The sequence below is a fragment of the Rathayibacter sp. CAU 1779 genome, from assembly GCF_054551755.1.
The window spans coordinates 1-114205 of the sequence record NZ_JBTOLK010000005.1; the positions used below are offsets into that span (position 1 = coordinate 1).

Here is a 114205-nt window from a genome sequence, read left to right on the forward strand (position 1 = left end):
ACCAACTCAGCCACATCGTCTACGACACAAGCCCCACCGCAGAAGAAGGCCTCTGGACCCGATCAGGACACGTCCACTAAACGAACACGCCCGAACCCATCCACTCTTTTTGGCCGATAAGCCTCATCGCTGTCTCCCTTTGTTGTCCGGTGATGCGGGTGTCAATGAAGCGGGATGCCAATGAAGCGGGAAGCCGGTGGAGCAGTGGCGGTGCGACCTCTGGCGGTGCGGATGCGCCGACGATGTCGCCCGAAGGACTGAGCGGACTGAACGGTGTCAGGCTATCCCGGTTCGGACGGATCGCGGCGGAAGATCCGCACTCACACGCTTGAGTGTTCTGCTGACGCTGCGGTGCGGATGGCCGCGCCAACTGCCACGTCGCCTCGCAGCTTCGTTGCCGCCTTGTCCGAGGCGGACTTCCCCCGCACCTCGAGCAGCACGGATTCCTCCGCGGGCAGGCCGAGGGAGAGTTGGTGTCCGCGTTGCAGCTCGGATCCCAGTTCGGCGCCGATGACAAGAGCCAGGTTGGCCAGCCAGACCCACAGCAAGGCGACGAGCAGCCCGCCGACGGTGCCGTAGATGCGGTTGTAGCTCGCGAAGGTCGATGCGTAGAAGCCGAATGCCAGCGAGCCGAGCACCATGACGACGACGGCGACGGCTGCGCCCGCGGCAACGTACCGCAGTCTGAGGTGACGCAGGTTCGGGGCGCCGAAGAAGAGCACGACCACCGCCAGGATCACCGAGACGCCGATCAGCGGCCACTTGATCACCTCCCAGGTCGTGAACACGGCGTCGCCGACGCCGAGTGCCGTGCCGATCGTGCGCGCAAGAGGCCCGCTCAGCACGAGGGAGAGCAGCACGAGCACCACCAGGACGAGGGCGACGATCGTGATCAGCACCTGCTGCGAGCGCAGCACAACCGTGCTGCGTCCCTCAGCGACGCCGTAGATGCGGTTGACGGCACGGGTGAAGGCTCCGACGTAGCCGGAAGCCGACCAGATGGCGCCGACGATGCCGACGACGAGGCCGATCCCCGCTGCGGTGGACGAGGTGAGTTGCGTGAGAAGGTCTGCGAGCACGGGCTGCACCTGTTGGGGTGCGACGGCGTCGACCACGTCCAGGAGGGTCTTGGATCCCTCGTGCCTGGCACCGAGGAGACCCAGCACGGAGACGAGCGCCAGGAGTGCCGGCAGAGCCGAGAGGATGGAGAAGTACGTGAGTCCGGCTGCGAGGTCGGAGCATCCGTCTCGTCCGTATTCGCGCAGGGTGCGGGAGAACACGTAGCGCCATGGCATGCGACCGTAGCGGGCGGATGCCGCTGCCTTCGCCTCGCGTCTGCGTTGCGCGGTCTCGACGCGCGTCGGCTCGGCGACGGGCGGATCCTGCTCGCGGTGCCGCTTCCGCCATTTCACGAGCTTGTCGGTGCGTTTCGTCGCACGGTCGGAGTGTTTCTTGGCCAGCCCGAGGGCATCCATGCTCGTCACGCTACGCCGGCGGTGGTGTGCTCCCCCACCCCTTGCGCATCGCGTCGCGATGATGCAGCACACGGCAGGGAACGCAGCCACGATGTGCGGAGACGCGGGCGCTGAGTCAGGGCACGGAACAATGACGGCGGGAATGATGAGAGCGCGTGCAGCGTTGCTGATCTATGCATTCGCATACATCTGAGGTTTTTGCACCGAGAAGGAGTCGCTGTGACCGTGCAGTTCGGGCTGGATACATTCGGGGATGTCCCCCTCGGTGAGGACGGCAGGCAGGGGCCGGGAGCGCAGACGATCCGCAACGTCATCGACGAGGCTGTGCTCGCTGACGAGCTCGGGGTCGACGCCTTCGGCATCGGCGAGCACCACCGTGCGGACTTCGCGGTAAGCGCGCCGGACATCGTGTTGTCGGCGATCGCGGCACGCACGAAGAACATCACCGTCGGCACCGCCGTCACGGTGCTCAGTTCTGACGATCCGGTGCGTGTGTACGAGCGGTTCGCGACACTCGACGCGCTCTCGAACGGACGGGCGGAGGTCACGCTCGGACGCGGATCGTTCACCGAGTCGTTCCCTCTGTTCGGTTACGACTTGTCGCAGTACGAGAAGCTCTTCGAGGAGAAGCTGGAGCTCTTCAGCCTGCTGCGCGAGGAGGAGCCGGTCACGTGGGCCGGCACGGTGCGGGCGCCGCTGACGGACCAGCAGGTGTATCCCAAGACCGAGTCCGGGCGCCTCAAGGCCTGGGTCGGGGTGGGTGGCAGCCCGGAGAGCGTGATCCGCTCTGTGCGGTACGGGATTCCGATGGCGCTGGCCATCATCGGCGGAAACGCCGGCCGTTTCGCACCCTATGTCGATCTGTACAAGCGGGCGCAGGAACAGATGGGGCGAGACCCGATGCCGCTGGCGATGCACTCCCCCGGATTCGTCGCCGACACCGACGAACTGGCGATGGAGCAGCTGTATCCGTACCAGAAGGCCACGACGGACCGGATCGGCGCCGAGCGCGGATGGGCTCCGCAGAGCAGGGAGCAGTACATCAGCGAGGTACGGCACGGTTCGCTGTACGTCGGCTCTCCGGAGACAGTCGCGAAGCGGATCGCGGAGGCGATCCGTGTGCTGGGCGTCGACCGCTTCGACCTCAAGTACGCGAACGGGCCGATGCCGCACGAGCTGCTCGTGCACTCGATCGAACTGTACGCGACGAAGGTGATCCCGCGGGTGCGCGAGCTGCTCGCTGACTGACCTCACGTTTTCGTCGTGGGCGGCGTCTACCGTGTGATGATGCCCCTGCCGTTCGAGAACGTCGTGCACACGCACGGCGACGTGGTGCTGCGCGTCTGCAGGTCGATCCTGACGGTGCACGACGCCGACGACGCGTGGTCGGAGACCTTCCTGGCGGCTTTGGATGCGTATCCGCGCCTTCCCGGAGACGCGAACGTCGAGGCGTGGCTGGTGACGATCGCACGACGCAAATGCATCGACCTGCTTCGCGCCCAGGGTCGCCGCCCGATCACCGTCGAGCGGATGCCAGAGGAGCCCAGCGAGCTCGGAATCCCCGAGCTCGCTGCGGAATCCCAGGAGGAGTCGACCCAGGTCGCGCTGGCCGTCTCGACGCTGCCGGAACGACAGCGTCAGGCGGTGACCTACCACTACCTCGGCGGGCTGAGGTACCAGGAGGTCGCGGACATCATCGGTGGATCGACCGAGGCGGCGAGACGGGCGGCGGCAGACGGCATCCGCTCGCTTCGGCGTGTGATGGGAGCTGTGCGATGACCACGAACGACACGCGGGAACACCTCACCGCGCTGCACGACAGGCTGGAGCGCGAGGCCGCCGAGCGCGGCCTCCTCGATGTTGCCTACCGGTACACGGACTCGCCGATCGGACGACTGCTCGTGGCCGCGACACCGCACGGCATCGTGCGCATCGCGTTCGAACGCGAGGGCTTCGACGCCGTGCTGCAGACGCTTGCCGACAGGGTGAGCGCGCGGGTGCTCGAGGCGCCGACCAAACTCGAGAAGGCGGTCACCGAGCTCGGGGAGTACTTCGAACGTCGACGCACGGAGTTCGACCTGCCGCTCGACCACAGCCTCAGCCGTGGATTCCGCGGCGAGGTGCAGCGACTGCTGCCCACCATCGCGTATGGGCACACGGCGAGCTACGGTCAGCTCGCGGATGCCGCCGGTCGTCCTCGCGCCTTCCGCGCGGTCGGCACGGCGTGCGCCACGAATCCGCTGCCGGTCGTCGTGCCCTGTCACCGCGTGCTGCGTGGCGACGGATCCCTCGGCGGATACGCCGGCGGGCTGGACGCCAAGCGCGCACTCCTCGAGCTCGAGGCGGCGGCGTGAGGACGGGAACGCGCGGGCGCACAGACGCGGCCACCGAGAAGTCCGCAAACCGGTCGACGGGACGGGAACGGTCGGAACCGGACCTGTCGAAACAGGGCATGCAGACCGAGAGGGGCGTGCTCCTCGGGCGGCTGGACCGCGAGGTGGTGCTGCGATCGCTCGTGAACCACAGCGTGCCGGGAGTCGAGCACGTCGATCCCGACGCCGGCACCGTGACACGGCTGGTGCGCGCGAACGCCGGAGACTCGCCAGTCGGCGCCGCGCCTGCTGCGGCCGTCCCGGTCACGGTCGCCGTGCACGAGGACTGCGTCGAGATCCAGGGCATGGCGGATGCGGCGACGATCCAGGTCGTCAGGGAGTGGTTCGACCTGGACACGGACCTCGACAGCGTCGTCGACGCGTTCGCGTCGGATCCGCTGCTGGGACCGCTCGTGCGCGAACGTCCCGCGGTGCGCGTGATCGGGCATCCGGACGGTTTCGAGGCGGCAGTGCAGACCGTGCTCGGCCAGCAGGTGTCGCTCGCCGCGTGCCGCACGTTCACCGGACGCCTGGCATCCGCATACGGATCGCCGGGAGCCGACGGGCTGATCGAGTTCCCCGATCCTGCTGTGGTGGCGACTGCGGAACTCGAAGAGCTGCGTGCTGCGATCGGAATCCCGCTCGCCCGTGCCCGTACCGTGATCGCCCTCGCGGAGGCCTTCGCCGCCGGACTCCGGATCGGACGCTCCAGCGACCAGGCCGCGGTACGCGCCGAGCTGCTCGCGCTGCCGGGCATCGGACCCTGGACGGTCGACTATCTGGCGCTGCGGGTTCTCCGTGATCCGGACGCGTATCCGGTCGGCGACCTCGTACTGCGCAGGGCGCTCGGCGGCGTCTCGCCCGCCGAGGCGCTGGAAATCGGCGAGCGCTGGCACCCCTGGCGCGCCTACGCCACGATGCACCTGTGGACGGCGGATGCTGCCAGTGCCGCTGTGCCGATCGCCCGCTTCGGGGGATGATCGGCACATGGCCGAAACTCTTCCCGCACCCATGCTCGCCAAGGCGATCGACGCGGTTCCCGAACAGGACTCGGTGCCGGGCGGGCTGTCGTACGAACCGAAGTGGGACGGCTTCCGCGGCATCGTCGCCGTGAGCGAGCCTGCTGCCGGCGGCGGCCGCGACGTCGAGATCGGCAGCCGCGGATCCAAGCCGCTCACCCGGTACTTCCCCGAGCTGGTCGCTGCATTCGCCGACCGGCTGCCGCACTGCGTGCTGGACGGGGAGATCGTGCTGCAACGTGGCGAACCGGGCTCGGAACGTCTGGACTGGGAGGCACTGTCGCAACGCATCCATCCGGCGGCGAGCCGCGTCACGATGCTGTCCGAGACCACCCCGGCGATGTTCGTCGCCTTCGACCTGCTCTCGCTCGAGGGCGAGGACCTCATGGGGCGTCCGTTCGCCGAACGTCGTGCCGCGCTCGAGAAGCTCGCTGCGGACTGGGCGCATCCGCTGCACGTGGTTCAGACGACAACGGATGTGGACCTCGCCCGCCGCTGGCTCGTCGAGTTCGAAGGCGCAGGTCTGGACGGCGTCGTCGCGAAGCCGCTCGACGCGCCGTACGCGCCCGGCAAACGGACCATGCTCAAGGTGAAGCACCACCGCACGGCCGATGTGGTGCTGCTCGGATACCGCGTGCACGCCAGCGGCGAAGGCGTCGGGTCGCTGCTGCTCGGGCTCTACGACGCGGACGGTGTGCTGCGCAGCGTGGGCGGAGCATCCGCGTTCAGCAACAGGCGACGCCTCGAGCTCGTCGACGAGCTGGCCCCGCTGGTGGAGCGCGACGCGAACGGAAATGCCGTCACCGGCGAAGGCGAACGCAGTCGGTTCTCGTCGAGCAAGGACGTCTCGTTCGTGAAGCTGCGACCGGAACGCGTGCTCGAGGTGCGGTACGACCAGCTCGAGGGGATGCGCTTCAGGCACACCGTGCAGTTCGAGAGGTGGCGAGACGACCGCGAGCCCGAATCATGCTCGTTCGACCAGCTCGATGTGCCGGCCGCGTACGATCTGTCGAAGGTTCTGAAGTAGTGGTTGTCGTTGATCGAGCGGTAGGTGGTCAGCGGGTCTCTTACTCTTCGCCGACGCGATTGCCTTCGGCGTCCCAGTTGTCCGCCACCTTCTTGCTGGGCTGAACCCGCGGCGGTTCTCCCGGCATCTTCGGGAAATCGGGCGGGAACGGCATTTCGCCGAGACCGTTCTCCACGTCGCGATTCCACCACGACAAGAGCGCGTCGATGCCGCCGGGACGCTCGCCGAAGTCCGCCCACGGATCGCCGAGATCCTTCACGCGCTGCGGCACCGTGAGCACCGTGAAGGCATGCGGATCCACCGACTCCAACTCGTCCCAGGTGACGGGGCACGACACAGGAGCGTGGGCGAGCGCACGCGGGCTGTAGGCACCGGCCATCGTGCGATCGCGGTTCGCCTGGTTGAAGTCGACGAAGATCTTCTCGCCGCGCTCCTCCTTCCACCAGGCGGTGGTGACGGCATCCGGCATGCGTCGCTCCAGCTCGCGGGCCGCCGCGATGACCGCATGCCGAACGTCGAGGAACTCGTGCTCTGCGCGGATCGGGGCGAACACGTGCAGCCCGCGGTTGCCTGACGTCTTCACGTACGCCTCGAGGCCGGCATCCGCAAGCACGGAGCGCAGCTCCATCGCGGCAGGAACAGCGTCGTTGAAGTCGGTGCCGGGCTGCGGGTCGAGGTCGATGCGCAGCTGGTCGGGGTTGTCCGGATCCCCTGCGCGCGAGGCCCACGGGTGGAAGACGACGGTGCCCATCTGCACCGCCCACACGATCGCGGCCGGCTCATCCAGCACGAGCTGCGGATGCGACCGCTTGCTCGGATACACGACCGTCACGTCACGCACGTACGACGGGGTGCCGCGCGGCGGGTTCTTCGAGAAGAACTGCTCGCCGTCGATCGTGTCGCGGAAGCGCTGCAACGACACCGGCCGGTCCCCGTTCGCGGTCAGGAACGGATCCGCCACAGCGACGACGTACCGTGCCAGGTCGAGTTTCGTGATCCCGGCCTCCGGGTACACGACACGTGAGGGATGACTGATGCGCACCGAGCGCGGGCCGTCCGGCCCGTCGACCTCGAGTGTGGTGTCGTCTGCCATGCGCTCCAGTATCAGGCCTGACCGGAGATGTTGGCCATCCAGGCCACGCCGAACCGATCGACCAGCATGCCGAACCAGTCGCCCCACGGCGCCTGGGCGAGCGGCTCCGTGATGGTCGCGCCCTGCGACAGACCGTCCCAGTAGCGGCGAAGTGTCGGCTCGTCGTCGCCGCTCAGCGACACGGTGATCGCACCGCCAGGCGTGTACTCCATGCGATCGGGGGTGTCGGCGCCCATCAGGGTGATGCCGCCTGGCGCGGTGAGCTGGGCGTGCATCACCTTGTCGAGTTCGCTCTCGTTCTCCGACATGTGGAAGTCGCGGAACGTGTTCACGGTGAGGTCGCCGCCGAAGACGGTCTGGTAGAACTCCATCGCCTGCCGCGCGTTGTCACGGAAGCTCAGGTAAGGGTTGAGGATGACGGACATGACTGGCTCTCCTTCGTCGGTCTGAGCCTGGGTATCCGGTGCCGACATCCGCGGCCCGACCGCATCGTGTTGTGGTGTGGCGCACTGTCCTGCGCGCGGGCGCCCTCTGACCGGATCACCACGGATGCTGCGCACGCGCGCTCTTGCGGCTCACGCTACGCGCGGCATCCGCTGGAGTCAGCCCTTGTCCGGAAACTCGGCGGCGTCATCCAGGAGCGCGGGAATGTCGGCCACCCCCTGGAGCAGATGGGTGTGCGGATGCCGTCCCAGCCGGATCGCGTCGGCCGCTCCGGTGAGCACCCCCACCACGTACCGTGCGCCGGCGTTCCTTCCAGCACCGAGGTCGTTGGCCGTATCCCCTGCGACCAGAACGTGGTCGACGCTGCGCACCCCCGTCGCCTCCATCGTGCGGAACACGAGATACGGGGCGGGACGGGATGCCGTCACCTCGTCCGCGGTCACCAGGGCGTCGATGTCCTCGCCGATGCGCCAGCCGGCGGATGCCAGGAGCGGCTCCGCGACCGCACGCGTGTATCCGGTCTGCAGCGCGACCTTCACCCCACGCTTGCGCAGGCTTCTGACCGCCTTGCGCACGCCGGGGAAGAGTCGCGCCGGGGTTGCGGCATAGGCGTCGTCGAGACGCCGCGAGAACACGGCGAACACCTCGTCGGATCGTGCCGGATCGTCGCCGAGGTCGGTGAGCAGTCCGACGATGGCCTCGCGCTTGTCCGTTCCCGTCCACGCGGCGAGGACCTCGGGCGGAACGGGCCGACCGACGGCATCCGCGACGGTGGACTCGAGCACGTCGTACACGGCACCGCCCTCGTCGATCGTGGTGCCCGCCATGTCGAGCGAGACGAGTCTGATGGTCACGAGGTGCTCCCTTGGTCGGGACGGGCGGTGGCGGTGAGCTGGCGGGCGACGAACGCACGCTGCGGCTGATGGGTCCGGGCGTTGCGCACGACGAGGTCCGCGCGGTCGGTGCGGTAGCGGTCATCCGAGAACTCGAGCACGGCGCCGTCTCCGGACGTGGTCACCCTGCGCACCCGCAGCAGCGGCGTGCCCGGCACGACGTTCAGGTGGGCTGCGTCGACGGCGTCCGCCGCGACCGCATCGATCGTGTGCTCGCCGTGGTCGAGCGGAACCCCGCGGCCGATGAGGTATTCGAAGAGCGAGCCCGAGTCCGTGTCGAAGTCGAACAGCAGTCGGCCGACCTCGGCCACGAACGCGGTGCGCTCCACCATGGCCGGCTGGTCGTCGATCGACCGGATGCGCAGCAGCTGCACCGCGAGGTCGTCGGTTCCGATACCGAGCCGGCCGGCGAGAACGGGATCGGGACGACGGAGCGCGAGCTCGATCGTGTGCTGACCCGGGCGGTGCCCGATGGCGCTCACCCAGGCCGAGAACGAGAAGAAATCGTCGATGGACTGCGCGAGAGGTGCCCTCGTCACCGTCGGCACCTTGCCCTGACGGGTCTCGATGAGGCCTTCGACACTCAATGCCGACATCGCCTGCCTGACAGGGCCGCGAGAGGCTCCGAACTGGCCGCACAGCTCCGCCTCGCTGGGCAGCGGATCGCCCGCTGCAAGCTCGCCGCTCAGGATCCGGTCCCGGATCGACGTGCGGACCAGTTCATGGAGTGGCACTCTCATAGCTTGACTATAGAGGTCGCCGACATGCCAGCCGTCGAGGAGGTCCGACACCGAACGTTCACCTCCTGTTGGCCCGCGAATGCTGAGATCAGAGCCGTCGGTGAACATCTCATGACAGGTTGATGGAATCGTTCGGTTCCGACCGGGATGCGCGTGCAGACTCTGTGACGTGACCCACCACCACCCTGCGTCCGACGAACGAGGTCCTCGGGACCGCACGGATGTGCGCCCCGCCGACGCGACCCGCGCACATCCCGAGCATGCCGACCTCCTCGTCGTCGGTGCCGGCATCATCGGACTCGCCCACGCGTGGCACGCCGTGCGGCGCGGGATGTCCGTTCTCGTGATCGAACGCGACGAGCGCGCGGTGGGGGCCAGCATCCGCAATTTCGGGCACATCTGCACGACGGCCCAGGCCGGACTCGCGCTGGAATACGCCCTGGATGCGCGTGAGGAGTGGCTGCGCGTTGGCGCCGAGGCGGGCATCCCGGTGCGCACCGACGGCACACTGGTCCTCGCCCGCACCGCGGCCGAGGTCGCCGTGCTGGAAGAGTTCGCGGCCGACCGTGCCGACGACGTTCGACTGCTCGGCGCGGCCGAGGCCGCATCGCTCGCCGGATTCCACGCTCCTGGGCTGATCGCCGGTGCCCACCTGCTGGACGACCTACGGGTCGACTCCCCCGACGCCGTTCCTGCGCTCGCCCGCCACCTGGCGGAGATCGGCGTGCAGTTCAGGTACGGGGAGAACGCCCTGGAGGTCGCCGGCGGGTTCGTGCGCACCAGCCGTGCCGAGTACACGGCCGGATACGTCGTTCTCGCCGTCGGCCACGACATTGACCGGCACTACCCGGACCTGGCCGAACGAGTCGGCGTTCAGCGCTGTCGTCTGCGGATGCTGGAGATCGACGCGCCAGACGGCATCCGCACCGCACCGGGAGTGTTCACCGGGACGTCCCTGCTGCGGTACGACGGCTTCGCCTCGACCGAGGCCGCCACCCGCCTGCGCGCCGAACTGAGCGAATCGGATCCCGAGCTCCTCGAGAACACCGTCAACCTCATGTTCACCCAACGCCCCGACGGGCGCGTGGTGATCGGCGACACCCACCACTACGCCACCACGCTGACGCCGTTCGAGGACGAAGACCTCGACGGTCTGCTGCTGGATCGATTCCGCCGGCTGTTCGGGACCGAGCAGCTGCGGGTGCGACGCCGTTGGCGAGGCGTCTACGCCGCAGCGCAGAGCGGTCCGTTCCTCATGGCCAACCCCGAGCCGGGCATCGCTGTCGCCACGGTGACCAGCGGGATCGGGATGACCACGGGTTTCGGTCTCGCCCGCGCCGTGCTGGACGAGTTCGTGTTCGACCGGACCCCGCGATGACGCGGCGTCGCGTTCCAGCACGCTCCCGTCCCCGGCGACCCCAGCGCCTCGATGCGGCTACGACTTCCCCTGTCACCTCGCGAAACCCGAACACGCACACCCGGAAGGAACATCCATGAACACACACGCACCGCACTCGGCTCGACGCCGGGTCAGGGGCATCGTCACGGTCGCAGCGATGGCTGCCGCCGTCGCCGTTTCTCTCACCGGCTGCGCCGGCTCCGGCCAGGCCGCGGCCAAGGCCGACGCCGACTGCACGACGCTGACGAAGGCTCAGGCGGAGAAGGCAACGAGCGCCGCCGACTTCGGAGGCTTCGACTGCCTCGTGCAGGCGGCCAACGCGGAGGGTCACCTGAACGTGATCACGCTGCCCCCGTCATGGGCGAACTACGGCGCGATCATCGCGGGATTCCAGAAGAAGTATCCGCAGATCAAGATCAACTCCGAGAACCCCAACGGCTCCTCCCAGGACGAGGTCGATGCCGCGCACAACGACAAGGGCAACACGAACGCCCCCGACGTGTTCGACCTCGGCACCGCGGTGCTGAGCGCGAACATGGACGTCGTCACGCCCTACAAGGTGCGGAACTGGGAGACGATCCCGGCCGACTTCAAGGATGCCGACGGCAAGTGGGCCTACGACTACACCGGCCTGATGTCCATCGGCTACGACTCGTCCAAGTTCAAGACCGCACCGAAGAATCTGGACGACCTTCTCAGCTCGGACTACTCGAAGTCCGTCGCCATCAAGATGTCTCCCGTGAAGGCGAATGAAGCCCTCATGGCGGTCGTGCTCGCCTCGCTCGAGAACGGCGGCACGCTCGACAACCTGCAGCCTGGCGTCGACTTCTTCACGAAGCTCAAGGACGCCGGCAACTACATTCCGACAGTGGCTGCGCAGTCCACCGTGAACAGCGGAGAGACCCCCGTCGTTCTGCAGTGGTCGTACAACAATGTCGCGTGGGGCGACTCGTCACAGGGCGGGAACCCCAACTTCAAGACGGTGATCCCCAAGGGAGCAGCGGTCGGTTCGTACTACAACCAGGCTGTCGCGTCCCAGGCCGCCAACCCTGCAGCTGCCCGGCTCTGGGAGGAGTACCTCTTCACCCCGCAGGTCCAGAACCTCTACCTGGCATCGGGTGCCTATCCGTCCATGCTCGCCGCGATGACGAAGGACGGAACGGTCGACAAGAGCGTGCTGGCCAAGGTGGGGGCGGCGCCCGCCGCCATCTCGCAGCTCAGCGCCGACCAGGCGTCGAAGGCCGGAACGTTCATCACGACCGCCTGGCCGGCGGCCGGAATGGGCAACTGATCGGCAACCGACCCAACGAGAGCTGACATGACCGCAACGACAGCAGCGGCGGTCGGCCACGCCGAGAGCGTCGCGGGCACCAGCCAGCGACGCCTCTCGGCCGGCTGGCTGTGGTTCACCCCGTTCGCCGCGTACACCCTCGTCTTCATGGCCGTTCCGACGGCGCTCGCCGTCTGGAGCGGACTCACCACGAAGGACGGCGAGTTCACCCTCGCGAACTTCTCGGCCTTCCTGCAGCCCGGAATCGTGAAAGCCTTCGCGAACTCGGTGCTTCTCTCGCTGGCCGTCGCCGTCGTGTCGGCCGTGCTGGGCGGCATCGTCTGCGTCGCACTCCTCGCAGCGCACCCACGCGGCATCCTCCGCACCGTTGTGGACTCCGCCAGTTCTGTGCTCGCCCAGTTCGGCGGTGTGATGCTCGCCTTCGCGTTCATCGCGACGATCGGCAACTCCGGCCTGGTCACCCTGTGGCTCAAGGACGCCTTCGGATTCGACCTCAACTCGCTCGCACCGGATCCCACCGCCGGCCCGCTGCTCTATCAGGCGGCGGGACTGTTCTTTCCCTACTGCTACTTCTCGATCCCGCTCATGGTGATCGTCTTCATGCCGGCCATCGAAGGACTGCGCCCGCAGTGGGGCGAGGCCGTCGCCACCCTCGGCGGAGGGCGTCTTCAGTACTGGATCCGCGTCGGGCTTCCCGTGCTCGCACCCTCGTTCTTCGGCTCGATGATCCTCGTCTTCGCCAGCGCGTTCTCGTCGTTCGCCACTGCCGCCGCGCTCACGAATGCGGGCATCCTGGTCCCCGTCGTCATGCAGCAGTTCCTCGGCAGCGAGACCTCCGCCAGCGTCGCCCACATTCCTGGCGTGCTCGCCATCGGCATGCTGGTCATCATGGCGGTGGTCATGGCCGCCTACGGGATGCTGCAGCGCCGGGCAGCGAGGTGGCAGCGATGAGCCGGAACGATCATGCACTGCGCGTTGGAGCGACGCCCGGCAAGACGGCCTCCACGATCATCCTGGCGATCACCGGACTCGCGTTCCTGTTCCCGCTCTACGCGCTGGGCGCCTTCGCGTTCCAGCCCGTCGGGCAGCACTCCGGATTCACGCTGGACCACCTCGGCGCGCTCTCGGACCCGGTGCGGGCGTTCCAGTACCAGCAGTTGTGGGAGGGGATCCAGAACTCGCTCCTCATCGCCGTCATCACCGTGGCTCTCATGCTCGTGTTCCTCGTGCCGGCGATGATCATGGCCGAGCTGCGCTTCCGAAAGGCGCGGCGTGTCATCGAGGTCGTCTGCCTCCTGCCCATCTCGATCCCCACGGTGGTGCTGGCCGTCGGATTCGTGCCGGTGTATCAGCAGATCTGGAGCGTGACCGGCGCCGTTCCGTGGGTGCTCGCGTTCGCCATCGGCATCATCGCCTTGCCGTTCGCGTTCCGGCCGATCCACGCGAGCATCTCAGGCGTCGACATGATCACGCTCAGCGAGGCGGCCCGCTCGCTCGGCGCGGGATGGCTGGCGACCGTGTGGTCGGTCATCCTGCCCAACCTCCGTCGGGGCATGCTGTCGGCAGCGCTGCTGACCGTCTCGGTCGTGCTCGGCGAGTTCACGATCGCGTCGTTCCTGCAGCAGAACACCTTCCAGACGGGCCTCGCACTCCTGGAACAGGCCGATCCGTACGTCGCCTCGACGTTCGCGCTCGCGGCGCTGCTCTTCGTCTTCCTCATTCTGGTGGTCATCGGATCCGTGGGATCCGGGCGCCGCACCCGAAAGGCATCGTGATGACTCTGCATTCCCCGGCGACACTCCCAGCACCCGCCGAAGCGTCCGCCCCGGCACGCCGCACCGCAGGCACGGCGGTGCAGCTCGTCGACATCGTGAAGAGCTACGGCAGCCACCGCGCACTGCAGGGCGTGAACCTGAGCATCCATCCCGGCGAGTTCGTCGCACTGCTCGGACCATCGGGCTGCGGCAAGACGACGCTGTTGCGGACACTGTCCGGCCTGGAGAGCGTGGACGCGGGCAGCATCCTGGTCGACGGCGCCGACGTCGCCCGTGTTCCCGCCAACAAGCGGGACACCGGCATGGTCTTCCAGTCGTATTCGCTGTTCCCTCACCTCACAGCTCGCCAGAACGTCGAATTCGGACTGCGGATGCGCAAGGTCGACTCGCGCCGGCGTACCGCGCGCGCATCCGAAGCCCTCGACCTGGTCGGGCTCGCCGACTACGGCGCACGGTACGCGCACGAGCTCTCCGGGGGACAGCAGCAGCGCGTCGCCCTCGCTCGCGCACTGGTCACCCGCCCGCGTGTTCTGCTGCTGGACGAACCGCTGTCAGCGCTCGACGCGAAGGTGCGGGTGTCGTTGCGCGAGCAGATCCGGCGCATCCAGCGCGATCTCGGCATCACGACGGTCTTCGTCACGCACGACCAGGAGGAGGCGCTCGCCGTCGCCGATCGAGTCGCGGTCATGAACGCCGGCACGATCGAACAGATCGGCACACCGGAGCAGCTCTACCTGCAGCCGACAACACCGTTCGTGGCCGATTTCGTGGGTCTCAGCAACCGGCTGCCCGGTGTCATGGACGGAGACGAGGTCGTCGTCCATGGCAGCCGGCTGTCGGTTCTCGGCGACGGGGCATCCGGAGACGTGACTGCGCTGGTGCGTCCGGAGGACCTGGAGCTCGACGATCGTACGAACGCCACCGGTGCAGCCGGTGAGCGCGGGGCCGGTTGGCTGCCAGCCGTCGTCGTTACCTCGAGCTTCCTCGGGTCGTTCCGCCGCACCACCGTGCGGCTCGCGGACGACACGCTCGTCTCGGTCCAGCACGACGTGCGCGACCGCCCGGTGCCGGACACCGAGGTCGGAGTGCGCCTGAAGGGACGCCCCGTGTCGGTGAGGGCGCGGTAGGACGGGCAGGAGCCGGTGCGTGCCCGGCGCGAGCCCCTGCTGACTCTCGTCACGACTCCTGGCGGGGTTGGGGCGAAGGGAATGCCGACAGCGCACGGACCGCGACTGCCTTCAGCCGTGCTCGGCTGACGCCGGCCGCCGCCTGCACGGCGAGACCGGTGGCGAGCGTGAAGAGGTACTTGGCCAGGTCGCGCGGATCCTCGTCGGCAGGCAGGTCGCCCTCCTCGATCGCCCGCGCGAATCGTTCGGCGAAGCGAGCCTCTCCGCCTTCGCGCCTGGCGACGACGAACTCGATGGCGCTGCGGTCTTCCGGCGCGCTCGAGCTCCCCGCCTGCACGGAGAGGCAGCCGCGCGGCCTGCCCTGTTTCGTGATGGCGCGGACGTTGTCGTGCAGATAGTGTTCGGCGACGGCTCTGGCGGTCGGCTGGGCGAGCGCCTCATCCAGGTAGTCGAGCGTGGTCTCCCCGTAGCGCTGAACGGCCAGCCGGAACGTGTTCTCCTTGTTGCCGAACGCCGCGTACAGACTGGGCCGGTTGATGCCCATCGCCTCCGTCAGGTCGCTCAGCGATGTTCCCTCGTAACCCTGACGCCAGAACACCTCGATGGCGCGATCTAACGCCACGTCGAGATCGAAACCGCGCGGACGGCCCCGCGCGACCGTCGTGCGTTCGGCTGGCTTCCCCTCGACCAACTTCATGCAAGGACTCCTCTGCACAACCGCGTCAATTTATTTACCAATCAGTATACAAATCCCGATCACACTGCTACGTTCTGTACCGACTCGAACACAAATCGTGACACCGGGCGAAGGGATCCGGTTCACACCCGAACCCGAGGAGCAGACCATGGATCCAGCGCCGACCTACCTCATCACCGGCGGCACCGCCGGCATCGGGCTCGCCGTCGCGAAGCTGCTGACGAATGACGGCGCCCACGTCATCATCACCGGCCGGCGTCAGGGTGCGCTCGACGACGCCGTCGAACTGCTCGGCGGATCGGCACACGGCATCCGTGCCGACTCCGCGTCGGCGAAGGACCTCGACGAGCTGTTCGCCGGCGTCCGGGAGCACGAGGTCGGGCTGGACGGCCTCGTTGTGAACGCGGGCGGCGGAGACCTGCAAGCCCTGGAAGAGGTGACACCCGACGATATCGACCGCGCATTCGGTGCCAACGTGCGCGGCGCGATCCTCACGGTGCAGAAGGCCATCGAACTGCTGCGGCCGCACGCATCCATCGTCATCATCGGCTCGACGGTGGCCGAGGGCGGAGCGCCCGGGTTCGGCCTCTACTCCGGCGCGAAGGCCGCTCTGCGCGCGCTCACGCGCACCTGGGCCGCCGAGCTCGCCGGTCGCGGCTTCCGCGTGAACCAGGTCGTGCCCGGTCCGACGGACACACCCGGTCTCAGCGGGCTGGCGCCGGACAACCCCGAGGCGCTGCTCGACCGACTGAGGGCGCACCTCCCGTTCAAACGGCTCGTCCAGCCAGACGAAACCGCGGAGGTGGTCCGTTTCCTGCTGTCGCCCCGAAGCAGCGCCATCACCGGCAGCGAGCTCTACGCCGACGGCGGCGAGGCACATCACAAGAGCGTGCCGACGACCGTCTGAGCCCGACGGATCGGCAGCGAGTCCGGAACGGACCGGTCGTCGCGATCAGCGGACCGGCTCGCCCGACACGCTCTCCCCCAAGACGCCCAAGAGTCGCGCGTAGGACTCGTCGGGGTTGAGCGTGCCGGTGTCGATGCGGACGACGCCCGGTCGCGCCGCGAGATACACGTCGAGATCGGCACGGATGCGGTCCAGTAGATCGCTGTCGGTGAGCACGAGGGACTGCTGGACGTAGGCATCGACCTCGTGCTCCGGCCGTTTCGCCGCGAGGCGTCTGCCGTGCTGAACGGGATCGGCCAGGAGGGCGATCTCGGTGTAGTCCGCGCCGGCGGCAACCGCGATGTCGTCGGCCCACGGATGCGAGTCGTGGCTCGTGATCAGCTGCGGCAGGATGACATCCGCGCCGCTCTGCAGGTGCCTCACGCCCATCGCCATGCCCAGGTCTCGTGCCGCGAGCAATGCCGCGTCGAAGTCCTGCTGCCAGCCGCCGACCAGGCCGACAACGACATCCAGGTCGAGGTTCAGCGTGCCAGGATGCTCGGTCGCGTAGCGTCGGGCAAGCGTCGACTTGCCAACGCGCGACGGGCCGTTGAGGTGGATGAGTCGGGGCATTCGGCCACCCTAGCGAGCCGCTCTGCACGGCGCGGCTCGGGCTGCCATGCGGGTGCCGACTCGACGACGATTGCACGAGCGCGACCTTTGTGGGAGCGCTCTCTTGACGCCCGCACCGACGCGGGCCACGATCGTGCAAGGGGGCCGCCATCAGGGCTGCTCTCGGTCTCGATGAGGAGATGACATGAAGCGATCACTGTCGCGCAGCGTCATGGCGGCCGTCGCCGTCGGAGCGTGCGCGATCGGCGGGCTGGCGATGAGCCTGCCGGCCCAGGCCGCGGGAACCGCGGCCGGCAATCACGCACTCGGCACCTCGACGAAGCTCTTCGTGAAGGCGCCGGACTCCGACGCAGTGAAGCAGGGCGTCAAACTCCTGTTGACGAAGGGCGGGGCGAAGGATGCCGCGGCCCTTGCCAAGGTGGAGCTCACTCCGCAGGCGGTGTGGCTCGACGGCGGAACGGCCGCCGACGTGCGAAAGACCGTGCAGAAGACGATGCTCGCGGCGACGCTCGAGAAGGCGACACCCGTGTTCGTGGCCTACGACATCCCCGGCCGCGACTGCAGCCAGTACTCGGCCGGCGGCGCCGCGAACACTGCGGACTACGAGTCGTGGATCGACGGGATCGCGGCGGGAATCGGGAACGGAAAGGCGGCCATCCTGGTGGAGCCCGACGGACTCGGCCTGCTGCCGACGACGGACTGCATCGGCACCCACGGACTCGACCCGGCGACGTATCCGTTCACCGATACCGAGCGCTATTCCGAGCTGAACTACGCGGTGACGGCGTTGGAGTCGAGGCCGAACACGAGCGTGTATCTGGATGCCACGCACAGCGCGTGGATGAACGTCGGCGACATCGCGACCCGGCTCATCCAGGCGGGCGTGAACAGGGCGCAGGGATTCTTCCTCAACGTGTCCAACTACCAGTACACGGCCAACAGCACGCAGTATGGCACCTGGATCTCGCAGTGCATCGCACTGCTGGGCGCCGACCCGTCCGCTTCGTGCCCGAACCAGTACTGGAACGGCGGCCCGGACGGCACGAAGATCGCCTCACTGCTCGGCGCGTGGACCGGCGTCGCTCTGGACAACTACGGGCAGTGGAGCGACACAAGCGATGACCCCGCCCTCAACACGAGCGGCATCAACGCCCAGTATGCGTCGGCGATCAGCGGTTCAGGCGTGCAGGCCACAGCGCACTTCGTGATCGACACCAGTCGCAACGGCACAGGGGCGAACAGCATGACCGCATACACGGCAGCGCCGTACAATCAGCCACCATCCGACCTCTCCGCGCTGCAGAGCGGCAACTGGTGCAACCCACCAGGCGCAGGGCTCGGCCTGAAGCCAACGACCACCACGGGCGTTGCGCTGCTCGATGCCTACCTCTGGGTGAAGACCCCTGGCGAGTCCGATGGCCAGTGCAATGCGGCAGGTGCAGGGCGCGGGTGGGATTACAGCGCGTACACGCAGCCGGGCTGGCCGACGGATCCGGCGGGGCAGGCATCCTTCGACCCGCTCTGGGGGCAGGTCGACCCGGCCGCCGGCGACTGGTTCCCGGCCCAGATGCTCGACCTCATTCACCACGCGAACCCGGCCGTGAAATAGTGTCCGTGAACCGGTGAGCGGGTCGGACGCGAAGCGTCACTCGCGAGAACCGATCGATCGTCGCACGCACGAGGCCCCGCCATGCGGCGGGGCCTCGTGCTCTGCGCCGGCGGACGATGAGCGGCCTCGACCGTAAGCCACCACGCTGCCGCCGCCCACTGCCAGAGGAAGATCGGGCCCTATCGGAGCACAGCCACCCGGGGCTCGAGCGCCAGCTCCGCGACGAGCGCGGCGCGCGGCTTGGCGCCCACGATGGTCCTCGCCACCTCGCCGTCGACCAGAAGTTTCATGGTGGGGACGGCCAGGATGCCGAACCGGGCGGCAAGGGCCGGGCTGTCGTCGGCGTTGACCTTCACGATCGTGAACGCCCCGTCGTTGTCGGCCTCGATCTGCTCGAGCAGGGGCCCGAGCACGCGGCAGGGTCCGCACCAGGTGGCCCAGAAATAGACGAGGACCGGCGATGAGGCCCCCTCGACGATGCCTTCGAACGTTGTCTGGTCGGCCATGATCATGAGTTCCGTGCTCCCTTGTTCGTGATGCTTGCGCTCGGCATGTTGTCCGAGCCGTTCCAGGTGTCGAAGCCGTTCGCGACGCGGGCGCCGGCGAACTCGCAGCCGACGTCCTCGCGTGCTTCTGCGGAGGCCAGCAGTTCTTCCAGCGCGGCGCGCCTCCTGCTCAGCTCGTCGATGCGCTCAGTGAGGTCGTCGATCGCCGCACGGTAGGCCGGCCGTGTCGTGATGCAGTCGTCGGCATGCTCGCTTCCGCCGCTCAGGCAGTCGAGGAACGGTCTCGTCTGTTCGAGACGGATGCCGACCCTGCTGAGTGCGTGAGCTTCGGCGACGAGCCGGGGCGCGTCATCCGCGTAGTCCCGATAGCCGTTCGTCTGCCTTCTCGAGGTCACGAGCCCGAGCGACTCGTAGTGCCGAACGGTCTTGACGCTCACGCCCGCGCTGCGCGCGACTTCGCCGATCTTCATGGCCGCCTTTCACCGGCGGTGGGTCCGCCGTGAAACTCACGCTAAACGTTGACCCTTGGGGCAGGGTCAAGCGGACGCGCGAGCCGTGTCCGACCGACCGAGGGCGGCTATCCGTTCGAACGGAAGAAGTCGTTCGCCCGCCCCGTCCACAACAGGATGATGATGATCAGCGAGATCAGCGCGCTGATCGCCGACCACGCGAACTGGCCGGGATACGCCCAGGCGGTGAACGCATCCCCCACGATCGCGAGCAGCTGCACGATCGTGACCACGATCCGTGCGCCGCGCGAGCCGCGCAGCAAGCCGCCTGCGACGAGGACGACCACCACGCCGAACAGGATACTGAGGATCGCCGACGTGATGACGGATCCCTCCCCCGCCCACGCCGCACGCACGCTCGGCTCGTTCTTCACGACGAGTAGGAAGACGCCCGCGATGATGTTCAGCGCGCCCTCGATCCACGCCAGGACGGCGATCAGGGTCACGCCCGCCGGACGTCTGGTCGCTGCGCTCATGGTTCCTCCCACAGTCGGATGCTGTCTTCACCGTACCGATCGCACGCATCTGCACGGATGAGCGAACCGGACTCGCGACCTTTTGCCGTGTCTTCACGCAGGGTTCACTGGCACCTGATTGGGTGACACGCGTCGAAGGGGAATGAGGCATGCGCTTACACGCCACGCGCGTCTGGAGAGGGGCGGCCGTCGCAGTCGCCGCGCTCGGGATGCTCTCGGGTTCATTGGCCGCAACGGCGGCCGCGGAGGCGACGCCGTCGAGCGGCGTCGTGATCAACGAGGTGTATGGGGGCGGCGGCAACTCCGGCTCCACCTACACGAACGACTTCGTCGAGCTGACGAACCGCGGCACGACAGCCGTCGACCTCGACGGATGGTCCGTGCAGTACCACTCGAAGTCCGGGACCGGCACGTGGCAGGTGACACCGCTGGCTGGAAGCCTCGCACCGGGGGCGTTCTACCTCGTCGGCGAGGCCAAGGGATCCGGTGGCACGACGCCGCTCCCGACGACGGATGCTTCCGGCTCGATCGCCCTGTCGGCCACCGACGGCAGCGTGGCTCTCGTGCAGGGCACGACAGCACTGACCTGCGCCGACTCGTCGACCTGCCAGGCGGCATCCGTCGATCTCGTCGGATTCGGCGCAGCGGCTCTCGCGGAGGGCTCGCCAGCGACCGGTGCGTCGAACTCCGCATCCGTGCAGCGCACGAGTGCGGAGGACACCGACGACAACGGGACGGACTTCGCCGCCGGCGCACCCACACCGGGCGCAACGAACGCCGGCGACGACGGGGACGGCGGATCCACGACTCCCCCGACGCCCGGAACGACACGGATCCACGACATCCAGGGCACGAGCTTCGTGTCGCCGCTGAACGGACAGCAGGTGACCGACGTGCCCGGCGTGGTGACGGGGGTGCGGGCATCCGGATCCAGTCGCGGATTCTGGGTGCAGGACCCCGAGCCGGACTCGAACCCGACCACCAGCGAGGGCGTCTTCGTGTACACCGGCAGCGCGCCGAGCGTCACGTCGGGCGATTCTGTGCTGTTCTCCGGAACGGTGAAGGACTACTACCCGCTGGCCAGCGGCGACACCGTGTCGCAGACGTCCAACCTCTCGGTCACCGAGATCGAGAGTCCGACGGTCTACACGGTCTCGCACGGAAACCCGCTACCCGCACCCATCGTCATCGGTTCGAAGACCGTGCCCGACACCTACGCGCCGAACCTGAACGGCGGCAACATCGAGTCAACGCCGATCACGCCGAAGCGGTCGGCTCTCGACTACTACGAGTCGATCGAGGGCATGCGCGTCGAGGTGGATGACGCTCGCGTCGTCGGGCCGAGCGACAGCTACGGCGAGCAGTACATCACCACGAAGCCGACTCAGAACGTCAGCTACCGCGGCGGAACACTCCTGACCGGCGAGAACCAGACACCGTCCGGTCGTCTCGAGGTCGTCCCGGCTGACGGATCGAACCCGAACGTCACCGTCGGCGACGTGTTCACCGGCGCGACGGTCGGCCCGATCGACTACTCCCTGTACGGCGGCTACCTGATCGCCGCCACGCAGCTGGGCACGGTGAAAGCCGGGGGGCTCGCACCCGTCGTCGCGAAGAAGACGGCCGGCGACCAGCTCTCCGTCGCCACCTACAACGTCGAGAACCTCGCACCGAGCGACTCGGCCGATAAATACAGCCGGCTCGCCCAGGGCGTCGTGACCAACCTCGCGTCGCCCGACATCGTGGCGCTCGAAGAGGTGCAGGACAACGACGGCGCAACCGACTCGGGAACCGTCGCGGCCGACCAGACGCTCGCGAAGCTGACGGCGGCGATCCACACCGCCGGAGGTCCGCTGTACGACTGGCGCGAGATCGACCCCGTGAACGACGAGGACGGCGGCCAGCCGGGAGGCAACATCCGCGTCGCCTTCCTGTTCGATCCGACCAGGGTGTCCTTCGTGGACCGCGGCGGCTCGTCCGTCGACCGCTCGACGACCGGCACCTCGGTGCAGAAGGTGAAGGGCGAACCGCAGCTCACCCTCTCCCCCGGTCGCATCGATCCGACCAGCGACGCCTGGCAGGACAGCCGCAAGCCGCTGGTGGGCGAGTTCTCGTTCCGCGGTCAGGACGTGTTCGTGATCGGCAACCACTTCGACTCGAAGCTCGGCGACCAGAACGCGGACGGCCGGTACCAGTACCCGGAGCAGTCGTCGGCCGTGCAGCGGGGGCAGCAGGCGACAGAGGTGCATGACTTCGTGGCATCCCTGTTGAAGGCGGACAAGAAGGCGAAGGTCATCGTCGCCGGTGACCTCAACGACTACCAGTTCAGCCCCGCACTGCAGACGCTCACGGGCGCAGCGACAGGCAAGCCGATCCTCACCGACCTGATCACGACACTGCCGAAGAACCAGCAGTACACCTACGTGTACGACGGGATCTCCGAGGTGCTCGACCACATCCTGGTCACCCCGGGTGTCGGCAAGCCCGACTACCAGGTGGTTCATGTCAACTCCGAGTTCGCGAACCAGGTCAGCGACCACGACCCGCAGGAGGTGGCCATCTCCGCAGGCGCCAAGCCGTGGACGCCGGCCGGCTACCAGCACAAGACCTGTGCTCCGGATGCCGTCGCCACCGGCTACTCCGACGCGCTCGACAAGCTCACCTACGACGGCATCGAACTCGGCGGGCTCTCCTCGCTGGCGCGTGATCCGAAGTCGGGAGGATACGTCGCCGCGGTCGACAACCACGCGACGGATCCAGCCCGTATCTGGTTCGTCTCGAGCCTCACGCACCCGAAGGTGACGCGGGATCCGCTCGTGCTCAAGCGCGCGGACGGCACGCCGTACAACGGCGTCGACAGTGACAACGAGGGCCTTGCCGTGCTGCCGAACGGCGACTTCGTGGTGAGCAGCGAGAGCGAGCCGTCCATCCGGATCTTCGGACGCGACGGCGTCCAGAAGACGTCGCTGACCGTTCCCGACCGGTTCGCCGTGACCGGCACAACGGCTGGGGGCGAGGCGACGTCGAACGCCACGCTCGAAGGCCTGACGATCACGCCGAACGGCAAGACCATCGTCGCAGCCATGGAGGGTGCGCTCTCCGGTGATGTCTCATCCGACGGCGACGCCACGGCACACCGCCTGCTCGTCTACACGCAGGGCAAGCACGGGTCGTGGTCGCTGAAGAAGCAGGTGGAGTACCGCACGGAGCCGGGCATGCGCATCCCGGAGATCACCGCGTACGGCAACGACGGATTCGTCGTCGAGGAGGCCGCGTGGTCTGCTTCGATCGGAAATTCGGTCAACCTGTACGCCGTGAAGGGACTGACGGATGGGCACGACGTGAGTTCCGTCGCGAACCTTGGCACGGCATCCGCTGGGCTCGCCGTGAAGAAGTCGCTCGTGGCCGATCTCGTGCAGTGCCCGACGCTCGGTGCGACGGCGAAGGAGGCGCAGGCCAACCCGCTGCTGGACAACTTCGAGGGCATGGTGGCGACGGGAAGCCATGGCCCCGATCACTCCACAGGCATCGCGCTGATCAGCGACGACAATTTCGGAGCGTCGCAGACCACACGGATCCTGGGCCTGGACGTGAAGCTGCCGTGGTCGTCACGCGGTGGGGCCGGCGCCGGAAGGCGTCGGCCCCTTCGTGTCTGTCGTATTCGTCGTGTTGGTCGGTCCTGTCGGTTGGTCGGCCGAGACGCCGACGTGGGCGCCCGTGCCCGTGGGCGCCCGTGCCCGTGGGCGCCGCCGTCACTGCACGAAGACGCCTCGCGATGTGGGAATAGCCAGCGTCCTCGTGCGTTGAAGTTGATAACACTCGACTCAAGTTCGGGTGCGTCAACGGAATTCAACCCGGAAATACAGGAGAATCAGTGCCTGAGAACTTCTTCCCCGGCTCCGCCGAGAACGGCGACGGCAACTCGTTCGACGAGTTCCTCGCGCGCTATCTCGCAGGCGAAAGGGCGCGCGAGTCACGTTCGATCGACATCAGCCGATTCCTCAGCCGCCGTACGCAGGAGGTCCTGCAGCGGGCGGGCCGCTTCGCGCTCGAGCACGGGCACAACGAGCTCGACGCGTTGCACATGCTGCTCGTGATGGCCAGCGAAGATCCGGCGGCCGAAGCCATGCGGCGCATCGGTGTCGATCCGGCACGCATCGCACGCGCGGCGGAGCAGCGCCTTCCGCAGACCGGCGAGGCGACGACGGATGCCCCTGCGCTCACGCAATCCGCGCAGCGCACGCTGTTCCACGCGTACCAGGTGGCGCGCGCATCCGGATCCACCTACATCGACCCCGAGCACCTCTTCTACGCGCTCGTGATCGCGCAGGACTCCCCCGCCGGCCAGGTGCTGGCATCCGCGGGGGTCACGCCCGAAGCGCTCGCGGGTGCGATGCGCGACGCCGCGACGGTGGGCGCAGGAGCACCGGATGCCGTCGGCGACGACGAGCAGGCATCCGAGACTCCCATGCTCGACAAGTTCGGCACCGACCTCACCCAGCTCGCCCGAGACGGCAGGCTGGACCCGGTGATCGGCCGCGTGGACGAGATCGAGCAGACGGTGGAGATCCTCTCCCGCCGCACCAAGAACAACCCGGTCCTGGTCGGCGAGGCAGGCGTGGGCAAGACCGCGATCGTCGAGGGACTGGCCCAGGCCATCGTCGACGGCGGGGTGCCCGAGCAGCTGCGAGACAAGCGCATCGTCTCGCTCGACCTGCCAGGCATGCTCGCAGGAACCCGCTACCGCGGCGACTTCGAGGAGCGCCTCACCAAGACGATGGACGAGATCGCGGACCGCAAGGGCGAGCTCATCGTCTTCATCGACGAGGTGCACACGGTGATGGGCGCCGGCGGTGCCGGTGACGGCGGAATGGATGCGGGCAACATCCTCAAGCCTCGCCTTGCCAAGGGCGACCTGCACCTGGTGGGCGCGACGACACTCAAGGAGTACCGCATCATCGAGAAGGATCCGGCGCTGGAGCGCCGCTTCCAGCCGGTGACCGTCGCCGAGCCCTCCATCGAGGACTCGGTCGCCATCCTCGCCGGGCTGAAGCCGGCATACGAGGAGCACCACGGCGTGACGTACACGGATGACGCCATCCGCTCGGCCGTCGAGCTGTCGGCACGGTATGTGTCCGACCGGTTCCTGCCCGACAAGGCCATCGACCTGATCGACCAGGCGGGCGCGCGGCTGCGGCTTCGCCTCGGCAAGCTGGTCGACGCATCCGCTCTGATGCAGCAGCTGGCCGACCTCGAGGCGGAGAAGAACGCCGCAGTGTCGGCGGAGCGCTACGAGGAGGCGTCGAAGCTGCGCGACGAGATCGAGGTGGTGCAGGGCAAGCTGGCCCAGGCATCCGCTTCCGGTGCTCGCTCCGCGCACGATGCCGTCATCGACGAGCCGGAGATCGCTGCCGTCATATCACGTGCCACCGGCATCCCGGTCGCGCGCATCGGCGAAGCCGACCGCGAGCGGCTGGCGAAGCTGGAGGGTGAGCTGCACGAGCGCGTGATCGGACAGGACGACGCCGTGACGGCCGTCGCGAAGTCGGTGCGACGCAACCGCACCGGCATGGGCGATGCGAGCCGCCCGGTCGGCAGCTTCCTGTTCCTCGGCCCGACCGGCGTCGGCAAGACGGAGCTGGCGAAGGCCCTCGCGTCGTCGCTGTTCGGCTCGGAGAAGTCGATGATCCGCTTCGACATGAGCGAGTTCGGCGAGCGCCACACGGCCGCGCGCCTGATCGGCGCCCCTCCCGGATACGTCGGCTACGACGAGGCCGGTCAGCTGACCGAGCGTGTGCGTCGCAACCCGTACTCTGTGCTGCTGTTCGACGAGATCGAGAAGGCGCACCCCGACATCTTCAACCTGCTGCTGCAGGTGCTGGATGACGGACGCCTCACCGACGGTCAGGGCCGCACCGTGGACTTCCGCAACACGGTCGTGATCATGACCTCGAACATCGGCAGCGAGTTCCTCGCCTCCAAATCGGGCGCACTCGGCTTCGTGGCTCCCGGCGCCGACGGGTTCGGCGACGAGAAGGCTCTTCGCGACCGGGTGATGGGCAAGCTGCGTGAGAACATGCGGCCGGAGTTCATCAACCGCATCGACGAGATCGTGCTGTTCCGCAAGCTCGACCGCGATCAGCTGCGCGACATCGTGCGCCTGCTGCTGACGGCGACCGAGGCGCGTCTGGCGCAGCGCGAGATCACGCTGAGCGTGACGGATGCCGCCATCGAGTGGATCGCTGACCACGGCTACGAGCCGGAGTTCGGCGCCCGCCCGCTGCGCAGGGTCATCCAGCGCGAGGTGGACGACCGCGTCGCCGACCTGCTGGTGAACGGCTCGGTCGATGACGGCGGAACCGTGCACGTGGATGCCGCGGGCGGCGAGCTGCTCGTGACCTCCGGTGAGCGGGTGCACGTCACAGCCTGATACCTCAGCCTCCCCAAGCGCCCCGGTGCGGTCCCCCACGCACCGGGGCGCCTTTGGCTGTGCCGCCCCGGGCACTGTGCCGCCGCTCGGAATTCGTGGCGCTCAGGGTTCGTGGCGCCCGGTAGGAATCCGATGGCGGCCCGTCGGCGACGTTCAGCCTGTGCTGTTACGGTCAGGTGTCGGCATCGTGTCGACGTCAGGGAAGATCTCTCCGAACTCCGCGCGCAGTCTGCCGCAGTGCGAACGTTTCCTCTGGGCCACTCAGAGGAGCGACATGTCGCACATCTCCCCTTTCACTTCGTCGTCGGCCGACGCAGCCGCACATCATGCTCCTGCGGTGCTCGAGCCGACGCTTCCGATCGGTGCAACCGCCATCGTCTACTGCGAGGGCCAGTTCGGTGAGCAAGATGGCAAGACCGCGAACGGCCTCGTGCGCTTCTCGGAGCGGTACGAGATCCTGAGCGTCATCGACAGTACCCACGACGGCGCGGATGCCGGCAGCTACCTCGACGGGGCCGCCAACGGCATCCCCGTCGTCGCCTCGCTCGCGGCGGCCGTCGCCCGAGCCGGCCGCGTCCCCGACTACCTGATCTCTGGCGTCGCGCCCGCCGACGGACTGCTGTCGGCCGCCCAGCGCACGGTGCTGCTGGACGGCATCGCGCGGGGCATGCACATCGTCAACGGGCTGCACGAGTTCCTCAACGACGACGCGGAGTTCGCCGCGGCCGCCCTGCTGAGCAACGTCACGATCACCGATGTGCGCAAGCCGAAGGACAAGAAGGACCTGCACCTCTTCTCCGGACGCATCTTCGACGTGACCTGCCCGCGCATCGCCATCCTCGGCACCGACGGCGCCATCGGAAAGCGAACGACCGCCACCCTGCTCGTGCAGGCACTGCGGGGGCGCGGCATCAACGCTGTCATGGTCGGAACCGGCCAGACGTCCATCATGCAGGGCGGAAAATACGGCGTCGCGCTCGACGCGATCGTGCCGCAGTTCTGCTCAGGCGAGGTGGAGGACCAGGTCGTCGCGGCGTTCAACGGCGAGCGTCCCGACGTGATCGTGGTCGAGGGTCAGGGTGCGCTCAGCCACCCGGCCTACATGACCAGCGCGCACATTCTGCGCGGCAGTCGGGCCGACGCCGTGATCGTGCAGCACGCACCCCGGCGTCGGATGCTCGGTGACTTCCCGATGATGCCGGTGCCGTCGGCATCCAGCGAGGTCGCACTGATCGAGTCCTTCGCCGACACCAGGGTCATCGGCATCACCATGAATCACGAAGACATGGCATCGGACGAGATCGGCCAGGCGATCGGCGACCTCGAGCACGAGACGAACCTGCCGGCCACCGATCCCCTGACGAGGCCGCTCGACGAGCTCGCCGACATGGTGCTGGCGGCCTTCCCCCAGCTCGTGCACTAGGGCACGGATGTCGGCCCCGCACGCCCGGTGAGCTTCGCCGCCCTGAACGCCTCGGCCCAGCACCCGCCCGAGCGCGCGCCGGCCCGAGATCGCTCGCGCGTCTAGATGCTCGTGCGTTTAGATGCTCTGGCGTTTAGATGCTCTGGCGTCGCTCGAGCATCGGGCACGCGAACGGATCCTTCTCGCCCAGCCCGACACGGTTGATGTACCTGAACACGATGGCGTACGACTCGAGCAGCCCGGTCTGCACGTACGGCACCTGCCGCTCATCGCAGTAGCCGTGCACGATCGGCGCCGCGTACCGCAGGTGCGGCCTCGGCATGGACGGGAACAGGTGGTGCTCGATCTGATAGTTGAGCCCGCCCATGGCGAAGTCGAGCATCCAGTTGCCGCGGATGTTCCGGCTCATCATCACCTGCCTGCGCAGGAAGTCGAGCCGCATGTCCTTCGGGACCAGCGGCATCCCCTTGTGGTTCGGGGCGAAGGACATGCCCATGTAGAACCCGAACAGCCCCAGTTGCACGGCAAGGAAGGCGACTCCCTTGCCGGGCGGGAGCACGAGGAAGATGAGCAACAGGTAGCCGACCAAGCGCGCCATGAGGAACGTGATCTCGACCGGACGTCTCGCCACGGGCTCTGGCGCGAAGACGCGACGCACGCTGGACGCGTGCAGTGAGATGCCCTCCAGCAGCAGGATCGGGAAGAAGAACGCCCCCTGGTGCGCGAACACCCACGGCAACGGCCATGGCCGGCGACGTCGCGCCTGCTCCGGTGTGAAGGCGATCACCGGCAACTCGATGTCGGGATCGAATCCTTCGCGGTTCGGGTTCGCGTGGTGCTTCGTGTGCTTGTGCTGCCACCAGCCGTAGCTCATGCCGACGAACAGATCGCCGACGATCAGGCTGATCCAGTCGTTCCACTTTCCGGAACGGAAGATCTGCCGGTGGGCGGCGTCGTGACCCAGGAAAGCCGTCTGGGTGAAGACGAACGCGAGCAGCGCCGAGACGGCCAGCTGCCACCACGAGTTGCCCACCCAGAGGAAGAGTACGACGCATGCGGCGTATGCCATCGGCACAGCGATGAGCTTCGTCCAGTAGTAGCCGTACCTGCGCCGCATGAGACCGGATCCGCGGATCTCGGTGGCCAATTCCGTGTAGTCGTTCTGCGTGCCGGAGGCCCGCGTGGTGGATCGCACCGGGCCGAGAGTCGGCTGTGTTCCAACGGTTGTCATCATGTGCTCCCCGCCTGTGCCGCGGCATCCGCGGATCGGATTCGATCAGGCGGCCGGGGTCTGGGACAACCTTTCTTTCAGGGTACGCCCGGTGCCGCGGCATGTCCGGGCGTACGGTTGGCAGGACACCGAATGCTCGACACATGGCGGACGCCGGCTGCCGACCATCGCCCCGAACCCGCCTGCCGAACACCGCCCGCTGAGCACCGCCGCTGAACAGAGTGCAGCCATGAACGATGACGGTCCCCTTCCGGCCGACCGAAGCGGCCAGGAGCACTCGGACGACCCCGGCGATCGGGTCTATCCCGATGCGCCGGTGAGTGAGGGCGATGCCCTGTGCACCCCGTTCCTCGCGCTGCCGATCGACGGCGCATCCATCTCGGTCGTCGGCGCCGGTTCACCACAGGCGACGATCGGTGCGAGCGACGCGCTCGCCGCACGGCTGGACGAGCTGCAATTCGATCTGGCCGAAGGTCCTCGCTGGCAAGCGGTGCGCGAGGGTCGCCCGGTGTTCGCGGCCGACCTCGCGGCGCCCGCGGGCGACGCCTGGCCGATCTTCGCTTCGTCGGCATTGCAGCACGGGGTGCGAGCCGTCTTCGCCTTTCCACTCCGGCTCGGCGCCGTCATCGTGGGTGCCGTCGACCTCTATAGGGCGGCACCCGGACCGCTGGACAGGGAGAGCGCCGAGACGGCCGAGTACCTCGCGATGTCCGCCACAGCATCGGCTGCCATGCTCGCGCTGCGCTCGGCACGCGACGAGACCGGCGTGGACCGCACCGGGACGGCGGCCATGAGACGTGAGGTGCATCAGGCGGTGGGAATGATCATCGTGCAATTGGATGTCTCGGCCACGGATGCCTTCGCTCGGCTGCGAGCCCACGCCTTCGCCACCGGCAGAACGGTTCAGGCCGTCGCCTTCGATGTCGTCGACAGGCGACTCGATTTCGGCTCCCTACCGGGCGACCGGACAGACGCTTAAACTTCACGTGCAACCCCTGGAGCCGAACATGGCGAATGCCTCACGAGAGACCAAGCTCAACGCCGCCTTCGTCGCTGTCGCCGACACGCTGACCGACGACTACGACGTCGTCGACCTGTTGCACACGCTGGTCAGCGAGTGCACCGAGATCCTCGACGCGCAGGCCGGCGGGCTCTTGCTCGCCGAGCCCGGCGAGAGCCTGCAACTCGTGGCGTCGACGAGTGAGAGCGTCGAGCTCGTCGAGCTGATGCAGCTGAGCGCCGGCGCCGGTCCCTGCCTCGACTGTTACCGCACGGGCGTCGCGATCGACGTTCCCGACATCGCGAGCTCCGGGACCTGGCCAGAGTTCGCCCAGATCGCGCTGCGACACGGATTCCTCTCCCTGCACGCGACGCCGATGCGTCTGCGCGGAGAGGTGATCGGTACCATGAATCTGTTCCGCACTCGGACCGGCGCGTTTCCGAGCAGAGACGCGGACGTCGCGCAGGCGCTTGCGGATGTCGCGACCATCGGCATCCTGCACGAACGCCTGAGCAGTCAGTCGAACCTCGTCGTCGCCCAGCTCCAGCACGCGCTGGACAGTCGCATCCTGATCGAACAGGCCAAGGGCGTGCTGGCCCAGTCGACGGGTCTGAGCATGGACGACGCGTTCGCTGCGCTGCGCGGTTATGCCCGCCGGCACAGCATCGCGCTTCGCGCCGTGGCCTCCGGCGTCGTCGACCGCACGATCGGCATCGACGTCTTCGCCGGCTGACCGAGCACCTTCGTCGGCGCCGCCCGGCGGACCGACGTCAGATCAGGCGCGTTCGAGCTCCTCGATCACGATCTTCTTCTGCCGCATCATCACCTGGACCTGCTCCGGCCGGCGCGTCAGATCCCCCATGTTCTCCGGGATGATCTGCCAGCTGATGCCGAACCTGTCCTTGCACCATCCGCACTGCTCCGACTCGGGAACGTGCGAGAGCGCCGCCCAGTACCTGTCGATCTCGACCTGGTCCGCGCATGAGACGACGAACGAGATGGACTCGTTGAACGTGAACAGCGGTCCGCCGTCGAGGCACACGAAATCGACGCCGTTCAGCGTGAATTCGCCGTTGAGCACCTTGCCCGACATGCCGCCGAAGTGCTCGTCCAGCGACTCGTCCGGGTATCCAGTGACCGAGCGGATGCTCGAGTTCGGGAACACTCCTACGTAGTACTCCATCGCCTCTCGCGCCTGATCGTTGAACCACATGCAGGGCTGGATGGGTGCTCGTTCGGCCATGATCTTTCCTCCTTCTCTCTTCGCCCTCGCTCAGCGCGAGGCGATCTGTCACGCGGCCGGGTCGGCCAGAATCTCGTCGATCTGGGTGAGCGCCTGCGACATTCCGTCCTGCATGCCCATCTGCACCAGCCGCTCGAGTTGTTCGAGGCTGGCGAACCGGGTTACCGATGTCATGCGCGTGCCGGACGCCGTCGCCTCGATGGTGACCTCGGTGCGGGTCACGGGCATCCCTTCGTCGGGGATCCCGTTCTCGTCAGAGAACCCGTCGTCGAAGTCCAGACGATGCGGCGGATCGATGGCGACGGTGCGCCACCACCCGTGCGCCCTCTCGCCGTCCGGCCCCGTCATGTAGTACGCGGACACTCCGCCAGGGCGCAGCTCGTGGCGATCGAACGTCGCCGGCCAGGTCGGCGGTCCCCACCAGCGTTCCAGCTGGCGCGGGTCCTCCCACACCTTCCATATGCGCTCGGGCGGAGCATCGAACTCCGTCACGAATGTCAACGTCAGGTTCTCTGCGTCCCTCTGTGTGCTGATCACCGTCATCGGCCCGTCTCCTCCTCCGTGCTCGTCTGCGTCCGCGACCGCCCACGTCGCGCCGGCGCATGCTCTGATGCCGCCTCGGTCACCTCGCGCGCGGGCGCCCACGATCGCGCCGTTGCGAGATCGCCCGCAAGGATGCGTTCGATGCCCGCGGCGCGCTCGTTCCAGATGGCCTCGTACCGGCCGAGCAGCTCGCTTGCGCGCCGGATCGTCTCCGGCTGGGCCGCCACGAGTTGCTCCCTGCCGCGCCGCTCCTTGCGCACGAGGTGCGCCGATTCGAGCACCGTCACGTGCTTCTGCACTGCGGCGAAGCTCATCGCGTAGCCGGTGGCCAGGGCCGAGATCGACTGCTCACTGCGCAGCGTGCGCGCGACGATGTCGCGTCGTGTGGCATCAGCCAACGCATGGAAGAGGCGATCGACCTCCGCATCGTCGAGCTGATCTGCCGTCCCAAGATGTACAACCATTTGGTTGTACATTAGGGTACCCGCGTCGGCGCGTCAAGCGTTTCGCTCGTCGGGAACGGTCTCCCGTTGCACTGACGGCCTCTTCGTTGCATCAGCGAGTGCCCGCTGCACGAAGTGCAATGAAATGCCGGAGGACGCCCGGTCGTTGCTCCGCCTTGATCTCGCTGCGTTGTCCAGCGATGACACCGTGTACACGACCTCGGAGCGCATCCGGGAAGGGGCAAGGGCTGATGTGTCGGCGTGGAACCGGCCGGAGGACAAGTGGGCGGACCGTCCTTGAGCTCGGCGATGACCTGCTCGATCGCGGCATGCCCGCGGTGGCGGTCGGCCTCGACGGGTCGAGTCGGTGAACGCATGATGCCGGAGACCCGGCCGAGTCGAAGGGGGATCGGGCTAGCGGCTCGCGTAGTAGTCGTTCATGTGATCGGCGAGGGTCGTTCCGACGTAGGCGCTCGCCTCCGCATACCGCGGTTCGGCGAAGCGTTCGACCAGATCGTTGATCGGCACGTCTTCGAGGTGCTGGTGGACCCACCACAGGTGTCCTTGCGGGTCGCGGAACCTCGCGATGCGATCGCCGAACGGCAGCTCTGTCGGCTCCGTGACGAGGTCGGCGCCGAGGGCGACCGCGGCGTGCACGACGGAGTCGACATCGTGCACGTAGACCCGCAGGTGCCCCGGGGCGCGCCACGACGGCGGGGCATCGAACAGCAACAGGCTGGTTCCCGCGAGGTCGACCTCGACGTGGTTGATGGCGCCGTCGTTCATGACCCGTGATCCGGGTTGCTCGGTCGCCCCGAACACCTTCCCCAGAAAGTCGAGCTCCGCCTCGGTGTCGACGGAGATCAGCCAGGGCGCCACCGTCGCATAGCCGGCGGGCCGCGGAGCGGTGGCCGGGTCTTCGATGTCCATGTGTCGCACGCTATCGACCGCCTCCGACATCGCTCGGGGTCGGGATGCCGTCAGTTCTGCCGCGCGGCGACCGCCGACCAATGCCAATGTGTGCGTGCGCGATCTGACCGATCCGGTGGGGCTGTCTCGGTCCACGGTGTCGCATCACATGAAGCAGCTCGTCGACGCCCGCTTGGTCACCCAGGAGCCGTTCCCGACATCGCCCGTCCTGCGGATCTCCAGACGTCACACCGTCCGACGCACGGTGGCCCGACGATCCGTAGCCCTACGTTCATTACCTCGGCGTGCGGGGCCATGACCCGCTGGACCACGACGAGCGGACGCCGCATGGCTCAGCACCTCGTCCACCGACCAGTGGTCGTCCGGTGTGAGGCCGTAGTGCGCCGCGAGCACCATGCCATCCGGCGCGATGAGGAACTCGGCCGGGAGCCCAAGAACGTTCTCCCCCTCGCCGACGGAGCCCTTGAGCCCTCGGCGACGCTGTGTCCACCACAGCGACCGGATCGCCGTCGCCCAGACGCGCGGGTTCAGTCCTCGCCAGGCGGTGCCCACGGTGATCCGTTCGACACCGAACTCCCGGTAGCCGACACGCTCCGGATCGGCGACGGCGTCGAACGGCAGTTCAGCCTGGAAGTCGGCCATGACCTCTGGACGCGAATGAAAGAACGCCACTTCCAGGATCCCTGCCGCCTCCAGCTCGTCAAGCCGCGCCGCCACCTGGTGGAGGTGCAGATTGCAGACCGGACAGCCTGCGAAGCGACGAAATTGCAGATGCACGATCCGGTCATCCGCCGGCACAGTGAAGTCCCTTCCCTTGATGCTCGTGAGCTGCCGGCGCTCGACCACATCGCCGACGGCGACCCGCGTCATTCCGACACCTGCTTCACGGCTGCCGCACCCTCGACGTCGTCCATCGACTCCGCCGTCCCCGCCTGCGGCGTCCCGGCGCCCGGCTCCCCTGATGCGCGCCGTGGCGGCCGCTTGAACGCCTCCCGCATCATGAGCTGCGCCACCGACGGCGCACCGGTCACGGTGCCGACGGCCGCCGTGGTACGCACGAAGCGACCATCGTCGAGCTGCCGGAGCATGGCATCCGCGAGGTCGATGCGCGAGGTGAACTTCTGCGGCAGGTAGCGTTCGGCGATGCGGTAGTCGCTCACGGTATCCGCATCGAACAGCCCGGAGGGACGCATCACCGTCCAGTCGACGTCGCTGTCGGCGACGATGCGCTCCATGCGCTTCATGTCGTCGTAAAGCGTGCGGCCGAGCACGTTCGCGACGAACGGCTGGAGCACCCGTTCGAAGAAGAACCCGCCGTGTGGCCCGGCCGCCACGTCGACGGCGCTCGAGCTCACGCACACGAGACGACGGACACCGTGCTCGGCCATCGCGGCGAGCATGACGCGCGCGCCGACCGAATACGTGGTGATCTCCTCCCGGCCATATGGCACGCCGAGCGCGGAGAGCACGGCATCCTGTCCCGCCAGCAACGGGCCGATCGAGCCGGAGGAGAAGACGTCACCGTGCTCCACACGCAGATTCGCGTGCTCGAGCGGAAACGTCTGCGGGGCTCGCGTCACGGCCGTGACGTCATGTCCCCGCTCGAGGGCGAGCCGCACCAGGAGACGCCCCGTCGGCCCATTGGCTCCGAACACCACGATGTTCACTAGATTCTCCTTGTCATCGGATTCCGATAATATGGAAACCGTACTATACGGAAACGAGAATAGCTATGGGTGAGACAGCCGCGGCCAGCGACCAGGATGAGCGCGCGCGCCGTCGTGTCACCAACGAGGTCAAGCGACGCTTCCGCGACGTGAACAACCAGATCGCGCTGCTCTCCCACCACGTCTCGGCCCAGGTGGAGCTGCGCGACGTCGATCTGGACTGCCTCGACTTCCTGGCACAGCACGGACCGACAAGCCCTGGCGCACTCGCGCGGCGCGCCGGCGTGCATCCGGCAACCATGACCGGCGTCATCGATCGCCTGGAAAAAGGCGGCTGGATACAGCGCGAACGCGCGGCCGACGACAGACGCGCCATCGTCATCTCGGCGCGCCGCGAGGCTATCGGAGCGGTCTTCCGGCACTACGACGGCATGAACTCGCAGATGGATGCCGTCTGCGATGCGTACTCCCCCGCCGAACTGGAACTCATCGCCGGCTTCCTTCAGCACACGGCCGATGCGGGACGCCGCGCCGTCGCCGAATTCAGCGAGCCGGCGAGCTGAAACGGGTCAGACGGCCGCCGCAAGGCAGGCGACGAGACCGACGACGGTGATCACGATGAACGCACACACCACGACCACGGTGCCCGTGGCCTGGCGTCGTCGATCGTCGCCGCGATCGGCGCCCCACAGTTCTGCTCTGAACCGGATGCGGTGCGCTTCCGCCACGATCTCCGCCGTTCCGGGCAGCGACATGTCGAGGGTGCCGCGCTCGAGCTGCTGCTCGATGCGCATCGCTTCATCGACCGTCATCGGCGCCTTGCCGAGCGATCTGGCCAGCGAGAAAGACCCGGTCCGAGAGACGGACCGTTCGCCAGATCGAGGCTTGCGGCCAGCGGCGTTCCGGTCGGTCATGGCATCCCCTTCGGCGTGATTCACGCGTGCCTCCAGGGTACGAGGTCTGCCCCGCTCCGGGCCCTACTCGTCCTGCCCCTCCGGAACGAAGCGGTAGCCCATCCCCGCCTCGGTGATGAGGAATCGCGGATGCGACGGCTCGGGTTCGAGCTTCTTGCGGAGCTGCGCGAGGTAGAGCCGGAGGTATCCGGAGTCGCTCGTGTGGTGTGGACCCCACACCTCGGTGAGGATCGCCTCGCGCGTGACCAGCCGATCCGGATTCCGCACCAGGAGCGACAGGATCTGCCACTCCGTTGGCGTGAGCCGCACCGGATGCCCGTCCCGCGTGACCCGACGCGCCCCGAGGTCGACCACGACGCCGCCGAACGCGACCTTGGGCTCGTCATCCGCTGCCGGAGTCCGTCGCACGAGGGCGCGGATGCGCGCCAGCAGTTCGTCCGTCGCGAACGGCTTCGTGACGTAGTCGTCCGCTCCCCTGTCGAGCGCCTCCACCTTCTCCGCGGAGTCGGTGCGACCCGAGATGACCAGGATCGGCACCGAACTCCACCCGCGGACCGCTTCGATCACGGCGAGGCCGTCGAGTCCCGGCATGCCGAGGTCGAGCACCACGAGATCCGGGTGGTCGTCGATCACCCTGTCCAGGGCCTGCTTGCCGTCAGCCGCCACGACCACGTCGTAGCCGCGTGCGGTGAGGATGATGCGCAGGGCACCGAGGATCTGCCGGTCATCATCGGCGATGACGATCTTCATCGCTCCCCTTTCGAGTCGTCTCGGGTCTGCTCGTCACGCCTCGAAGTCGACTGCCGTCCGCGGTGGAAGAAGAGCGGCAGGGCCACCACCATCGTGAGGCCTCCGCCCGGGGTGTCCTCCGGCGTGAGGCTGCCGCCCATCCCCTCGACGAATCCCTTCGAGAGCGCGAGGCCGAGGCCGATGCCCGTCGAGTTGTCGGTGTCGCCCTCACGCTGGAAGGGCTGGAAGATGGCGTCCTTGCGGTCGTCGGGAACGCCGGCACCGGTATCCGCGACCCGAACCTGCACCTCGTCGCCGAAGACGCTCACGCTGAGTCTGGGCGGTGTGCCGCGCGGCGAGTATCGCAGCGCATTGGCCAGCAGGTTCACGAGCACACGCTGCAGCAGCACGGGGTCGGCCATCACCGGCGGCGTCCCGTCTGGAACGTCCAGCTCGACGCTGCCCGGCGGCGCCGACAGCTCTTCGAGAGCGGGCGGCAGCAGATCGTCGATGTCGACGCGCCGCAGGGACACCGCGAGCACCCCTGCCTGCACCCGGGTGACGTCGAGCAGGTTCGTGACGAGGGAATCGAGTCCGGCGAGGCTGTCGGCCGCGGTGTCGAGCAAGGCGTCCCGATCCGAATCGGACAGCTGCACATCGGATGATCGCAGACTCGTCACGGCGGCGGTGGCGGCCGCAAGCGGACGACGCAGATCGTGCCCGACCGCTGCGAGCAGTGCCGAGCGAACCCGGTCGGTCTCGGCCAGGGGTCGCAGTTCGCTCGCCGTGTCGCTGAGCTCGCGGTGTTCGAGTGCCGCGTCCAGCTGGGTCAGGATCACAGACAGCACGCGCCGATCGGATGCCGTCAGCTCGGCCCCGTACAGCTCGAGCGTTCCGCGCTCCCCCACCCGCTCCCGGGTGCGCACGTCTCCGGCGCCGGATCCGCCCTCGTCGGACACCACTGTGCCGTCGGCGGCCAGAAGCCGCACGCGGACGAGCCCGAACGCCTCCCTGGTGCGCTGCACGAGTGCACGCACGGCATCCTCACCGCGGATGACGCCGCCCGCTACGGTCGCCAGCACGTCGGACTCCGCGGCCGAGCGCTGTGCGGCGCGCGAGCGCCTGGCCGCCTGATCGACGACGAAGCTCACCAGGACCGCTCCGAGCACGTACAGGAGGAGCGCCAGCAGGTGCACCGGCTGGGCGATCGTGATCGTGTAGGTGGGTGCGACGAACAGGAAGTCGAGGGTCAGTCCGGACAGCACGGCGGCGAACAGCGCCGGCCAGATGCCTCCGACGAGCGCGACCACGATGACGAGCAGCTGGAAGGCGAGAACGTCGCTGGTGAGGGCGTCCGGGCTGCGGAACAGCCACAGCAGATAGCTCAGCAACGGGCCGCCCACGAGCGCCAGCACGAAGCCATAGACGCGACGCCGGCGGCTGAGAGCACCGCGCGCCCGTGGCAGCACGAGCTGCCTGCTGCCGGCTGCGGCGTGCGAGACGATGTGCACGTCGATGTCGCCGGACTCCCTGACGACGGTCGAGCCGATGCCCGCACCGGTGAGAAAGGCGAGCAGGCGCGAGCGGCGGGAGACGCCGATGACGAGCTGTGTCGCATTCACCCCTTTCGCGAAGTCGACGAGCGCGGCCGGGATGTCCGATCCGACGATCTCGTGGTAGGCGCCGCCCAAGGTCTCCACCAGCGAGCGCTGCGCCGCGAGCGCTCCCGGATGCCGCTCCCGCAGCCCGTCGTCGCTCACCACGTGCACGGCGAGCAGTTCGCCTCCACTGGAACGTGCCGCGATCCGCGCGCCCCTGCGCAGCAGCGTCTCACCCTCCGGCCCGCCGGTCAGAGCGACGACGACCCGCTCCCTGGCCTCCCACTTGCTGTCGATGCCGTGCTCGCGCCGGTACGTCTGCAGGGCGCTGTCCACCTCGTCGGCGAGCCACAGCAGCGCCAGTTCGCGCAGCGCCGTGAGGTTGCCGAGGCGGAAGTAGTTCGAGAGGGCGGCATCCACTCGCGCGGCCGGATACACCAGGCCCTCTGCGAGGCGATCACGAAGGGCCTGCGGCGCCAGGTCGATCACCTCGACCTGGTCGGCGGACCGCAGAACGGCATCCGGGATGGTCTCCTGCTGGCCGATGCCGGTGATCTGTTCGACCACGTCGTTGAGGGACTCGATGTGCTGGATGTTGACCGTGGAGATCACGGTGATGCCGGCATCCAGCAGGTCCTGCACGTCTTCCCAGCGTTTCTCGTGATGGCCGCCAGGGGCGTTCGTGTGGGCGAGCTCGTCGACGAGGGCGACGTCGGGCTTACGGGCGAGCACCGCGTCGACGTCCATTTCGGACAGCTCGACACCCCGGTAGACGACGGCACGCCGAGGAACCACCTCGAGCCCGTCGAGCATGGCCGCCGTGGCGTCGCGCCCGTGGGTCTCCACGATCGCGACGGCCACGTCCTTGCCGGTCTCGGCCAGACGCTTGCCCTCTTCGAGCATCGCGTACGTCTTGCCGACGCCGGGCGCCGCACCGAGCAGCACCCGCAGTCTGCCTCTTGCCATGCTTCGCGCTAACCCTTGTCTCCCGCGGGATCCATCTTCGACAGCGCCAGGTTGAGCTGCAGAACGTTCACCGTCGGCTCGCCCAGGTATCCGAGGTCTCGCCCCTGAATCATAGACTTCACGAGCCCTTCGACCTTGGAGACGGAGATGCCTCTGGCCTTCGCCACCGCATCCACCTGCAGCAGCGCGTAGGCCGGAGAGATGTGCGGGTCGAGGCCGGACCCGGATGCCGTGAGCGCATCGGGCGGGATGCTCGCGGCATCCGCCGAATCCAGCTTCTCGATCGTCGCCTTCCGCTCCCGGATGGCCTTCGTGAGGTCGGGATTGTTCGGACCGAGGTTGCTCGGGCTGGATGCGTTCGCGTCGTATCCGTCGCCGGCCGCGGACGGACGCGACTGGAACCACTGCGGCAGCGGCCTGCCCTTCTCGTCGGTGAAGGACTGGCCGATCAGGCTGGAGCCGACTCTCGTTCCGTTCGAGGTGATCAGGGATCCGTTCGCCTGTGCGGGCATCGTCAGCTGCCCGATGCCGGTCATCACCAGCGGGTAGACGACGCCGAGCACGGCGGTCAGCACGATCATGGCGCGAACGGCGACCCAATACTGCCTGCCGGTTCCCCGGAGTGTGGGACTCATCTTTCGGTTTCTCTTCTCTTCGTGCGAGGTCGTTGTCATGAGCGGACGGGCGGCATATGCCGCCAGTTGAGCGTGTGTCTGGTCAGAATCCCGGGATCAGCGCCACCAGGAGGTCGATGATCTTGATGCCGATGAACGGGGCGATGATGCCGCCGATGCCGTACACGAGCAGGTTGCGGCCGAGCAGGCTGCCCGCCGACGACGGCCGGTAGCGCACTCCGCGCAGGGCGAGCGGGATCAGGATCACGATGATGATCGCGTTGAAGATCACGGCGGACAGGATCGCGGAAGACGGCGAGTGCAGCTGCATGATGTTGAGCGCCTGCAACCCGGGGAACACGCCGACGAACATGGCGGGGATGATCGCGAAGTACTTCGCGACGTCGTTGGCGATCGAGAACGTGGTGAGGGCCCCGCGGGTGATGAGCAGCTGCTTGCCGATCGAGACGATGTCGATGAGCTTCGTGGGATCCGAGTCGAGGTCGACCATGTTGCCGGCCTCCTTCGCGGCCGATGTTCCCGTGTTCATCGCCACGCCGACATCCGCCTGAGCCAGCGCCGGCGCGTCGTTCGTGCCGTCACCGGTCATCGCGACGAGCTTGCCGCCCTCCTGCTCGCGTCTGATCAACGCGAGCTTGTCCTCGGGCGTCGCCTCGGCGAGGAAGTCGTCCACGCCTGCCTCCTCGGCGATGGCCTTCGCGGTGAGCGGGTTGTCCCCGGTGACCATGACCGTGCGGATGCCCATGCGCCGCATGTCGGCGAACCGCTCGACGAGGCCGGTCTTCACGACGTCTTTCAGGTGGATGACGCCCAGGATGCGCGTGGCACCGTCCACGCCGCGCGTTGCCACGGCGAGCGGGGTGCCGCCGGACTGGGAGATCCGTTCAACGACCTGGTCGAGCTCCGCCACGACGGCCGGTGGGACCGGATCCGTGGCAGAGGTATCCTGCTGCGCCCAGGCCAGCACCGCGCTGGCTGCACCCTTGCGGATCTGGGATCCATCGCTCAGGTCGACGCCGCTCATGCGCGTCTGCGCCGTGAACGGCACGACGTCTCCCGGAACGGATGCCGGTGGGATCCGTCCGAGGTCCTTCGCCAGCGTGATCACGGACGACCCCTCAGGCGTCGGGTCGCTGAGGGATGCCATGGCCGCGGCATCCACCAGTTCGTTCAGTTCGGTGCCGTTCACCGGCAGGAACTCGCTGGCCTGACGATTGCCGTAGGTGATCGTGCCCGTCTTGTCGAGCAGGAGCGTGTTGACGTCGCCCGCCGCCTCGACGGCACGGCCGGACATGGCGAGCACGTTGCGCTGCACGAGGCGGTCCATGCCGGCGATGCCGATGGCCGACAGCAAGGCGCCGATCGTCGTGGGAATGAGGCAGACCAGCAGCGCGACGAGCACGGTGATGGTGGGTGCGGCATCCGCGAATCCGGCCACCGGCCCCAGTGCGAGGATGACGACCACGAAGATGATCGTCAGGCCGGCCAGCAGGATGTTCAGCGCGATCTCGTTCGGTGTCTTCTGCCTGGCTGCGCCCTCCACGAGACGGATCATGCGGTCGACGAACGTCTCGCCCGGCTTCGAGGTGATGCGCACCACGATGCGGTCGGAGAGCACCCGGGTGCCGCCGGTGACGGCGCTTCGATCGCCGCCGGATTCCCGCACGACGGGCGCGGACTCGCCTGTGATGGCCGACTCGTCGACGGAGGCGATGCCCCACACGATGTCGCCGTCGCCCGGGATGAGCTCTCTCGCGCCGACCACCACCACGTCGCCGAGCTTCAGGTCCGCGGATGCCACCTGCGTGACGGCCGCGTGCACCGCACCGGGATCCTCATCGGCGTAGTCCACGACACGGTTGGCCGTGGTGGTCGTGCGGGTCTTTCGCAGGCTCGCCGCCTGCGCCTTGCCGCGTCCCTCGGCGACGGCCTCCGCGAGCGTCGCGAACACGACCGTCAGCCACAGCCACACGGCGATCCACCAGGTGAACGCGACGGACGTGGTCGTGCCGCCCGACACCTGAGCGCCGAGGAACGGCTGCACGATCGCGAGGAGGGTGGTGAGGGCGGCGCCCACCTCCACGATGAACATCACGGGGTTGCGCCACATCTCGCGGGGGTTCAGCTTGCGGAGGGCATCCGGGAGGCTCGTCCACAACTGCCGGGGGCTGAATGCGCCCTTCGGTGCCTTCTCGCCCCGCCTGGGCGTCCTGCCCTCGGGGTCGGCGGCCTTGAGAGAAACGGTGGTCATGGTCAGTGCAGTCCTTCTGCGAGGGGTCCGAGCGCCACGACGGGGAAGTACGTGAGCGCGGTGATGATGAGGATGGTTCCGATCAGCAGCCCGACGAACATCGGTCGATGCGTGGGGAGCGTTCCGGTGGTGACCGGCAGCTTCTCCTGCGCCGCGAGCGATCCGGCGAGCGCGAGCACGAACACGATCGGCACGAAGCGGGCGAGGAACATGACCGAGCCGAGCGCCGCGTTCATCCATGGCGTGTTCGCGGAGATGCCGCCGAAGGCGGATCCGTTGTTGTTGCCGGCCGAGGTGAAGGCGTAGAGGATCTCGGAGAACCCGTGCTGCCCAGGGTTGAAGATGGTCGTCTTCTCCACCGACTGCACGACGCCTGGGACGGCGAAGCTGAGCGCGGTTCCCGCCAGGATGAGCGTCGGCGTGGTGAGGAAGTAGAGGCTGGCGAGCTTGATCTCCCTGGCACCGACGCGCTTCCGCAGATATTCGGGGGTGCGCCCCACCATGAGTCCGGCGAGGAACACTGCCACGATCGCCATCACGAGGATCCCGTAGAGGCCGGCCCCGATGCCTCCGGGCGCCACCTCGCCGGTCATCATGTTGAGCATCGTCATCATGCCGCCGAGCGGGGTGAGGCTGTCGTGTGCGGCATCCACCGCTCCTGTCGAGGTGAGCGTGCTCGTTGTGCCGAACAGTGTGGTGCCGAGGATGCCGAACCTCTGCTCCTTGCCCTCCATCGCGCCGCCGGCGGCGGCCGTCGCGGTTCCGCCGGTCGAGGTCTCGAACCAGGTGAACAGCGAGACCGAGACGACGAAAATGATCGCCATCGCCGACAGCACCGCGTACCCCTGGCGGCGGTCGCCGACGATGCGGCCGAGCGTGCGTGGAAGGCTGAACGGCACAAGCAGCATGAGGAACACTTCGACGACGTTGGTCCACACCGTCGGGTTCTCGAACGGGTGGGCCGAGTTCGCGTTGAAGAATCCGCCGCCGTTGTTGCCGAGCAGCTTGATGGTCTCCTGCGATGCGGCCGGCCCACCGGGGATGCTCTGGGTTGCGCCCGCGAGCGTGTGCACTGTGTTCACGGCGTTGAGGTTCTCGATCACGCCTCCAGCCATCAGCACGATGGTGAAGATGACCGAGATGGGCAGCAGGATGCGCAGGATCCCCCGGATCAGGTCCACCCAGAAATTGCCGATGGTGCCGGAGCGATGCGCGGCGAATCCGCGCACGAGCGCGATCGCGACGGCCAGTCCGACGGCGGCGGACACGAAGTTCTGCACCGTGAGCGCCGCCATCTGCACGGTGTAGCCGACCGTCGCCTCCGGAGAGTAGGACTGCCAGTTGGTGTTGGTGACGAACGAGATGGCCGTGTTGAAGGACAACCCCTCAGGCACGGCGGGCAGTCCGAGCGAATACGGCAGCCAAGCCTGGAGCCGCTGGATGAGGTAGACGAGCAGCACGCCCACGATCGAGAACGCCAGGACGCTGCGCAGGTAGACCTGCCAGCTCTGCTCCGAGGAAGAGTCGACGCCGATCAGGCGGTAGATGCCCCGCTCCACTCTGAGGTCTTTGCGGGAGGTGAAGGTGTGCGCCATGTAGTCGCCGAGCGGCCGGTAGCAGATCGCCAGCATGAGGGCGACGGTCGCGAGCTGCGCGACGAAGAGCCAGAAAGCAGTCATCGGGCTAGAACTTCTCCGGCTTCACGAGCGCGTACACGAGGTATACGAGGGATGCCGCGGCCAGCACCGCAGACAGCACGACGAAGAAGATCACAGCTTCTCCACCGCCCTTGAAACCAGGGCGACGACGACGCCGAGGGCGACGACGCCGAGTATGCAGAGGACGTCCAACACGTGATGGTGCTCCGTTCCGAGTTCACGCGCCGCTGCCGCGGTCGCGGGCCGCGATCCACGGCCAAGGCACCATCGAAGTCGTCTGCCGCAGGCCCATACGGTCCGCTAACGGAATCCATACGCGGCGCCGGCGGACACTAACGGATTCCGCACGAAGGGGCGGCTCGTGTCGCTGCCTCGCCTCTCGGTCCGGCGGGTTGCAGCTAACGTGTCGTCGCGTGTGGTGGTCGGACGACAAGTGGTCGGAACTGCTGGATCCAGCGAGCTGCGGAATGTGCGGTGACGCGGGCTTGGAGGAGAACAAGCACAGCTTGCTCGTCGCAGAGACGTACACGAGTCGGGTGCGTTTGTCGCGCAACCAAGCGCATCCGGGCTACTGCGTCGTGATTCTCCGCGAACGCGTCACCAACATGACTGATCTCGACGAGGTGCGACTCGGCCGGTTCTGGGGCGACGTTCAGCGCACCGGCCAGGCCATCGAATCGGTCGTCGCTCCTCGCAAGATCGACTACCTCGTGACGGGTCCACCAGATGCCCTATCTGCACTGCAACCTCCTCCCGCAACACGCAGGCGATGACCCTCGGCGCAACGTGAACATCGCCGATGGACCCGTCACGCCCACTTCCGATGACCTTCGCGGCTACCTGCGGGAGCTCCGGCAGTCATGGCTACACGCGTAATTGCCACCTGCGAGCTGTGGTGGCTTGGCCTCGGTCAGCGCGCCTGACGGCAGATACCGGCTCACCGCCGGGCAACGAAGTTCAGATTCGGCGTCTTTCCTCGAATGCACCTGTGTCAATTGATATTGTCATACCCATGGGAGCACGGGAGATGGTGGACTCCTACCTCGACGAGCTACGCCGTGCAGGACGTCGAGAGAACACGATGCGCGGTTATCGGACCGACCTTGCGAGCCTTGTCGAGTGTGCATCTCTGACCGGCGGCGTCCTCGACGTCAAGGCCGTCGCCGCATACCTCGAGCGTCCTGACGGTGCTTCTGCGGCGACGCGGGCACGGCGACTGTCGGCGCTTCGCGGGCTGCTGCGCTGGTGCGGGCAACTCCGCCTCCTGGATGAGGCTCAGAAGGAACTACCTGTCAGAGTCTCGACCGCGCAGCGGAGCGAGAAAGGGCGCCAGGACGTCAGGCCCGCCGATGTCCATGCAGTGCTTGCCACGATTCCGCGTCACGCAGACCGGGATCAGTTGCTGTTCGGGCTGTTGGTTCGTCTCGGGCTTCGGCCGGGAGAAGCGCTGGCGCTGCGGATCGAGGACTTCGAGGAGACCAACCGAACGCTCCAAGTCCCGGGATGGGGCGGTGTGCGGCGACGCGTGCTGGTCGACGACCGGCAACTCGTGCTGCGCTTAATGAACCTCAAGCGCGCGACCGGAAGGGTGGCGGGCCCGATGTTCACGGCGCCGGGACAGGACACCCCCCTGCGCTATCAGTCCGCACTGGAAGGTTGGAACCGATATTGTGCGGCGGCCGGCGTCACCGTTCACCTCGCGGATCTGCGGCGGCTGCATGCGGAGGAGCTCCTCGCCGGCGGTGTCCCCGAGGCAGTGGTCCGGGATCGGCTGGGCCAACGCACGGGTCCACTTACCGGCGCAACCTGGCACCCTTCACCCGAAGAGAGCGACGGGGCGATCCGGGCATGGCGTGCACGGGCGACTGGGAGTGAGCCTCTCGGCGAGTCCCACTCTCATCGTGGGAGACGAGCCGGGTGATCGTCCGCCAGGCCCGCCTAGGCCGCCCGTTCGCAGTATTCCTGTCCGCGGAGACGATCAGCGCGGCTGGCACGATGGTCACTGTTGTTGCTCTCCCGTTGGTCGCCATCGACCAGCTGCATGCCAGCACGTTCACGATCGGTCTGCTCGAAGCCGCTCAATGGATACCGTCGATGCTGCTCGGGCTGCTGCTGGGCGCCCTCGTCGACCGAAACCAGCGCCACTGCCGAACCCTGATGATCGGTGCCGACATCGGGCGGGCATGCACTCTCGGGATCGTCCCGCTCTCGGCTGTGCTCGGGCTGCTCACTCTTCCCGTGCTTCTGGTCGCGGCAGCCCTGACCGGGTTCTTCACCGCAGCCTTCCAAGCCGCATACGCCCCCTACCTGCGGCAGTTGGTGTCGCCGGGCGGATACACCGCCGGCAACGCGTACCTCCAATCCGGGCGCTCGGCTGCCAGGATCACAGGTCCTTCCATCGGCGGAGCGCTGGTCGCGCTCATCGGCGCGTCCGCGACCCTGGTGGCCGACTCGATCAGCTATCTCGTCTGCGCCGCAGCGCTGGCCACCATCACCGCACCCTTCCAGCCGCCAGTACCCGCCGCGCGCCGATCCATCCGGGCTGAAATCGCCGAAGGACTCCACGTCCTGCGCAACAGCCGCCTGCTGACAGCCATCACCGCCGGATCCGCGACAGCGAACCTGCTCATCACCGCTATCGGCGCACTCGAGATCGTCTTCCTCGTCCGCACCATCGGCATCCCATCCGGCCTCGTCGGAACCGTGCTGACGATCAGCGGCGTCGGCGGACTCGGCGGAGCCCTGCTGAGTCGCCGTCTCAACGACCGATACGGCCTCAGCCGCATCGCCACCTACGCGTTCCTCATCACCGCACCCGCTGCCTTGCTCCTGCCCGCCGCCCAAGCCGGGATCCTGGTCGCCCTCCTCGCCATCGGGGTGGGCGGAATCAGTTTCGGAATCTCACTCGGCAGCGTCGCCCTCACGACACTCGGCCTGCAACACACCCCGCAACCAGTACAGGGACGCGTCCGCGCCGTCTCACAAGTACTCAACGCCGCCACCATCCCCCTCGGCGCCCTCCTCGGAGGCATCGCGGGCCAATACCTCGGAACCCGCATCGCACTACTCGCACTCGCCATCGGATACATAGGGTTTAGCATCGCGTTCGCCCGCAGCCCTCTGCGGGCGGCGTCGAATCAACGACAGCTCGACTACTAAGCCACGAGCGCGATCCGGAAACAAGGGCGGGCACGAAAACCTGTCGGTCAGCGAATAGCTGGTTTGCCGGCGACGTGAACAGGGTCTGCGAGGATTCGCATCAGGTCGAGTCGCCAGTGGCCCGCGGGCGAAGGTCTCGTCGCTCCTCGTTTGCAGCGTCTCGGGCAAAGTCCCCAATCCCGGACAGACCAATGCGGACGCTGTCCCCAGCTTCGACCCACTGATCCGCCTACGTCAAACGGCAGCAAGTCCGAGTCTGAGCCGGATGTCTGCGGAGGGGTTCTTCTCTGAGGCAATCTGCCGAGTGCCGGTCGACACGGCACTGCGATTTCAACTGGAGTGTCTACACAGCGCTTCGCCGGCACCTGTCTACGGAGCAAAGAACGCCACTGACGTAGCTACTTGCCGGTACTCGCACCGAGTTGCGGCTTCGTCACATTCGCTGGAAGACCGGACCGGACCGGCAGTCGAGCGCGGGCGAAACTGTCGGTGGTGATGTGTACATTTATTCGTATGCGTGAATCTTCTGATGTCATCGAATACGTAGCTGTGTTCGATGAGTCTGCGTGCTCCGAAGACGATTGGGATCCCCCGACGGACGACGGCTTCTCGATCGTCGAGGACTGGGCAGAGCACGCTGCCGTCATGGCCGGGGCGTCGACCCCGACGGCGGTCTCGGCGGAGCGTGTCATGGACGCCGCGCTCTCGGATGTCGTCGCATCCCAGACGATGGCCAACCTGCTGGCCGCCCGGCAGCTGTTCGCGATCCGCGATGCGGTGCAACTCGCGAGGGAGAACCCGCACCTGTACGTCCGGCGGGCATCGGTGCGGAACGACAATCACGCAGGCTCGAGCGTGGATGCGCGGGACTTCGCCGAGCGGGCCGTTGCGTTCGACCTCGCGCATCGGCTTCACGTCTCGGAGACCGCCGTTCGTGCGTGGGCGCACCAGGGTGACGTCCTCGCGTCGTCGCTGCCGTTGCTCTGCAACCGTTTTCTCGCGGGCGCGATCAGCGCTCAGCACGTCCGGGAAGCGGTCGACGCGTCCGTCGGCCTTCCCGACAACGCGGCTGTGGTGGAATTCGATCGGAAGCTCTCCGAGATCGCGGAGCGGATGCGCGCGGGCGAGTTCTCCCGTCGCGCTCGCCTCCTACGCGAGCGGCTCTGTGCAGACACGTTGCAGGCCAGACACGACGAGGCCCGGAAGCAACGGCGAGTCGGCGCTGAAGCCGATCAGGACGGCATGGCGTGGCTGAACATCTACCTCCCCGTCATCGACGCCGCACGCATCGAGGCCCGGCTCGCGAGCCCTGCACGACGCATGAAGACGTGTGCGGAGGAGTCGCGAACGCTCGACCAGCTCCAGGCCGACGTCGCCGTCGCCTGACTGGCAGGAGACGGCACCCCATCGGCCGCGACAGTGCAGCCGGTGCTGCTGATCGACAACTCCGGCCGCTACGCCGAACTCCTCGGATACGGACCGGTACCCACCCGGAATGCGGCACGCGAATTGTGCAACGCCCCGGCCTTCCGCAGGGTGATCGCCGATCCTGTACGGCCCGCGCGGCTCGTGCTCGACACGTCGCGATACCGGCCGAGCCAAGACCAGAGGCTGTGGTTGCGCGTGCGATACGGACTCGACGACGACGCAGCGCCGTATGTGTCACCGGGTGCCGATATCGACCATGTCATCGAGTGGCAGCATGGCGGCGCCACCGACGTGGCGAATCTCGTCCCGCTGAAGCCGCGGCTGCACCGGCTGAAGAGTGTCACCGGCATCCAGCTCGAGCCCCGACCAGACGGGGGCATTCGGGTGCGCACGCCAACCGGTTACGATTCGGACCCGCCACCGTTCTGACGCGTTTCGGCCACGCCTTGTCACACTGCAAACCGCCCTTCGACACCTGCGGAACCTCGCAAGCGTGCGGTGTGAACCAACCGCGTTCATCGACGAGTGGATCGCGCCGTCCATGGGAGATCCCGTGCAGACATGCGGGCACGCCTGGCCGATCCCGGCCTGCCCGAGCGGTGCTTCGCAACGGTGTTCCTGGCCGCCGACACGAGGGTTTCGGCTCCGACAGCGTCAGCCCTCAAGGCATCAGACCCCCAAAGGCATCAGACCCAAAGGCATCAGACCTGAGGGTGCGGGAGTCGTGAACCGCCCGATCCGCTGAAGAAAGGCTCGAGGAGCGCCGCGATCTCCCGCGGCTGATCGACCGGAGCCTGATGTCCCCGCTTCGGCAGCGTGATCGGGCGGGACGATCCGAGAACCACCTCCAGCGCATCCATCGAGCGGTGCAGGAATCCGGGACTCCGCGAGCCCTCCAGGAGCAGTGCGTCGGCAGTGATGCTCCGATAGCGATCGAGTCGGTCGGCCGTCTCGCCGATGATCTCGAAATCCTGATGCCAGGTGGGCACGAGATCGCGGATCGGCACCTCGTCGGGGCGCGTGCGCTCGGTCTTCAGGAGCACGTTCATGACGGGCGCGGCGAGGTGCGGCATCCGACTCAGCACGGGATCGATGCCGAGCCCTCGCATCCCCGTGATGAGCGCCGACGCCGGCTTGCCAGCCGCCAGCTCGCGTTCGTAGCGGTCGAGCCATCCGGTCGGGGTGGATCCGCGCACGCTCAACGGTGGCTCGTACAGCGCGAGCCGGCGGACCGCCGGCGCGTCGAGCGCCGCTTCCAAACACACGATCGCGCCCGAGCTCAGCCCGAAGAGATCGGCGGCGCCGCTTGCGCGAAGAAGCGCCAGGATGTCGTCCGCCTCCTGCTCGACGAAGCGTCGCCCATCCTCGCGATACGGTCCGCTCATCCCCCGGCCGCGTCGATCGGGCACGAACACCTCGAACAATGCAGCCAGCTCGGATGCCAACTCGACGAGATGCTGCGAGGCCAACAGGCCGCCATGGACGAGCACCACGGCCGGGCCTGAGCCGGCTCGACGGAATCCGATCGGGGTGCCATCCGCGGATCGGACATGGTGTGTCGTGAACTTCGTCATGCACGGATCCTGCGCCCCGCCGCTTGCAGCATGCATGCACACGGCTTGCAGCGCGCTGTCGCGACCCCGGCATCCGCGGTCGCTGTCGCTGTCGCTGCCGCTGCCGCTGCCGCGGGCAGCATCGGGAATGCCGCAAAGGAGTGGGGATCGCCCCACCCGGGTGTGGGGTCAGCCCCGTGCCGCAGAGGATGCGCCCTTCGTAGCGTGAAATCACTCGAGAAGGGAGCCGTCATGCAGACGGAAGAGAAGACAATGGGGCGGCCGGAGAACGGTGCATCCACGGCGGGTACGGCGTACAAGTGCGTCTGGATCTTCGGGGTGTGGAATGCGGTGCTGCTGGTCGTCCTGGTGGCATCAGCCGCCACCGGCGGAGCGCCGAGCACGTTCATGTGGGTGCGGGCGGGCATCCTGCTCGCTGTGGCCCCACTGCTCGTGAAGCTGGCGAGGAATGCGGAGGGCGGCCGGCACGCAGCGCGTCGTCGGCTCCGGACGGTGTCGGTGATCCTGCCGATCGCGGTCGTGGTGATCGACTTCATCCCCGGCGTCGCCCCAGTCTGGTACTCGGTGCTGCAGGGCACGGGCGCCCTCCTGCTCGTCCCGGTCGCTGTCCTCATGACTCGGGCGGCGCGAGGGGACGGCGATACGTGACGGGCGATGGCCCTTGGCCGATGGAACAATGTCGGTGGCCGAATCCGCATCGCGATGGCAGGAGCACCGGGAATGAGAGAACGGATCTCCGACGCTGCGACGGCGGTGGTCTCCGGACTGGTCCGATCCACCGTCTTCGCTGCGTGCGCCGCGATCGTACCGGCCCTTGTCGCCGTGCTCCCGGTCCTCGCCGCATTCCGGTTCCTCGGCTCGCCGTGGTCCTGGTCGAATCCGTGGTCGTGGGCTGCACTGACGATCATCACTGCCGCGATCACGCTCGCACTGTGCCATCCGGTCGCCGCGCTCTTCCGCAGGCTCATAGCTCGGTGGACCGGTGCCCGGATCGCGGACGGGTACGCCGCGCGGCCCGAGCCCGTTCGCCTGTCCACCGGCTACTGGTGGAACGGCTCGTCGTACGAGCGATCCCTCGACGACGCCCGGACGGGTCAGCGGATGCGCCGCGCCCTCGAGCCCGCATACTGGCGCGCGGCGCGCTGGAGCGTCGTGGCCGCGGTCGTGGTCCTTCCCGTGTGCGGCGCCCCGGTCGTCGCGCTGGTGGCCGCGATCGTCCTCATCATTCGTGCGTCGGCGCTCTCCGTGACGATCGGGCTCGTGCTGGTCGTCGTCTCCGCATGCATTGCGCCGTCTACCTGGCGCGTCGTCCGACCGCTCGCCCAGCGGCTGCTCACGCCGCCGCAGCGGGATACGGCGTCCGCACGGGATCTGCGAGAGCAGCGAGCGGATCTGACGGCGGCCCACGACGCCGAGATCCGCCGCATCGAACGGGATCTGCACGACGGCGCGCAGTCGAGGCTCGTCGCCGTCGGACTGGATATCGCCGCCGCCGAACGGCTCGTCGATGCGGATCCCGATCGGGCCAGGGAGCTTCTCCGCTCGGCGCGCACCGGAACTGCCGACTCGTTGAACAGCCTGCGCGAGCTCGTGCGAGGCGTGTATCCGCCCGTCCTCGTCGAACGGGGACTCGTGCCAGCCCTCCGGGCGCTGGCGTTGGACGGTCCGGTCCCTGTGGAGATCGAAGGTCCCGATGCGCTTCGGATTCCGTCACCTCTGGCCGCGGCGCTCTATTTCAGCGTCTCCGAGCTGCTCGCGAACGTGGTCAAGCACGCCACTGCCACGCGAGCGGACGTTGTCGTGAGACCGGATTCCGGCCGGATCGTTGTCGTGGTCCGGGATGACGGTGACGGTGGCGCCCGGGTGCTTCCCGGTGGTGGGCTCGACGGTGTGCGTCGTCGTCTCGCCGCCTTCGATGCGACACTCGAGGTCATCAGTCCGTCGGGAGGCCCGACGACGATGACCGTGAGGATGCCGTGCGAATAGTCGTCGCCGAAGACCAGTACCTGCTGCGCGAGGGCCTCGTCCGCCTGCTCGAGGCGTTCGGGCATGACGTCGTCTCGACGGCGGCAACAGGCCCTGAAACGCTGGACGCCTTGCTCGAGCACCGCCCGGATGTCGCGGTCGTCGATGTGCGGATGCCCCCCGACAATACGGACGACGGCCTGCGTGCCGCCCTCGCCGCGCGCAGGCGGCTGCCGGGGCTTCCGGTGCTGGTGCTGTCCCAGCACGTCGAACAGCTCTACGCCCGGGAGCTCCTCGCCGACGGCTCGGGCGGAGTCGGATACCTCCTCAAGGACCGGGTCTTCGATTCCGATCAGTTCATCGACGGCCTCGAGCGCGTGGCCGCCGGCGGAACCGCGCTGGATCCGACCGTCGTCTCGAAGCTGCTCACCCGCCCCGATACGGACTCCCGGCTCGCGGCACTCACCGAACGCGAGCACTCACTCCTCGCGCTCATGGCGGAGGGGCTCTCCAACCAGGCCATCGCGGCTACCCTCCACCTCAGCGATGGCGCGGTGAGCAAGTACACCACCACAACGTTCGACAAGCTCGGCCTCGCACCCGACGACAGCACGAACCGACGTGTTCTCGCGGTGCTCGCCTACCTCGACGAGACCAGGCCGTGAAACGCATCGCCTCGCGCTTGCGCCACGGCGCCCGCTATCCGGCGTCGTGTCCGAAGATCCAGTAGTTCTGAGCGTGATGCTGGTGCCGTCCGAGCGCCAGCGGTCCACGCGCGTATTCGCGGACCGCCTTCACCAGCTTCCGCTCCCCCGCCGCCCAGAGGTAGGTCTCCCGCGGCACGTCGATCGGCAGCGATTCCTGCAGGGCACGCACCACGCTCGCGCCCGTGGGGTCGGGGTTCGCCCACGAGACGGTGGTGCGGGCATCCGGGTTCAGCGGCAGGAGATGGTGGTCGCGGTGGTCGTCCATGATGACGACGTGCTTCGCCGCCTCCGTCGACGCCGACTGGATGAGCGTGCTGATCGCAGGGAGCGCCGTGGTGTCGCCGGCGAGCACGAGCAGTCGGGTTCCCTGGTCGATGACCAGCCGCTGCGGCGTGTGCGCGACCTCCGCGCGTGCGCCAGGGCGGGCATTCTTCGCCCAGGAGGCTGCGGGACCGGTCGGCTCGTGCAGCACGAAGTCGAGGCTGAACTCGCCTGCCTCGCGGTCGGGCTCGAGGATGGTGTACCCGCGCTGCACGACCTTCGTGCGGGCGAGCGAGGGAATCCAGAGCCGCAGCCAGATGGTGGGATGCACGTCCAGCTCATCGAGGAATCCCGGTGCGGACAGGCGGATGCGCCGGTACCACGGCGTGAGGTCCGTGACGCCGACCACCTCGACCGGATGGTTCTTCACGCCCATCGCCTTGAGCACGCCGCGCTGCCAGTTGGCCGCCATGGATCTCCTCTTCTCGAGCGCCGTCGGGAATCGGAGTGGCGCGGTGCGGTGGTGTCGTGCGGCATCCGCGATCCCGGCCGTCACGCGGACAGGATGGGGCGCGGAGGTCCGCGCACACGACATTATCGACTCTGGTTAGGTTAGGCAAACCTAAACACGAGATGCGATCGTCAGAAGGCGCCCGAGCATCGAGCCGACGCGAGCTGTTGGACAACGCCGAGGGGCGATCCCCTCTGATGGACAGCGCCGACGCGAGGTGTCAGGCCGCCGGCCCCACCAGCTGGATGAGGTTGCCGCACGTGTCGTCCAGCACCACGCCCACGACGGGACCCATCGGCGTGGGTCCGAGCGTGAAGCGCACGCCTTCGGCACTGAGCTCCTCGTAGGCGGCGACCACGTCGTCCACCCCGAACTGCGCGGCAGGAATCCCCTGCTCGCGCAGCGAGGCCGTATACGCCTTCGCTGCCGGGTTGCTGCCAGGCTCCAGCAGCAGTTCGACGCCGTCCGGCGCGTCCGCACCGACGACGGTCAGCCAGCGGTCCTCCCCCACCGGGACGTCCGTCTTCGGCAGGAATCCGAGCATCCGCGTGTAGAACTCGAGCGCCTTCGCCTGGTCGTCGACGAAGACACTCATCACTCTCAGGTGCGCCCGCACGGGATCAGTCGTCGTCGGAGTCGACCGCCGAGATGAGCGCGTCGACGGCGGTGATGAGGTTGTGCAGCGCCTGGCGTTCGATGGAGTTCTCCGGCAGCTGCTGGATGTCGAAGCTCGCGGCACTCGCTGCCTGGCGTGCGTCGGCGATGAGTGCCTGCGTCTCGAGATCGGCCATGATCGTATCCCCCTGAACGTCGTGGTGATCACGAGTCTAGATCGTGCTGGGACCCTCCTCCTCGTGGGGGAGGAATCCTCACTGAGCACGTTCTCTCGAGGTACGCCTTCGCAACACGACCCGGTCGTCCGTCGGTGCGGAAGGCCGTTGTCTCAGTGCGCCAGGGCGATGCCGTCCACCACGAGAGGGAACAGGGTCGACGCGATCCGCTCGAGTTCCTCGTCGAGCGGAGACGCCTGTACGAGCAGCAAGGTCACACCCGCCCGTTCGAACTCACGGATGCGCTCCGCCACCTGCTCTGGCGTTCCGACCAGGTTCGGGCGAAGTCCGCGCGTTCCCACCGAGTACTCCCGCCTGGACACTTCGACGTCCAACTGCGAGTGGGCGACGAACTCCTCGAATGACGCGTAACCAGGCGAGTTCGGATCGACGGTCGTGATGCGTTCCAGCTCCGCCGCGGCTTCGGCCTCGGTGTCGCGCACGATCACGTACGCGGCCATGCCGACCTCGGCGAAGTCCTCGCCCTGCCTGCGTCTGCGACGCGCGTTGACATCCGCGATCTTGACCGACACCTCGTCGGGCGTGCCGCCGTGGATCACGTACGCGTCGGCGAAGCCGGCGATCGCCTCCCTGCCGTCCTCGCTCTCCCCGCCCGCGAAGATGCGGGGGGCGACGCGGGGCTTCGGGCTGAGCACCGCATCCTGAACGTCGTAGAAGTCCCCGGTGACGCTGAACGGCTGCTCGCGCCACATGCCGCGCAGGATGTTCACGAATTCGCTGGACTGCACGTACCGCTGGTCGTGTGCGGCGAACTGGCCGCCGTACTGGCGGGCCTCCTCCGCCCACCAGGCGGAGACGACGTTGAGCGCGAACCGGTCGCCGCTGATGTCCTGCAACGTCGCCGACGTCTTGGCTGCCACCGTCGGCAGGTGGAACCCTGGGCGCACCGCAGTCATGATGCGCAGCCGCTGAGTGACAGCGGCGATCGCCGACGACAACGACCACGCCTCCAAGCTCGGCGCTTCGACTCCCTTGCGGTCGTTCAGGTACAGCTCCGGCACGAGCGTGATGTCGTAGCCGAGCCTGTCGGCCAGCTGCGACACCTCGCGGATGTACTCCCAGGAGGCCGCCATGCGACCCTCGTCGCGGATGTTGCGCAGAAAGCCGCCGTATACGGGCGTCCAATAACCGATCTTCATTGCAGTACGGGTTCCTTTACTGCCACGAGGGCGTGTTCGAGGTCGGCGACGAGATCGTCGGGGTCTTCCAGGCCGATGGAGAGGCGGATGGTCGAACGGGAGAAGCCGGCGGCATCCAGCTGCTGCTGTGTGAACCTGCTGTGCGTGGTGGTCGCCGGATGGATGACAAGACTGCGCGCATCGCCGATGTTGGCGGCGAGCGAGAAGATGCGCAGCCGATCGATGAACGCGCCCACCTCCTGCTCCCCCGCTGCCAGGTCGAACGAGAACACGGATGCCGCCGCCTTCAGCTGCCGACGCGCCCGCTCGTGATCCGGATGCGACGGCAGGCCCGCGTAGTGCACCGCCGACACCTTCGGGTGGGCGGCGAGCGCTGTGGCGATCGTCAATGCACTGTCGGTCTGCCGTCGGATGCGCAGGTCGAGCGTCTCGATCCCCTGCAGGATGAGAAATGCGCTGTGTGCAGCAAGCGCAGGCCCGAGGTCGTGGGCGTGCTTCACCCGCGCGTAGGTGATGTAGGGGCTGGACCCCTCCGGCAGATCGGTGGCGAACGTGACACCGCCGAACCGCGAGCTCGGCGTGGTGAACTGCGGCCAGCGCTCCGGACGCGCCGTGAAGTCGAAGGTTCCGCCGTCCACCACGATCCCGGCGAGCGCGGCACCGTGGCCGCCGAGGAACTTCGTCGCCGAGTACACGACGACGTCGGCACCGAGGTCGATGGGTCGCACCAGCGATGGCGCCACCGTGTTGTCGACGACGAGCGGAACATCGAGCAGGTGGGCGGCATCCGCCAGTGCGCGCAGTTCTGGAACGCGTCCGGTCGGATTGTCGACCGATTCCACGAACCAGGCACGGGTGCGCTCGGTGGTCGCAGCGACCCAGGCCGCGACATCCGACGGATCCACAAACGTGGCAGCGATGCCGAAATCGGCGAACGTGTCGCCGAGCAGGTCGACAGTCCCGCCGTAAAGACGGTTGGATGCCACGACGTGCTGCCCCGCGCGAGCCAGCGCGAGCAGCGCTATCGCCGTAGCGGCCTGCCCGGATGCCACCGCGAGTGCAGCGACACCGTTGTCGAGCGCGGCGACCCGTTTCTCGAGCACGGCGTTCGTCGGGTTGCCGGTGCGGCTGTAGAGATTTCCCGTCGCACGCAGAGCGAAGATGTCTCGGGCGGTCTCCCAGTCCGGAAACTCGTAGGCCGCGCTCTGGTAGATCGGCACGACGGAGGTGTTCTGCGCGGCACCCGGCACGAATCCCGCGTGCACCTGACTGGTCGCAGGCGCCCAGCCGTACTGGTCGAACCGGCTGTGCGTCTCACTCTGCTCCGTCACGCCGCGACCCCCTCGACGATCGAGACCGTTCGGCGGATGATCGGCTCCGCACCTTTCCGCTCGAGGAACTGCACGATCTCAGCGCTCACCGTGCGGTGCGTCGCGTCGTTGAGGGCATCGTGCACGCCGCCGGCGACGACGACGAGCTCGACGGAAGCGCTGAGGGAGCGGTACGCGCCGAGCGCCTCGTCGATGCCGGTGATCGGGTCGTCGCTGCCGTGCACGGCGAGCACGGGCACCGTGAGCGTCGTCTCCTGCAGTCGGTACACGATCTCCGGGCGAAAGGTCTGGGCCGCCGGCGCGGAGAGATCGGCGAGAGCGGCCAACCGGCCTCGGTGCACCACACACGAGGTGCGCTGCGCGATGCGCTCCTCGTCCGACGCCGGCGCCACCCACGCGCCGAGGCCGCCGATTCCGGCGAGAACGACCGCATCGACCTCCCATCGAGCTGCCAGGAGCGCGGCAACCACCGACCCGGAGTCGGAGCCGATCAGGGTCACTGTGTCGGAAGGGTCGAGGTCGCTCACCGCCGCGATCCCACCGGAGGCGATTCCGGCCGCAGCGAGCCCTTCAAGGGTCGCGCCTGCTGGAGGGGCTGCCGCATCCAACCAGGCTGAGTCGATCTCCTCCAGGGGTGGGAGCCGAGTGACGACGACGTCGTAGCCGTCATATGCCAGGCGGTCGCCGAGGCGTTCGTAGAGCTCCTCGGTCTCGCCGCGACCTGGGAAGACGACGACAGTGCCGCGTCGGCGGGAGGTGTTTCGATGGGGATGAGTTGCAGCGGGACGCAGTGCATGGCAGATCGGCACGGATGCTCCTTCGAACGTCTGCACTCAGGGGTACTACGACGCCGGGACACATTTCAACACAGCAGGCACATATTGAGATATGTGTCACGATTTGTGTTTCAACGACTTCGTCGTGGCGCACCTGCTACCACTTTCTGCGGTTGAGAACGCTCGGAACGCGGCATATCCCGCGGCTGCACATCGCCTCTTCTCGGCCGCCATCAATACAATCGGGGCTGACACATCACACGGTGAACGGGGATTCTTATGTCGACGATCGAGATGCGTCCTCTCGCAGTCAGCCCGCAGTGGCTCCTGCAGCGCATCGACGGCGCGACCTCCGCAGACCTCAGCTCAGGGCTCGAGCAGCTCATCCGATCTGGCACCTTGGCTGCGGGAACGCAGCTTCCGACCATTCGCGACCTCGCGAGTGCCGCTTCTACGAGCGTCGGCAGCATCCTCACCGTCTGGAATCACCTGCGCGAGGCCGATCTGATCGAGACCCACCGACGTGGTGGCACGACGGTGCGCGCCGTGCACGCGGCTCATGTCGTCTCCGATTGGTCCTCCCTCGATTTCCAGCAGGGCGAGCCCGACATCTCACTTCAACCGGATCTGAGCCAGGCTCTCCTCGACAGCCTCACCGCGCCGAATCTCAACGTCTTCGGTCGTGAGTACATGACGGAACGTCTCCGGTCGGCCGTAGCACCGGATTGGCCCTTTGAAGCCGAGTCCTGGACGACGGCAGGCGGCGGCACCGAGGCTCTCCTTCTCGCCACCGCTGCCGCAGCCGCTGCCGGGTCCACGGTGGCCATCGACGAGCCGGCCAGCCCTGGATTCCTGGACACGCTCCGCGATCTCGGTCTGCGGCCCGTCCCCGTCGCCACCGACGATTCCGGTCCGCTGCCTGAGTCGCTCTCCGACGCGATCGCGGCGGGCGCGACGGCGTTCGTCTTCCAGCCGGGCGCCCCGTTCGCCGTCGATCACGCGGTGACCCCGGAACGAGCCGATGCCCTGGCCGATACTCTGTCGCGCCCGGAGAACGCCCACGTCACGATCGTGGAAGACGACTCGATAGGCCCTCTCGCCCGACAGTCCGTACCCACCCTCGGCCGGGTTCTCATCGGACGGGTCGTTCGCGTCCGCAGCTACTGCAAGGCGTACGGCATCGACGTGCGGACATCCGTGATCGGCGGTCCGCGTTCTCTCATCGAGCGAGCCATCGGTCTGCGCAGCCACGGGGTCGGATCGAACAGCCGCATCTTGCAGAACGCGCTCGCGTTCCTGATCGAGGACGACGTCGCAAATGCCAAGGTCGCGGACGCGCGCGCCCGCTACGCACGTCGCACCCAATTGCTCGTCGACAGTCTTCGCCAGCGGGGCGTGACCGTGCATGTCGGCGCGAACAGCATCGTGCTCTGGGTCGACGTGGCTGACGAGACCGACGCCTTGGTCGCTCTCGCCGCGAAGGGCATCCTGGCGGGCGCCGGCTCCAAGTCCTTCATCGCACGCCCGGCGCATCCCATGATGAGGCTCTCGGCGATGCAGCTCCCCGAAGACGACACCGCACTCTTCGAACGATTGTCGGACACCGTCGCCGTCGCTGCGCGCGGCGGCACTCGTCAATTCTTCGACTGATCCTCTTCGCACGACTCCTGGCGCCGTCGGGACGCTTCGCGAGCGCACGCCATCCGGTGCGTCGGCCACGATCATCGTCGGCGCAACCTCCCGCAGATCGACCCGTCGCTGTTGACCGAACATCATCGCGATATCAGGGGTAACAAAAATACAAAATGGACAACAAACGCCTCACCGCGCTGACGGATCAGTAGCGTCACTCACGCAACACCTGGCTCCTGATTTGTTCCGTGCCGCGCATCGCGGCGATGACAGTGCGTTTGAGAGGTGCATCCATGTCCATCCAGATTCTCGGAATGGTTTCCACAAACTTTGGATCGGAAAGCGCGGGGTGGCGAGGGCCGGTCGTCGACCCCACGTATCTGGCCGAGTTTGCCAAGGCTCACGAGGAGGCCGGATTCGACCGCGCGCTCGTGGCACACAGTGCGAGTTCGCCCGATGGCTTCGCCGCAGCGGCTCACGTGCTCTACAACACGGACCGGCTCGGCGTTCTGATCGCACAACGCCCGGGGTTCGTCGAGCCGACCCTGACAGCGCGCAAGATCGCCACGCTCGAGAACCTCACTGGGGCGGGACGTGTCGCGATCCACCACATCACAGGCGGCAGCGATCTCGACCAGCGCCGCGACGGCGACTTCCACGACAAGGAGGCGCGCTACCGTCGCACCGCCGAGTTCATCGAAGTGCTCCGTCGCGAACTCACCTCGGAGGAGCCCTTCGACTACGCCGGTGAGTTCTATCGCTACGAGGGCGCCTTCAGCTCGGTCAAGCCGCTCGGCGAGGTGCCGATCTTCTTCGGCGGCCAGTCTGACGACGCGATCCGCGTCGGTGGCCGCTGGGCCGACGTCTTCGCCCTGTGGGGCGAACCACTCGCCCAAACACGCGAGCGCATCGACCTGATCCGAGGTGAGGCGGCCCGTCACGACCGAACGATCGACTTCTCGCTCTCGGTACGGCCCATCGTCGCCCCGACAGAAGACGAGGCCTGGGACAAGGCCGCGGCCATTCGCAAGGCATACGCGGCCAACATCGAGGCAGGTGTCGGACGCAAGTGGCGAGTCGGGCGGGGGCAGAACACGGCGGTCGGCGCCCAACGGCTCAAGGACGAGGCAAACGAGAAACTCGTGCACGACGAGCGTCTCTGGTTCGGTGTGACCCAACTGAACGACGGCGGCGGCAACTCCACTGCGCTCGTCGGAACACCCCAGCAGGTCGCCGACGCACTTCTCGAGTACTACGACCTCGGCATCCGCAACTTCTTGATCCGCGGATTCGACCCGCTCGCCGACGTTCGCGACTGGGGCCGCGAGCTCGTCCCACTTCTGCGTGCGGGCGCAGCCGCCCGTGAAAACGATCTGGTCCCCGCGTGATCCGCACGCCACGACAGAGGAATGCACACGTGAGCAATTCAGTGAAGAAGACCGTGAACGCGGCCGCCCTCCTGGTGATCGCAGCGCTCGGCCTGACGGGTTGCGCCACGAGCGCCGCGGATGCGGGCACGCGACCGTCCGATTCCAACGGAGCGATTCCCGCTGCCAGCCATCGCGGCGACACCCTCACCTGGGGCTGGTCGCTGCCGTCGACCTGGGATCCGGTGACATCGGCCGTCGGGAACGACGTGAGCGCGTTGTCGCTCGTCTACGAGGGAGTCACCGAGGAAGACGCCAAGGGCAACGCGGTCCCCGGTCTGGCGAAGTCCTGGACCTATGCGAAGGATGGCAGGTCGGTCACCTTCCACCTGCGAACAGGGCTCACGTTCTCCGACGGAACCACGCTCGACGCTGCCGCCGTCAAGTCGAGTCTTGAGCGCGGGATCACCGAGAAAGACTCGACCGTTGCCGCACAGCTGACGGACATCCAGACCATCACCGCGGACAACGCCACCGATGTGACATTGCACCTGACGCAGGTCGACTATCAGATCCCCCTCCTCCTCTCCGGCAAGACGGGCCTGATCGTCAGCCCGAAGGCCGCTCAGGATGACGTGTCCAAGCTGGCGACACGGCCCGTAGGAGCCGGTCCCTTCATCCTGAAGTCGTATGTGCCGGGTTCCCAGGCCACGCTCGTGAAGAACCCCGACTACTGGAACGCCGACAAGATCCTGGTGAAGAATTTCAACCTCAAGCCGACTCCTGATCCGTCGGTTGCGGTCGCGGGCCTCCAGTCGAACCAGTACGACATCGCCGACGTCACGTCGTCGCAGGTGAGCGCTGTCACAGCAGCGGGATTCCCCGTCGAGACCACCAACGTGCTCCCCGTTCGCGTGCTCGACGTGAACAACACCGTCGCTCCATTCGACAACCCCAAGGTGATCCAGGCCATCAGCACCGCGATCGATCGCGACGCCCTCGTCAAGACGGCGAACTTCGGATACGGTCAGCCCGACTGGCAGCCTTTCCCGAAGGGATACGTCGCCTACAACACGTCGCTGGACAAGCTGTACCCGCACAGCACGTCCAAGGCCAAGAAGCTGCTCAAAGAAGCCGGCTATGCGAACGGCGTGAGCGTCGAGCTCGCAATCGGTACGGCGGAGGATCCGGTCGGAGAGCTGCTGCAGCAGCAGCTCAACGAGGCCGGCATCCACACCACGCTGGTCGTGCAGACGCCGGGATCGAACAACTACATCACTCGCAAGTACCCATTCGTGCTCGATCAGTTCAACGCCAGGCAGTCACCCGTTCAGGCTCTTCAGGTGCTCTTCGGCGCACAGGGACTGATGAACCTGGGCAAGACGACACCTGCCTCCCTGGCACCGGCCGTCGCGAAGGCGAGCGGATACGCGCTCGTCGATCCCGCGTATCCCGCTGCGATCCAGGCCGCGACCAAGGAAGCCGTGAAGAACATGCCGAATGTCTTCCTGTTCACCGTGACGCGATTCGAAGCCCACACCGAGAAGGTGCACGGATTGCAGCACTGGGTCGACATTCAGCGGTTCGAGAACGTCTGGGTCGAGAAGTAGGCGAGACGTCATGACGACTCTCAACGTGCGGGGCGGTGTCGGTCGATCGGTCGATGCCGCCCCTGACGCGGGGACCGCACGGTTCTCGTCGCTTCCCCTGCTGATCAGCACGGCAGTCGCCCTTGGCCGATCCCTGCTCATCGCCGTTCCCGTACTGCTGGTGTCCACCTTCATCACGTTCATGCTCGGCGGGCTGACCAAACAGGACCCAGCGTCCCTTGTCCTCGGCGATGCAGCTACCCCACAGGATGTTGCTCGCATGCGCGAGGTGTTCGGTCTCGACAAACCCCTGATCGTTCGCTACTTCCTGTGGCTCTGGAATGCGCTGCACGGCGATCTGGGCTCGTCGTGGTTCACCAAGATCCCGGTCACCGACAGCATCGCTCAGCGGCTCCCGGTCAGCCTTTCGGTCGCCGTCTTCGCGTTGCTCATCGCCGTGCTCCTCGGCGGAACGTTCGGCATCCTCGCCGCTGTCAGACAGGGCGGGTGGCTGGACCGCACCGTGACCCTTGTAACCTCGTTCCTGGCGACCGTCCCCGGTTTCATCGCCGCCATCGCGCTGATCATCCTGTTCACTCTGGTCATTCCCGTCCTGCCCTCCGGCGGATGGGTCGCCCCTTCGGCCGGGCTCGCGAAATGGGCGAGCTTCCTCGTGCTTCCGTCTGTGGCCCTCAGTCTCGACACGGCGGCCGATCTCGCGCGGCAGCTGCGCACAGGGCTCGCCGGCACCCTGCATGAGAACTACATCGTCGGAGCCCGCGTGCGAGGGTTCTCGAACACCCGGATCATCCTCGTGCATGCTCTCCGCAACGGCGCCGGCCCGGCGGTCGCAGTGCTGGGCATGCACGTGCCGCGCCTTATCGGAGGGGCCGTCATCGTCGAGACGGTCTTCGCACTGCCCGGAATCGGCAGCCTCACCAAGACGGCCGCGCTCGAAGGCGACGTCCCCGTCGTGCAGGGCGCGCTCCTGGTGACCATCGTGCTCGTGCTCGTCTCCTCTGCCGTCGTCAACGTCCTTCTCATCAGGCTTCGGCCAGCTGCACGGAGAGAAATATGAAGCAGATCGCCTCCGCCCTGCACACGAGGGCCGGTCTGATCGCGGCAATCGTGCTCGGCCTCGTTCTGGTGATCGCGATCATTGGACCGGCCATCGCCCCCTTTGATCCCGTGAAGAACACCGCGGCCATCCTTCAGCCGCCGAGTACGACGCACTGGTTCGGCACCGACTACCTGGGCCGCGATGTGTTGAGCCGTGTGCTCGCCGGTGCACCCCTTTCGGTGTTCACTGCCCTCGAAGCCGTCGGGATCGGCCTCGTCATCGGCGTCATCCCCGGAATCACGTCGGTGTATCTCGGACGAGCGTACGAGTGGATCACGCTCCGCGTCATGGACGGCCTCATCGCGCTGCCCTTTCTCATCTTCGCCATCGCGGTGGCCGCGCTCCTGGGCAATGCAGTCCAGCAGGCGATGATCGCGGTCGGAATCCTGATCGCGCCCTCGTTCTATCGCATCACGAGGGCCGCGGTCCTCAGCCATGCGAACGCCCAGTACGTGACCGCATCGCAACTGTTCGGTGCATCGCTGTTCCGTGTGATCCGCACCCACGTGTGGTCGAAGATCCTGCCGACGCTTGTCGTCGCCACCGCGAACGCCACTGCCGCCGGACTGCTGATCGTCTCGTCCCTCACCTTCCTCGGCATCGGCGTCGTCCCGCCGGATCCGACATGGGGCGGCATTCTCGCGAGCGATCTCAGCTACCTCTCACAAGCTCCGTACGGGCCGATCTTTCCGTCGCTTCTGATCATGGCCACCGTCGGTGCGCTCAATCTGCTCGCCGACGCCATCAAAGACACCAGCGGCGATCACGGCCGCGTTCAACTGTTGAGGAGGCGAGATCGCCGTGTCAGTACTTCTTGAGCCCAGCGTCGAAAACGTCCTACGCACATCCGACGTACCCCGCAATGCGGAGGGCGTCCCTGCCCCGTTGCTGCACGTCCACGAACTCAGGGTGGGCATCGCAACAGGAGCCGAAGTCGTGCACGGTGTCAGCTTCGACGTGCCGAAAGGGACGACCATCGGGCTCGTCGGTGAGTCCGGAAGCGGGAAGACCATGACCTGCCGGTCGATTCTCGGTCTTCTCCCTGCGGGAGCGGAGATCACCGGCGGAGAGATCCGGTTCGCCGGCGAGGCGATCACCTCGCTGCCCGCTCGTCAGGCTGCGAGGCTGCGTGGAAGTCGGATCGCGGCCGTCTTCCAGGATCCGGCCTCCTATCTCAATCCGTCCATCACCGTCGGCGCTCAGCTGGCAGAGGTCTTCAGGGTGCAGGGCCGGCTGAAGCGGAAGACCGCGCGGGCCGAAGCGATCGATCTGCTGCAGGCGATGGGTCTCCACCGTCCCTCACACGTTTACACCCAGTATCCGTTCGAATTGTCGGGGGGCATGCTCCAGCGAGTTCTGATCGCCATCGCCATCGCCGGCGATCCCGAGCTGCTGATCGCCGACGAGGCCACGACGGCTCTCGATGTGACGGTGCAGGCGGAGGTGCTGGAACTCCTTTCCCGGCTGCGCAGGGACCGCGACCTCACGCTGGTCGTCGTCTCGCACGATCTCGCCGTGATCGCCCAGGTGAGTGACGAGGTGCATGTCTTCCGCGACGGGCACATCGTCGAATCCGGTCCGACGCGGACGGTGCTGCGGGAACCACAACATCCGTACACGCGCTCGCTCGTGCAGAGCCACGAACGGTTCGGCATCGATCGCGTCCGCCGACAGAGAGACGACAGATGACAGCGCTACTCGAAGTCTCAGGGCTACAGGTGGAACTCGGTCATGGCCGTAAGCGGACCGAGGTGCTGCACGGCGTCGACTTCACCGTCGAATCCGGGCAGATCATCGGCCTCATCGGGGAAACGGGATCCGGTAAGACGACACTCGCGAGAGCGATTCTCGGCCTCGTGCCTGCGACCGCAGGCACGGTGGCGGTCGAAGGGCGCGACACCACGCCTTTGCGTCGGGGGGCCCTTCGCTCGTTCCGCCGTTCAGGAGTCGTGCAATACGTTTTCCAGGATCCGCTTCGGAGTCTCGATCCCGACCGAACCGTTTTCGACGCTCTGGTGGAGGGACTCGTCGTGCAGGGCGGCAGATCTCGCCCAGAACTGCGGGATGCCGCCGAACGCATCGCGCATCTGGTGGCGCTTGCCCCCGACCTCCTGGCAAAGCACCCAGGAGAGCTCTCCGGCGGGCAGCGGCAACGGGTTGCCATAGGTCGCGCGATGGCGGTGGAGCCGCGGCTGCTGATCTGCGATGAACCGGTGAGCGCGCTCGACGCTTCTGCTCGAGTCGCGATCATCGAGCTGCTGCTCGCGTTGCGGCGGGAGCGCGGTCTCGGCGTCGTCTTCATCACCCACGATCTCGGATCGCTCGGAGGCGTCGCCGACAGGGTGACGGTGCTCTATCGGGGAAATGTCGTGGAGAACGGCACCACCGGCGAGGTGTTGCTCGGTCCACAGCATCCCTACACGCGCCTCCTCGTCGGATCGGTGCCGTCACTTTTCGACGACGAGCCCCTCACCCCGGATCGACGCAACGAACTGCGCGATGCAGTGCGCGCGATGGAACTAGATGGCGAGCACGGGCCGGCCGTCGCCACCACCCGATGACAGGAGCACGGTGACCACTCGCGATACCGGCACTCTCGACTTCGAGACACGTCAGGTGCATGCCGGCGAGCGCTATGACGGCGTCTTCAGGCCGCGCATCACGCCCATCTATCTGAGCGCCGGCTACGTCTTCGACGACTTCGACCAGGCAGAGGCGCGGTTCGCCGGCGACGACGCCGGGTTCTTCTACGCACGGAGCGGGAATCCCACGAACGCGGTCGCGGAGGCACGACTCACGTCCCTTGAGAGCGGCAAGGCAGCCGTGCTTACCGCCAGCGGGCAGGCCGCCACCGCCTCGACCCTCCTCAGCCTCGTGGGCTCCGGCGACCACATCGTCAGTTCGCCCAGCGTCTATGAGGGGTCCAAGGGACTCATGGGCGACGCGTTCGCGCGTCTGGGCGTGACCGTCGACTATGTCAACGACGCGGACGACCTCGCTGAGTGGGATGCGCTCATCCGCGATACCACCCGGCTGCTGTTCGCCGAGACGATTCCGAATCCCAAGAACGACGTGCTCGACATCGAGGGAGTCGCCGGCGTTGCCGACAGACACGGGCTGCCGCTCGTGATCGACAACACCGTCGCGACGCCCTATCTCGTGAGACCCCTGGAATACGGCGCCAACGTCGTCGTGCACTCCACGAGCAAGTTCCTCACCGGGCACGCGACATCGCTCGGTGGGGTCGTCGTCGACGGTGGCTCGTTCGACTGGGCACATCACGCCGATCGCTACCCGCAATTCCAGGCCCCGTTTCGAATCGGCAGGGAGAGCTGGACCGAACGGTACGGCGAGACCGCATTCGCCGAATACACCCGCGCGAGGCCGCTCGCCGCCTTCGGACCGACAGCATCGCCGCTGAGTTCGTTCCTGTTGCTTCAGGGCTTGGAGACCTTGTCCCTTCGCATGGAGCGTCACTGCGCGAACGCCCTGGCTGTGGCCGAGTGGCTGGAGCGGCAGCCTGAGGTGAGGTATGTCGATTACTCCGGCCTGGCCTCAAGCCGATACCACGATCGCGCCCGCAGGTACTTGCCGAACGGATACGGCTCCGTCTTCGGGTTCTGCGTCGAAGGCGGGCGCGCGGCTGCACGCCAGGTGCTCGATGCGTTCGAACTCTTCACCCGGATGACCCACATCGGTGATGTGCGATCGCTCGCCATCCATCCCGCGAGCACGACGCACGCGAAGATCTCCGCCGCGGAACGCGCCGCCGCCGGCATCGACGATGGACTCATTCGCCTCTCGATCGGCGTCGAGAGCGCACGCGACCTGATCGATGATCTGGATCAGGCGCTTCAGGGACTGCGGGCTCCGCGCACGCCAGACGTGTCGACCATGGCAAGCGTCTGACACGCCGCCGCGATCACGCCGTCAGGAGCGCTCCGACGCGTTCCTTCTCGAGCAAGCCGCCCAGGAAGGCTGCGATGCTCCGGGGTCCGGAAACCGGTGATGATGCTTCGACATCCGGGTTGTAGTTCGTGTTGGTGTTGATGTCGTAGACGACGGTGCGACCGTCCTCCGTCTCGATGAACTCGATACCGGCGATCAGGATGCCCGCCCGTGCCAGAAGCACCTCCAAGTCGCGGATCAGCGGATGCGTGGCATCGATCTCACTCCTCAGGCTGAACGCGCTTACCGACGCCGCTCCCCCGGGCACCACGCAGGCATCGGCAGGGCACAGCTCGAAGCTGCCGGCGCTCGTGTCCACACGTACCGCGTACACGAACCGACCGCCCACGAATTCCGCGCGCGTGACGAACGGCTCCCTCGCGCGGAGGTATTCCTGCACGAGATAGACGCCGTCCGCCGACTCCTCGAAGTCGGCTGAGGCGACGTGACGTTCCAGCTCGCCGTGAGAGTCGAACCTGCGCACACCAAGGCCCTTGCCGCCCTGATTGTGCTTCGTGATGAACGACCCCTCGAACGCCCTGGCACGGGACAGCAGATCCGCGACGCCGAAAGCTGCGGAGGTGCGCGGAACGTCGAACCCACCCGATCGCAACAGTCCATGCTGGGCGACCTTGCTCACTTCGAGCTCGAGCACATGGCTCCCGCCGACGACGGTCGCGCCCCACGATTCGAGCCAGGCCAGCACGGCCCTGGTGTAGTCCTTCGAGTGTCGATGGTCTCTGGTGTGGGCCGATGCGCTCATCCGCGACCAGTACACGCCGGGTGCCGGCTCCGAATCGAGGTCGATCCCGCCGTCGATCAGAAGAATCTCCTCGACCGGCACACCCTCGGCGTCGAACGCCGCCTTCAGCGGCGGAAACCATTCCGGATTCTCGTGGATGACGTACACGCGGGATTCGGCCATGGTCCGAGCGTATGGAGGTGCGCAACGTGGCGAGCGAATGTTGCGATTCGTCTCACACCATCATTCGCCCGGGCGCAAGAACCCTGAACCGCCCCTCACCGATAGTCCCGCTCCCGGTACTGCCCCGCCTCGTCCGCCGCCTCGATCCGCTCGCGTTCCCTGGCGCGCAGGTCGATCCGCCGGATCTTGCCCGAGATCGTCTTCGGCAGCTCGGGCACGAACTCGATGATGCGCACTCTCTGGTGCGCGGAGAGCCGTTCGAAGGCGAACGCGAAGATGGCGCGCGCCGCGGCATCCTCGTCGGCGGCCGCCTCGGCCGTCACCGTCACGTACGCCTTCGGCACGGCGAGCCGTACCGGGTCGGGACTCGGCACGACGGCCGCCTCCACCACGAAGTCGTGCTCGAGCAGCACGGACTCCAGTTCGAACGGCGAGATCTTGTAGTCGGATGCCTTGAACACGTCGTCGGCTCGCCCCACGTACGTGAGATACCCGGCCTCGTCCCGCGAGGCGATGTCCCCGGTGTGCCAGTAGCCGCCGCGCCGCGACCGGGCAGTGGCATCCGGTTCCCCGTAGTACTCGCGCATGAGCCCCAGGATCGGGTGCGACAGGTCGAGGCACACCTCGCCCTCGGTCTCGGAGACCTCCCCGGTGACCGTGTCGACGAGCACCACCGGATATCCCGGCAGCGGACGCCCCATGGATCCGTCCTTCACGCGCTGCCCGGGCGAGTTGCCGACGGAGCACGTCATCTCGGTCTGGCCGTAGCCGTCGCGGATGGTCGAGCCCCAGGCATCCCGCACGCGGTGGATCACCTCGGGATTGAGCGGCTCGCCGGCGCCGACGAGCTCGCGCGGCGGCGTCGAAAGGCGGGTGAGGTCGGCCTGGATGAGCATGCGCCACACCGTCGGCGGCGCGCAGAACGTTGACACTTTGTGCGTCTGCATCACGTCCATCAGGGCAACCGCGTCGAAGCGCGCGTAGTCGTAGACGAACACCGTCGCCTGGGCGAGGAACGGTGAGTAGAAGCTGCTCCACGCGTGCTTCGCCCATCCCGGCGACGAGATGTTGAGATGTACGTCACCTGGGCGCACACCCAGCCACCACATCGTGGAGAGGTGCCCGAGCGGATACGACACGTGCGTGTGCTCCACGAGCTTCGGCCGGTTCGTGGTGCCCGAGGTGAAGTACAGCAGGCTGGTGTCGCCCGCCGGTGTCGGGCCGTCGGGCGTGAACTCGTCGGAGACGTCGTGCGAGGCCTCCACGGCGACCCATCCGGCGGGCAGTCCCGCGCCGACGCCGATCCGGATCAGTGACGGGTCGAGACCGTCGAGCCGATCGGCGAGGTCCGTGAGCGTCACGACCGCGCCTGCCTCGCTCTTCTCCACCCGAAATGAGAGGTCGGAGGCCGACAGCAGTGTCGAGGTGGGCACCGACACAGCACCGACCTTCGCGATGCCGAGCATGATCTCCCACAGCTCGATCGTGTTGTTCAGCATGACGATCACATGCGAACCGCGGCGGATGCCGAGCCCGATCAGCCAGTTCGCCACCTGGTCGCTGCGCCGCGACAGCTCCGCGTAGCTCCACGAGCGTGCGCTGTTGTCCGCAACCACGATGGTCACCGCCGCGCGATCCGGATGCTCCCCCGCCACGACGTCGAACCACTCGAGCGCGAAGTTGAACTCCTCCAGCTGTGGCCAGTCGAATCCCGCGACTGCCCCGTCGTAGTCCGTCGCATGCTCGAAGAGGAAGTCCCGCGCTGCGCGGACTGCGGCGGTCCCCGCCGTGGCGGGACGCGGACGGAAGGTCATGAGTGCTCCAGTGCACCGGGGCCACGGATCCGGCTGAGCGAGCCCGTCACCGTGGCGCGAAACGATTCGGGTCGGTGGCAGCCTACCGCCGGCTATCCGAACAGGCCGCCGTCCACCCAGCCGCCCCGGCCGAACCAGCCCCCGCCGTCGTACCCGGACCCGGATGCCGAGCCGCTCGATCCGCTGCCCGTCCACCTCGACCCGAGGTAGCTGTCCACCACGGCGACGCCGAGGTCGTCGAGCTCGGGTGCGACGACGCGCCCGTCGACCCGCTCGGCCAGCGAGTCCACGAAGCGCGCCAGCCCCGGGTCGGATCCGAGCCGGAAGATCGTGATCTGCGCACCCAGCCGCTGCGAGACGTCCAGCTCGTCGACCGTGTGCGCGATGGTGATCGGATGCGGCGGGTAAGCGAACCGTACGGATCCGTCCGCCTCCAGGTGCGACGTCGGCTCGCCGTCGGTGACGACGAGGAGCACGGGCTGCGCATCCGGATGCTTGCGGAAGTGCCTGTTCGCCAGCAGCAGCGCATGATGCAGGTTGGTGCCCTTGTCCCACATGGCGTCGAGACCGGTGAGCTCCTCGATGTCCATCACCTGCGCGTGCCGGGAGAATCCGATGAGCTGCAGACTGTCGTCCCTGAACCGGGTGCGGATCAGCGTGTGCAGCGCGAGCGCCGTTCGCTTCATCGGCACCCAGCGGCCGTCCATCGCCATCGAGAACGACGTGTCCACCAGCAGCGCCACGGCAGCCTGTGTACGCGTCTCGGTCTCGGCGACCTCGATGTCGTCCAGCTCCATGAGCCGTCCGCCCGGCCCGGCCACGCGCGGCGCAGTCCCACCTGCCGCCCTGCGCAGCACGCCGTTCAGGATGGTGCGCGGGATGTCCCACGGCTCCGTCGCTCCGAACTCCCACGGCTTCGTGGCACCGGATGACTCCCCCGCCGCCCCTGCGAGCCGCAGGTCGCGCTCCCCGGCGCGCCGCGACATCCGCTTGGCGATGTCTTTCAGCAGGCTCTGCCCGAGCTGCCGCATCGCCTTCGGCGTCAGCTGCAGGTTGCCCTGCGAGTCACGGCGGAACGTGTTGCTCTGGCGCAGGGCCTGCTCCAGTTCGCGCAGCGTGCGCGCGTTCACGGCTGCTTCGTCGCCGAGCTGCCTGGCGAGCTTGTCGAGGTCGACGTCGTCGAGACGCGCGCCGTTGTAGCCCTGCGACAGCTGCTCCGACAGCTCGTCGAGGTCCGCGATGTCGGAGAGCACCTGCGCGCCGTCGGCGAGCCCGAGCGGCTGGTCGCCGTCGAAGCGCTCGGATCCGGTCCAGTCCTCGCCAGGGCGCAGCGCCTGCAGGTTGCCGTCCAGGTCGGCGAGCTGCTGCATGAGCTGCGGGGATCCGAACGCCTGAGCCGACAGCTCCATCAGCTCCTGCCGCTGTTCCTCCGTCATCGAGTTGAGCATGCGCTGGGCGGCGGCCGACCGGGCGGCGAGCGCGTCGATCAACTCGTCGACGTTCTGCGGATTCTCCGGGAAGTACTGGCCGTGCCTTGCCATGAACTCCTCGAAGTCCTGCGGTGTGTCTTCCCCGCGTCGATGCTTGTCGAGCAGCTCGTTGAGATCGGACAGCATCTCGTTCACCTGCTGCCGGTCCTCGTCTGTGACGTTCTGCAGGGTCTGCTTCATGCCCTCGAAGCGCTGGCCGAGCAGTTCCTGCCCGAGCATGTCCTTGATCTTCTGGTAGTCAGCACGGGCCTGCGGCGATCGCCAGTCGTAGTCGCCGAGCTCGTTCACCGCCGCCGATGTCGAGGACGGCAGGTTCTCCAGGCGCATCTCGGCGAAGGAACGGTCGGTGTCGTCCATGTCCACGTCGCAGGCGAGCTGCTTGCGCTCCTCCAGCACTGCGTGCTCGAGGAGTTTCTGGATCTCCTGCAGCGTGCCGCCGAGGTCGTGTCGCCGCAGCAGATCCCGCCGTCGCTCGGCGACGCGGCGTGCCAGGTCGTCGAGGCCCAGCTGGTCGCGGCCGCCTCGGCGCAGGTATTCGCTCAGTGCGCGCTCAGGGGAATAGCCGGCCATGACATCCTCGCCGATCGCGTCGAGCGCTTCCGCGAGGTCGACGGGCGGCGCCAACGGGTCACCGCCGTCGTACCGACGGAAGCGACTGACGTGACTCGGCCCCTTGCGGGCGTCCGAATGCTCAGCCATAGACGGTCTCGCTCCCATCGGTGTCCTTGCCGATCTTGCGCGCGAGGTAGAGGCCCTCCAGCGCCAGCTCGATCGCGGCGGCGCGCTCGCCGTCGGTGTGTGCACCGAGTCGTTCCACGACCTCGTCGTATGCCGGGGATTCGCCCAGCATGGGAAGTCCGGCGAGGAACTCGGCCGCGGTGACCCGCTCGCCGGTGGTGATCATGGCGCCCGACTCGATGGCCGCTATCAGCGGCGCGAAGTCGATGCCGCGGAAGTGCGCGCGCACCGCGTCGGCGGTGGCCGTGCGCAGCAGGTGGGTGAGCACCTCGGACTCGCGTCCCTGCTCCCCCGTCTCGAACTCGATCTTGCCGCCCAGCACGTCGACGGCGGTCGTGAGGTCGACAGTGCGAGCCACTGCCTCGTCCTCGCCGCGCGACGTCCCGCGGTGCAGCGCTGCGGCCGCGATGGTCTCGGCTCCGGCGATCGCGAAGCGCGCGCTGACGCCGCTGCGCTGGTCGATCGAGCTGGATTCGCGCAGGTTGCGCGTGAACCGGGCGAGGATCTCGACGAGGTGATCGGGGACATCCGCCACCAGCTCCGCCTCCTGCCGGATGACGGCGATCTCCGCCTCGAGCTCGCGCGGGTAGTGCGTGCGGATCTCGGCGCCGAACCGGTCCTTCAGCGGCGTGATGATGCGGCCGCGATTCGTGTAGTCCTCCGGGTTGGCGCTCGCCACGACGAGCACGTCGAGCGGCAGCCGCAGCACGTAGCCTCGGATCTGGATGTCCCGCTCTTCCATCACGTTCAGCATGGACACCTGGATGCGCTCCGCCAGGTCGGGCAGCTCGTTGATCGCCACGATGCCGCGGTGGCTGCGCGGGATCAGCCCGAAGTGGATGGTCTCAGGATCGCCGAGCGAGCGACCCTCAGCCACCTTCATCGGGTCGACGTCTCCGATCAGGTCGGCGACGGACGTGTCAGGCGTCGCGAGCTTCTCCACGTAGCGCTCACTGCGGTGCCGCCACGCGACGGGCAGCTCGTCACCCAGTTCGGCAGCCCTGCGGATCGACTCGTGCGTGATCGGCTGATACGGATGCTCGCCCAGCTCCGACCCGTCGATGACGGGCGTCCACTCGTCGAGGAGTCCGCCGATGGTGCGCAGCACACGCGTCTTGCCCTGTCCGCGCTCGCCGAGCAGCACGATGTCGTGTCCTGCGAGCAGCGCGCGCTCGAGCTGCGGGATGACCGTGCTCTCGAATCCGTGCACGCCGGGCCAGGCATCCTCCCCGGCGCGGAGCTTGGCGAGGAGGTTGTCGCGCACCTCGGAACGCAGCGACTTCTGCACGTGACCGGATGCCTTCAGCTCACCCAGCGTGCTGATCCGCGGCGGCTGCGAGGTGCCTGCCGTGCCGTTCGTGCCCGTCGGTGCGCCGTGCTGCGAGGGGTACTGCTGAATCGAAGGGGTCATGCTTCACGATACGCACGGTGCCCCTGCTATCGGGTGGATGTCACGCAGGGTTCACACGGACCGTCGCCTGGCTCGTCCGGCACGCCCTGATCCGGTCAGAGTCGCCGGCGGACTACTCGGTGAGCGGAGGAAGGTCGGTGCCCGCCCGCTCGGCGTGCCGCAACCGATCCGGGTTCCGCAGGGCGACGACCGTGAGCACGGCATCCATGACGGAGAGGTGTGCGAGCCTGCTCGCCGACGCTGCCATCTGGTCTGGCAGGTCGTCGCCCGCGACCACGATCGGGATGTCTGCGAGTCGGGCCAGAGGAGACGCCGCCTGGTTCGTCACAGCGACGAGCGCCGCTCCACTCGAGCGTGCGGCGTCGCAGACGGCCAGCGTCTGCGGAGTTCGCCCTGTCGAGCTGAAGGCAAGCGCGACGTCTCCCTTGCCCAGCAGCCGGGAAGCGATGAGCGCGGACATCTGATCGGCCACGTTGTTGGCCGGGACGCCGATGGAGTTCAGTCGGAATGCGATGTCGACGGCCACGGCAGCGGAGGTGCCGGCACCGATGACGAGCACGCGACGTGCACGGCCGAGCTTGCGAGCCGCGCGTTCCAGCGCATCCGCGGCGACGGCGCCTTCGACCGCCGACAGGGCTCGACGCCCGCCGTCCAGCGTCGTCGCGAGCACGTCAGATGCCGGCGTCGTCGCGTCGAGGCGGGGCGACGGGGTGAAGAACCTTGCGGATCCGCGGGCGTAGGCGAGGCCGAGCTTGAGGTCGGCGAATCCGCTGAATCCGACGGCCCGAGCGGCACGGACGACCGTCGGGGCCGAAACACCGGCGCGAGCAGCCACCTCCGCCGTGGTGCCGCCGGCGACGAACTGCGGATCGTCGATGACGAGACGGATGACACCGGCGTCGCTCGAGCGGAGCCCGGCAAGTCTGGACTGAAGATAGCCGCGGAAACCCTCGGCATCGAGCCTCAAATCAGAAACTGGATTACCGCTTGATTCCTCCACAGGTAACACCATAACATCCAGGCATGACCCCTGTATCCGAACTCGACGAGCACAGCCAGGCACCGGGCGAGACGCTGCGCGAGCACCTCCGCGCCATCCCGAGCCTCGTCGGCACACCGCCCGGATTCGACCCCGCGACCCGGCCAGACACGCCGCAGGAGCTGTTCCTCGATTGGCTCCGTTCCGCTGAAGCGGCCGGCATCCCCGAGCCTCACGCGATGACGGTCTCGACGGTCGATTCCGACGGAATGCCGGACTCGCGGCTCTTGGTGCTCAAGGACCTGACGGCGGAGGGCGCCTGGTGCTTCGCCGGCAAGCGTGACAGCGCGAAGGGCCGCCAGCTCGCTGTGAACCCGGTCGCGGCGCTGACGTTCTACTGGCGCGACCAGGTACGCAGTGTGCGCATCCGCGGGCGGATCGTCGAGGGAACCGACGACGAATCGCGCCGCGACTTCCTCGCTCGCAACCCCGAGGCCCGGGCGATCGCGTTTTCCGGAACGCAGAGCGCACCCCTGGAGTCGCACGAAGCGCTGACCGACGACCTCGAGGAGGCCAGGCGGAGGCTCGCCCGGCAACCGGATGCTGTGCCGGCGGCGTGGACGGTGTGGCACCTCCACCCCGACACGGTGGAGTTCTGGGAGGGCGCGACGTCTCGCATCCACACGCGCCTGCGGTACGACCGCGCGTCGCGGGGCTGGAGTGCTCAGCTGCTGCGCCCCTGACGCGGACGCTGGCCGAGGCCGTCGGCGTCAGAACAGCGTCGCCGGCGTCACGAAAGACGCCGCGTACCTCAGCTGCGCTGTGTGCCGGTCAGCACCCCGGAGGCGAGCACGTGCCCGTGCACGAGCTCGAGCAGGTCCCTGATGCCGTCGGCGTCGTGCGCTTCGATCACCGTGTCGAGCGCGTAGACGTGGAATCCGTAGTGGTGCACGCCGTGTCCCGGCAGTGGACGCGGACCGCTGTAGCCGACCCAGCCGTGGAAGGCGGGCACGTAGTGCACCCGCAGATTGCCGGGGGTCATGGCGCCCTCGGGGATGCCGGGCACACCGGTGGGCGATGCGGGCTCGAGGAGCGCGATGGTGTGGATGATCGGCTGCGCCATCGGCACATCCGTGTCCTCGATGATCAGCAGGATCTGCTCGGTGCCCTCCGGCAGTCTGCCCCAGTCGAGTCCGGGAGACACGTTCGGGCCGCGGCCGGTGCCGCTGTGCTTGCGCGGGATCTCCTTGTCGGCCTCGAACGACGGCGAGGTGATCGTGAGGGCGCCGAACGATCCGCTCGCGTTGAGCTGCGGCGCGAACTGCACGCTGCCGCCGGGATCGGTGCGCTTGCTCCGCAACGCCCAGCCGAGAGGGGTGATGATCCAGTCAACGAGGGCCACGTGCGCCGTCCTTCCGTCACGCCGGTGCGGGTCGGCGCGGTCGTTTTCCGCGGGAAGCATCGCGACGAGCTTCGGCCAACGCCATCGCCCTGCGTGGGCAGTCCCGTCATGCCCATGCGAAGAAGCAGCGTACCGACAACGGAGTCGATGGTGAAAAAGCGCGCGATGATTCCAGAGACGACCGCTCCGTCGGCGGCGATCGATCAGGCCGCGGCGTACCGCCCGGACCGCACCGCGCGCGCCCTTGCCTTCGCCGCCTCTTCCTCGCGGTTCTTCGGCGGAGTGGTGGCGACCAGGTCGTCCAGCAGATGCTGGGTGAGGTGCGCGATCTCGTGCACGGCCCGGTCGAACGCCTCTTGATTCGCCTTCGACGGTTTGGTCGTTCCGGCGATCTTGCGCACGTACTGCAGGGCTGCCGCATGCACCTCGTCGGAGGTGGCCGCGGGCTCGAAATTATGGAGAGTGTGGATGTTGCGGCACATGTTCATGACGATAGGCGCCGAGTTCCGTGGCCTCAATGCCTCGCGACAATAGGCTTCCCGTGTGAGTCCTTCACCCCGCGAGTTGTTCGACGCCGCGTCCGCCCGACGAGCCATGGAGCTCGCATGAGGTCGAATCGGCTTGAGGCGTTCAGCGACGGCGTGCTCGCGATCATCATCACGGTCATGGTGCTCGGACTGGCCGTGCCGGAGGGCGTCACCTTCTCATCGCTCGTCAACGACTCGGGCCTCGGGCTGCTCACCTATTTGCTGAGCTTCATCTACATCGGCATCTACTGGAACAACCATCACCACCTGTTCCAGCTGCATCCTCAGGTCGACGGCACCGTGCTCTGGGCGAATCTGCACCTGCTGTTCTGGCTCTCGCTGTATCCGTTCACGACGGCCTGGCTCACCAAGACCGACGTCGCACTCGTTCCGACGGTGGTCTACGGACTGAACCTGCTCTGTGCGGCGATCGCGTACTTCATCCTGCAGTCGGTGATCCTGCGGAGGCCGGGCGGGGAACGGCTGCGGGATGCCATCGGCCGCGACGTCAAGGGGTGGCTCTCCCCCGTGCTCTACCTGCTGGGCATCGGGCTGGCGTTCATCCTGCCGTGGCTGGGGCTGCTGCCGTTCGTCGCGGTCGCGGTGATGTGGCTCGTTCCCGACCGTCGCATCGAGCGTTATATCCGCTCACATCCCGACGACGACGCCTGAGACGGATGCACGCCGACTCGGCTGCGCAGTACAGCAACCGAAAGCGGTCAGCGCCTGCGACTATGCCGCCTGAAGCGGTGCACTGAAGGACTTGCGCAGCGATGAGGGTCCGATCAGGGGGAGCAGGCTCGCCAGCACCTTGCCCTTGAACGAGCTCGGCGTGCGGACGAGCTGCACGTCGATCCGCGTGCCGGTCTCGGTGGGCGTGAGCTGGAATGTCCAGCCGCCGCCTGCGCCGAACAGCTTCGAGTCCAGCGTGGTGATGCTCACCCGGCGAGCGATGGGATCCCACTCGTAGCGCTCGCGCTCCCATGCGGCGTCAGTGCCCTCCGTCACTTCCGCCCACGTGTCTCCGAGCTCGTGCACGGTGAAGTGCGCGGCATCGATGGACGGCCACTTCTCGACGCGGTTCGGCCCGAAGTCGGTGAGCACGTCGAAGACGTCCGCGGGATCGAGAGTGGATTCGAGTGAGAACTTCGTGACGGACATGGTCGGCATCCCTTGCTGTCGTGAACGGGTGGACGGATCGCCGTCCGCTGATATCCCGGACTCTCATGACTCCGGGGCTTCGTGCGGCGTCCGAGGAATCCTCGTCCGGCTGATCCGATCTCGACGCTAGGGGTCGGGATCGCCCGTGTTAACCCCGGCCCGGACAGACCCGGGGTCGCCCCAGGGGGATGCACGGGCGCCGCACGGACGCATGCACGGCATCGTCGGATGGGTCATCGATCGAAAGGGAATCAGCCATGAGCATCGACACCACATCCGAGGTTCAGAAGTCCGTGACCGACGGTGCTGCGAACTCCACGCCGGCCACGGAGACACCCATCAAGCTGGAGGTCGTCGTGCTTCCGGTCGCCGACGCCGACCGCGCCCTGATCTTCTACGAGCGGCTCGGCTGGAAGCTCGACGTCGACCTGAAGGTCGCCGACGACTACCGCGTCATCGAGTTCACGCCGCCCGCCTCGCCCACCTCGATCATCTTCGGGGTCGGCGTCACCGACGCCGAGCCGGGCTCGACCAAGGGCCTCATGGTCGTCGTGAACGACATCGAGGCGACCCGCGCCGACCTCCTCTCCCGAGGTGTCGAGGTCAGCGAGATCTTCCATGACGCCACCGGCGTCTTCCACCACGCCGGCACGACGGCGCGCATCCCGGGGCTCGCACCGAACCGCGGCTCGTACGGCTCGTTCCTCTCGTTCGAGGACCCGGACGGCAACCAGTGGGTCGTGCAGGAGGTGACCACGCGCATCCCTGGCCGCATCGCACGCACGTCGTACGACACGCCGCAGGAGCTCGCGGGAGCGCTGCGCCGCGCGGCCGCCGCTCACGGTGAGCACGAGGCGCGGATCGGTCACGAGGATGCCGACTGGCCCGACTGGTACGCGGAGCACATGGTGCGCGAGCAGGCCGGACAGCCGCTTCCGGAGTGATCCGTCGGCATCCGCGACGAGGTCAACGGCGGGCGGCCGGAGTTCCTGCGTCAGCAGACGGGGACGACAGTGCGGTCTGACTCCCCTGATCCGCCGCCGATGAGTCGACCAGGGCGAGACCTCGGCAATGTGAACGACGAAGGAGTGCCGCACCTCTCGGATGCGGCACTCCTTCGTCTCGTCACCGCTCAGGCCGTGGCCATCACCGCCACGGCGACACGTCCGCCGTCCACGTCGAGCACGGTTCCGTGCACGAACGCCGCGTCGTCCGAGGCGAGGTACACCGCCGCGGCGGCGATCGCATCCGGATGCCCTGCCGCATCGGCCGGCGTGCCGCGCATCATCCGTCCCGCCGGCTCGGTCGGCGAGCCCGGCGTGCTGATCACGCCGGGCGAGATGGCATTGACGCGGATGCCGCGCGACCCGAACTCCGCCGACCACGCCCTGGTCAGCGTCTCGGTCGCGCCCTTCGACGCGGCGTACAACGGAGACGACGCCACCGCCAGCCTCGACACCCAGGAGCCGAGGTTGATGACGACGCCCCCACCTCGTTCGATCATTCCGGGCACCAGCGCCTGGGTCAGGAACACGGGCGCCTTCAGATTCACACCGAAGATGCGGTCGAAGAGCGCCTCGTCGGCGTCCATCGTCGTGTGGCCGGGAAAGATGCCCGCGTTGTTCACGAGGATGTCGATCCGACCGCCGAGGATGTCCGTGGCCTCCGCAGCCAGGGTCTCGCTGGCGAGACGAGAGCCGTCGAGCTCCGCGCGCACGAAGTCCGCAGTCCCTCCCGCATCGCGGATGGATGCCACCACCTCCGCTCCGCGTTCGGCGTCGCGTCCCGAGACCACCACGCCGGCTCCTTCCGCCGCCATCGCTGTCGCGATGGCGCGTCCGATATTGCTGGTTGAGCCAGTGATGAGTGCGTTCTTGCCTAAGAGTCGGTCAGTCATGACGTGCACGCTAGGCCGACATTATTGGACTCTCAAGTCCAAATGTGCTGATCTCGAGCATGTTCGCTCACGGCAGTCAGTGCGAGCGGCCGCCGCTCTGCTCTGAACAACCTCCTCACAGATCAATCCCAGAACTGGTACGACCGGTCTACTCTTGGCGTCATGGCGTTCACGGCGAAGGGGCTTGCGACCCGACAGCGCATCGTCGAAGGAGCCGCAGAGGCACTCCGCGGCGACGAGTCCGGAACCATCACCCTCGACGACGTGCTCGCCATCACGAGCACGAGCAAGGGACAGCTCTTCCACTACTTCCCCGGCGGCAAGGACGACCTGCTCCTGGCCGTCATGGCGCACGAATCCCAGCGCGTGCTCGACGAGCAGCAGCCGCACCTCGGCGACCTCTCGAGTTGGCGATCCTGGGAACGGTGGCGCGACGTCGTCGTCGCCCGGTATCGGGCGCAGGGCGCGCGGTGTCCGCTCAACGCGCTGAGTCGTCAGCTCGGCCGAACACCCGGCGTCGATGCGATCGTGCTCGACCTGCTGCGGCGCTGGCAGGGGATGCTGGCCGATGGCATCCGCTCCCTCCAGGCCGGTAGCCTCGTGCGCGCCGAGATATCGGCCGACCGCACGGCGGCGGCGCTCATCGCGGGCATCCAGGGCGGCGTGGGGGCCATGTGGGTCACCGGCGACACGGACCACCTGGAGAGCGCGATCGAGGTCGTGTTCGCCTACCTGACGGGTCCGAACGAACGCGACTGAGGACGTGCGCTGCGTCGTGCTCACGGCCACCGTCACCGCCCCGCCCTCCGTCGCCCGGGACGATGCCAGGGGGATGCACGGGCGCGCCGGGTGCCGCGATGCGGGATCGTCGGATCACCCCACATCGTGAAAGGACACCATGGTCCCCGTGCGTCCCGCCGATCGACCCGACGCACTCGGGCAGCTCGTCGTCCGTGAGAGCCTCCGCGAACTGCAGGCGCGCTTCTGCCGGTACGCCGCGATGAAGGCGTGGGACGAGCTCGACCGGCTGTTCACGTCGAGCGGGCAGGTCCGCGCCTACGGCGATGACGGCGAGCTGGTGTGCTTCGCGGATGCCCCGCAGATCGGCAGCACCCTCGCCGAGCGCTACCGAGGCGCCGTGCTCGTGCTCACCGCCTGCCTCGAGGAGCTCACGATCCACTCGCCGAACCGAGCCGAAGGGGTGTGGGCGTTCGACCACCTCGCCGTGCGCCGCGGCCGAGACGGCAGCCGACGACGCATCCATGGTCGCGGATACGTGCTGGCTGCCTACGAACGGATAGAAGCGGTGTGGCTGATCCGATCCCTCGAGTTCACCCGGCTGCTGCTCGAGCGGGACGAACGCGACTGAGAGCGGTTTCTCGCACCACCACTACTATCGGGTCGTGGCATCGGCACGTGCATCGACTCTCCTCGGACGACGAACCGAGACCCAGCTCCTCGACCACCTGGTGTCGAGTCTGCGCGGTGGTCAGAGCCGGTCGCTCGTCATCCGCGGCGAAGCCGGAGTCGGCAAATCGGCTCTCATCGACCACCTCGTGTCGCGCGCGTCGGGATGCCGCCTCGTGCGCGCCCATGGCGTCGAGTCCGAGGTGGAGCTCGCCTACGCCGGACTGCACCAGCTGTGCGCGCCGCTGCTGGAGTATCGGGATGCACTGACCGCGCCGCAGGCCGCGGCGCTCGGCGTTGCACTTGGCCTGCAGGCAGGCGGCGCACCCGACCGCTTCCTTGTCGGGCTCGCCGTGCTGAACCTCTTCTCTGCGGCCGCCGCCGAGAAACCGCTGCTCTGCCTCGTCGACGATGCCCAGTGGCTCGACCTCGCCTCGCGACAGACGCTCGCCTTCGTTGCCAGACGGCTCGTCGCCGAATCGGTCGGCATCGTGTTCGCGGTGCGCGAGCCGAGCGAGGATCCCACCTTCGCCGGTCTCGAGACGCTCGTCGTCGAGGGCCTTGACGACACGGATGCCCGCAGCCTGCTCGACTCCGTGCTCGCCGGCCCGATCGACACCGCGGTGCGCGACCGCATCGTGGCGGAGACCGGCGGCAATCCGCTGGCCCTGACCGAACTCCCCCGCGGTCTCAGCCCGGCGGACGTGGCAGGCGGATTCGGCCTCTCCCCGACGCCGGGCGTCGGCACTCGCATCGAGGGCAGCTACGTGCGACGCATCGACGCTCTCCCACCTGCGACCAGGAGCATCCTGGTGGTCGCCGCCGTCGAGTCGATCGGCGATCCCGGGCTCGTGCTGAAGGCAGCAGAGCAGCTGGGGATCACGGCCGACGCGCTCACGCCCGCGATCCACGACGGGCTCCTCGAGCTAGGCGTGAAGCTGCGGTTCCGGCATCCGCTGATGCGGTCGGCGGCCCTGCGCGCTGCGACGCCGGAACAGTTGCAGGCGGCGCATCGCGCGCTCGCCGACGTGACCGACCCGGTCGAGGATCCCGATCGTCGCGCCTGGCACCGGGCGGAAGCCGTCGTGGGCTTCGACGAGGAGGTGGCGGCCGATCTCGTGCGCTCCGCGCGGCGAGCACAGGCTCGGGGCGGGCTTGCGGCGGGCGCCGCGTTCCATCAGCGCGCCGTCGAGCTCACCCCCGATCCGAACATCCGGGCTCGGAGGGCGCTCATGGCTGCCGAGGACAAGTTCCGCGCCGGCGCCACGACCGACGCGCTGACGCTCCTCGAACTCGCGACGCCCTCCCAGCTCGACGACCACCAACGCGCAAGGGCGGAGCTCGTGCGGGCGCGGGCCGCGCACGCGGTCACGCGAGGCAAGGACGCTCCGCGACTCCTGCTGCACGCAGCGGAGCGGCTCGCACCGCACGACGCCGAGGCATCCATCGCGATCTATGCGGACGCCTTCAACGCGGCCCTCAGCTCGGGCTCGCTGGCCGTCGGCGTCGACCTGCGCGATGTCGCATCGGCCATCCTCGAGGCACCGACCCCACGCCTGCTCCCCTCCTCGGCTGCGGCCTGGGACGCCCTGCGGAGCCTCTCCGTGCTCGTCATCGACGGCTATGCCGCGGCGGCCCCGCTCCTCCGCACGGCGCTCGCCTCGCTGACCTCCGAGGCGCGCCAGGCGATGGTGCGCCCCGACAACGCCGACACCGACGACCGCGGTGTCGAGCCGGCTCGGCCAGTGCGTGACGATCCCCCTGGCGACGGGCAATCGGGCGACGGGCTGCCGTCCGCCGAGCCCGCCGATTCCGGCGGGCCGCCGCTGCACGTCCTGCGGCGCGGGCTGGGTGCAGACGCTGTCGGCGACGACGAAGGCCCGCACTGGCTGGCGCTCGGGAGCCTCGTGGCGCGCATCCTCTCCGACGATGTCGCCTACGACGAGTTCACCGACCTGCAGCTGCAGCACAGCTACCGCACCGGAGCGCTGTCCCTGCTCCCGATGGCGATGGCCGAGCGCGTCTCCGTGCTGATGTGGAGCGGCAGGGTGGCCGCGGCCGAGTCCCTCGCCGACTCGGTCCGACCCGTCATCCAGGTGACCGACGCGCCACCCACCATGAATCGCGCATTGTGGCTCCACACGTTCCGCGGTGACGAGGTCGCCGCGCTGCCCATCATCGATGCACCACGCGATGACGTGTTCCGTCGCGGGGAGGGCCAGTGGCTCATCTCCATCGCGTTCGCAAGCGGGATGCTCTTCAACGCGCTCGGCCGCTACGCCGACGCGTTCGAGGCCACGAACGATGTCGCCGGCCATCCGTTCGACATCGGGCTGGCCTCCTGGCTCCTGCCCGAACACGTCGAGGCGGCCGTGCGCACCGGGAACACGGTGGAGGCGCTGGCATCCGCTGCCCGCCTGAACGACATCGCGGATGCCTGTGCCACCGACTGGGCGCTCGGCGTCGCCGCACGGTCTTCCGCGCTGACGGCCGCCGACGCCGATGCGGAACGCCTCTACCTGCGCTCGATCGAGTTGCTGACCCGTACCCGGCAGCGCGCCCCGCTGGCCCGCTCCTCACTCGTCTACGGCGAGTGGCTGCGGCGCGCCAACCGCAGGGTGGAGGCCAGGGACCGGCTTCGGATAGCCCACGACATGCTCAGCGACATGGGCGTCGTCGGATTCGCCGAACGTGCACGTCGCGAACTGTTCGCCACCGGAGAGACTGTCCATCGTCGCAGCGCCGATCCTCTGGAAGACCTCACGTCACAGGAGAAGCAGATCGCCATGCTCGCCGCCTCTGGCGGTACCAATCCCGAGATCGGCGCGCAGCTCTACCTCAGCCCGCGCACCGTCGAATGGCATCTGCGCAAGGTCTTCACGAAGCTCGGAGTCACCTCGCGACGGCAGCTGGCGGGCGCGCTGGGCCGCTAGGACTCCGGCGTAGGGGGCCGAGATCCCCAGCACACCCGCGGCCAAAACAGACCGCCACCCCGGGCGTCACGGGTGTCCCTACCGGGGTGCCGACCCGGGAGCTACCCAGGCGATTCGGACGTCTCCCTGGCGCCATCGTGGTCGATATGAACCGCATCGGATACCCACAGGATCCACCGACTCAGTCCACGTCGACGCTCGCCCGCGCCGTCCCGATCTCCGACTCCCGTCGCCGGATCGCCCTCGTCTTCGCTGTGCTCGCAGCCGTGATCGCGGCCATCGCGGTCGTTGGGCCGGCGTCCGCGCATGCCGCCGGCGCGACATCCGCTCCGCTCGTCGTCAGCACGGACGCCGGCGCGCTCAAGGGCATCAGCAGTGATGGCGCGCGCGAGTTCCGTGGCGTGCCGTATGCGGCACCGCCCACCGGCGACCTGCGCTGGCGGGCACCACAGGCCGCCGCACACTGGTCGGGCGTGCGGGATGCGTCCACCTACTCGCCCGTCTGCCCGCAGATGCCGGCGAGCCCGAACGGCTCGAGCGAGGACTGCCTGTACCTCAACGTGACGGCGCCCGCCACCACGAGTGCTGCGTCGCTGCCCGTCATCGTGTGGATCCACGGCGGCGGATTCGAGTTCGGAGAGGGTGCCGACTACAACGCCGACAAGCTCGCTGCGACAGGGGCCGTGGTCGTCACCATCAACTACCGCCTCGGGTTGCTGGGATTCCTCGCCCACCCCGCGCTCGCGGATCACGGCACGGCCGGCAACTACGGCCTCATGGACCAGCAGGCCGCGCTGCGCTGGGTGCAGACCAACATCGCGGAGTTCGGCGGAAATCCGCACGACGTGACGATCGCGGGACAGTCTGCCGGCGGTCTCTCGGTGCTTCAGCAGCTGGTGTCGCCGGGCGCGAAGGGCCTGTTCCAGCGTGCCATCGTCGAGAGCGGTGCGTTCTCACCCAAGCAGAAGTCCCTCGCCCAGGCCGAGACGGAGGGCAAGGCCACCGCAGACGCGCTCGGCTGCGCCGACCAGAGCGCCGACTGCCTCCGAAGCGTGCCGGTCGACGACCTCGTCGCCCACCAGCCGCTGTCCATCACCCCAGGCGTCGTGGACGGCGCCGTCGTGAAGCAGTCGATCGGCACCGCGATCGCCACAGGCAACTTCAACCGGGTGCCGATCATCAACGGATCGAACACGAGCGAGGAGCGCATCTTCACGGAGATCGGCGTCAGCGTGCAGAAGGGCGCAACGGTGCAGCTGTCCGGCCCCAGCCCGGTCACGGCGGCGAACTACGTCTCGACGATCTCCTCATCGTTCGGGGTTTCGACGTCCGTCGCGGACCGGATCGCTGCTCAGTACCCGCTGTCGGCGTATGCCACGCCGAACCATGCGTTCAGCGCCGCCGCGACCGACGCCAACTTCTCCTGCACCGCATACGCGCTGGATGCAACGGCCTCCCTCTGGACTCCGACCTACGGCTACGAGTTCAACGACGCCAACGCACCGTAGCGCGACCTCCCGGATTCGCTGGGCGCGCCGCTGGCGGCAACGCATGACTCCGAGTTGCAGTACCTCTTCGATCTGCCGAACGCGCTGCCCGGAACGCTGTCCTCCGATCAGGAGCAGCTCGCCGCCACGATGCGCGGTGCGTGGACGCAGTTCGCCGCAACCGGCTCACCGGCGACCGCAGCTCAGCAGTGGCCGAAGTTCGGCATCCTGCAGAACAGAGTGCTCTCGCTGGTCGCCCCTACTCCGCAGGTGGAGACGAACTTCGCGAGCGCGCATCACTGCGGATTCTGGGCCGGCGTCGCCCTGACCACGGGCTGGTAGGAGTTCGGGAAACCGGCTGCCTCGGTGCGGCCGCTTCTCAGAGGGGCGGTCGCACCGAGGCGTACGCGTCGAAGACATCGCGCGTCGGCGCATCGAAGACTCGTGTCACGCGCCCAGCCTCGTCATATCGATGCCAGCCAGGATCGCCCTCCATGACGAAGGAAACGGCCCCACCGTGAACGGTGTCGGCCAACGCCTGCGGGGGCGTCGGCCCCGCGAGCGGCTGGATCGCCGGCCCGTCGAGGCAGTCGAAGAAGAACGGGACGTCGAGGCAGTGTTCGGCGAATCCGAAGCTGCCGGACGGCCAGGCGAACCGGTACGCCCAGGTGGGCGCATCGCCCCGGGCCGCGAGGATCCTGAGCACCGCAGTGCGGAACATCCGGTCGGTCAGCACACGACCCGCCAGTCGCGCCTTGCCCTTGGCGACCACATCGGCGTTGGCCGCCACATACGCCTTGAGCTGCGCCTTCTGGACGCCGAGCCGGCGCAGCAGAGTCCCACGCGGCACCCATCGCAGCGTCTTCGCGGCGCCGGTCACCGCCATCGTGAACTCGTCGTCGGTGGTGCCCAGCACGAGCGGTTTGTCGGCGCCGACCCCGATGCGGAACGAATCCGGAGTCGGGCGAAGGATCAGATCGCCATCCACGGCCGGTCCCAGTTGCAGGCCGTCGTCGAGGACGGAACTCAGCGCGTCCGCCCCCAGTTCGGTCGCTTTCTTCTGCACCTCCAGCACGCGCTCCTCGGACAGCGTCGACCATCCTGCTCGAGTCGGCTCGACGCCGGCCTGCTCGGCCATCGAGCGTCCGAACTCCTCCGCTCGGTCGGGTCGCACGTCGGCGAGCGCCCCGGAGAGCGCATAGACGCTGCGGAAGAGGTGTTGCGCCTTCTCCATGCCGAGGAGTGTCAGGACAGCGCCGCCGCCCGCGGACTGTCCGGCAATCGTCACCCGCGACGGATCCCCGCCGAACACCGCGATGTTCTCCTGCACCCACTCCAGCGCGAGCATCCAGTCGCGCACGCCACGGTTGGGCGGGGCATCGGCGATCCATCCGAAGCCGTCGAAGCCGAGACGGTACGAGATCGACACCGTCACTATGCCGTCACGGTTGAAGGCCCGCCCGTCGTACCAGGGGCTCGCCGGCGATCCGGCGAAGTACCCGCCGCCGTGGATCCACACGAGTACGGGCATCCCTGCGCCCGGTTCTGCGCGCTCCGGCACAGGGGTGAAGACGTTGAGGTTCAACGTGGAGTCGCCGGGGATGCTCGGCTCAGGGATGAGCGTCACGCCGGGGTCGCCGCGCTGCGCCGTCGCGCCGAACGTCACGGCGTCGAGCACGCCGTCCCACGGCGCCTTCGGCACCGGAGCGGCGAACCGCAACTCCCCCACCGGAGCCTCGGCGAACGGGGTCCCGAGGAATGCAGCGGACCGAGTGTCGGTCGTGGCTCCGCTGATCGCGTCACCGCCGGTCGTGTCGCCGGTGGTCGGGCGCCAGCGACCGCGCACGCGCCCGGCCGAGGTCTGCACCTCAGGATGCTGTGCCGAGTCGTCGCTCGCCTCGGGCTGCGTGATGCTGTCGGGTGCTCGGCGTTCCATGGGCCTCTTTCCGTCGACGCTGACCATAGGACGCTACTTCACCCTGCAGCCGTCTGTTCACACGACCGCCTCCTGCAGCCCCACCTTCGGCTTCGCCCACGATCGCCCGCGAGTGTCCTTGAGGATGTCGTACTCCACGTCCACGTGCGGCTCGATGGCGCTGTACTTGTCGTTCGGTGCCCCGATGACGAGCTGGAATCCGAGCCCGCGCCAGGCGCCGATCGCTCGCTTGGTGAAGTGCGCATCCGCCTTGATCAGGGCCTCGTCCATGAACACGGGCGCGTAGCGCGGCCGTTCGGATCCCGCGTCGCCCAGCTGGTAGCGCAGCGCGGCGCCCACGATGAAGGCGATCAGCTCCTGCGACTCGCCTCCCGACTTCTCGCCGATGTGGTCGTAGAGTGCGACGTGTGACTTGGTCGCCGCGTCCACCCGCTCGGCGCTCACGCGCACGTGGTTGCGCACATCGACGAGGTCGGCGAAGTCGGGGGCCGAGCGTCGCATCCGCCCGATCAGACGGGCCATGCGACGGTAGACCTGCTCCCGCTCGTCGTCGGTCGTTGCTGCATCGATGAGCCCTCGCACGTCGCGCAGTTCCCTGCGGAACCGCTTGCGTGTCTCCGACTGGTTCTCCCGCGTCGTGATCTGCAGGCGATGATCGTCGTCGTAGAACGGCAGATCCTGCATGATGCGGTTGATCGGCTCGATGCGCTCGCGGATCTCGCGCAGCGACCTGCTGAGCGTCGAGTCCAGGTTCGTGAGGTCGTTGCCCGACAGCTTGAGCAGGCTGTCGCGCCACTCCGCCTCGAGCCGGTGCAGACCGCTGACTTCCAGAGCTTCCAGAAGCGACACGAAGTCGGTGATCGAGGAGTCCGGGTCGGGCAGCAGGTTCGGGTTGGGCCAGCGATCGACGAATCCCTGCATGATGCGCCGCACCGACTCGCGGTGCTCGCCAAGTGCCTGAACCGCTGCGCGCCGGTCCTCGTCGAGACGGTGACCGGCGTTCGCGAGAGCCGCGTCGAAACGTACGAGCACCGCGGATGCCTGTGCCGACGCCGCCTGCTCGCCCAGGGTGAACCGTGCGTCGAGGTATGCGCGTTGGTCGTCGTCGAGCTCCCGTCCGGCATCCTCCGCCTCTTCGACCACGCGCTGACTCGCATCGACGTCGTCGGTGACACTGCCCCACGTCTCCTGGGTGTTCTCCCGTTCGGACTCCAGGCGCCCGACGTCCCGTTGGAGACCGGCGGAGCGCTCCTTGATGTCGGCGATCTGCGACTGGACCCGTGCGATCTCGGGGTTGCCGGCCACCACCTCGTCCTGCACGGCCGTCCACCTGTCACGCTCGGCGGTGACCGTGTCGAGGTCCACCTGTTCCCAGGTGAGGTCGGTGAGCCTGGCATACAGCGCCAGCCTGCCGTCGAGAGCGTCGAGCCGCTCCTCCTCTAATGCGGCAGCTGCCTCGGCCCGCGCGACGCGAGCCCTTGCAGCCTCGAGCTCGGTCTCGATCTCACGCAGCCGACGTTCGTTCGAGAAGCCCAGCACGTTGTCGCGGCCGTGGCCTCCGTGCGCACCGCCGCTGCCCTGCGACAGCTGGCCCGTGATCGTGAGTGCAGTGCGGTGACGGGAGAGCTCGGACGGCGAATCGACGCAGACGAAGTCGAAACGACTCTCGAGGCGCTCCTGCAGCCATCCGGTGAACGGGGTCGTCGCGTAGTCCAGCCGACCGGGGAGCGAGCGCCCATCACGACTGCTCGCGCCGTCCAGTCCGGTGTGCACGCCCTCGTAACGAAGCCGCACGGGCGTGCGGACGGCGTCGATCGCCGCGCGGAAACGATCCAGACGAGCGACATCGATCAGGAGGGTGGTTGCGAAGCCGCCGAGTGCAAGGTTGAACGCTTCACGCCATGGCTCGAATTCGGTGCGGACCTCGATGAGCTCGGCGACGAAGGGAAGATCGTCCGGCTCGAGTCCGGCAGTCGAGGCGAGAAGGTCGCGTGCGTCGCGGAGATGCGGCGGCACGTTGCTGCGCCCCTCCGTGACGCGTTTCAGTTCTTCTTCGAGCTTGGCCGCTTCCACCACCGCCGCCTTGTGAGCGGACATCGCGGTGGCGAACGCGGCGCGCGCGATGCGTTTGCCATCAGCGTCGGTCAGAGCCGCACGGGCAACCGCGACCAATTCCTGAAACTCGTCGCGATTCGCGACCCGGATGTCTGCCGCCGCAAGTTCCGCATCGAGCTTGAGGCGCGCCTGCTGCACGGTCGCGAGCCTGGACTCGATCTGCCGGAGTTCGCGCTGCGCGGTCTCGAGGCGGTCTCCACCGGACTGACGCAGCAGATCGGCCAGTCCCTCCCGCTCGGACTCCGCGGCGTCCGCCAGCGCATGCTTCTCGCGCAGCGCGAGGTCCAGCTCATGCGTGCGCGACCCGAGCTCGGTCTCGACCTCTCGCAGCAGGTCGAGCCGACGACGTGCCCGCCAGAGCGAGGCGAGGGATGCCGGGTCGTCGAATCCGCCGATCCCGTCGACCACCCGCACCCGTTCGCCGGCGTCGGCGATCTTGCCGCGCAGCTCGCGGAGCGGTTCCAGCGCGCCGACCTGCTGGCGTGCCGTGAGCATCCGCTGCCGCGTGCTCTCCAGTTCGTCGAAGTGCGCGACCACGGCATCCGCCGTCGTCATGGTCTCCGGCTCTTCGAGCACGAGACGCTTGTACAGGTCGTCGACCGTGGTGATCTGCTGCCCTGCCTGGATGCGCGCGAGCAGGCTCATCGCCTTGGCGCCCGCCCCCGCAGCGCCGATGCCGAGCACGGCGTGCAGTCGTGCCGAGAACTCCCGATCGGTGCCGACCGGGTCGAGACCTGCGGCCTTCAGGGATGTGTCCGACAGCCGGAGCGCCGCGGCCTTCTCAAGGGAGCTGAGGTCGAAGGCGCTGTCCGTGGTGGCGCGCACCCGAACCGTGTCTTCGAGCACGCGGGCGCCTGCCGGGATGTACCACGCGCGCACCGCCGTGAACCGGGAGCCGTCGTGGTCGAGCCACGTCATCGCGACCGCCGTCCACGTGTCGACCCCGTCGCCACGGAGCACGCGCATCTTCGTGCCGTCCTCCGTGCGGGACTCGTCGAGCTTGCCGCGGGCGTACGAGAGGATGTTGCGCTGCTCGTCGCCGCGCGGACGTCCCGTCACTCCCCCGTTCGACGCACCGTTGAACGGTGTCGTGTGCGGCATCATGAGCGCGATGTAGGCATCCATGAGCGTGGACTTGCCGGATCCGGATCCCCCGCACAGCAGCGTCGCGCCCGGCGAGAAGCGCACACGGTGAGCGCCGTCGTAGCCGCCCCAGTTGACCAGCTGAAGGTCTTCGGCGAGCCACTGCTGCCCGCGGGACGCCGCGGGGATGAGCCCGAACAGGGTGTCGAGCATCGTCACAGCGCCATCTCCTCTGCCGTCTCTGCGTCTGCCGTCTCTGCGTCTGCAAGCACCGCGTCTGCCCATTCCGCCGATTCGACGTCCACGGGGTCAGCGTCGGCGGACTCCATGTCCTCCGCCTCCTCGTGCGCGATCTCGTCCGTCGTGGAATCGATCGCCACCGACTGTTCACGCAGCCAGTCGCGCAGCTCGCGCAGCTTCTCGGCGCTCAGCACGATCTCGATCAGCGGGCTGATCCGGTATCGCCCGGTCGTCTCCTCGTCGACGATCCCGTCCTTGGCCAGTCGCGCCATGGCACTGCGGATGGTGCGCTGCCTCCGCGCCGTGTCGCCGTCCGCCTCAGCGAGGTAGCTCAGGACGGTCTGCTCGACATCCTCGATGTCGACGCGTGCCGACGGCTCGCCTGCAGCCGATTCGCGCTGATACACGGTCCGCAGGTGCACGAGCACGAGCGTCTCGGCGCGCGAGTACGGCACATCCTTGAGCAGGATCGGCGCATCGAGCTCGCCCGAGCGCACCTGCTGCTTGTACGCGATCCCCCGGTCGTGATCGATGACGAGCCGCACGAACACGTCGTTCAGTCGCGACTCGATGATCGGCTGATGGTCGAGGAGCACCTTCCACTCGTCACGGTTGCGCTCCGCGAACAGGAACCGGCGCCGCAGCACCTGCACGAGCACGCGGCGCACCTCGGCATCGAGCACGCCGCGGTCCCCGGCGAACAGCTCGTCGGGGTCGTCCTCCATGGCGACCGGGGCGATGAACGGCTCGTCACGGTCGACCCGAGAGTCGTCCACGGACATCGTCGGTGCATCGGCATCGACGTGCGTGGACACGGTGTCCTCCGTCGCGGCCACTGTCTCCTCGCGATCGTCGTCGACTGTCGCTGCGAGCTCAGTCATCCTCTGCCTCCTTCGCGGTGCGAGCTGTCACGGATCCGAACGCGAAACGCCGTCTCGTCCCGTCGGGACGCAGTGCCTCGACGACCGACACCTCGTCGCCCTCGCTCATCCCGTTGCGGTGTGCGATCTCGAGCAGGCCCAGCAGGTCGACGGGCCGCCGCGTATCGTCCTGCGCACCCTGGAACGCTTCGCCCAGATCGAAATCGTCGCCGAGCCCCGCCACGTACACCTCGAGCTCCGCATACCGCGGTCCGCCCCAGGCGCGCGTGTCGGTATCCAAGAATTCGGCCTCCGCGCCCGCCTCCGTCAGCGGAGCCGGCGCGGCCGGCGGACGGATGTCGCCCAGCGACTGCCTCAGGTGCCCCACCGTGGCCATCGGCAGGCTTCGCACCGGCTCGACGGGTGCCTGAAGCGACGGCCCCCGCGTCCACGCCTGCAGCCCGGACATGACGTCCCGCAGAAGCTCGTCGACCTGACGGTCGCACACCGGATCGTGCGCGCTCACCTGTCCGCTGATGACATGGGATGCCCGCCGTTGCGCCGTCAGCACCTCCTGAACGCCCAGCTCCACCCGTCGGCCGATCGCGTCGAGCTCGCCGCGCTGCTCGGCATCCATGAGTCGTGCGAAAGGCTGGGCGAGGACCGTGTGCAGTTGTGCGGTGAGGTCGTCGATCCGCTCCGGATCCCCGAGCAGACGCAGCGCGCCGGCGAACGCGCGACCCTCAGGAGTCGACTGCATCACGTGCTGGCCACGCTCCAGATACTCGCGCAGCACCTCGCCCGTCGGACGCACGTCTCGACGCAGATCCGCGACGACGTCGCGCTGCATCGCCTTGATGGATTCCGCGACCCGGGCGAAGTCCGCAGGCAGCTCACGAGCCAGATGGAGAACGTTCTCCGCCTCTTCGAGCAGTTGCTCGTCGTCGACGGGCGCCGATTCACCCTTCGCGGCGAGACGCGCGATCTCGGCGTCCAGCGCGTCGCGCTCCTCGACGAGCCGCTTCAGGCGCACCTCCGGATCCGCCTCCGCGTCGACGGCGAGACGCTCCACGGCGTCGAGCAGGGTGCGCACGCGGGAGTTGGACACTCGTGTGCGTCCACCGCCTGTTCGGCCCGTGATCTCGAGCGCGCCGACGGCGTGAGCGGTCAGACGGTAGACCTCGACGTCGCCCTCGATCTGCGGACTGAGCCAGCCGACCTTCACCCAGTAGCGACAGATCTCGCGGGCCGAGCCGGAGGGCAGCATCCGCTCGTCCTCGTCGTAGCCGGCAGCCCTCAGTTCGTCGAGGATCTCGCCGACCTCCGCGTGTGCATCCGACACCGCGACGGTCGGGCGGTCGATGGTGAACACGATCGACAGCACGGCGACGACGAACGGCGCGTAACGACGATGCAGCAGGTCGAGCGTGGGAGCCCGGAACGCGGCCAGGGAGCGCAGGTACGCAGCCTCGGCGCGGGTGTTCGACATCCGATCAAGCGTACTGGGCGGCGAGCGTGCGGCTGGGCGGAGTGAGCGCCCTATCTCGGCTAATCGTCGACCTGCAGCCGGCGGATGCCCGAGTCGTGCAGCAGGAATTGCGCACAGAGCGGGCTGTCAAAGTCTCGAGCCGCCTCTGCCATCGCGCCGGCCCAGCACCGCGTCTCGTCATCGGCCACGCTCCGCCCAAGACGCTCCCCCGACGGCGATGGATCATTGTTCGCCGGCTCGCGCCGGACTCAGTTTCGCGGACAAGAATTCGAGAGCGTCCATCACGCGGCGCAGGTCCGTCTCTCCGACAAGTTCCGCGACGACTCCATCGACGCTTCCGGCGCGAACCTCGGCGACTCGGCTCGATACGCGACGAGCGGGACGCAGCAGCGTTCTGCGGCCGTCGTCAGGATCCCGGCCCGCCTCCACCGAGCCTGCGGTGACCAGCTGCGAGACGGCTTCGGACACCTGGCTCTGAGGCAACCCGGTTCGCGCGGTGACTTCCGCGACGGTCGTCCCCGGGTACATCGCGATCTCGGTGGCAACGACCAAAACAACCCGTTCTCCTGCGCGGCCACGCTGCGAGCCGGCGAGCTGGGGCATCCCTTGCTCGCCCAGCTTCATCAGAACCCTTCCCAAGAGGAACAGCTCGACTGAGTTCACACCCTCACTCTAACATCGAAATTGATGTATCTATTTCGATGTAACTTGCCTTACGACCTACGTCATGACAATGCCAAGCAACAGCTCATCCGACTCGCGTCGGAGTCAGGCCGCGTCCAGCTCCGAGAAGGGCAACCGGCTGGAGGTTCCGGGCGCGGTCCTCCACTACCAGATGCGTGGTTCGGGCCCGCTCCTGTTGATCGCCGAGAGTGGAGAGGGAGACGCCGACCGCAGTGTCGATCTCGTCGACGTCCTTGCCGAGGACTTCACCGTTCTCACCTACGACCGGCGAGGACTCTCCCGCAGCCGCCCGACACCGCCCAGTGGCTCTGCGACGATGTCAGACCACGCTGAAGACCTGCACCACCTTCTCAAGGCTGTCGCAGACGGACCGGTGAGCATGCTCGGCCTGAGCATCGGCGCGGTGATCGGATTGCATCTCGCAGTTCGACACCCCGAACAACTCGACCTGCTCGTAGCCCATGAGCCCGTCGCACCGAGCCTGCTGCCCGAGACAGACGGTGCCCGACAACGACACGAGCTCTCCGAAATTCAGTCGACTTACGTCGCGCAAGGCCTGTTCGCCGCCGTCCCTCTGATTCGCGACGCGCTGGGCATCGTGCAAACCCCTGACGACGCCGAAACGGGACTCACCGCGCAGCCGCTCGATGAGCAGCGACGGCAGAATTTCGACCACTTCATCCGGAACGACTTCACGGCGGTGATTGAAGACGAACTCGAGCTGGAGAATCTGCGCGAGGCATCGGTGCGCGTGGTGCCGGCTGTCGGTGAACAGACACCACCCGCCGTCTACGACCACCGATGCGCGATCGCCTTGGCCGGTCTTCTCGGCACACCCATCGAGCGGATGCCCGGAGGACACAACGGCAATCTCAGCCATCCGCGCGCCTTCGCCGCCAAGGTACGGGCGCTCGTCTCGCAGTCGACGTCGAAAAGCTGCTCTTGATGAGCACCAGTCGCCCCAGCCAACCGCCTTCCGGCTCCGCGTCGCCGGCCGCCTACGTCATATCGGCGTCGGCCGAACCCACACCGGAACCCACGTCAAACTCCTCATCCACGACCTCGACGTCACCATCATCAACGCCGCCACAGGCGAGATCCTCCGCGAGCTGACCGCCAGCCTCGACCGCGACTACCAACCCCGCACACAGCAATAACCCGAACCCACAAAACGTGGGTTCGGGCTATTGCAATGTCCTGAGACATCACAACGTCGGGCTGACAGGATTTGAACCTGCGACCCCTTGACCCCCAGTCAAGTGCGCTACCAAACTGCGCCACAGCCCGTTGGCCGCCGAAACGGCCTTGGACAGTTTACAGGGTCCGAGCGGTGCCCTCGCACCGTGGATGTCGCGACGGGTCCGTGCGAGTCGAGCGCGGGCATCCGTGGCCGCAGGGCCCCGTCGTGATCGCGGCCGACGGCGACCTGAAGGCCTCAGCGAACGCGCCTGACCCTTCGCCTCCGGGCCACGCAGCGAACGGCACGGCGGGCGGCGCTTCGTGCTGCCCTCTCACCGCTGTCGGCGGCAGGCGCTACCGTGGCGACATGGATACGAAGACGTCTCCAGAAACCGCTGCGATCATCCGCGTCGTTCCCGTGTCCGAGGTGCCGTGGGCCGACACGCAGACCGTGTTCGGCACGCGCGGCGACCCGGCAGGGTGCTGGTGCCAATACTTCAAGGCGGCGGGTACCTGGAGCGACGACGAGCGCGCACGGTACGAATCCGCGCTCCGCGAGCAGGCCCGTCAGTCACCGGGCCCCGGTCTGATCGCCTATCTCGGCGACGACCCGGTCGGCTGGGTCGCGGTGGAGCCGCGGCCGGTGTATCCGCGCCTCCGCAACACGCGGGTCGTCGCCCAGGGCAGCGCCGAGTCGCAGGACGACCCGAGCGTCTGGTCCATCACCTGCTTCGTCGTGCGCGTGGGATTTCGGCGACACGGGGTAGCGGCCGCGCTGCTTGATGCGGCTGTCGCGCACGCGAAGGCGTCGGGTGCGCGGGTACTGGAGGGGTATCCGGTCGATCCGACCGTGAAGAAGACGTCATCGGCCGACCTCTATCACGGGGCGGTCTCATCGTTCGTCGCCGCGGGATTCGAGATCGTGTCGCGGCCGCAACCGCACCGTGCGGTCGTACGCCTCCAGTTCTGAGCCGACACCGCTGTCAACGGGCACATAGCATTGCCGTCCGTCCGGCGTTCGCTGAAGCTTCGTCCGCGGGAAGACACAGCGGGGGCGTGGCATCCGCTGGGTTGCCCGGCCCTAGGCTGTCCCCATGCGCCTGTGGAGCCTGCACCCGCAGTACCTCGACGCCGCGGGACTCGTCGCCTGCTGGCGCGAGGCGCTGCTCGCGCAGAAGGCGCTCTCCGGTGCGACCGTCGGGTATCGGCACCATCCTCAGCTGGAACGATTCCGCGCCGACGACCACGCCATCGCGACGTACCTGCATGGCCTCGCCCTCGAAGCGGATGCCCGCTCCTACCGTTTCGACCGCACTCGCATCGTCGCATCGCCCGACGCGACACTGCGCCTGCGCGTGACCGCGGGTCAACTCGGGTACGAGCGCGACCACCTGCTTCAGAAACTCCGCGTCCGGTCTCCGGAACGCGCGGAACGGCTGGCAGACGATCCAGACATCCGCCAGCACCCGATGTTCATCGTCGTCGACGGAGACGTCGAGCCCTGGGAAAGAATGACCGACGGGCGATCGCCGACGATTGCACGGCATCCGCAGGTGAGGCCAACCTCCGCACCCCAGTCACGACACGATCACGAGGAGCATCCATGAGCGCGGATGACGGCCGCCTTCGCTTCGACCACGAGGCGATCCACAGCGCCGATGACCTCATCGAGGCCGGCAAGGCGGCACGGGGGGACGTGCCGCGGTCGGCGCACGCCGAGTACGTACCGGCGAAGGATCGCGACCCGATCGGCATCCTGCGCGCACAGCACGAGCATCGGGTGCAGGAGCTGATCCCGCTGCGGCTGGAGCGGATGTCCGCCAACCCGTTCGCGTTCTACCGCGGATCAGCGGCGATTCAGGCCGCCGACCTGCGCGACGCACCGCGGACCGGCGTCGACGTCACAATCTGCGGCGATGCGCACATCGCCAACTTCGGCATCTACGCCTCCCCCGAGCGTGCCCTCACCTTCGACCTCAACGACTTCGACGAATCCGCGTACGGGCCGTGGGAATGGGATGTCAAACGGTTCGTCGGCAGCGTCGTCATCGCCGCACGTCAGCGCGGATTCAAGGAATCCAAGGTGCAGACCGCGGCGCTCGAGGCCGCCGCCAGCTACCGGATCGCGCTGCGGCAGATCACGCAGCTCGGCGTGCTGGAGCGGTACTACATCCGGGCCGACGTGCACAGGGGGCAACGTGCCGCGAGCTCGCAGAAGGTGCTCGACCATGCCATCGACGCGGCATCCAGGCGCACCTCTGCGCGCGTGGTGCGCAAGATCACGGAACGCGCTGCAGACGGCACCGTGTCCATCATCGAGAACCCGCCGGTGCTGACCCACGTTCCGGAGACCACGGAACACACGGTGCTCGAGATCGCACGCGAGTACGTGAACACGTTGCCCTCCGACATCGCGGTGCTGCTGTCGCAGTATGTGGCGACGGATGCCGTACGGCGCGTCGTCGGGGTCGGCAGCGTCGGCACGCGCTGCTACATCGTCGTGCTCACCGGACCGTCCGGCGAGTCCCTCGTGCTGCAGGTGAAGGAGGCGACGGAATCCGTCGCCGTCGAATTCGGCGGAGCCACCGCGCCGCGCGCACCGATCATCGACGGGCGTGCCGATCGTGACGATCACGGACATCGGGTCGTCGCCAACCAGCGCGTGCTGCAGTCGGTGAGCGATCCGTTCCTGGGCTGGGTCCGCAAGGACGGACACGCCTTCTACGTGCGTCAGTTCCGCGACCAGAACGTCTCCATCGACACCGAGACCCTCGACTTCCGGCCCTTCACCGACTACGTGGATGCCTGTGGCACGGTGCTCGCGCGCGCCCACGCACAGTCGCCCAATGCCCCCTTCATCTCCGGATACCTCGGCGAAGGGACGCAGTTCGACTCGGCCATCGCCGAGTGGGCATCCGTCTACGCCGATCAGGCCGTCGAGGACTACAACGCACTCCGCAAGGCCATGCGGAAGGGCGAGATCTAGAGCCGAACCTCGACGCGCGGCGATCTCCCCGTGTCTTGACGCGGCACTTCGGGACGACACGCCGTACTCGGGCCGACCCCAGCGGCGCGGCGCGCCGATCTGCCGCGGTTGGGCACGCGAGGGCACGGTGCAGAGAGGGCCTCAACCTCAACGCCGGGCAACCTCCCCGTGTGTTAACGCGGCACTTCGGTACGACACGCCGTGTCCGGACCAGCCTGGGCGGCGAGGCGTGCCGAAGTGCCGCGGTTGGGCACGGGAATGAGCGGTCGGAAGGGACGCCCACGGGAGGAACCCTGGTCACAGTAGCTATTGCGGCCGGGCGGCAGAGCCGCCTCCCCTGGCCTAGCGCGGCCGAGACAGCCGCGCCGCGCATGGCGGGGAGGTCCTAAAGGCACCCAGGAAGAGAAAAGGACCTCCCCCGTGCAGGCGGCGGGAGTACCTATTGCGGCCGGGCGGCAGAGCAGCCTCCCCTGGCCTAGCGCAGCCGAGACGGCCGCGCCGCGCACGGCGAAGGGGCCAGAAATGGCCCCTTCGGAAGCGCCGCCTTAATGGCGGCGCTTCTCCCGTACGCGCATATTCAGCACGATGGGGGTTCCCTCGAAGCCGTAGATCTCGCGCAGGCGACGCTGGATGTATCTGCGATAGCCCGGGTCGAGGAATCCGGTCGTGAACAGCACGAATGTCGGCGGGCGGCTCGACGCCTGCGTCCCGAACAGGATGCGAGGCTGCTTGCCGCCGCGGACGGGGTGCGGATGCGCCGCCGTCAGCTCCGCGAGGAACGCGTTGAACTTGCCCGTCGGGATCCGGGTGTCCCACGACTCGAGTGCCGTCTCCAGTGCGGGAACGAGCTTCTCCAGGTGACGTCCGGTGCGGGCCGAGATGTTCACCCGCGGTGCCCACGACACGTGCGCGAGATCCTGCTCGATCTCCCGCTCCAGATACCGGCGACGTTCGTCGTCGAGCAGATCCCACTTGTTGTAGGCGATCACGAGCGCACGACCGCTTTCGAGCACGAGGTCGATGATGCGCACATCCTGCTCGCTGATCGGCTCGGTCACATCGAGCACGACGACGGCGACCTCCGCCTTCTCCAGCGCGGTCGATGTGCGCAGCGACGCGTAGAAGTCGGCGCCCTGCTGCAGGTGCACGCGACGACGGATGCCGGCCGTGTCGACGAACCGCCACACGCGGCCACCGAGCTCGATCTGCTCGTCCACCGGATCGCGGGTGGTGCCGGCGAGGTCGTTGACGACCACGCGCTCCTCCCCAGCAGCCTTGTTCAGGAGGCTGGACTTGCCTACGTTCGGGCGCCCAACGATCGCGACGCGACGCGGCCCGCCGATCTCCCGCTGCGCGTACGCCGACTCCTTCGGCAGCACCTTCAAGAGATCGTCCAGCAGGTCCGCGACACCGCGACCGTGCAGGGCACTGACCGGATGCGGCTCCCCCAGCCCGAGATTCCACAGTTCGGTCGCCTGCGGCTCCTGCCGGGCATCGTCTACCTTGTTCGCCACGAGGAACACGGGCTTCTTCGACTTGCGCAGCAGACGGACGACGTGCTCGTCGGTGGACGTCGCGCCCACGTTCGAGTCCACGACGAACATCACGGCGTCGGCCAGATCGATGGCGACCTCCGCCTGCGCAGCGACAGATGCGTCGATGCCGCGCGCATCCGGTTCCCAGCCGCCGGTGTCCACGACGGTGAAGCGTTTCGCGTTCCACTCCGCCTGGTACGAGACGCGGTCGCGCGTCACCCCCGGCGTGTCTTCGACGACCGCCTCGCGGCGGCCGAGGATGCGGTTCACGAGCGCGGACTTGCCCACGTTCGGGCGTCCCACGATCGCCACAACGGGCAGCGCGGGAAGGTAGAGGATCTCGTCGGGATTCTCGGTGACGGTGTCCAGCACATCGAGGTCGGAGTCGTCGAGCTCGTACTCGTCCAGACCGGCTCGCAGCGCCGTTGCGCGCTGGTGCGCGAGATCCTCGTCGACGTTGGCGAGACGATCCGCGAGATCATCGGGTGTCGCGTCGAAGTCGTCGTTCTGTTCGGGCGATCGGGGGTCAGACATCCGTTCCTCCTCGGGACGGTGCCGCGTCGACGCCTGAGGCGCGCGCGGACTGGATCACGTCGATCACTGCGTCGACGGTTTCATCGAAGTTCAGGTCGGTGGAGTCCACCGTGGTCACGCCGTCTGCGGCCGACATGAAGTCGACCACCTGCAGGTCGGCTCGGTCGCGGGCGTGCAGCTGCGCCGCCACGTCGGCGACGGCGTGCCCGTCGAGCTCGCCGGCACGACGCGCCGCACGCACGTCAGGCGAGGCGGTCAGAAGGATGCGCGCGGGCGCGTCCGGCGCGACGACCGTCGTGATATCGCGGCCCTCCGCCACGATCCCGTCGTGATCCGTCCCCGTCAGAATGCCGCGGAAGACCTCGTTCAACCGCAGCCGCACCTCCGGGATGCGGGCCACGGCGCTCACCCGCGCGGACACCTCGGGATCCCGGATCGCCGTGGTGACATCCGCCTCCCCCACGAACACGCGCTGGCGCCCGGGCTCGGTGTCGATGCGGTAGTCGAAGTCTGCGATCGAGGCGACAACGGCGTCCGCGTCGGCGACGTCGATGCCGCGCTGCGTCGCGAACCAGGTGAGCGCGCGGTAGGCGGCACCCGTGTCGAGGAAAGCGAAGCCGAGCTTCGCCGCCGCCGCCTTGCTCACGCTGGACTTGCCACTGCCGGCCGGGCCGTCGACGGCGACCACGAAGGGAACGTCGGATGCGCTCTGTTCGCCGCTCATCCGGCAATCCTCCATCCCCGCGCCGACAGATCGTCGATGGTGCGCGTCTTCGCTTCCGGCAGCACGGCGATCTCCGCGAGGCCGATCTGGGCGCCTGGCGAATGCTCGAGCCGAAGGTCTTCGATGTTGACGCCGATCTCCCCTAGTTCGGAGAACAACCGGCCCAGTTCGCCCGCTTTGTCGTCGACCATGACGATCACGCTGGCGTAGCGCCTGTCCTGTCCGTGCTTGCCAGGCAGCCCGGCCACGCCGGCGTTGCCCGCAGCCAGATCACCGGCGATCGTGCGGCGGGCGCCGGGAGCCGACACGTCGCCGAGCGCGACGAGCGCTGCATCGAGGTCGTCCCGGTAGGCGCGCAAGATCTCGACTACGGCCGGCGAGTTCGCGGCGAGGATCTGCACCCACAACTCCGGGTCGCTCGACGCGATGCGCGTCACGTCGCGCACTCCCTGACCAGCCAGGGCAAGAGCGGATGACGGCGCGGTCGCCAGTCGCTTCGCCATCAGCGTCGACACCACCTGCGGAGCATGGGACACGAGCGCGACGGCGGCATCGTGCTCGTCAGCGGGCAAGGTCACGGGCGTCGCCTGCAGGTCGAGGATGAGCTGCTCGACCAGGTTGATCCGCGCCTGCGCGACGCCCGGCCGCGGGCACACGACCCAAGGACGTCCGACGAAGAGGTCGGCGCGCGCCGAAATCGGGCCGCCGCGTTCCCTGCCCGCGAGCGGATGCGATCCCACGTATCGGCTGAGATCGGCTCCCGCCGCCTCCAGAGCCGACAGCGGCGCCACCTTCACGCTGGCGACATCGGTCACCGTGGCGTTCGGGAACGCGCCCAGCTCTGCCGCGACGACCGGCGCCGTGGCATCCGGGGGGACGGCTACGACGATCAGCACAGGGTCGTCGCCCTCGTGCGGGACCCGCCCCGCCCCGTAGTCGATGGCCAGGTCGAGGGTGGCCGGCGAGGCATCCGCGAGGATCACGTCGACGCCGCGCTCGCGCAGTCCGAGCCCGATCGACGCCCCGAGAAGGCCCGCCCCCACGACGCGCACGCTGCCGTCGATGCGCGCGGCAGGGTTCTGATTCACATTCGCTCCGATTTCGACCTGGCAAGAGTGAGCACCTGGCCGAGTTCGATTTTAGTCAAGTCCCGGGTCGCACCGGATTTCAGCGTTCCCAGGTGGAGCGGGCCGAACTGACGGCGCACCAACGCGACCACCGGGTGCCCGACCGCGTCGAGCATCCGCCGAACGATGCGGTTCCGGCCGGAGTGCAGCGTCACCTCCACGATGCTCTGCCCACCGGATGTCTGCAGCAGCCGAGCCTTGTCCGCCGCGATCGGCCCGTCCTCGAGCTCGAAACCGCGCGTGAGCTTCGTGAGCGTTGCGGGTGCCACGCTCCCCCGCACGGTCGCGATGTAGGTCTTGGTCACTCCGAACGACGGATGCGCGAGCACGTTCGCGCTCTCCCCGTCATTCGTCAGCAGCAGAAGCCCGCTGGTGTCGGCGTCCAGGCGGCCCACGTTGAAGAGCCGCTCCTCGTACTCGTCCGTGAAGCGCCGCAGATCCGGACGCCCGCGATCATCCCGCATGGAGCTCACGACGCCGGTGGGCTTGTTGAGCATGACGTATCGCTTGGTGGCATCCAGCTGCACGGCAGTCCCGTCGACCTCGAGCAGGTCGACGGTCGGGTCGACCCGTCGTCCCAGCTCGGTGACGACGGTGCCGTTCACCCGCACTCGTCCCTGCACGATCAGCTCTTCGCTGACGCGGCGGGATGCCACGCCCGCGGCCGCCATCACCTTCTGCAGTCGCTCACCGGATGTGTCGGAACGATCCCGTCGCTCGGCGCCGCCGTGTCCATCGGCTCCGCCCACTCGATCAGCGCACATCGTCGTCGAACCCGTCCGTTCCGTCCGCGAGGAGCGGGGAGATGAGCGGCAGCTCCTCCACCGCGTTGATGCCGAGCTGCTGCAGCAAGAGGTCGGTGGTTCCGTAGTTGATGGCGCCGGTCTCGGCATCCGTGAACAGCTCGGTGATGAGTCCTCGCGACAGCAGCGTGCGCACCACGGAATCCACGTTGACCGCACGGATCGACGCGATGGCACCACGGGTGATCGGCTGCCGATACGCGATGACAGCGAGAGTCTCAAGAGCCGCCTGGGACAGCTTCGCCGGTGCCTGTTCGGTGACGAACTCCGTCACGAGACGGTCGTATTCGTCACGTACGTACAAGCGCCATCCGCCGCCGACCTCGCGCAACTCGAAGCCGCGACGCGGCCCGCCGGCCTCTCCGTCGTAGTCGTCGACGAGGCCGGCGATGGCCTGCCGTACGGCGGCGATCGGCGCACCGACGGCCGTCGCGAGCGTCACGAGGGGCAATGGCTCGTCCGCGACCATCAGCACGGCCTCGATCGCCCGTGGGATGTCGTACACCGGCCGCTCGTGATGCTCCGGCACCCCATCCGTCGGCGTCTCCAGCGTGAATCCCGGATCCGACGCCTCCGGGTCCGACGTGTCCCGCTCGACCGCCTGCGCCCGCGACTCCGTCACCCCCGGCGCCTCCTCGTCGTGTCGTTCATCCATAGTCGGCTCCCAGATTGGCGAGGTTCTCGTCGGACCAGGCATCCGCAACCCAGCGGATGGTCAGCTCCCCGAGCGGTTCCAGCTGTTCGAATCCCACGGCCCCGAAACGGTAGAGCTCCAGCACGGCGACGAAGCGTGCGACGACGACGCCCTTGCGATCGGCGCCGGCGATGAGCTCCCGGAACGTGAACGGCGTTCCCCGTCGCAACTGCGTCACGACGAGCGCGGCCTGCTCGCGCACGCTCACCAGCGGTGCGTGCAGGTGGTCGAGCTCCACGACCGGGATCGCCTTCGGTGCGAAGGCCAGCTCGGCGATCGCGGCGAAGTCGTCGACGCTCAGAGTCCAGGCGAGTTCCGGTTCCCGCGAGCGGTACTTCTCGTCGAGGCGCACGATCCGCGGATGCCTGCCCCACTCCGCCTCGAGCCGACCGGCGAACCACGTCGAGGCCTGCTTGAACGCGCGGTACTGCAGCAGCCGGGCGAACAGGAGGTCGCGCGCCTCCAGCAGTGCGACGTCCTCGGCATCCACGAGCTCGCCCTGCGGCAGGAGTCCCGCGACCTTGAGGTCGAGCAGCGTCGCCGCCACCACGAGGAACTCGCTGGCCTGGTCGAGTTCGTCTGCGGTGTCGATGCCGCGCAGGTAGGAGATGAACTCGTCGGTCACCCTGCTCAGCGAGACCTCTGTGATGTCCAGCTCGTGGCGGCCGATCAGGTTCAGCAGCAGGTCGAACGGGCCCTCGAACACCTCGAGTGCTACGCGGAACGACGGCGCTCCGGCTTCCGCCGGTACGAGGTCGGACGGAACAGCGGAGTCGGGGGCCAGGGGTTCAGCGGACGACACAGCACTATCGGGCGACACAGCATTATCGGGCGACACAGGGCCGCCTGCGGCATCCTGCGCGTCGGCCTCAGGCGGCTGCGCCACGGAACACGAGTTCCCGCGCGAGCTGGCGATAGGAGTCGGCCGCCTGGTGCTCGGGCGCGAACTGGGTGATCGGGGTGGCCGCCACGGTGGCGTCCGGGAACTTCACGGTTCGGGTGATCACCGTCTCCAGCACCTTGTCTCCGAAGGCGTCGACAACGCGCTCCAGCACCTCGCGCGAGTGCAGCGTGCGCGCGTCGTACATCGTGGCGAGGATGCCGTCGAGCTCCAGCGCCGGATTCAGCCGCTCGCGCACCTTGTCGATGGTCTCGATCAGCAGTGCGACGCCGCGCAGCGCGAAGTATTCGCACTCGAGCGGGATCAGAACGCCGTGGCTCGCGGTAAGAGCATTGACGGTCAGTATTCCGAGCGATGGCTGGCAGTCGATGAGGACGACGTCGTAGTCGCCAGAGATCTTGCGCAGCACGCGGGCGAGCGCCTGCTCGCGCGCCACCTCGTTGACCAGGTGCACCTCTGCAGCCGACAGGTCGATGTTCGCCGGGATGATGTCCAGCCCCGGCGTGCCCGTGTGCTGGATGGCCTCGGCCGGATCGTGCGTGCTGGACAGCAGGAGGTCGTAAATGGTGATCGCCTCGTGCGTCGCAACGCCGAGCCCAGCGGACAGGGCGCCCTGCGGATCGAAATCGATGGCCAGAACACGCCGACCGTATTCGGCGAGCGCGGCGCCGAGGTTGATGCTCGTGGTGGTCTTGCCCACCCCGCCCTTCTGATTGCAGAGCGCGATCACGCGAGCCGGCCCGTGCGATTTCAGGTCCGGCGGCGTCGCGAACTCCCGAAGCGGACGCCCGGTCGGGCCGAGATCCTTCACGGCGACGTCACCGAAGCCCGGCAGTTCCTGCTCGTCGGCTGGGATACGCGCCACGACTCCTCCGCTCACTGTCCACCTGGATCGCGTTCGAGTCTATCGATCATCGGAAAGGTGAACAGGCAGGAACGCCGCGGATCCACGGGACCGTCGCTTCATCGACCACCGCGGGTCGTCGTCCGCAGGGCTCGCTGTGAACGCGCTCATGGGATTCGGCCGTTGCTCCAGCTTCGGGGCCTCTGGCATTGCTACGGTGATCGCCGTGAGGACCCGTCGCCGACGCGTGTGGACGACCGCAGCCGTCGGGACGGCCGCGGTCCTCGTCGCGGCATTCCTCACGGGAGCCGCGTGGCTGAACTCCTCCTCCTCGCCCGTGCCGTCTGGCACCGGCAAGGTGCTCAGCTTCAAGCTGCCGTACCTGGAACGCGACGTCGCCGATCCGAACGCTCAAGAGGTGGCCCAGCACGTTGCGGGCGACGCGCCGCTGCTCATCTTCCTGCCCGCGACGGGTGAGGTCCCGAACGACTACCGGGAGTACCTCAGCACCGCGGTCTCGGTGGGATACAACGTGCTCGGACTGGACTACTGGAACGTCGGCAAGTCCGTCACCCGAACCTGTCGTTGGCACGCGCACTGCTACACGATGCTGCAGCAGAACCGCTATGACGGGACCTCACCGTCGCACTACAGCCGGGTCGACGCGGCGAACTCGATCCTCCGCCGGTTCCGTGCTGCCATCGACTATCTGGACAGGCAGGATCCCGGCGGCTACTGGACCCGCTTCCTCGTGAACGGCCATCCCGATTGGACCGATGTTGTGCTGGCCGGACACTCGCAGGGCGGCGGCGAATCCGCCTTCATCTCGCACTTCCACGAGGTGCGTGGCGTGCTCATGTACTCGTCGCCCGTCGAGACGTACGGCGACGTATCCGCCTCCTGGATGGGTTCGCATGGCGCAACCCCCGTCTCCCGCATGTACGGCTTCGACGACGTGCACGACATCTACTTCGATCGGATCACCGACTCCTGGACGAAGCTCGGCATGGGCGACCCCGATCCGGCGACCGCAACGAGAGTGCCGACCGGCAGTCACGTGCTGCTGAGCTCCCTCGACATCGGGGACCCGCTCGAAAGTCATGGGCACACCGTCAGCGATCTCGGTCCACGCACCGGCGCGGGCACGATGACCTTCCGGCCAACGTGGGAGTGGATGCTGAAGCAGGTGCACTGAGCGGCCGAAGTGCCGGAGTCCTCAGCCTCGCGGCTGCATGCCTGGGCGTGGCGTGCTCAGGATGCCGTTGATCATCACGTCCAGCGCCCACTCGAACCGGTCGGTCGCGGTGCCGCTCAACATATCGTCGGCAAGCCGCGTGATGTTCGGGTAGTCCTCTTCCGGCAGGGTCGCCATCGTCGCTGCCAGAACCGGGAGCGCGTCTGTCCCTTCGCCGTGCGGCTGTCCAGCCCCGTGCTCGACCGCCTTGGCGGTCACGGATGCCAGCAGGAGGTCGACGGACCAGGCGGCAACGTCGTCAGGAACTCCTCCCTCACCCAGCAGACCGAGCGTTCGCTCCACGAGCGAGGCGTAGTTCGGGCCGGTCGGATGCGTCGTCATGGTCATCCGCGCGATCTCCGGGTAGTCGAAAAGCAGTCGGCCGTAACTCTTGAGGAGCTCATGGAGTCGATCCCGCCACGGCCCGTCGTGCGTCGCAGGCGCCATGCGCGCGAGGAGTGCGTCGAGGATCTGCGCGTGCAGGTCCTCCGTGTCTCGCACGTAGACGTACAGCGATGCCGGACCTGTATCGAGCGCCGAGGCGATGCGCCGCATCGTCACCTTGCCCATGCCTTCGTCCCGGAGGATCACCAGCGCGGTGTCGATGATGCCGTCGCGGGTCAGCGCGGGTTTCGAGGGCCGCTCCCTACGACTCCGGGGAGCGATCTTCGGGTTGGCCGGCATGCGGCGAGATTATCACGAACATGTTCATTGCGAACCTGTTCGTAACGAACATGTTCGTATACGGTTGAGATGATTCCCCAGCACGACGTGAAGGGCACCACCATGTCGACATCCGCCACGCCAGCACCGAACCACCTCGAAATGCCCGAGCCCGCACCGAACGTTGCGATCGTCGGCGCCGGTCTGAGCGGACTGGTCTGCGCGCGCATCCTGCAACGTGCCGGCATCCCGGTGACCGTGTACGAACTGGATGCGTCGCCCGAGGCTCGGCAACAGGGCGGCTCGCTCGACATCCACAAGGAAACGGGACAAGTCGCTTTGAAGGCGGCTGGTCTCTACGAGGACTTCCTGAGGCACACGCACCCGCAAGGCGAATCGGTGCGAGTGCTCGACAAGACGGCGAAGGTGTACGTCGACGAGAAGGAGCCCGAGGGCGGCAACGGACGTCCCGAGGTGGACCGCAGAGTGCTGCGCCGATTGTTCGTCGACTCACTGGCGTACGGCACGATCCAGTGGGGGCGCAAGGTCGTCGCGGTCCACCACGTCGGACGGCGACATGAGCTCGAGTTCGCCGACGGAGGCACCGCGCACGCCGACGTGGTCGTCGGCGCCGACGGAGCATGGTCCAGGGTGCGCGGCCTGCTGACGCCTGTCACACCCGTGTACACGGGAATCACCTTGGTTGAGCTCCGACTCTCGGATGCCGCAACGAGACATCCCGACGCGCTCACGGTCACCGGCATGGGGAGCTTCTTCGCACTCTCCGACAACAGATACATCGGCGGCCACGGCGGCGCACAGATCGCGATCGGGTGCGGCATGCGTGTGCCGGAGGGATGGGTTGCCGCCAGCGGCATCGACTGGGACGACCCCCGCGCAGCGCGCACCGGACTGCTCGAGAACTTCGCCGACTGGTCGCCGACGCTCACCGACCTGATCCGAGAATGCGACGACACGATCTGGCCGCGTCCGATCTACGCCCTGCCGACCGGTACGACCTGGGAGCGCGTTCCCGGGGTGACGCTTGTCGGCGACGCGGCGCACCTGATGTCGCCGTTCGCCGGGGAGGGCGCGAACCTCGCCATGATCGACGGGGCCGACCTCGCACGCGAGATCATCGCGAACGACGACCTTGAGGTCGCGCTTCGGCGCTACGAGAAGAAGATGCTCCCCCGCGGCGCCAAGTCGGCCGCCGCCTCGCAGAAGAGCCTCGACACCATGTTCGTCGACGGTCCGCCTACGAAGCTCGCCGCGTTCTTCCGCAGGATGATCGTGCTCTCCGCCCTCGTCAGACCGTTCGCACGCATGTTCACGCCGAAAGAGGCCGTCTCGTGATCGACGATGATCGCGCGGGCACGGCGGATGCCACGGCCTGGGACCCGTTGCACCTTCCGTCCCAGCGCGGAACGACCTTCGTCGTCACGGGCAGCACTGCCGGAATCGGCTACTTCGAGGCCGAGCAGCTCGCCCGCGCCGGCGCACAGGTGATCATCGCGGCGCGCAACGAGCAGAAAGCGCGCATCGCAGAGAGCGCAATCCTGAGCCAGGTCCCCGACGCATCGTTGGACTTCGTCCCCTTCGACCTCGCATCGCTCGCCTCCGTGCGGGATGCCGCGGCCGAACTCGCCGAAGGTCCACGACTCGACGGCGTCATCCTGAACGCCGGAGTCGTGTCGGCGCCGAAGCCGGGCGAGGTGACGGACGACGGTTTCCCGCCTCTGATCGGAGGCTATCTCGGCAATTTCGCGTTCGTGGCGCACCTGCTCGATGCCGCCGATCCGGGCAGGATCGTCCACACGTCGAGCGGCTATGTCACGAGCAGCGTGGACATCGGCGACCTGGCTGATCCTCCGCGGCGCACGATGGCCGAGTATGCCCGCTCGAAGGCTGCGATCGAGGTTTTCGGCTTCGAGCTCGATCGTCGGCTGCGCACGGCGGGCCGGCCCACGGCATCCCTCATGAGCCGTCCCGGCATGGCGGTCGACTCTCGCACGCCTCGCCGTCCGGGACTGCCACGATCGAACAGATGGCGGGAGCCGCTCTGGGGATTCGCGGGCCAGAGCAAGGAGTCCGCCGCCTGGTCGGCCGTGCGTGCAGCGACCGACCCTGTTGCGCAGGGCGGAGAGTACTTCGGCCCGGCGCATGGAGCGACCGGGCTGCCGGTGCGGGTGCGGCCACTGGCCCGTTTCGCAGACCCACACGACGACCTCGCCGCCAGGCTCTTGGCCCAGTCGGAACTTCTCACCGGGGTCCGACTGCACCTCGATCGCGCCGAGGGCTAGCCAGGGCGGGCAGGACATTTCTCCCTGGTCACCGAGCCCGCGGATGCGCCGTCGTGTACATGTCGCGGAGCGTGTCCGCGGTGACGAGGGTGTAGATCTGCGTCGTGGCGACGGACGAGTGCCCGAGCAGCTCCTGCACGACCCGCACATCCGCTCCGCCCTCCAAAAGGTGTGTGGCGAACGAGTGCCGCAGCGTGTGCGGTGAGACGGATGCCGTCAGCTGCGCCCGCTCGGCCGCCGCCCGGATGATCAGCCATGCGCTCTGCCTGCTCAGCCGGGCGCCGCGTGCGCCGAGGAACAGGGCCGGGGTCGCCCTCCCCCGCGCCGAATACTGCGGACGCACGCGCACCAGGTAGTCGTCGACGGCTTCACGTGCGTACCTGCCGAGCGGCACGATCCGCTGTTTGCTGCCCTTGCCGGTGAGTCGGATCACCTCGCGGTCGATCACGTCGTCCACGTTGAGGTCGATCGCCTCCGAGACCCTCGCGCCCGTCGCGTACAGCAGCTCCAGCAGCGCCTTGTCCCTGATCAGCGCCGGCTCGTCACCGTCCGTCGCAGCGAGGAGCGCTTCCACCTGCGCGATCGTGAGGGCCTTCGGCAGCCGCGACGGCAACTTGGGCGGCCGAACGTCGCGTGCGGCATCCTCCGTCACGTCGCCCTCGTCGAGCAGGAACCGGTGCAGGCCGCGAACCGTGGAGAGCATGCGAGCGACGGATGCCGCACCCAGCGCCTGCGCGGCATCCGCTTCGCCCCTGGTGTTCAGGTACCGCGCGTAGTCGTCCACATCGCGCGGTCCCACCGAGCCGAGGTCTGTCACACCCTTCTCTGCCAGCCAGACGAGGTACACCTTCAGATCTCGACGGTAGGCGGCGACCGTGTTGCGGGACAAGCCGCGTTCGATGCCGACGTGTCGCAGGTACTCCTCGACAGCGGCATCCGGGGTCATCGCGACGCGTCCGCCGCCGGCGCCTCGTCTGCGTCGGAGACCTGCGTCTCGGCAGCTCCCCTGTCCGCCGAGGTGTGCCCGTCGAGCCGCCGCGTGAGCCACGAGCCCCGCTGCAACGGGGCATCCGCGGGCCCGAGGGTCTCGTAACCCGTCGAGCGCGAAGCGACAGCGGCGAGAGCGCCCAGCGCGAGCGGCGCGTTGCGCAGCCGACGCTCCAGCACCCCGCGCACCACCTCGTCGAGTGGAACCCAGCGCACCTCGATGTCGGCCTCTTCCTCCTCGCGCGCGAACGTCTCGCCCGCGTGACGCACGCCCCTGGCGAGGTAGATGCGGATCACCTCGTTGTTGCCGCCGGGCGTGCTGGCGAGCTCCGCCAGCACGTTCCACGTGTCTGCGACGGCGTCGGCCTCCTCGGCGAGCTCGCGCCGGGCTGCCTTCAGCGGCGGCTCGCCGTGCAGGTCGAGCAGGCCTGCCGGCAGTTCCCAATCGCGCGTGCGGATCGGATGCCGGTACTGCCTGATGAGCAGCACCCGGTCCTCATCGTCCAGCGCGAGCACCGCCACGGCTCCCGTGTGGTCGACGTACTCGCGCACGATCGTCGAGTGGCCGAGGTCCACGGTGTCCCTGCGCACATCCCAGACCCGGCCGCGATACACGACCTCCGAGTCGACGACGGTGGCCGCGTACGGCTCGTCGGCCAGCTCGTCGCCTGCTCGCCGGTCGTCGGGCGAACCGAGTTCAGGCATCCACTTCCTCTTTCACCTCGAAGAGGCGGCTGGACTCCTGGCGGTCGAGGGCTGCGGCGATGAGACCGCGGAACAGCGGATGCGCGCGGTTCGGCCGCGAACGCAGCTCCGGGTGCGCCTGCGTGCCCACGTAGAACGGGTGGACGTCGCGGTCGAGCTCGACGTACTCCACGAGATGGCCGTCGGGCGAGGTGCCGGAGAACACCAGGCCTGCGTCGGCGATGCGCTCGCGGTAGTTGTTGTTCACCTCGTACCGGTGGCGGTGCCGTTCGGATGCCTCGTCAGCTCCGTACAGCTCGGAGACGATCGATCCGTCCTGCAGCTTCGCCGGATACAGGCCAAGGCGCATCGTGCCGCCCAGGTCGCCGCCGGCGATGATCTCCACCTGCTCCGCCATCGTCGCGATGACCGGATACGTCGTGTCCGGATCGAACTCGCTCGAGGATGCGCCGTCGAGGCCGGCCTCGTGCCGCGCGTACTCGATCACCATGCACTGCAGGCCGAGGCAGAGGCCGAGTGTGGGGATCCCGTTCTCCCGCGCGAACCGCAGCGCACCGAGCTTGCCCTCGATGCCGCGGATGCCGAATCCGCCGGGCACGCAGATGCCGTCCACATCGGCCAGCTCGCGGGCTGCGCCCTCCGGATCCTGACATCCGTCGCTCGCGATCCACTTCAGGTTGACCTTGGCGCGGTTGGCGAAGCCGCCTGCTCGCAGCGCCTCGGTGACGGAGAGATAGGCATCCGGAAGGTCGACGTACTTGCCGACGAGGCCGATGGTCACCTCATGCTTCGGCTCGTGCACCACCTTGAGGAGAGCGTCCCAGCTCTCGCGATCGGGCTCGTCGGCGGCAAGACCGAGCTGGGCGATGATGTAGTCGTCGAGCCCCTGCTCGTGCAGCATGTTCGGAATGTCGTAGATGCTCGGCACGTCGACCGCGTTGACGACGGCGCTCTCATCCACGTCGCACATGAGCGCGATCTTCTTCTTGTTGCTCTCTGAGACGGGGCGGTCGCTGCGCAGCACGAGCGCGTCCGGCTGGATTCCGATGGAGCGCAGTGCGGCGACGGAGTGCTGCGTCGGCTTGGTCTTCTGCTCGCCCGAGGCGTTCATGTAGGGAACGAGCGAGACGTGCACGAAGAAGCAGTTCTGACGTCCGAGCTCGTGGCGCACCTGGCGAGCGGATTCGATGAACGGCTGCGACTCGATATCGCCGACCGTGCCGCCGATCTCGGTGATGATCACGTCGGGCTGGGGAACATCAGACGCCTGCAGCCGCATCCTGCGCTTGATCTCGTCGGTGATGTGCGGGATCACCTGCACCGTGTCACCGAGGTACTCGCCGCGCCGCTCCATGGCGATCACCTGGGAGTAGATCTGACCTGTCGTGACGTTGGCCGCCTGGCTCAGGTTGATGTCGAGGAAGCGTTCGTAGTGTCCGATGTCGAGGTCGGTCTCGGCGCCGTCGTCGGTCACGAAGACCTCGCCGTGCTGGAACGGGTTCATCGTTCCGGGATCCACGTTGAGGTACGGATCGAGTTTCTGCATCACGACGCGCAGGCCGCGCGACGTGAGGAGGTTGCCCAGGCTGGCTGCCGTCAGCCCTTTGCCCAAAGAAGAAACGACACCACCTGTCACGAAGATGTGCTTGGTAGTGCCGTTCGGCTGGTTTGCTGTGCTCGAGGGACCCGCGTCAGATTTTTCCACCACGGGCTTTCATCCTATCACCGGGATGACGCGCCCCCGGGGTCACCGACACGACGCGCGTCCCACTCTCTTCCCTGCATCGACATCCCGTCCAGGATCCCTGCCACGCCGCTCACCCGACCCGCCGCAAGCGATCTGACTCGCGCACCCGTGCTCACCGCATGACCTTGACATCGCCGGTTCACAGTGATTAGTTAACCACATGCTTAACCATCTGGATGGCGTCTTCCATGCGCTGGCCGACCCGACCCGTCGCAGCATGGTCGAGCGACTGGCCGACGGCGACGCATCGGTCAGTGAGCTCGCCCGGCCGATGGCGATGTCACTGCCGGCGGTCATCCAGCACCTCCAGGTGCTGGAGGCCAGCGGACTCGTCCGCAGCCGCAAGGTCGGACGGGTGCGCACCTGCAGCCTGGACCGTTCGGCCTTCGACAGGGCGGAGGCGTGGTTCACCGATCGACGGATCGCGTGGAACGACCGGCTCGATCGCCTCGGCGACTTCTTCGCGAACGGGGAGTCTCCGGACGTGGCGACTCCGGACGTGGCGACTCCGACGGCGACCGGCACCGACACCTGACCGCATCGCTCCACAACGCCCGTCCACGGCGGCACCGGCGCCCGAACGCACGCCGATCCTCCGACGACGACCATCCGTATCACCGACAGAAATGACCAAGGACACGAGGAGTTCCCATGACCGATCGATTCGTCACTCACGACACGATGCAGCTCGAGCGCACGTATCCGGTTCCCGTCGAGCGCGTGTACGCCGCGTGGACGGATGTCCGTGCCAAGCGCGTCTGGTTCACCGGCGACACGACCCCCGACGGCGTCGGCAGCGACTACCGACTGGACTTCCGCATCGGCGGACACGAGTTCTCGCGCGGCGGCGTGCCAGGCGGCAGCGTCGTCTACACGTACGACGCCGAGTACCGGGACATCGTCGAGAACGAGCGCATCGTCTACTCGAGCTACATGCTGCGTGACGACACTCGCATCTCCGTGTCCCTCACCTCGGTGGAGTTCCACGCCGACGCCGACGGCACACGGCTGGTCCTCACCGAACACGGGATCTATCTCGACGACGAGGACAAGCCCGAGTACCGCACCCAAGGCATCGGCGCCCAGTTGGACGCCCTCGGCGTCCTGCTGGCCCAGGACGCAGCGGTCGACGAACGAGCCTGAGCCCCAGCGGGCCGACGCCCATCGGCAGCCGCCGGCGCCGATGGGCGTCGGCCCGCGCCGCGTCATCATCGGCATCCAGACTCGTGGACGCATGAGCGAGCGTCGAGCGATGAAGGTCCTGACTCGGAAATCGCCAGGGCAACCCCGTTCTGGATCCGAGCGAGCTCAGCGTCGCTGGGCAGCGACCTCGGCCCGCTCTCGTGCGACCTCGATGAGCTCACGCGCGTGGGCGAGCCCGCTCTCGGAATCCGGCAGCCCGGAGAGCAGTCGCGCCATCTCCGACACCCGGTCGTCGCCGTCGAGCTGCTGCACGCTCGAGGCCGTCACCGATCCGTCTCCCGCCTTCACGACGGTGAGGTGATTGGTGGCGAACGCCGCGACCTGTGCGAGATGCGTGACGACGATCACCTGAGCCGTCTCGGCGAGCCGAGCGAGCCGGCGGCCGATCTCGATGGCGGATGCCCCGCCGACGCCCGCATCGATCTCGTCGAACACGAACGTCGGCACGGGATCGCTCCCGGCCAGCAC

General features: G+C 67.8%; 105 protein-coding genes, 1 tRNA gene and 3 pseudogenes (1 of these 109 cut by a window edge). 51 read left to right on the top strand and 58 right to left on the bottom strand.

The window, feature by feature from the left end; all coding sequences use genetic code 11:
* Window positions 1-320: 320 nt before the first annotated feature.
* Window positions 321-1475, bottom strand: coding sequence for a YihY/virulence factor BrkB family protein (locus ACX9R5_RS17660; protein ID WP_459410375.1), 1155 nt, complete (start codon window positions 1473-1475; stop codon window positions 321-323).
* A gap of 219 nt (window positions 1476-1694) precedes the next feature.
* Here ACX9R5_RS17660 and ACX9R5_RS17665 point away from each other — a divergent pair, with 219 nt between their 5' ends.
* The 5 genes from ACX9R5_RS17665 to ACX9R5_RS17685 all read left to right on the top strand — a co-directional run bounded on the left by ACX9R5_RS17665 (window position 1695) and on the right by ACX9R5_RS17685 (window position 5893).
* Window positions 1695-2723, top strand: a complete 1029-nt coding sequence (locus tag ACX9R5_RS17665) for an LLM class flavin-dependent oxidoreductase (RefSeq protein WP_459410376.1) — start codon at window positions 1695-1697, stop codon at window positions 2721-2723.
* A gap of 39 nt (window positions 2724-2762) precedes the next feature.
* A complete protein-coding gene (locus tag ACX9R5_RS17670) occupies window positions 2763-3254 on the top strand; it encodes an RNA polymerase sigma factor (protein WP_459410377.1) in 492 nt (163 codons plus the stop codon).
* The gene (locus tag ACX9R5_RS17675) at window positions 3251-3829 is read left to right on the top strand and encodes a methylated-DNA--[protein]-cysteine S-methyltransferase (protein WP_459410378.1); all 579 of its coding nucleotides are present in this window, start codon (window positions 3251-3253) and stop codon (window positions 3827-3829) included. Before ACX9R5_RS17670 ends, ACX9R5_RS17675 begins: the two co-directional genes overlap by 4 nt.
* 98 nt (window positions 3830-3927) lie before the next feature.
* Window positions 3928-4827 carry a DNA-3-methyladenine glycosylase family protein gene (locus tag ACX9R5_RS17680; RefSeq protein ID WP_459410379.1) on the top strand — a complete coding sequence of 300 codons (900 nt, stop codon included), beginning with the start codon at window positions 3928-3930 and terminating at the stop codon, window positions 4825-4827.
* A 7-nt stretch (window positions 4828-4834) separates the two neighbouring features.
* On the top strand, window positions 4835-5893 hold the full coding sequence (locus ACX9R5_RS17685) for an ATP-dependent DNA ligase (RefSeq protein WP_459410380.1): 1059 nt from the start codon (window positions 4835-4837) through the stop codon (window positions 5891-5893).
* A 40-nt stretch (window positions 5894-5933) separates the two neighbouring features.
* Here ACX9R5_RS17685 and ligD read toward each other — a convergent pair whose 3' ends face one another.
* From ligD to ACX9R5_RS17705, 4 genes are all read right to left on the bottom strand, one after another.
* Complete coding sequence (gene ligD, locus ACX9R5_RS17690; protein ID WP_459410381.1) at window positions 5934-6986, bottom strand: non-homologous end-joining DNA ligase; 1053 nt, start codon at window positions 6984-6986, stop codon at window positions 5934-5936.
* Between the two features lie 11 nt (window positions 6987-6997).
* Window positions 6998-7411 carry a VOC family protein gene (locus ACX9R5_RS17695; protein WP_459410382.1) on the bottom strand — a complete coding sequence of 138 codons (414 nt, stop codon included), beginning with the start codon at window positions 7409-7411 and terminating at the stop codon, window positions 6998-7000.
* Window positions 7412-7588: 177 nt separating this feature from the next.
* Window positions 7589-8284 (bottom strand): phosphonatase-like hydrolase, encoded by a 696-nt coding sequence (locus tag ACX9R5_RS17700; protein ID WP_459410383.1) that lies wholly within the window; start codon window positions 8282-8284, stop codon window positions 7589-7591.
* On the bottom strand, window positions 8281-9063 hold the full coding sequence (locus ACX9R5_RS17705; protein ID WP_459410384.1) for a GntR family transcriptional regulator: 783 nt from the start codon (window positions 9061-9063) through the stop codon (window positions 8281-8283). Before ACX9R5_RS17705 ends, ACX9R5_RS17700 begins: the two co-directional genes overlap by 4 nt.
* Window positions 9064-9232: 169 nt before the next feature.
* On the opposite strand from ACX9R5_RS17705, the gene ACX9R5_RS17710 reads away from it, so the two are divergent.
* The 5 genes from ACX9R5_RS17710 to ACX9R5_RS17730 all read left to right on the top strand — a co-directional run bounded on the left by ACX9R5_RS17710 (window position 9233) and on the right by ACX9R5_RS17730 (window position 14655).
* Window positions 9233-10441 carry a TIGR03364 family FAD-dependent oxidoreductase gene (locus ACX9R5_RS17710; protein WP_459410385.1) on the top strand — a complete coding sequence of 403 codons (1209 nt, stop codon included), beginning with the start codon at window positions 9233-9235 and terminating at the stop codon, window positions 10439-10441.
* 115 nt (window positions 10442-10556) lie between these two features.
* A complete protein-coding gene (locus ACX9R5_RS17715) occupies window positions 10557-11753 on the top strand; it encodes an ABC transporter substrate-binding protein (RefSeq protein WP_459410386.1) in 1197 nt (398 codons plus the stop codon).
* Window positions 11754-11780: 27 nt separating this feature from the next.
* The gene (locus ACX9R5_RS17720) at window positions 11781-12704 is read left to right on the top strand and encodes an ABC transporter permease (protein WP_459410387.1); all 924 of its coding nucleotides are present in this window, start codon (window positions 11781-11783) and stop codon (window positions 12702-12704) included.
* Window positions 12701-13528 (top strand): ABC transporter permease, encoded by an 828-nt coding sequence (locus ACX9R5_RS17725; protein WP_459410388.1) that lies wholly within the window; start codon window positions 12701-12703, stop codon window positions 13526-13528. Before ACX9R5_RS17720 ends, ACX9R5_RS17725 begins: the two co-directional genes overlap by 4 nt.
* Window positions 13528-14655: an ABC transporter ATP-binding protein gene (locus tag ACX9R5_RS17730; RefSeq protein ID WP_459410389.1), complete on the top strand. Its 1128-nt coding sequence runs from the start codon at window positions 13528-13530 to the stop codon at window positions 14653-14655. The genes ACX9R5_RS17725 and ACX9R5_RS17730 overlap by 1 nt, the downstream gene beginning before the upstream one ends.
* A gap of 49 nt (window positions 14656-14704) precedes the next feature.
* Here ACX9R5_RS17730 and ACX9R5_RS17735 read toward each other — a convergent pair whose 3' ends face one another.
* Window positions 14705-15352 (bottom strand): TetR/AcrR family transcriptional regulator, encoded by a 648-nt coding sequence (locus ACX9R5_RS17735; RefSeq protein WP_459410390.1) that lies wholly within the window; start codon window positions 15350-15352, stop codon window positions 14705-14707.
* 148 nt (window positions 15353-15500) lie between these two features.
* Between ACX9R5_RS17735 and ACX9R5_RS17740 the strand changes: the two genes are divergently transcribed.
* Entirely contained in the window at window positions 15501-16259 is a 759-nt protein-coding gene (locus ACX9R5_RS17740; protein ID WP_459410391.1) for an SDR family NAD(P)-dependent oxidoreductase, read from the top strand.
* Window positions 16260-16304: 45 nt separating this feature from the next.
* Here ACX9R5_RS17740 and ACX9R5_RS17745 read toward each other — a convergent pair whose 3' ends face one another.
* Entirely contained in the window at window positions 16305-16871 is a 567-nt protein-coding gene (locus ACX9R5_RS17745; RefSeq protein ID WP_459410392.1) for an AAA family ATPase, read from the bottom strand.
* Between the two features lie 184 nt (window positions 16872-17055).
* Here ACX9R5_RS17745 and ACX9R5_RS17750 point away from each other — a divergent pair, with 184 nt between their 5' ends.
* The gene (locus ACX9R5_RS17750) at window positions 17056-18480 is read left to right on the top strand and encodes a glycoside hydrolase family 6 protein (RefSeq protein WP_459410393.1); all 1425 of its coding nucleotides are present in this window, start codon (window positions 17056-17058) and stop codon (window positions 18478-18480) included.
* Between the two features lie 179 nt (window positions 18481-18659).
* Here ACX9R5_RS17750 and ACX9R5_RS17755 read toward each other — a convergent pair whose 3' ends face one another.
* From ACX9R5_RS17755 to ACX9R5_RS17765, 3 genes are all read right to left on the bottom strand, one after another.
* A complete protein-coding gene (locus ACX9R5_RS17755) occupies window positions 18660-18992 on the bottom strand; it encodes a thioredoxin family protein (protein WP_459410394.1) in 333 nt (110 codons plus the stop codon).
* Window positions 18989-19456: a MerR family DNA-binding transcriptional regulator gene (locus ACX9R5_RS17760; protein WP_459410395.1), complete on the bottom strand. Its 468-nt coding sequence runs from the start codon at window positions 19454-19456 to the stop codon at window positions 18989-18991. The genes ACX9R5_RS17755 and ACX9R5_RS17760 overlap by 4 nt, the downstream gene beginning before the upstream one ends.
* A gap of 107 nt (window positions 19457-19563) precedes the next feature.
* Window positions 19564-19971 (bottom strand): DUF7144 family membrane protein, encoded by a 408-nt coding sequence (locus tag ACX9R5_RS17765; RefSeq protein WP_459410396.1) that lies wholly within the window; start codon window positions 19969-19971, stop codon window positions 19564-19566.
* 209 nt (window positions 19972-20180) lie between these two features.
* Here ACX9R5_RS17765 and ACX9R5_RS17770 point away from each other — a divergent pair.
* The 3 genes and pseudogenes from ACX9R5_RS17770 to ACX9R5_RS17780 form a co-directional block, all read left to right on the top strand.
* Window positions 20181-23513, top strand: a pseudogene (locus ACX9R5_RS17770) (esterase-like activity of phytase family protein); the annotation flags it as partial.
* 332 nt (window positions 23514-23845) lie between these two features.
* Window positions 23846-26401 (top strand): ATP-dependent Clp protease ATP-binding subunit, encoded by a 2556-nt coding sequence (locus ACX9R5_RS17775; RefSeq protein ID WP_459410397.1) that lies wholly within the window; start codon window positions 23846-23848, stop codon window positions 26399-26401.
* Window positions 26402-26675: 274 nt separating this feature from the next.
* Window positions 26676-27824, top strand: a complete 1149-nt coding sequence (locus ACX9R5_RS17780) for a DUF1611 domain-containing protein (protein WP_459410398.1) — start codon at window positions 26676-26678, stop codon at window positions 27822-27824.
* Window positions 27825-27957: 133 nt separating this feature from the next.
* Here ACX9R5_RS17780 and ACX9R5_RS17785 read toward each other — a convergent pair whose 3' ends face one another.
* A complete protein-coding gene (locus ACX9R5_RS17785; protein ID WP_459410399.1) occupies window positions 27958-29055 on the bottom strand; it encodes a fatty acid desaturase family protein in 1098 nt (365 codons plus the stop codon).
* Between the two features lie 229 nt (window positions 29056-29284).
* Between ACX9R5_RS17785 and ACX9R5_RS17790 the strand changes: the two genes are divergently transcribed.
* Together ACX9R5_RS17790 and ACX9R5_RS17795 are read left to right on the top strand one after the other, a co-directional pair.
* The gene (locus ACX9R5_RS17790; RefSeq protein WP_459410400.1) at window positions 29285-30034 is read left to right on the top strand and encodes a GAF and ANTAR domain-containing protein; all 750 of its coding nucleotides are present in this window, start codon (window positions 29285-29287) and stop codon (window positions 30032-30034) included.
* Between the two features lie 28 nt (window positions 30035-30062).
* Entirely contained in the window at window positions 30063-30788 is a 726-nt protein-coding gene (locus tag ACX9R5_RS17795; RefSeq protein WP_459410401.1) for a GAF and ANTAR domain-containing protein, read from the top strand.
* Window positions 30789-30830: 42 nt separating this feature from the next.
* On the opposite strand, the gene ACX9R5_RS17800 is transcribed toward ACX9R5_RS17795, so the two are convergent.
* The 4 genes from ACX9R5_RS17800 to ACX9R5_RS17815 form a co-directional block, all read right to left on the bottom strand.
* Window positions 30831-31298 carry a VOC family protein gene (locus ACX9R5_RS17800; RefSeq protein WP_459410402.1) on the bottom strand — a complete coding sequence of 156 codons (468 nt, stop codon included), beginning with the start codon at window positions 31296-31298 and terminating at the stop codon, window positions 30831-30833.
* Between the two features lie 48 nt (window positions 31299-31346).
* Window positions 31347-31841, bottom strand: coding sequence for an SRPBCC family protein (locus ACX9R5_RS17805; protein WP_459410403.1), 495 nt, complete (start codon window positions 31839-31841; stop codon window positions 31347-31349).
* Window positions 31838-32305, bottom strand: coding sequence for an ArsR/SmtB family transcription factor (locus ACX9R5_RS17810; RefSeq protein ID WP_459410404.1), 468 nt, complete (start codon window positions 32303-32305; stop codon window positions 31838-31840). The genes ACX9R5_RS17805 and ACX9R5_RS17810 overlap by 4 nt, the downstream gene beginning before the upstream one ends.
* 393 nt (window positions 32306-32698) lie before the next feature.
* Window positions 32699-33214, bottom strand: coding sequence for a VOC family protein (locus ACX9R5_RS17815; RefSeq protein WP_459410405.1), 516 nt, complete (start codon window positions 33212-33214; stop codon window positions 32699-32701).
* A 91-nt stretch (window positions 33215-33305) separates the two neighbouring features.
* Here ACX9R5_RS17815 and ACX9R5_RS17820 point away from each other — a divergent pair.
* Window positions 33306-33401, top strand: a pseudogene (locus ACX9R5_RS17820) (ArsR family transcriptional regulator); the annotation flags it as partial.
* 38 nt (window positions 33402-33439) lie between these two features.
* Here ACX9R5_RS17820 and ACX9R5_RS17825 read toward each other — a convergent pair.
* Window positions 33440-34084 carry a peroxiredoxin-like family protein gene (locus ACX9R5_RS17825; protein ID WP_459410406.1) on the bottom strand — a complete coding sequence of 215 codons (645 nt, stop codon included), beginning with the start codon at window positions 34082-34084 and terminating at the stop codon, window positions 33440-33442.
* Entirely contained in the window at window positions 34081-34881 is an 801-nt protein-coding gene (locus tag ACX9R5_RS17830; protein ID WP_459410407.1) for an NAD(P)-dependent oxidoreductase, read from the bottom strand. The genes ACX9R5_RS17825 and ACX9R5_RS17830 overlap by 4 nt, the downstream gene beginning before the upstream one ends.
* A gap of 65 nt (window positions 34882-34946) precedes the next feature.
* Here ACX9R5_RS17830 and ACX9R5_RS17835 point away from each other — a divergent pair, with 65 nt between their 5' ends.
* Window positions 34947-35444: a MarR family transcriptional regulator gene (locus tag ACX9R5_RS17835; RefSeq protein ID WP_459410408.1), complete on the top strand. Its 498-nt coding sequence runs from the start codon at window positions 34947-34949 to the stop codon at window positions 35442-35444.
* 6 nt (window positions 35445-35450) lie between these two features.
* Here ACX9R5_RS17835 and ACX9R5_RS17840 read toward each other — a convergent pair whose 3' ends face one another.
* The 7 genes from ACX9R5_RS17840 to kdpF form a co-directional block, all read right to left on the bottom strand.
* Entirely contained in the window at window positions 35451-35693 is a 243-nt protein-coding gene (locus ACX9R5_RS17840) for a hypothetical protein (RefSeq protein ID WP_459410409.1), read from the bottom strand.
* 165 nt (window positions 35694-35858) lie between these two features.
* Window positions 35859-36545: a response regulator transcription factor gene (locus ACX9R5_RS17845; protein WP_459410410.1), complete on the bottom strand. Its 687-nt coding sequence runs from the start codon at window positions 36543-36545 to the stop codon at window positions 35859-35861.
* Entirely contained in the window at window positions 36542-39088 is a 2547-nt protein-coding gene (locus ACX9R5_RS17850; protein WP_459410411.1) for an ATP-binding protein, read from the bottom strand. Before ACX9R5_RS17850 ends, ACX9R5_RS17845 begins: the two co-directional genes overlap by 4 nt.
* A gap of 8 nt (window positions 39089-39096) precedes the next feature.
* The gene (kdpC, locus tag ACX9R5_RS17855; RefSeq protein ID WP_459410412.1) at window positions 39097-39723 is read right to left on the bottom strand and encodes a K(+)-transporting ATPase subunit C; all 627 of its coding nucleotides are present in this window, start codon (window positions 39721-39723) and stop codon (window positions 39097-39099) included.
* An 82-nt stretch (window positions 39724-39805) separates the two neighbouring features.
* On the bottom strand, window positions 39806-41974 hold the full coding sequence (gene kdpB / locus ACX9R5_RS17860; protein WP_459410413.1) for a potassium-transporting ATPase subunit KdpB: 2169 nt from the start codon (window positions 41972-41974) through the stop codon (window positions 39806-39808).
* A gap of 2 nt (window positions 41975-41976) precedes the next feature.
* Window positions 41977-43653 carry a potassium-transporting ATPase subunit KdpA gene (gene kdpA / locus ACX9R5_RS17865; RefSeq protein ID WP_459410414.1) on the bottom strand — a complete coding sequence of 559 codons (1677 nt, stop codon included), beginning with the start codon at window positions 43651-43653 and terminating at the stop codon, window positions 41977-41979.
* 4 nt (window positions 43654-43657) lie between these two features.
* Window positions 43658-43747, bottom strand: coding sequence for a K(+)-transporting ATPase subunit F (gene kdpF, locus ACX9R5_RS17870; RefSeq protein WP_459410415.1), 90 nt, complete (start codon window positions 43745-43747; stop codon window positions 43658-43660).
* A gap of 490 nt (window positions 43748-44237) precedes the next feature.
* Here kdpF and ACX9R5_RS17875 point away from each other — a divergent pair, with 490 nt between their 5' ends.
* From ACX9R5_RS17875 to ACX9R5_RS17895, 5 genes are all read left to right on the top strand, one after another.
* Complete coding sequence (locus ACX9R5_RS17875; protein ID WP_459410416.1) at window positions 44238-44405, top strand: hypothetical protein; 168 nt, start codon at window positions 44238-44240, stop codon at window positions 44403-44405.
* Between the two features lie 239 nt (window positions 44406-44644).
* Complete coding sequence (locus ACX9R5_RS17880; protein ID WP_459410417.1) at window positions 44645-45553, top strand: tyrosine-type recombinase/integrase; 909 nt, start codon at window positions 44645-44647, stop codon at window positions 45551-45553.
* Window positions 45550-46791: an MFS transporter gene (locus tag ACX9R5_RS17885; protein ID WP_459410418.1), complete on the top strand. Its 1242-nt coding sequence runs from the start codon at window positions 45550-45552 to the stop codon at window positions 46789-46791. The genes ACX9R5_RS17880 and ACX9R5_RS17885 overlap by 4 nt, the downstream gene beginning before the upstream one ends.
* 549 nt (window positions 46792-47340) lie before the next feature.
* Entirely contained in the window at window positions 47341-48177 is an 837-nt protein-coding gene (locus ACX9R5_RS17890; protein WP_459410419.1) for a DUF222 domain-containing protein, read from the top strand.
* A gap of 42 nt (window positions 48178-48219) precedes the next feature.
* Window positions 48220-48648, top strand: coding sequence for an HNH endonuclease signature motif containing protein (locus tag ACX9R5_RS17895; protein WP_459410420.1), 429 nt, complete (start codon window positions 48220-48222; stop codon window positions 48646-48648).
* Window positions 48649-48920: 272 nt separating this feature from the next.
* On the opposite strand, the gene ACX9R5_RS17900 is transcribed toward ACX9R5_RS17895, so the two are convergent.
* Complete coding sequence (locus ACX9R5_RS17900) at window positions 48921-49793, bottom strand: alpha/beta fold hydrolase (protein ID WP_459410421.1); 873 nt, start codon at window positions 49791-49793, stop codon at window positions 48921-48923.
* A gap of 204 nt (window positions 49794-49997) precedes the next feature.
* Here ACX9R5_RS17900 and ACX9R5_RS17905 point away from each other — a divergent pair, with 204 nt between their 5' ends.
* The 3 genes from ACX9R5_RS17905 to ACX9R5_RS17915 all read left to right on the top strand — a co-directional run bounded on the left by ACX9R5_RS17905 (window position 49998) and on the right by ACX9R5_RS17915 (window position 52423).
* Complete coding sequence (locus ACX9R5_RS17905; RefSeq protein ID WP_459410422.1) at window positions 49998-50441, top strand: hypothetical protein; 444 nt, start codon at window positions 49998-50000, stop codon at window positions 50439-50441.
* Between the two features lie 72 nt (window positions 50442-50513).
* A complete protein-coding gene (locus ACX9R5_RS17910) occupies window positions 50514-51779 on the top strand; it encodes a sensor histidine kinase (protein WP_459410423.1) in 1266 nt (421 codons plus the stop codon).
* A complete protein-coding gene (locus tag ACX9R5_RS17915) occupies window positions 51770-52423 on the top strand; it encodes a response regulator transcription factor (protein ID WP_459410424.1) in 654 nt (217 codons plus the stop codon). The genes ACX9R5_RS17910 and ACX9R5_RS17915 overlap by 10 nt, the downstream gene beginning before the upstream one ends.
* Window positions 52424-52457: 34 nt before the next feature.
* Here the strand turns inward: ACX9R5_RS17915 and ACX9R5_RS17920 are convergent, their stop codons facing one another.
* The 6 genes from ACX9R5_RS17920 to ACX9R5_RS17945 all read right to left on the bottom strand — a co-directional run bounded on the left by ACX9R5_RS17920 (window position 52458) and on the right by ACX9R5_RS17945 (window position 57391).
* Window positions 52458-53282, bottom strand: coding sequence for a siderophore-interacting protein (locus ACX9R5_RS17920; RefSeq protein ID WP_459410425.1), 825 nt, complete (start codon window positions 53280-53282; stop codon window positions 52458-52460).
* A gap of 175 nt (window positions 53283-53457) precedes the next feature.
* Window positions 53458-53832 carry a VOC family protein gene (locus ACX9R5_RS17925; RefSeq protein ID WP_459410426.1) on the bottom strand — a complete coding sequence of 125 codons (375 nt, stop codon included), beginning with the start codon at window positions 53830-53832 and terminating at the stop codon, window positions 53458-53460.
* Between the two features lie 25 nt (window positions 53833-53857).
* Window positions 53858-54028, bottom strand: coding sequence for a hypothetical protein (locus tag ACX9R5_RS17930; RefSeq protein WP_170023395.1), 171 nt, complete (start codon window positions 54026-54028; stop codon window positions 53858-53860).
* A gap of 152 nt (window positions 54029-54180) precedes the next feature.
* Window positions 54181-55227 (bottom strand): LLM class flavin-dependent oxidoreductase, encoded by a 1047-nt coding sequence (locus ACX9R5_RS17935; RefSeq protein ID WP_459410427.1) that lies wholly within the window; start codon window positions 55225-55227, stop codon window positions 54181-54183.
* Entirely contained in the window at window positions 55224-56558 is a 1335-nt protein-coding gene (locus ACX9R5_RS17940; protein WP_459410428.1) for an O-acetylhomoserine aminocarboxypropyltransferase/cysteine synthase family protein, read from the bottom strand. The genes ACX9R5_RS17935 and ACX9R5_RS17940 overlap by 4 nt, the downstream gene beginning before the upstream one ends.
* Window positions 56555-57391 (bottom strand): alpha/beta hydrolase, encoded by an 837-nt coding sequence (locus tag ACX9R5_RS17945; protein ID WP_459410429.1) that lies wholly within the window; start codon window positions 57389-57391, stop codon window positions 56555-56557. The genes ACX9R5_RS17940 and ACX9R5_RS17945 overlap by 4 nt, the downstream gene beginning before the upstream one ends.
* Window positions 57392-57613: 222 nt before the next feature.
* Here ACX9R5_RS17945 and ACX9R5_RS17950 point away from each other — a divergent pair, with 222 nt between their 5' ends.
* The 8 genes from ACX9R5_RS17950 to ACX9R5_RS17985 all read left to right on the top strand — a co-directional run bounded on the left by ACX9R5_RS17950 (window position 57614) and on the right by ACX9R5_RS17985 (window position 66951).
* Window positions 57614-58984: an aminotransferase class I/II-fold pyridoxal phosphate-dependent enzyme gene (locus ACX9R5_RS17950; protein ID WP_459410430.1), complete on the top strand. Its 1371-nt coding sequence runs from the start codon at window positions 57614-57616 to the stop codon at window positions 58982-58984.
* Between the two features lie 296 nt (window positions 58985-59280).
* Window positions 59281-60354, top strand: a complete 1074-nt coding sequence (locus ACX9R5_RS17955) for an LLM class flavin-dependent oxidoreductase (protein WP_459410431.1) — start codon at window positions 59281-59283, stop codon at window positions 60352-60354.
* Window positions 60355-60383: 29 nt separating this feature from the next.
* Window positions 60384-61943 carry an ABC transporter substrate-binding protein gene (locus ACX9R5_RS17960; protein ID WP_459410432.1) on the top strand — a complete coding sequence of 520 codons (1560 nt, stop codon included), beginning with the start codon at window positions 60384-60386 and terminating at the stop codon, window positions 61941-61943.
* 10 nt (window positions 61944-61953) lie between these two features.
* Window positions 61954-63000 carry an ABC transporter permease gene (locus tag ACX9R5_RS17965; protein ID WP_459410433.1) on the top strand — a complete coding sequence of 349 codons (1047 nt, stop codon included), beginning with the start codon at window positions 61954-61956 and terminating at the stop codon, window positions 62998-63000.
* Window positions 62997-63860 carry an ABC transporter permease gene (locus ACX9R5_RS17970; protein ID WP_459410434.1) on the top strand — a complete coding sequence of 288 codons (864 nt, stop codon included), beginning with the start codon at window positions 62997-62999 and terminating at the stop codon, window positions 63858-63860. Before ACX9R5_RS17965 ends, ACX9R5_RS17970 begins: the two co-directional genes overlap by 4 nt.
* Before the next feature lie 91 nt (window positions 63861-63951).
* A complete protein-coding gene (locus tag ACX9R5_RS17975; RefSeq protein WP_459410435.1) occupies window positions 63952-64731 on the top strand; it encodes an ABC transporter ATP-binding protein in 780 nt (259 codons plus the stop codon).
* Complete coding sequence (locus tag ACX9R5_RS17980) at window positions 64728-65603, top strand: ABC transporter ATP-binding protein (protein WP_459410436.1); 876 nt, start codon at window positions 64728-64730, stop codon at window positions 65601-65603. Before ACX9R5_RS17975 ends, ACX9R5_RS17980 begins: the two co-directional genes overlap by 4 nt.
* A 10-nt stretch (window positions 65604-65613) precedes the next feature.
* Window positions 65614-66951, top strand: a complete 1338-nt coding sequence (locus tag ACX9R5_RS17985) for an O-acetylhomoserine aminocarboxypropyltransferase/cysteine synthase family protein (RefSeq protein WP_459410437.1) — start codon at window positions 65614-65616, stop codon at window positions 66949-66951.
* Window positions 66952-66964: 13 nt separating this feature from the next.
* Here ACX9R5_RS17985 and ACX9R5_RS17990 read toward each other — a convergent pair whose 3' ends face one another.
* From ACX9R5_RS17990 to ACX9R5_RS18010, 5 genes are all read right to left on the bottom strand, one after another.
* A complete protein-coding gene (locus tag ACX9R5_RS17990; protein ID WP_459410438.1) occupies window positions 66965-67915 on the bottom strand; it encodes an ATP-grasp domain-containing protein in 951 nt (316 codons plus the stop codon).
* 95 nt (window positions 67916-68010) lie between these two features.
* Window positions 68011-69729, bottom strand: a complete 1719-nt coding sequence (locus tag ACX9R5_RS17995; RefSeq protein WP_459410439.1) for an AMP-binding protein — start codon at window positions 69727-69729, stop codon at window positions 68011-68013.
* A gap of 92 nt (window positions 69730-69821) precedes the next feature.
* The gene (locus ACX9R5_RS18000; RefSeq protein ID WP_459410440.1) at window positions 69822-71918 is read right to left on the bottom strand and encodes a vWA domain-containing protein; all 2097 of its coding nucleotides are present in this window, start codon (window positions 71916-71918) and stop codon (window positions 69822-69824) included.
* Entirely contained in the window at window positions 71911-73368 is a 1458-nt protein-coding gene (locus tag ACX9R5_RS18005) for a magnesium chelatase (protein ID WP_459410441.1), read from the bottom strand. Before ACX9R5_RS18005 ends, ACX9R5_RS18000 begins: the two co-directional genes overlap by 8 nt.
* A 112-nt stretch (window positions 73369-73480) precedes the next feature.
* A complete protein-coding gene (locus tag ACX9R5_RS18010; RefSeq protein ID WP_459410442.1) occupies window positions 73481-74335 on the bottom strand; it encodes a MurR/RpiR family transcriptional regulator in 855 nt (284 codons plus the stop codon).
* 56 nt (window positions 74336-74391) lie between these two features.
* On the opposite strand from ACX9R5_RS18010, the gene ACX9R5_RS18015 reads away from it, so the two are divergent.
* Complete coding sequence (locus ACX9R5_RS18015) at window positions 74392-75090, top strand: pyridoxine/pyridoxamine 5'-phosphate oxidase (RefSeq protein ID WP_459410443.1); 699 nt, start codon at window positions 74392-74394, stop codon at window positions 75088-75090.
* Between the two features lie 68 nt (window positions 75091-75158).
* On the opposite strand, the gene ACX9R5_RS18020 is transcribed toward ACX9R5_RS18015, so the two are convergent.
* Complete coding sequence (locus tag ACX9R5_RS18020; protein WP_459410444.1) at window positions 75159-75749, bottom strand: YbhB/YbcL family Raf kinase inhibitor-like protein; 591 nt, start codon at window positions 75747-75749, stop codon at window positions 75159-75161.
* Window positions 75750-75952: 203 nt separating this feature from the next.
* The gene (locus tag ACX9R5_RS18025; RefSeq protein ID WP_459410445.1) at window positions 75953-76231 is read right to left on the bottom strand and encodes a DUF2277 domain-containing protein; all 279 of its coding nucleotides are present in this window, start codon (window positions 76229-76231) and stop codon (window positions 75953-75955) included.
* Window positions 76232-76354: 123 nt separating this feature from the next.
* Between ACX9R5_RS18025 and ACX9R5_RS18030 the strand changes: the two genes are divergently transcribed.
* The gene (locus ACX9R5_RS18030; RefSeq protein ID WP_459410446.1) at window positions 76355-76948 is read left to right on the top strand and encodes a TMEM175 family protein; all 594 of its coding nucleotides are present in this window, start codon (window positions 76355-76357) and stop codon (window positions 76946-76948) included.
* Window positions 76949-77008: 60 nt separating this feature from the next.
* On the opposite strand, the gene ACX9R5_RS18035 is transcribed toward ACX9R5_RS18030, so the two are convergent.
* Window positions 77009-77437, bottom strand: coding sequence for an SRPBCC family protein (locus ACX9R5_RS18035; protein ID WP_459410447.1), 429 nt, complete (start codon window positions 77435-77437; stop codon window positions 77009-77011).
* A 257-nt stretch (window positions 77438-77694) separates the two neighbouring features.
* On the opposite strand from ACX9R5_RS18035, the gene ACX9R5_RS18040 reads away from it, so the two are divergent.
* On the top strand, window positions 77695-78381 hold the full coding sequence (locus ACX9R5_RS18040; protein ID WP_459410448.1) for a VOC family protein: 687 nt from the start codon (window positions 77695-77697) through the stop codon (window positions 78379-78381).
* A 188-nt stretch (window positions 78382-78569) separates the two neighbouring features.
* Here ACX9R5_RS18040 and ACX9R5_RS18045 read toward each other — a convergent pair whose 3' ends face one another.
* Entirely contained in the window at window positions 78570-79334 is a 765-nt protein-coding gene (locus ACX9R5_RS18045) for an SDR family NAD(P)-dependent oxidoreductase (protein ID WP_459410449.1), read from the bottom strand.
* Between the two features lie 162 nt (window positions 79335-79496).
* Between ACX9R5_RS18045 and ACX9R5_RS18050 the strand changes: the two genes are divergently transcribed.
* From ACX9R5_RS18050 to ACX9R5_RS18065, 4 genes and pseudogenes are all read left to right on the top strand, one after another.
* Complete coding sequence (locus ACX9R5_RS18050; RefSeq protein ID WP_459410450.1) at window positions 79497-80093, top strand: TetR/AcrR family transcriptional regulator; 597 nt, start codon at window positions 79497-79499, stop codon at window positions 80091-80093.
* A gap of 148 nt (window positions 80094-80241) precedes the next feature.
* Entirely contained in the window at window positions 80242-80703 is a 462-nt protein-coding gene (locus ACX9R5_RS18055) for a nuclear transport factor 2 family protein (RefSeq protein WP_459410451.1), read from the top strand.
* A gap of 34 nt (window positions 80704-80737) precedes the next feature.
* The gene (locus tag ACX9R5_RS18060) at window positions 80738-83674 is read left to right on the top strand and encodes a helix-turn-helix transcriptional regulator (protein ID WP_459410452.1); all 2937 of its coding nucleotides are present in this window, start codon (window positions 80738-80740) and stop codon (window positions 83672-83674) included.
* A 146-nt stretch (window positions 83675-83820) separates the two neighbouring features.
* Window positions 83821-85503, top strand: a pseudogene (locus tag ACX9R5_RS18065) (carboxylesterase/lipase family protein).
* Window positions 85504-85540: 37 nt separating this feature from the next.
* Here the strand turns inward: ACX9R5_RS18065 and ACX9R5_RS18070 are convergent.
* From ACX9R5_RS18070 to ACX9R5_RS18090, 5 genes are all read right to left on the bottom strand, one after another.
* Entirely contained in the window at window positions 85541-87097 is a 1557-nt protein-coding gene (locus tag ACX9R5_RS18070; RefSeq protein WP_459410453.1) for a carboxylesterase/lipase family protein, read from the bottom strand.
* Window positions 87098-87154: 57 nt separating this feature from the next.
* Window positions 87155-90514 carry an ATP-binding protein gene (locus ACX9R5_RS18075; RefSeq protein ID WP_459410454.1) on the bottom strand — a complete coding sequence of 1120 codons (3360 nt, stop codon included), beginning with the start codon at window positions 90512-90514 and terminating at the stop codon, window positions 87155-87157.
* A complete protein-coding gene (locus ACX9R5_RS18080; protein WP_459410455.1) occupies window positions 90511-91416 on the bottom strand; it encodes a DUF4194 domain-containing protein in 906 nt (301 codons plus the stop codon). The genes ACX9R5_RS18075 and ACX9R5_RS18080 overlap by 4 nt, the downstream gene beginning before the upstream one ends.
* A complete protein-coding gene (locus ACX9R5_RS18085; protein ID WP_459410456.1) occupies window positions 91409-92884 on the bottom strand; it encodes a DUF3375 domain-containing protein in 1476 nt (491 codons plus the stop codon). Before ACX9R5_RS18085 ends, ACX9R5_RS18080 begins: the two co-directional genes overlap by 8 nt.
* 222 nt (window positions 92885-93106) lie before the next feature.
* Window positions 93107-93547: a MarR family transcriptional regulator gene (locus ACX9R5_RS18090; RefSeq protein WP_459410457.1), complete on the bottom strand. Its 441-nt coding sequence runs from the start codon at window positions 93545-93547 to the stop codon at window positions 93107-93109.
* Between the two features lie 196 nt (window positions 93548-93743).
* On the opposite strand from ACX9R5_RS18090, the gene ACX9R5_RS18095 reads away from it, so the two are divergent.
* Window positions 93744-94514, top strand: coding sequence for an alpha/beta fold hydrolase (locus tag ACX9R5_RS18095; RefSeq protein ID WP_459410458.1), 771 nt, complete (start codon window positions 93744-93746; stop codon window positions 94512-94514).
* A gap of 267 nt (window positions 94515-94781) precedes the next feature.
* Here the strand turns inward: ACX9R5_RS18095 and ACX9R5_RS18100 are convergent.
* Window positions 94782-94855 (bottom strand) — tRNA-Pro (locus ACX9R5_RS18100).
* A gap of 259 nt (window positions 94856-95114) precedes the next feature.
* Here ACX9R5_RS18100 and ACX9R5_RS18105 point away from each other — a divergent pair.
* The 3 genes from ACX9R5_RS18105 (at window position 95115) to ACX9R5_RS18115 (ending at window position 97733) form a co-directional block, all read left to right on the top strand.
* Window positions 95115-95717, top strand: a complete 603-nt coding sequence (locus ACX9R5_RS18105; RefSeq protein WP_459410459.1) for a GNAT family N-acetyltransferase — start codon at window positions 95115-95117, stop codon at window positions 95715-95717.
* A 124-nt stretch (window positions 95718-95841) separates the two neighbouring features.
* Window positions 95842-96354, top strand: a complete 513-nt coding sequence (locus ACX9R5_RS18110) for a pyrimidine dimer DNA glycosylase/endonuclease V (RefSeq protein ID WP_459410460.1) — start codon at window positions 95842-95844, stop codon at window positions 96352-96354.
* Window positions 96351-97733 carry a DUF2252 domain-containing protein gene (locus ACX9R5_RS18115; protein ID WP_459410461.1) on the top strand — a complete coding sequence of 461 codons (1383 nt, stop codon included), beginning with the start codon at window positions 96351-96353 and terminating at the stop codon, window positions 97731-97733. The genes ACX9R5_RS18110 and ACX9R5_RS18115 overlap by 4 nt, the downstream gene beginning before the upstream one ends.
* Window positions 97734-98278: 545 nt before the next feature.
* Here the strand turns inward: ACX9R5_RS18115 and der are convergent.
* The 7 genes from der to ACX9R5_RS18150 all read right to left on the bottom strand — a co-directional run bounded on the left by der (window position 98279) and on the right by ACX9R5_RS18150 (window position 104907).
* Window positions 98279-99802 carry a ribosome biogenesis GTPase Der gene (der, locus tag ACX9R5_RS18120; protein WP_459410462.1) on the bottom strand — a complete coding sequence of 508 codons (1524 nt, stop codon included), beginning with the start codon at window positions 99800-99802 and terminating at the stop codon, window positions 98279-98281.
* Window positions 99795-100526 (bottom strand): (d)CMP kinase, encoded by a 732-nt coding sequence (gene cmk / locus ACX9R5_RS18125; protein WP_459410463.1) that lies wholly within the window; start codon window positions 100524-100526, stop codon window positions 99795-99797. The genes der and cmk overlap by 8 nt, the downstream gene beginning before the upstream one ends.
* A complete protein-coding gene (locus ACX9R5_RS18130; RefSeq protein ID WP_459410464.1) occupies window positions 100523-101614 on the bottom strand; it encodes a prephenate dehydrogenase in 1092 nt (363 codons plus the stop codon). Before ACX9R5_RS18130 ends, cmk begins: the two co-directional genes overlap by 4 nt.
* Window positions 101611-102324, bottom strand: coding sequence for a pseudouridine synthase (locus ACX9R5_RS18135; RefSeq protein WP_459410480.1), 714 nt, complete (start codon window positions 102322-102324; stop codon window positions 101611-101613). Before ACX9R5_RS18135 ends, ACX9R5_RS18130 begins: the two co-directional genes overlap by 4 nt.
* 82 nt (window positions 102325-102406) lie before the next feature.
* Complete coding sequence (scpB, locus tag ACX9R5_RS18140; protein WP_459410465.1) at window positions 102407-103111, bottom strand: SMC-Scp complex subunit ScpB; 705 nt, start codon at window positions 103109-103111, stop codon at window positions 102407-102409.
* A complete protein-coding gene (locus ACX9R5_RS18145) occupies window positions 103104-103934 on the bottom strand; it encodes a segregation and condensation protein A (protein ID WP_459410481.1) in 831 nt (276 codons plus the stop codon). The genes scpB and ACX9R5_RS18145 overlap by 8 nt, the downstream gene beginning before the upstream one ends.
* 85 nt (window positions 103935-104019) lie before the next feature.
* The gene (locus ACX9R5_RS18150; protein ID WP_459410482.1) at window positions 104020-104907 is read right to left on the bottom strand and encodes a ParA family protein; all 888 of its coding nucleotides are present in this window, start codon (window positions 104905-104907) and stop codon (window positions 104020-104022) included.
* A gap of 214 nt (window positions 104908-105121) precedes the next feature.
* On the opposite strand from ACX9R5_RS18150, the gene ACX9R5_RS18155 reads away from it, so the two are divergent.
* Window positions 105122-106090, top strand: coding sequence for a BPSS1187 family protein (locus ACX9R5_RS18155; RefSeq protein ID WP_459410466.1), 969 nt, complete (start codon window positions 105122-105124; stop codon window positions 106088-106090).
* A 21-nt stretch (window positions 106091-106111) separates the two neighbouring features.
* On the opposite strand, the gene ACX9R5_RS18160 is transcribed toward ACX9R5_RS18155, so the two are convergent.
* Window positions 106112-106813 carry a TetR/AcrR family transcriptional regulator gene (locus ACX9R5_RS18160; RefSeq protein ID WP_459410467.1) on the bottom strand — a complete coding sequence of 234 codons (702 nt, stop codon included), beginning with the start codon at window positions 106811-106813 and terminating at the stop codon, window positions 106112-106114.
* 69 nt (window positions 106814-106882) lie between these two features.
* Here ACX9R5_RS18160 and ACX9R5_RS18165 point away from each other — a divergent pair, with 69 nt between their 5' ends.
* Window positions 106883-108148: an FAD-dependent oxidoreductase gene (locus ACX9R5_RS18165; protein ID WP_459410468.1), complete on the top strand. Its 1266-nt coding sequence runs from the start codon at window positions 106883-106885 to the stop codon at window positions 108146-108148.
* Window positions 108145-109095 (top strand): SDR family NAD(P)-dependent oxidoreductase, encoded by a 951-nt coding sequence (locus ACX9R5_RS18170; protein ID WP_459410469.1) that lies wholly within the window; start codon window positions 108145-108147, stop codon window positions 109093-109095. Before ACX9R5_RS18165 ends, ACX9R5_RS18170 begins: the two co-directional genes overlap by 4 nt.
* Before the next feature lie 28 nt (window positions 109096-109123).
* Here the strand turns inward: ACX9R5_RS18170 and xerD are convergent, their stop codons facing one another.
* Genes xerD through ACX9R5_RS18185 form a run of 3 tightly spaced genes read right to left on the bottom strand, consistent with a single transcriptional unit; the run spans window position 109124 to window position 112492 of the window.
* Window positions 109124-110041 carry a site-specific tyrosine recombinase XerD gene (gene xerD / locus ACX9R5_RS18175; RefSeq protein ID WP_459410470.1) on the bottom strand — a complete coding sequence of 306 codons (918 nt, stop codon included), beginning with the start codon at window positions 110039-110041 and terminating at the stop codon, window positions 109124-109126.
* Window positions 110038-110787, bottom strand: coding sequence for an NUDIX domain-containing protein (locus ACX9R5_RS18180; protein WP_459410471.1), 750 nt, complete (start codon window positions 110785-110787; stop codon window positions 110038-110040). Before ACX9R5_RS18180 ends, xerD begins: the two co-directional genes overlap by 4 nt.
* Window positions 110780-112492 carry a CTP synthase gene (locus ACX9R5_RS18185; RefSeq protein ID WP_459410483.1) on the bottom strand — a complete coding sequence of 571 codons (1713 nt, stop codon included), beginning with the start codon at window positions 112490-112492 and terminating at the stop codon, window positions 110780-110782. Before ACX9R5_RS18185 ends, ACX9R5_RS18180 begins: the two co-directional genes overlap by 8 nt.
* A gap of 202 nt (window positions 112493-112694) precedes the next feature.
* Here ACX9R5_RS18185 and ACX9R5_RS18190 point away from each other — a divergent pair, with 202 nt between their 5' ends.
* Both ACX9R5_RS18190 and ACX9R5_RS18195 read left to right on the top strand, forming a co-directional pair.
* Window positions 112695-113069 carry an ArsR/SmtB family transcription factor gene (locus tag ACX9R5_RS18190; RefSeq protein WP_459410472.1) on the top strand — a complete coding sequence of 125 codons (375 nt, stop codon included), beginning with the start codon at window positions 112695-112697 and terminating at the stop codon, window positions 113067-113069.
* Window positions 113070-113185: 116 nt separating this feature from the next.
* Complete coding sequence (locus ACX9R5_RS18195) at window positions 113186-113677, top strand: SRPBCC family protein (protein WP_459410473.1); 492 nt, start codon at window positions 113186-113188, stop codon at window positions 113675-113677.
* A gap of 165 nt (window positions 113678-113842) precedes the next feature.
* Here the strand turns inward: ACX9R5_RS18195 and recN are convergent, their stop codons facing one another.
* On the bottom strand, window positions 113843-114205 hold the end of the coding sequence (gene recN, locus ACX9R5_RS18200) for a DNA repair protein RecN (RefSeq protein ID WP_459410474.1). It continues 1368 nt past the right edge of the window; the window shows 363 of its 1731 coding nt (coding positions 1369-1731); its start codon lies off the right edge, out of view; the stop codon is at window positions 113843-113845.

Excerpts from the sequence above, each read along its gene's own strand:
- ACX9R5_RS18135 (WP_459410480.1), bottom strand. The coding sequence starts at position 102,324 with ATGGCGGCCGCGGGCGTGGCATCCCGCCGCGTCAGCGAAGAGCTGATC.
- ACX9R5_RS18105 (WP_459410459.1), top strand. The coding sequence starts at position 95,115 with ATGGATACGAAGACGTCTCCAGAAACCGCTGCGATCATCCGCGTCGTT.
- ACX9R5_RS17950 (WP_459410430.1), top strand. The coding sequence starts at position 57,614 with ATGTCGACGATCGAGATGCGTCCTCTCGCAGTCAGCCCGCAGTGGCTC.
- ACX9R5_RS17835 (WP_459410408.1), top strand. The coding sequence starts at position 34,947 with ATGGGTGAGACAGCCGCGGCCAGCGACCAGGATGAGCGCGCGCGCCGT.
- ACX9R5_RS17660 (WP_459410375.1), bottom strand. The coding sequence starts at position 1,475 with ATGGATGCCCTCGGGCTGGCCAAGAAACACTCCGACCGTGCGACGAAA.
- ACX9R5_RS18180 (WP_459410471.1), bottom strand. The coding sequence starts at position 110,787 with ATGCCTGAACTCGGTTCGCCCGACGACCGGCGAGCAGGCGACGAGCTG.
- ACX9R5_RS18045 (WP_459410449.1), bottom strand. The coding sequence starts at position 79,334 with ATGACTGACCGACTCTTAGGCAAGAACGCACTCATCACTGGCTCAACC.
- ACX9R5_RS18050 (WP_459410450.1), top strand. The coding sequence starts at position 79,497 with ATGGCGTTCACGGCGAAGGGGCTTGCGACCCGACAGCGCATCGTCGAA.
- ACX9R5_RS17970 (WP_459410434.1), top strand. The coding sequence starts at position 62,997 with ATGAAGCAGATCGCCTCCGCCCTGCACACGAGGGCCGGTCTGATCGCG.
- ACX9R5_RS17805 (WP_459410403.1), bottom strand. The coding sequence starts at position 31,841 with ATGACGGTGATCAGCACACAGAGGGACGCAGAGAACCTGACGTTGACA.
- ACX9R5_RS17955 (WP_459410431.1), top strand. The coding sequence starts at position 59,281 with ATGGTTTCCACAAACTTTGGATCGGAAAGCGCGGGGTGGCGAGGGCCG.
- ACX9R5_RS18040 (WP_459410448.1), top strand. The coding sequence starts at position 77,695 with ATGAGCATCGACACCACATCCGAGGTTCAGAAGTCCGTGACCGACGGT.
- ACX9R5_RS18015 (WP_459410443.1), top strand. The coding sequence starts at position 74,392 with ATGACCCCTGTATCCGAACTCGACGAGCACAGCCAGGCACCGGGCGAG.
- ACX9R5_RS17930 (WP_170023395.1), bottom strand. The coding sequence starts at position 54,028 with ATGGCCGATCTCGAGACGCAGGCACTCATCGCCGACGCACGCCAGGCA.
- ACX9R5_RS18195 (WP_459410473.1), top strand. The coding sequence starts at position 113,186 with ATGACCGATCGATTCGTCACTCACGACACGATGCAGCTCGAGCGCACG.
- ACX9R5_RS17720 (WP_459410387.1), top strand. The coding sequence starts at position 11,781 with ATGACCGCAACGACAGCAGCGGCGGTCGGCCACGCCGAGAGCGTCGCG.
- ACX9R5_RS18160 (WP_459410467.1), bottom strand. The coding sequence starts at position 106,813 with ATGCCGGCCAACCCGAAGATCGCTCCCCGGAGTCGTAGGGAGCGGCCC.
- ACX9R5_RS18005 (WP_459410441.1), bottom strand. The coding sequence starts at position 73,368 with ATGACCCCTTCGATTCAGCAGTACCCCTCGCAGCACGGCGCACCGACG.
- ACX9R5_RS17900 (WP_459410421.1), bottom strand. The coding sequence starts at position 49,793 with ATGACGAAGTTCACGACACACCATGTCCGATCCGCGGATGGCACCCCG.
- ACX9R5_RS17755 (WP_459410394.1), bottom strand. The coding sequence starts at position 18,992 with ATGATCATGGCCGACCAGACAACGTTCGAAGGCATCGTCGAGGGGGCC.
- ACX9R5_RS17790 (WP_459410400.1), top strand. The coding sequence starts at position 29,285 with ATGAACGATGACGGTCCCCTTCCGGCCGACCGAAGCGGCCAGGAGCAC.
- ACX9R5_RS17825 (WP_459410406.1), bottom strand. The coding sequence starts at position 34,084 with ATGACGCGGGTCGCCGTCGGCGATGTGGTCGAGCGCCGGCAGCTCACG.
- ligD (WP_459410381.1), bottom strand. The coding sequence starts at position 6,986 with ATGGCAGACGACACCACACTCGAGGTCGACGGGCCGGACGGCCCGCGC.
- der (WP_459410462.1), bottom strand. The coding sequence starts at position 99,802 with ATGTCTGACCCCCGATCGCCCGAACAGAACGACGACTTCGACGCGACA.
- ACX9R5_RS17760 (WP_459410395.1), bottom strand. The coding sequence starts at position 19,456 with ATGAAGATCGGCGAAGTCGCGCGCAGCGCGGGCGTGAGCGTCAAGACC.
- kdpC (WP_459410412.1), bottom strand. The coding sequence starts at position 39,723 with ATGAGTCCCACACTCCGGGGAACCGGCAGGCAGTATTGGGTCGCCGTT.
- ACX9R5_RS18070 (WP_459410453.1), bottom strand. The coding sequence starts at position 87,097 with ATGGAACGCCGAGCACCCGACAGCATCACGCAGCCCGAGGCGAGCGAC.
- ACX9R5_RS17965 (WP_459410433.1), top strand. The coding sequence starts at position 61,954 with ATGACGACTCTCAACGTGCGGGGCGGTGTCGGTCGATCGGTCGATGCC.
- ACX9R5_RS17810 (WP_459410404.1), bottom strand. The coding sequence starts at position 32,305 with ATGGTTGTACATCTTGGGACGGCAGATCAGCTCGACGATGCGGAGGTC.
- ACX9R5_RS17705 (WP_459410384.1), bottom strand. The coding sequence starts at position 9,063 with ATGAGAGTGCCACTCCATGAACTGGTCCGCACGTCGATCCGGGACCGG.
- ACX9R5_RS18030 (WP_459410446.1), top strand. The coding sequence starts at position 76,355 with ATGAGGTCGAATCGGCTTGAGGCGTTCAGCGACGGCGTGCTCGCGATC.
- ACX9R5_RS17815 (WP_459410405.1), bottom strand. The coding sequence starts at position 33,214 with ATGGACATCGAAGACCCGGCCACCGCTCCGCGGCCCGCCGGCTATGCG.
- ACX9R5_RS17850 (WP_459410411.1), bottom strand. The coding sequence starts at position 39,088 with ATGGCAAGAGGCAGACTGCGGGTGCTGCTCGGTGCGGCGCCCGGCGTC.
- ACX9R5_RS17795 (WP_459410401.1), top strand. The coding sequence starts at position 30,063 with ATGGCGAATGCCTCACGAGAGACCAAGCTCAACGCCGCCTTCGTCGCT.
- ACX9R5_RS17980 (WP_459410436.1), top strand. The coding sequence starts at position 64,728 with ATGACAGCGCTACTCGAAGTCTCAGGGCTACAGGTGGAACTCGGTCAT.
- cmk (WP_459410463.1), bottom strand. The coding sequence starts at position 100,526 with ATGAGCGGCGAACAGAGCGCATCCGACGTTCCCTTCGTGGTCGCCGTC.
- ACX9R5_RS17765 (WP_459410396.1), bottom strand. The coding sequence starts at position 19,971 with ATGAGCGCAGCGACCAGACGTCCGGCGGGCGTGACCCTGATCGCCGTC.
- ACX9R5_RS17685 (WP_459410380.1), top strand. The coding sequence starts at position 4,835 with ATGGCCGAAACTCTTCCCGCACCCATGCTCGCCAAGGCGATCGACGCG.
- ACX9R5_RS17880 (WP_459410417.1), top strand. The coding sequence starts at position 44,645 with ATGGGAGCACGGGAGATGGTGGACTCCTACCTCGACGAGCTACGCCGT.
- kdpA (WP_459410414.1), bottom strand. The coding sequence starts at position 43,653 with ATGACTGCTTTCTGGCTCTTCGTCGCGCAGCTCGCGACCGTCGCCCTC.
- ACX9R5_RS18115 (WP_459410461.1), top strand. The coding sequence starts at position 96,351 with ATGAGCGCGGATGACGGCCGCCTTCGCTTCGACCACGAGGCGATCCAC.
- ACX9R5_RS17935 (WP_459410427.1), bottom strand. The coding sequence starts at position 55,227 with ATGAAGATCGGTTATTGGACGCCCGTATACGGCGGCTTTCTGCGCAAC.
- ACX9R5_RS17715 (WP_459410386.1), top strand. The coding sequence starts at position 10,557 with ATGAACACACACGCACCGCACTCGGCTCGACGCCGGGTCAGGGGCATC.
- ACX9R5_RS18190 (WP_459410472.1), top strand. The coding sequence starts at position 112,695 with ATGCTTAACCATCTGGATGGCGTCTTCCATGCGCTGGCCGACCCGACC.
- ACX9R5_RS18080 (WP_459410455.1), bottom strand. The coding sequence starts at position 91,416 with ATGACTGAGCTCGCAGCGACAGTCGACGACGATCGCGAGGAGACAGTG.
- ACX9R5_RS17670 (WP_459410377.1), top strand. The coding sequence starts at position 2,763 with ATGCCCCTGCCGTTCGAGAACGTCGTGCACACGCACGGCGACGTGGTG.
- ACX9R5_RS17785 (WP_459410399.1), bottom strand. The coding sequence starts at position 29,055 with ATGACAACCGTTGGAACACAGCCGACTCTCGGCCCGGTGCGATCCACC.
- ACX9R5_RS17680 (WP_459410379.1), top strand. The coding sequence starts at position 3,928 with ATGCAGACCGAGAGGGGCGTGCTCCTCGGGCGGCTGGACCGCGAGGTG.
- ACX9R5_RS17750 (WP_459410393.1), top strand. The coding sequence starts at position 17,056 with ATGAAGCGATCACTGTCGCGCAGCGTCATGGCGGCCGTCGCCGTCGGA.
- ACX9R5_RS18025 (WP_459410445.1), bottom strand. The coding sequence starts at position 76,231 with ATGTGCCGCAACATCCACACTCTCCATAATTTCGAGCCCGCGGCCACC.
- ACX9R5_RS18085 (WP_459410456.1), bottom strand. The coding sequence starts at position 92,884 with ATGTCGAACACCCGCGCCGAGGCTGCGTACCTGCGCTCCCTGGCCGCG.
- ACX9R5_RS17725 (WP_459410388.1), top strand. The coding sequence starts at position 12,701 with ATGAGCCGGAACGATCATGCACTGCGCGTTGGAGCGACGCCCGGCAAG.
- ACX9R5_RS17730 (WP_459410389.1), top strand. The coding sequence starts at position 13,528 with ATGACTCTGCATTCCCCGGCGACACTCCCAGCACCCGCCGAAGCGTCC.
- xerD (WP_459410470.1), bottom strand. The coding sequence starts at position 110,041 with ATGACCCCGGATGCCGCTGTCGAGGAGTACCTGCGACACGTCGGCATC.
- ACX9R5_RS17740 (WP_459410391.1), top strand. The coding sequence starts at position 15,501 with ATGGATCCAGCGCCGACCTACCTCATCACCGGCGGCACCGCCGGCATC.
- ACX9R5_RS17845 (WP_459410410.1), bottom strand. The coding sequence starts at position 36,545 with ATGAAGATCGTCATCGCCGATGATGACCGGCAGATCCTCGGTGCCCTG.
- ACX9R5_RS17735 (WP_459410390.1), bottom strand. The coding sequence starts at position 15,352 with ATGAAGTTGGTCGAGGGGAAGCCAGCCGAACGCACGACGGTCGCGCGG.
- ACX9R5_RS17875 (WP_459410416.1), top strand. The coding sequence starts at position 44,238 with ATGACTGATCTCGACGAGGTGCGACTCGGCCGGTTCTGGGGCGACGTT.
- ACX9R5_RS17780 (WP_459410398.1), top strand. The coding sequence starts at position 26,676 with ATGTCGCACATCTCCCCTTTCACTTCGTCGTCGGCCGACGCAGCCGCA.
- ACX9R5_RS17675 (WP_459410378.1), top strand. The coding sequence starts at position 3,251 with ATGACCACGAACGACACGCGGGAACACCTCACCGCGCTGCACGACAGG.
- ACX9R5_RS17910 (WP_459410423.1), top strand. The coding sequence starts at position 50,514 with ATGAGAGAACGGATCTCCGACGCTGCGACGGCGGTGGTCTCCGGACTG.
- ACX9R5_RS17745 (WP_459410392.1), bottom strand. The coding sequence starts at position 16,871 with ATGCCCCGACTCATCCACCTCAACGGCCCGTCGCGCGTTGGCAAGTCG.
- ACX9R5_RS17800 (WP_459410402.1), bottom strand. The coding sequence starts at position 31,298 with ATGGCCGAACGAGCACCCATCCAGCCCTGCATGTGGTTCAACGATCAG.
- ACX9R5_RS17925 (WP_459410426.1), bottom strand. The coding sequence starts at position 53,832 with ATGAGTGTCTTCGTCGACGACCAGGCGAAGGCGCTCGAGTTCTACACG.
- ACX9R5_RS17995 (WP_459410439.1), bottom strand. The coding sequence starts at position 69,729 with ATGACCTTCCGTCCGCGTCCCGCCACGGCGGGGACCGCCGCAGTCCGC.
- kdpB (WP_459410413.1), bottom strand. The coding sequence starts at position 41,974 with ATGACCACCGTTTCTCTCAAGGCCGCCGACCCCGAGGGCAGGACGCCC.
- ACX9R5_RS18165 (WP_459410468.1), top strand. The coding sequence starts at position 106,883 with ATGATTCCCCAGCACGACGTGAAGGGCACCACCATGTCGACATCCGCC.
- ACX9R5_RS17990 (WP_459410438.1), bottom strand. The coding sequence starts at position 67,915 with ATGGCCGAATCCCGCGTGTACGTCATCCACGAGAATCCGGAATGGTTT.
- ACX9R5_RS17695 (WP_459410382.1), bottom strand. The coding sequence starts at position 7,411 with ATGTCCGTCATCCTCAACCCTTACCTGAGCTTCCGTGACAACGCGCGG.
- ACX9R5_RS18110 (WP_459410460.1), top strand. The coding sequence starts at position 95,842 with ATGCGCCTGTGGAGCCTGCACCCGCAGTACCTCGACGCCGCGGGACTC.
- ACX9R5_RS17840 (WP_459410409.1), bottom strand. The coding sequence starts at position 35,693 with ATGACGGTCGATGAAGCGATGCGCATCGAGCAGCAGCTCGAGCGCGGC.
- ACX9R5_RS18000 (WP_459410440.1), bottom strand. The coding sequence starts at position 71,918 with ATGGCTGAGCATTCGGACGCCCGCAAGGGGCCGAGTCACGTCAGTCGC.
- ACX9R5_RS18035 (WP_459410447.1), bottom strand. The coding sequence starts at position 77,437 with ATGTCCGTCACGAAGTTCTCACTCGAATCCACTCTCGATCCCGCGGAC.
- scpB (WP_459410465.1), bottom strand. The coding sequence starts at position 103,111 with ATGGATGAACGACACGACGAGGAGGCGCCGGGGGTGACGGAGTCGCGG.